The 110,861-nt window shown below is 69.7% G+C and carries 111 protein-coding genes and 1 riboswitch (1 of these 112 only partly in view); of the genes, 41 read left to right on the top strand and 70 right to left on the bottom strand.

What is annotated here, in order from left to right; genetic code table 11:
- Positions 1-69: 69 nt before the first annotated feature.
- From MPPM_RS03475 to flhA, 6 genes are all read right to left on the bottom strand, one after another.
- On the bottom strand, positions 70-516 hold the full coding sequence (locus MPPM_RS03475; protein WP_017487413.1) for a hypothetical protein: 447 nt from the start codon (positions 514-516) through the stop codon (positions 70-72).
- A gap of 3 nt (positions 517-519) precedes the next feature.
- Positions 520-864, bottom strand: a complete 345-nt coding sequence (locus MPPM_RS03470; protein WP_096483865.1) for a flagellar protein FlgN — start codon at positions 862-864, stop codon at positions 520-522.
- 6 nt (positions 865-870) lie between these two features.
- A complete protein-coding gene (locus tag MPPM_RS03465) occupies positions 871-1,341 on the bottom strand; it encodes a rod-binding protein (RefSeq protein WP_096483864.1) in 471 nt (156 codons plus the stop codon).
- Positions 1,342-1,413: 72 nt separating this feature from the next.
- Positions 1,414-1,824: a hypothetical protein gene (locus tag MPPM_RS03460; protein ID WP_096483863.1), complete on the bottom strand. Its 411-nt coding sequence runs from the start codon at positions 1,822-1,824 to the stop codon at positions 1,414-1,416.
- Between the two features lie 4 nt (positions 1,825-1,828).
- Positions 1,829-2,599: a flagellar biosynthesis protein FliR gene (fliR, locus tag MPPM_RS03455; RefSeq protein ID WP_096483862.1), complete on the bottom strand. Its 771-nt coding sequence runs from the start codon at positions 2,597-2,599 to the stop codon at positions 1,829-1,831.
- Entirely contained in the window at positions 2,596-4,677 is a 2,082-nt protein-coding gene (gene flhA / locus MPPM_RS03450) for a flagellar biosynthesis protein FlhA (RefSeq protein WP_096483861.1), read from the bottom strand. Before flhA ends, fliR begins: the two co-directional genes overlap by 4 nt.
- A gap of 328 nt (positions 4,678-5,005) precedes the next feature.
- On the opposite strand from flhA, the gene MPPM_RS03445 reads away from it, so the two are divergent.
- Positions 5,006-6,703: a methyl-accepting chemotaxis protein gene (locus MPPM_RS03445; RefSeq protein ID WP_096483860.1), complete on the top strand. Its 1,698-nt coding sequence runs from the start codon at positions 5,006-5,008 to the stop codon at positions 6,701-6,703.
- A gap of 349 nt (positions 6,704-7,052) precedes the next feature.
- On the opposite strand, the gene MPPM_RS03440 is transcribed toward MPPM_RS03445, so the two are convergent.
- The 11 genes from MPPM_RS03440 to MPPM_RS03390 form a co-directional block, all read right to left on the bottom strand.
- A complete protein-coding gene (locus MPPM_RS03440; protein WP_096483859.1) occupies positions 7,053-7,319 on the bottom strand; it encodes a flagellar biosynthetic protein FliQ in 267 nt (88 codons plus the stop codon).
- A gap of 66 nt (positions 7,320-7,385) precedes the next feature.
- Positions 7,386-7,793 carry a flagellar hook assembly protein FlgD gene (gene flgD / locus MPPM_RS03435; protein ID WP_096483858.1) on the bottom strand — a complete coding sequence of 136 codons (408 nt, stop codon included), beginning with the start codon at positions 7,791-7,793 and terminating at the stop codon, positions 7,386-7,388.
- Positions 7,794-7,799: 6 nt separating this feature from the next.
- Complete coding sequence (gene flbT, locus MPPM_RS03430; protein WP_432419852.1) at positions 7,800-8,291, bottom strand: flagellar biosynthesis repressor FlbT; 492 nt, start codon at positions 8,289-8,291, stop codon at positions 7,800-7,802.
- A 46-nt stretch (positions 8,292-8,337) separates the two neighbouring features.
- Complete coding sequence (gene flaF, locus MPPM_RS03425; protein WP_096483856.1) at positions 8,338-8,688, bottom strand: flagellar biosynthesis regulator FlaF; 351 nt, start codon at positions 8,686-8,688, stop codon at positions 8,338-8,340.
- Between the two features lie 44 nt (positions 8,689-8,732).
- Positions 8,733-9,785, bottom strand: coding sequence for a flagellar hook-associated family protein (locus MPPM_RS03420; RefSeq protein ID WP_096483855.1), 1,053 nt, complete (start codon positions 9,783-9,785; stop codon positions 8,733-8,735).
- A 7-nt stretch (positions 9,786-9,792) separates the two neighbouring features.
- Positions 9,793-11,262 carry a flagellar hook-associated protein FlgK gene (gene flgK, locus MPPM_RS03415; protein WP_096483854.1) on the bottom strand — a complete coding sequence of 490 codons (1,470 nt, stop codon included), beginning with the start codon at positions 11,260-11,262 and terminating at the stop codon, positions 9,793-9,795.
- A 78-nt stretch (positions 11,263-11,340) separates the two neighbouring features.
- A complete protein-coding gene (locus tag MPPM_RS03410; protein ID WP_096483853.1) occupies positions 11,341-12,552 on the bottom strand; it encodes a flagellar hook protein FlgE in 1,212 nt (403 codons plus the stop codon).
- An 82-nt stretch (positions 12,553-12,634) separates the two neighbouring features.
- Positions 12,635-13,963 carry a flagellar protein export ATPase FliI gene (fliI, locus tag MPPM_RS03405; protein ID WP_096483852.1) on the bottom strand — a complete coding sequence of 443 codons (1,329 nt, stop codon included), beginning with the start codon at positions 13,961-13,963 and terminating at the stop codon, positions 12,635-12,637.
- 7 nt (positions 13,964-13,970) lie between these two features.
- Positions 13,971-14,699 (bottom strand): flagellar basal-body rod protein FlgF, encoded by a 729-nt coding sequence (flgF, locus tag MPPM_RS03400; RefSeq protein ID WP_096483851.1) that lies wholly within the window; start codon positions 14,697-14,699, stop codon positions 13,971-13,973.
- 5 nt (positions 14,700-14,704) lie between these two features.
- A complete protein-coding gene (locus tag MPPM_RS03395) occupies positions 14,705-15,961 on the bottom strand; it encodes a DUF1217 domain-containing protein (protein ID WP_096483850.1) in 1,257 nt (418 codons plus the stop codon).
- A gap of 145 nt (positions 15,962-16,106) precedes the next feature.
- Positions 16,107-16,667, bottom strand: coding sequence for a hypothetical protein (locus tag MPPM_RS03390; RefSeq protein WP_096487696.1), 561 nt, complete (start codon positions 16,665-16,667; stop codon positions 16,107-16,109).
- A 218-nt stretch (positions 16,668-16,885) separates the two neighbouring features.
- Here MPPM_RS03390 and MPPM_RS03385 point away from each other — a divergent pair, with 218 nt between their 5' ends.
- Positions 16,886-17,176, top strand: a complete 291-nt coding sequence (locus MPPM_RS03385) for a PilZ domain-containing protein (RefSeq protein ID WP_096483849.1) — start codon at positions 16,886-16,888, stop codon at positions 17,174-17,176.
- Between the two features lie 452 nt (positions 17,177-17,628).
- Positions 17,629-19,065 (top strand): flagellin N-terminal helical domain-containing protein, encoded by a 1,437-nt coding sequence (locus MPPM_RS03380; RefSeq protein ID WP_096483848.1) that lies wholly within the window; start codon positions 17,629-17,631, stop codon positions 19,063-19,065.
- Between the two features lie 109 nt (positions 19,066-19,174).
- On the opposite strand, the gene MPPM_RS03375 is transcribed toward MPPM_RS03380, so the two are convergent.
- Positions 19,175-19,855 (bottom strand): response regulator transcription factor, encoded by a 681-nt coding sequence (locus MPPM_RS03375; protein WP_096483847.1) that lies wholly within the window; start codon positions 19,853-19,855, stop codon positions 19,175-19,177.
- A gap of 411 nt (positions 19,856-20,266) precedes the next feature.
- Here MPPM_RS03375 and MPPM_RS03370 point away from each other — a divergent pair, with 411 nt between their 5' ends.
- On the top strand, positions 20,267-21,544 hold the full coding sequence (locus MPPM_RS03370; RefSeq protein WP_096483846.1) for an aspartate aminotransferase type Ic: 1,278 nt from the start codon (positions 20,267-20,269) through the stop codon (positions 21,542-21,544).
- 303 nt (positions 21,545-21,847) lie between these two features.
- On the opposite strand, the gene MPPM_RS03365 is transcribed toward MPPM_RS03370, so the two are convergent.
- The 6 genes from MPPM_RS03365 to MPPM_RS03340 form a co-directional block, all read right to left on the bottom strand.
- Positions 21,848-22,966 carry an ATP-dependent DNA helicase gene (locus tag MPPM_RS03365; protein WP_096483845.1) on the bottom strand — a complete coding sequence of 373 codons (1,119 nt, stop codon included), beginning with the start codon at positions 22,964-22,966 and terminating at the stop codon, positions 21,848-21,850.
- Between the two features lie 13 nt (positions 22,967-22,979).
- The gene (gene hemF, locus MPPM_RS03360; RefSeq protein WP_096483844.1) at positions 22,980-23,903 is read right to left on the bottom strand and encodes an oxygen-dependent coproporphyrinogen oxidase; all 924 of its coding nucleotides are present in this window, start codon (positions 23,901-23,903) and stop codon (positions 22,980-22,982) included.
- 145 nt (positions 23,904-24,048) lie between these two features.
- Positions 24,049-26,235, bottom strand: a complete 2,187-nt coding sequence (locus tag MPPM_RS03355; RefSeq protein WP_096483843.1) for a TonB-dependent siderophore receptor — start codon at positions 26,233-26,235, stop codon at positions 24,049-24,051.
- A gap of 203 nt (positions 26,236-26,438) precedes the next feature.
- Positions 26,439-28,139, bottom strand: coding sequence for a flotillin family protein (locus MPPM_RS03350; RefSeq protein WP_096483842.1), 1,701 nt, complete (start codon positions 28,137-28,139; stop codon positions 26,439-26,441).
- A gap of 36 nt (positions 28,140-28,175) precedes the next feature.
- Positions 28,176-28,853, bottom strand: a complete 678-nt coding sequence (locus tag MPPM_RS03345) for an OB-fold-containig protein (protein ID WP_280176347.1) — start codon at positions 28,851-28,853, stop codon at positions 28,176-28,178.
- The gene (locus MPPM_RS03340) at positions 28,850-29,989 is read right to left on the bottom strand and encodes a PspA/IM30 family protein (RefSeq protein ID WP_096483841.1); all 1,140 of its coding nucleotides are present in this window, start codon (positions 29,987-29,989) and stop codon (positions 28,850-28,852) included. The genes MPPM_RS03345 and MPPM_RS03340 overlap by 4 nt, the downstream gene beginning before the upstream one ends.
- A gap of 390 nt (positions 29,990-30,379) precedes the next feature.
- Between MPPM_RS03340 and MPPM_RS03335 the strand changes: the two genes are divergently transcribed.
- Together MPPM_RS03335 and MPPM_RS03330 are read left to right on the top strand one after the other, a co-directional pair.
- Positions 30,380-31,402: a helix-turn-helix transcriptional regulator gene (locus tag MPPM_RS03335; protein WP_096483840.1), complete on the top strand. Its 1,023-nt coding sequence runs from the start codon at positions 30,380-30,382 to the stop codon at positions 31,400-31,402.
- A gap of 197 nt (positions 31,403-31,599) precedes the next feature.
- Positions 31,600-31,917, top strand: a complete 318-nt coding sequence (locus MPPM_RS03330; RefSeq protein WP_096483839.1) for a DUF6894 family protein — start codon at positions 31,600-31,602, stop codon at positions 31,915-31,917.
- A 112-nt stretch (positions 31,918-32,029) separates the two neighbouring features.
- On the opposite strand, the gene MPPM_RS03325 is transcribed toward MPPM_RS03330, so the two are convergent.
- Positions 32,030-32,479: a tRNA (cytidine(34)-2'-O)-methyltransferase gene (locus MPPM_RS03325; protein ID WP_096483838.1), complete on the bottom strand. Its 450-nt coding sequence runs from the start codon at positions 32,477-32,479 to the stop codon at positions 32,030-32,032.
- Between the two features lie 115 nt (positions 32,480-32,594).
- On the opposite strand from MPPM_RS03325, the gene MPPM_RS03320 reads away from it, so the two are divergent.
- From MPPM_RS03320 to MPPM_RS03310, 3 genes are read left to right on the top strand one after another with little or no spacing between them, the layout of a single operon-like run.
- On the top strand, positions 32,595-34,451 hold the full coding sequence (locus MPPM_RS03320; protein WP_096483837.1) for an ABC transporter ATP-binding protein: 1,857 nt from the start codon (positions 32,595-32,597) through the stop codon (positions 34,449-34,451).
- A gap of 22 nt (positions 34,452-34,473) precedes the next feature.
- The gene (locus tag MPPM_RS03315) at positions 34,474-35,907 is read left to right on the top strand and encodes an MATE family efflux transporter (RefSeq protein WP_096483836.1); all 1,434 of its coding nucleotides are present in this window, start codon (positions 34,474-34,476) and stop codon (positions 35,905-35,907) included.
- A gap of 48 nt (positions 35,908-35,955) precedes the next feature.
- Positions 35,956-36,303 (top strand): DUF3140 domain-containing protein, encoded by a 348-nt coding sequence (locus tag MPPM_RS03310; protein ID WP_096483835.1) that lies wholly within the window; start codon positions 35,956-35,958, stop codon positions 36,301-36,303.
- A 25-nt stretch (positions 36,304-36,328) separates the two neighbouring features.
- Here the strand turns inward: MPPM_RS03310 and mtnA are convergent, their stop codons facing one another.
- The 5 genes from mtnA to trmD form a co-directional block, all read right to left on the bottom strand.
- Positions 36,329-37,426: an S-methyl-5-thioribose-1-phosphate isomerase gene (mtnA, locus tag MPPM_RS03305; protein WP_096483834.1), complete on the bottom strand. Its 1,098-nt coding sequence runs from the start codon at positions 37,424-37,426 to the stop codon at positions 36,329-36,331.
- A 78-nt stretch (positions 37,427-37,504) separates the two neighbouring features.
- Positions 37,505-37,708, bottom strand: coding sequence for a DUF1902 domain-containing protein (locus tag MPPM_RS03300; RefSeq protein ID WP_096487694.1), 204 nt, complete (start codon positions 37,706-37,708; stop codon positions 37,505-37,507).
- 103 nt (positions 37,709-37,811) lie between these two features.
- A complete protein-coding gene (serA, locus tag MPPM_RS03295; RefSeq protein ID WP_432419838.1) occupies positions 37,812-39,419 on the bottom strand; it encodes a phosphoglycerate dehydrogenase in 1,608 nt (535 codons plus the stop codon).
- A 151-nt stretch (positions 39,420-39,570) separates the two neighbouring features.
- Complete coding sequence (locus MPPM_RS03290) at positions 39,571-40,746, bottom strand: phosphoserine transaminase (RefSeq protein ID WP_096483832.1); 1,176 nt, start codon at positions 40,744-40,746, stop codon at positions 39,571-39,573.
- Positions 40,747-40,920: 174 nt separating this feature from the next.
- The gene (trmD, locus tag MPPM_RS03285; protein WP_096483831.1) at positions 40,921-41,643 is read right to left on the bottom strand and encodes a tRNA (guanosine(37)-N1)-methyltransferase TrmD; all 723 of its coding nucleotides are present in this window, start codon (positions 41,641-41,643) and stop codon (positions 40,921-40,923) included.
- 475 nt (positions 41,644-42,118) lie between these two features.
- On the opposite strand from trmD, the gene MPPM_RS03280 reads away from it, so the two are divergent.
- Together MPPM_RS03280 and MPPM_RS03275 are read left to right on the top strand one after the other, a co-directional pair.
- Positions 42,119-42,850, top strand: coding sequence for a class I SAM-dependent methyltransferase (locus MPPM_RS03280; RefSeq protein ID WP_096487693.1), 732 nt, complete (start codon positions 42,119-42,121; stop codon positions 42,848-42,850).
- 68 nt (positions 42,851-42,918) lie between these two features.
- Complete coding sequence (locus MPPM_RS03275) at positions 42,919-43,713, top strand: bestrophin-like domain (protein WP_096487692.1); 795 nt, start codon at positions 42,919-42,921, stop codon at positions 43,711-43,713.
- A gap of 7 nt (positions 43,714-43,720) precedes the next feature.
- Here the strand turns inward: MPPM_RS03275 and rimM are convergent, their stop codons facing one another.
- The 5 genes from rimM to MPPM_RS03250 all read right to left on the bottom strand — a co-directional run bounded on the left by rimM (position 43,721) and on the right by MPPM_RS03250 (position 47,052).
- On the bottom strand, positions 43,721-44,395 hold the full coding sequence (gene rimM / locus MPPM_RS03270; RefSeq protein ID WP_096483830.1) for a ribosome maturation factor RimM: 675 nt from the start codon (positions 44,393-44,395) through the stop codon (positions 43,721-43,723).
- A 150-nt stretch (positions 44,396-44,545) separates the two neighbouring features.
- Positions 44,546-44,908: a 30S ribosomal protein S16 gene (rpsP, locus tag MPPM_RS03265; protein ID WP_012452566.1), complete on the bottom strand. Its 363-nt coding sequence runs from the start codon at positions 44,906-44,908 to the stop codon at positions 44,546-44,548.
- The gene (locus MPPM_RS03260) at positions 44,908-45,255 is read right to left on the bottom strand and encodes a chorismate mutase (RefSeq protein ID WP_096483829.1); all 348 of its coding nucleotides are present in this window, start codon (positions 45,253-45,255) and stop codon (positions 44,908-44,910) included. The genes rpsP and MPPM_RS03260 overlap by 1 nt, the downstream gene beginning before the upstream one ends.
- Positions 45,252-46,814, bottom strand: a complete 1,563-nt coding sequence (gene ffh, locus MPPM_RS03255) for a signal recognition particle protein (protein WP_096483828.1) — start codon at positions 46,812-46,814, stop codon at positions 45,252-45,254. The genes MPPM_RS03260 and ffh overlap by 4 nt, the downstream gene beginning before the upstream one ends.
- A gap of 16 nt (positions 46,815-46,830) precedes the next feature.
- Positions 46,831-47,052: an eL24 family ribosomal protein gene (locus tag MPPM_RS03250; protein ID WP_096483827.1), complete on the bottom strand. Its 222-nt coding sequence runs from the start codon at positions 47,050-47,052 to the stop codon at positions 46,831-46,833.
- A gap of 303 nt (positions 47,053-47,355) precedes the next feature.
- Between MPPM_RS03250 and MPPM_RS03245 the strand changes: the two genes are divergently transcribed.
- From MPPM_RS03245 to MPPM_RS03235, 3 genes are all read left to right on the top strand, one after another.
- The gene (locus MPPM_RS03245; RefSeq protein WP_096483826.1) at positions 47,356-47,862 is read left to right on the top strand and encodes a hypothetical protein; all 507 of its coding nucleotides are present in this window, start codon (positions 47,356-47,358) and stop codon (positions 47,860-47,862) included.
- Between the two features lie 484 nt (positions 47,863-48,346).
- On the top strand, positions 48,347-49,432 hold the full coding sequence (locus tag MPPM_RS03240) for an aromatic ring-hydroxylating oxygenase subunit alpha (protein ID WP_096483825.1): 1,086 nt from the start codon (positions 48,347-48,349) through the stop codon (positions 49,430-49,432).
- 49 nt (positions 49,433-49,481) lie between these two features.
- Positions 49,482-50,543: an MBL fold metallo-hydrolase gene (locus MPPM_RS03235; RefSeq protein WP_096483824.1), complete on the top strand. Its 1,062-nt coding sequence runs from the start codon at positions 49,482-49,484 to the stop codon at positions 50,541-50,543.
- A 6-nt stretch (positions 50,544-50,549) separates the two neighbouring features.
- On the opposite strand, the gene MPPM_RS03230 is transcribed toward MPPM_RS03235, so the two are convergent.
- From MPPM_RS03230 to hslV, 3 genes are all read right to left on the bottom strand, one after another.
- Positions 50,550-51,455 carry an EamA family transporter gene (locus tag MPPM_RS03230; RefSeq protein ID WP_096483823.1) on the bottom strand — a complete coding sequence of 302 codons (906 nt, stop codon included), beginning with the start codon at positions 51,453-51,455 and terminating at the stop codon, positions 50,550-50,552.
- 2 nt (positions 51,456-51,457) lie between these two features.
- On the bottom strand, positions 51,458-52,771 hold the full coding sequence (hslU, locus tag MPPM_RS03225) for an ATP-dependent protease ATPase subunit HslU (protein WP_096483822.1): 1,314 nt from the start codon (positions 52,769-52,771) through the stop codon (positions 51,458-51,460).
- Positions 52,772-52,881: 110 nt separating this feature from the next.
- Entirely contained in the window at positions 52,882-53,442 is a 561-nt protein-coding gene (hslV, locus tag MPPM_RS03220) for an ATP-dependent protease subunit HslV (RefSeq protein WP_096483821.1), read from the bottom strand.
- A 302-nt stretch (positions 53,443-53,744) separates the two neighbouring features.
- Here hslV and motA point away from each other — a divergent pair, with 302 nt between their 5' ends.
- From motA to MPPM_RS03205, 3 genes are read left to right on the top strand one after another with little or no spacing between them, the layout of a single operon-like run.
- A complete protein-coding gene (motA, locus tag MPPM_RS03215) occupies positions 53,745-54,620 on the top strand; it encodes a flagellar motor stator protein MotA (RefSeq protein ID WP_012452556.1) in 876 nt (291 codons plus the stop codon).
- Positions 54,621-54,632: 12 nt separating this feature from the next.
- Entirely contained in the window at positions 54,633-55,631 is a 999-nt protein-coding gene (locus MPPM_RS03210) for a flagellar motor switch protein FliM (protein ID WP_096483820.1), read from the top strand.
- The gene (locus MPPM_RS03205; RefSeq protein WP_096483819.1) at positions 55,615-55,911 is read left to right on the top strand and encodes a hypothetical protein; all 297 of its coding nucleotides are present in this window, start codon (positions 55,615-55,617) and stop codon (positions 55,909-55,911) included. Before MPPM_RS03210 ends, MPPM_RS03205 begins: the two co-directional genes overlap by 17 nt.
- Before the next feature lie 13 nt (positions 55,912-55,924).
- On the opposite strand, the gene MPPM_RS03200 is transcribed toward MPPM_RS03205, so the two are convergent.
- Positions 55,925-56,197 carry a PepSY domain-containing protein gene (locus tag MPPM_RS03200; protein WP_096483818.1) on the bottom strand — a complete coding sequence of 91 codons (273 nt, stop codon included), beginning with the start codon at positions 56,195-56,197 and terminating at the stop codon, positions 55,925-55,927.
- Positions 56,198-56,402: 205 nt separating this feature from the next.
- Between MPPM_RS03200 and fliN the strand changes: the two genes are divergently transcribed.
- The 5 genes from fliN (at position 56,403) to MPPM_RS03175 (ending at position 60,356) form a co-directional block, all read left to right on the top strand.
- On the top strand, positions 56,403-56,729 hold the full coding sequence (gene fliN, locus MPPM_RS03195) for a flagellar motor switch protein FliN (protein ID WP_096483817.1): 327 nt from the start codon (positions 56,403-56,405) through the stop codon (positions 56,727-56,729).
- 22 nt (positions 56,730-56,751) lie between these two features.
- Complete coding sequence (locus tag MPPM_RS03190) at positions 56,752-57,831, top strand: flagellar motor switch protein FliG (protein ID WP_096483816.1); 1,080 nt, start codon at positions 56,752-56,754, stop codon at positions 57,829-57,831.
- A gap of 37 nt (positions 57,832-57,868) precedes the next feature.
- Complete coding sequence (gene flhB / locus MPPM_RS03185; protein WP_096483815.1) at positions 57,869-58,933, top strand: flagellar biosynthesis protein FlhB; 1,065 nt, start codon at positions 57,869-57,871, stop codon at positions 58,931-58,933.
- The gene (locus tag MPPM_RS03180; protein WP_096483814.1) at positions 58,930-59,376 is read left to right on the top strand and encodes a BspJ family T4SS effector nucleomodulin; all 447 of its coding nucleotides are present in this window, start codon (positions 58,930-58,932) and stop codon (positions 59,374-59,376) included. The genes flhB and MPPM_RS03180 overlap by 4 nt, the downstream gene beginning before the upstream one ends.
- A 281-nt stretch (positions 59,377-59,657) precedes the next feature.
- Positions 59,658-60,356, top strand: a complete 699-nt coding sequence (locus tag MPPM_RS03175) for a response regulator transcription factor (RefSeq protein WP_096483813.1) — start codon at positions 59,658-59,660, stop codon at positions 60,354-60,356.
- Between the two features lie 6 nt (positions 60,357-60,362).
- On the opposite strand, the gene MPPM_RS03170 is transcribed toward MPPM_RS03175, so the two are convergent.
- The 7 genes from MPPM_RS03170 to MPPM_RS03140 all read right to left on the bottom strand — a co-directional run bounded on the left by MPPM_RS03170 (position 60,363) and on the right by MPPM_RS03140 (position 68,399).
- On the bottom strand, positions 60,363-60,938 hold the full coding sequence (locus tag MPPM_RS03170) for a transglycosylase SLT domain-containing protein (protein ID WP_096483812.1): 576 nt from the start codon (positions 60,936-60,938) through the stop codon (positions 60,363-60,365).
- The gene (locus MPPM_RS03165) at positions 60,892-62,697 is read right to left on the bottom strand and encodes a flagellar hook-length control protein FliK (RefSeq protein ID WP_096483811.1); all 1,806 of its coding nucleotides are present in this window, start codon (positions 62,695-62,697) and stop codon (positions 60,892-60,894) included. Before MPPM_RS03165 ends, MPPM_RS03170 begins: the two co-directional genes overlap by 47 nt.
- Positions 62,698-62,736: 39 nt before the next feature.
- Complete coding sequence (locus tag MPPM_RS03160; protein ID WP_096483810.1) at positions 62,737-64,023, bottom strand: chemotaxis protein; 1,287 nt, start codon at positions 64,021-64,023, stop codon at positions 62,737-62,739.
- Positions 64,020-65,414, bottom strand: a complete 1,395-nt coding sequence (locus MPPM_RS03155; protein ID WP_096483809.1) for a MotB family protein — start codon at positions 65,412-65,414, stop codon at positions 64,020-64,022. Before MPPM_RS03155 ends, MPPM_RS03160 begins: the two co-directional genes overlap by 4 nt.
- A 1-nt stretch (position 65,415) precedes the next feature.
- Positions 65,416-66,180, bottom strand: a complete 765-nt coding sequence (locus tag MPPM_RS03150) for a hypothetical protein (protein WP_096483808.1) — start codon at positions 66,178-66,180, stop codon at positions 65,416-65,418.
- Positions 66,180-67,880, bottom strand: coding sequence for a flagellar basal-body MS-ring/collar protein FliF (gene fliF / locus MPPM_RS03145; protein WP_096483807.1), 1,701 nt, complete (start codon positions 67,878-67,880; stop codon positions 66,180-66,182). The genes MPPM_RS03150 and fliF overlap by 1 nt, the downstream gene beginning before the upstream one ends.
- Before the next feature lie 87 nt (positions 67,881-67,967).
- Positions 67,968-68,399, bottom strand: coding sequence for a MarR family winged helix-turn-helix transcriptional regulator (locus tag MPPM_RS03140; RefSeq protein WP_244573457.1), 432 nt, complete (start codon positions 68,397-68,399; stop codon positions 67,968-67,970).
- A 221-nt stretch (positions 68,400-68,620) separates the two neighbouring features.
- On the opposite strand from MPPM_RS03140, the gene MPPM_RS03135 reads away from it, so the two are divergent.
- Positions 68,621-70,330: a chloride channel protein gene (locus tag MPPM_RS03135; RefSeq protein WP_096487691.1), complete on the top strand. Its 1,710-nt coding sequence runs from the start codon at positions 68,621-68,623 to the stop codon at positions 70,328-70,330.
- On the opposite strand, the gene fliP is transcribed toward MPPM_RS03135, so the two are convergent.
- The 10 genes from fliP to flgB are packed head-to-tail and all read right to left on the bottom strand — an operon-like array spanning position 70,302 to position 76,627.
- Positions 70,302-71,069: a flagellar type III secretion system pore protein FliP gene (gene fliP / locus MPPM_RS03130; protein ID WP_096483805.1), complete on the bottom strand. Its 768-nt coding sequence runs from the start codon at positions 71,067-71,069 to the stop codon at positions 70,302-70,304. The two genes, MPPM_RS03135 and fliP, sit on opposite strands and share 29 nt — an antisense overlap.
- 8 nt (positions 71,070-71,077) lie before the next feature.
- A complete protein-coding gene (locus tag MPPM_RS03125) occupies positions 71,078-71,560 on the bottom strand; it encodes a flagellar basal body-associated FliL family protein (RefSeq protein ID WP_096483804.1) in 483 nt (160 codons plus the stop codon).
- Positions 71,561-71,572: 12 nt separating this feature from the next.
- Complete coding sequence (flgH, locus tag MPPM_RS03120) at positions 71,573-72,283, bottom strand: flagellar basal body L-ring protein FlgH (RefSeq protein WP_017487341.1); 711 nt, start codon at positions 72,281-72,283, stop codon at positions 71,573-71,575.
- Positions 72,283-72,921 carry a MotE family protein gene (locus MPPM_RS03115; protein WP_348529772.1) on the bottom strand — a complete coding sequence of 213 codons (639 nt, stop codon included), beginning with the start codon at positions 72,919-72,921 and terminating at the stop codon, positions 72,283-72,285. The genes flgH and MPPM_RS03115 overlap by 1 nt, the downstream gene beginning before the upstream one ends.
- Positions 72,922-72,980: 59 nt before the next feature.
- Positions 72,981-74,114: a flagellar basal body P-ring protein FlgI gene (flgI, locus tag MPPM_RS03110; RefSeq protein ID WP_096483803.1), complete on the bottom strand. Its 1,134-nt coding sequence runs from the start codon at positions 74,112-74,114 to the stop codon at positions 72,981-72,983.
- Positions 74,111-74,587: a flagellar basal body P-ring formation chaperone FlgA gene (gene flgA / locus MPPM_RS03105; protein WP_096483802.1), complete on the bottom strand. Its 477-nt coding sequence runs from the start codon at positions 74,585-74,587 to the stop codon at positions 74,111-74,113. The genes flgI and flgA overlap by 4 nt, the downstream gene beginning before the upstream one ends.
- A gap of 57 nt (positions 74,588-74,644) precedes the next feature.
- Positions 74,645-75,433, bottom strand: coding sequence for a flagellar basal-body rod protein FlgG (gene flgG / locus MPPM_RS03100; protein ID WP_096483801.1), 789 nt, complete (start codon positions 75,431-75,433; stop codon positions 74,645-74,647).
- A 26-nt stretch (positions 75,434-75,459) separates the two neighbouring features.
- Positions 75,460-75,813 carry a flagellar hook-basal body complex protein FliE gene (gene fliE, locus MPPM_RS03095; RefSeq protein ID WP_096483800.1) on the bottom strand — a complete coding sequence of 118 codons (354 nt, stop codon included), beginning with the start codon at positions 75,811-75,813 and terminating at the stop codon, positions 75,460-75,462.
- 11 nt (positions 75,814-75,824) lie between these two features.
- On the bottom strand, positions 75,825-76,241 hold the full coding sequence (gene flgC, locus MPPM_RS03090; protein ID WP_096483799.1) for a flagellar basal body rod protein FlgC: 417 nt from the start codon (positions 76,239-76,241) through the stop codon (positions 75,825-75,827).
- Positions 76,238-76,627 carry a flagellar basal body rod protein FlgB gene (flgB, locus tag MPPM_RS03085; RefSeq protein ID WP_096483798.1) on the bottom strand — a complete coding sequence of 130 codons (390 nt, stop codon included), beginning with the start codon at positions 76,625-76,627 and terminating at the stop codon, positions 76,238-76,240. Before flgB ends, flgC begins: the two co-directional genes overlap by 4 nt.
- A gap of 158 nt (positions 76,628-76,785) precedes the next feature.
- Between flgB and MPPM_RS03080 the strand changes: the two genes are divergently transcribed.
- A complete protein-coding gene (locus MPPM_RS03080; RefSeq protein WP_096483797.1) occupies positions 76,786-79,446 on the top strand; it encodes a heparinase II/III domain-containing protein in 2,661 nt (886 codons plus the stop codon).
- A 33-nt stretch (positions 79,447-79,479) separates the two neighbouring features.
- On the opposite strand, the gene MPPM_RS03075 is transcribed toward MPPM_RS03080, so the two are convergent.
- Entirely contained in the window at positions 79,480-79,854 is a 375-nt protein-coding gene (locus MPPM_RS03075; RefSeq protein WP_017487332.1) for a hypothetical protein, read from the bottom strand.
- Positions 79,855-79,982: 128 nt separating this feature from the next.
- Positions 79,983-81,233 (bottom strand): glutamine-hydrolyzing carbamoyl-phosphate synthase small subunit, encoded by a 1,251-nt coding sequence (gene carA / locus MPPM_RS03070; protein ID WP_096483796.1) that lies wholly within the window; start codon positions 81,231-81,233, stop codon positions 79,983-79,985.
- A gap of 189 nt (positions 81,234-81,422) precedes the next feature.
- Here carA and MPPM_RS03065 point away from each other — a divergent pair, with 189 nt between their 5' ends.
- Positions 81,423-81,881: a GatB/YqeY domain-containing protein gene (locus MPPM_RS03065; RefSeq protein ID WP_096483795.1), complete on the top strand. Its 459-nt coding sequence runs from the start codon at positions 81,423-81,425 to the stop codon at positions 81,879-81,881.
- Positions 81,882-81,917: 36 nt separating this feature from the next.
- Here MPPM_RS03065 and MPPM_RS03060 read toward each other — a convergent pair whose 3' ends face one another.
- Together MPPM_RS03060 and MPPM_RS03055 are read right to left on the bottom strand one after the other, a co-directional pair.
- A complete protein-coding gene (locus MPPM_RS03060) occupies positions 81,918-83,081 on the bottom strand; it encodes an L-dopachrome tautomerase-related protein (RefSeq protein ID WP_096483794.1) in 1,164 nt (387 codons plus the stop codon).
- Positions 83,082-83,091: 10 nt separating this feature from the next.
- Positions 83,092-84,075 (bottom strand): SMP-30/gluconolactonase/LRE family protein, encoded by a 984-nt coding sequence (locus tag MPPM_RS03055; RefSeq protein ID WP_096483793.1) that lies wholly within the window; start codon positions 84,073-84,075, stop codon positions 83,092-83,094.
- Between the two features lie 145 nt (positions 84,076-84,220).
- On the opposite strand from MPPM_RS03055, the gene dnaG reads away from it, so the two are divergent.
- Entirely contained in the window at positions 84,221-86,149 is a 1,929-nt protein-coding gene (dnaG, locus tag MPPM_RS03050) for a DNA primase (RefSeq protein ID WP_096483792.1), read from the top strand.
- Between the two features lie 203 nt (positions 86,150-86,352).
- Positions 86,353-88,356, top strand: a complete 2,004-nt coding sequence (gene rpoD / locus MPPM_RS03045) for an RNA polymerase sigma factor RpoD (protein WP_096483791.1) — start codon at positions 86,353-86,355, stop codon at positions 88,354-88,356.
- A gap of 44 nt (positions 88,357-88,400) precedes the next feature.
- Here rpoD and MPPM_RS03040 read toward each other — a convergent pair whose 3' ends face one another.
- Both MPPM_RS03040 and MPPM_RS03035 read right to left on the bottom strand, forming a co-directional pair.
- Complete coding sequence (locus tag MPPM_RS03040; RefSeq protein WP_096483790.1) at positions 88,401-89,717, bottom strand: MFS transporter; 1,317 nt, start codon at positions 89,715-89,717, stop codon at positions 88,401-88,403.
- Between the two features lie 43 nt (positions 89,718-89,760).
- Positions 89,761-90,111 (bottom strand): helix-turn-helix domain-containing protein, encoded by a 351-nt coding sequence (locus MPPM_RS03035; protein ID WP_280176346.1) that lies wholly within the window; start codon positions 90,109-90,111, stop codon positions 89,761-89,763.
- Here MPPM_RS03035 and MPPM_RS03030 point away from each other — a divergent pair.
- On the top strand, positions 90,086-91,309 hold the full coding sequence (locus MPPM_RS03030) for an IS256-like element ISSpwi2 family transposase (protein WP_044663225.1): 1,224 nt from the start codon (positions 90,086-90,088) through the stop codon (positions 91,307-91,309). The two genes, MPPM_RS03035 and MPPM_RS03030, sit on opposite strands and share 26 nt — an antisense overlap.
- Positions 91,310-91,312: 3 nt before the next feature.
- Here the strand turns inward: MPPM_RS03030 and MPPM_RS03025 are convergent, their stop codons facing one another.
- Positions 91,313-92,095, bottom strand: coding sequence for an AraC-like ligand-binding domain-containing protein (locus tag MPPM_RS03025; protein ID WP_280176345.1), 783 nt, complete (start codon positions 92,093-92,095; stop codon positions 91,313-91,315).
- Between the two features lie 357 nt (positions 92,096-92,452).
- On the opposite strand from MPPM_RS03025, the gene MPPM_RS03020 reads away from it, so the two are divergent.
- The 7 genes from MPPM_RS03020 to MPPM_RS02990 all read left to right on the top strand — a co-directional run bounded on the left by MPPM_RS03020 (position 92,453) and on the right by MPPM_RS02990 (position 98,472).
- On the top strand, positions 92,453-93,727 hold the full coding sequence (locus tag MPPM_RS03020) for an adenylate/guanylate cyclase domain-containing protein (RefSeq protein ID WP_096483789.1): 1,275 nt from the start codon (positions 92,453-92,455) through the stop codon (positions 93,725-93,727).
- Positions 93,728-93,849: 122 nt separating this feature from the next.
- A riboswitch (TPP riboswitch) is annotated at positions 93,850-93,972 on the top strand.
- A 79-nt stretch (positions 93,973-94,051) separates the two neighbouring features.
- Positions 94,052-95,272, top strand: coding sequence for a glycine oxidase ThiO (gene thiO, locus MPPM_RS03015; RefSeq protein ID WP_096483788.1), 1,221 nt, complete (start codon positions 94,052-94,054; stop codon positions 95,270-95,272).
- The gene (gene thiS / locus MPPM_RS03010) at positions 95,269-95,481 is read left to right on the top strand and encodes a sulfur carrier protein ThiS (RefSeq protein WP_096483787.1); all 213 of its coding nucleotides are present in this window, start codon (positions 95,269-95,271) and stop codon (positions 95,479-95,481) included. The genes thiO and thiS overlap by 4 nt, the downstream gene beginning before the upstream one ends.
- 4 nt (positions 95,482-95,485) lie before the next feature.
- Entirely contained in the window at positions 95,486-96,295 is an 810-nt protein-coding gene (locus tag MPPM_RS03005; protein WP_096483786.1) for a thiazole synthase, read from the top strand.
- 6 nt (positions 96,296-96,301) lie between these two features.
- Positions 96,302-96,916: a thiamine phosphate synthase gene (locus tag MPPM_RS03000; RefSeq protein ID WP_096483785.1), complete on the top strand. Its 615-nt coding sequence runs from the start codon at positions 96,302-96,304 to the stop codon at positions 96,914-96,916.
- Positions 96,917-97,057: 141 nt separating this feature from the next.
- On the top strand, positions 97,058-97,852 hold the full coding sequence (locus MPPM_RS02995) for an inositol monophosphatase family protein (RefSeq protein ID WP_017487318.1): 795 nt from the start codon (positions 97,058-97,060) through the stop codon (positions 97,850-97,852).
- A gap of 74 nt (positions 97,853-97,926) precedes the next feature.
- Positions 97,927-98,472: an adenine phosphoribosyltransferase gene (locus tag MPPM_RS02990; RefSeq protein WP_096483784.1), complete on the top strand. Its 546-nt coding sequence runs from the start codon at positions 97,927-97,929 to the stop codon at positions 98,470-98,472.
- A 110-nt stretch (positions 98,473-98,582) separates the two neighbouring features.
- Here the strand turns inward: MPPM_RS02990 and purQ are convergent, their stop codons facing one another.
- The 5 genes from purQ to MPPM_RS02965 all read right to left on the bottom strand — a co-directional run bounded on the left by purQ (position 98,583) and on the right by MPPM_RS02965 (position 102,135).
- On the bottom strand, positions 98,583-99,263 hold the full coding sequence (purQ, locus tag MPPM_RS02985; RefSeq protein ID WP_096483783.1) for a phosphoribosylformylglycinamidine synthase subunit PurQ: 681 nt from the start codon (positions 99,261-99,263) through the stop codon (positions 98,583-98,585).
- Positions 99,263-99,502: a phosphoribosylformylglycinamidine synthase subunit PurS gene (purS, locus tag MPPM_RS02980; RefSeq protein ID WP_012252363.1), complete on the bottom strand. Its 240-nt coding sequence runs from the start codon at positions 99,500-99,502 to the stop codon at positions 99,263-99,265. Before purS ends, purQ begins: the two co-directional genes overlap by 1 nt.
- A 192-nt stretch (positions 99,503-99,694) precedes the next feature.
- Positions 99,695-99,919 (bottom strand): hypothetical protein, encoded by a 225-nt coding sequence (locus MPPM_RS02975; protein WP_096483782.1) that lies wholly within the window; start codon positions 99,917-99,919, stop codon positions 99,695-99,697.
- A 182-nt stretch (positions 99,920-100,101) separates the two neighbouring features.
- The gene (locus tag MPPM_RS02970; RefSeq protein ID WP_096483781.1) at positions 100,102-100,704 is read right to left on the bottom strand and encodes an ActR/PrrA/RegA family redox response regulator transcription factor; all 603 of its coding nucleotides are present in this window, start codon (positions 100,702-100,704) and stop codon (positions 100,102-100,104) included.
- A 36-nt stretch (positions 100,705-100,740) separates the two neighbouring features.
- Positions 100,741-102,135 carry an ActS/PrrB/RegB family redox-sensitive histidine kinase gene (locus MPPM_RS02965; RefSeq protein WP_096483780.1) on the bottom strand — a complete coding sequence of 465 codons (1,395 nt, stop codon included), beginning with the start codon at positions 102,133-102,135 and terminating at the stop codon, positions 100,741-100,743.
- A 158-nt stretch (positions 102,136-102,293) separates the two neighbouring features.
- Between MPPM_RS02965 and MPPM_RS02960 the strand changes: the two genes are divergently transcribed.
- Positions 102,294-103,538, top strand: a complete 1,245-nt coding sequence (locus MPPM_RS02960) for a polyhydroxyalkanoate depolymerase (RefSeq protein WP_096487689.1) — start codon at positions 102,294-102,296, stop codon at positions 103,536-103,538.
- Positions 103,539-103,632: 94 nt separating this feature from the next.
- The gene (locus MPPM_RS02955) at positions 103,633-104,358 is read left to right on the top strand and encodes a M48 family metallopeptidase (protein WP_096483779.1); all 726 of its coding nucleotides are present in this window, start codon (positions 103,633-103,635) and stop codon (positions 104,356-104,358) included.
- Between the two features lie 34 nt (positions 104,359-104,392).
- Here the strand turns inward: MPPM_RS02955 and MPPM_RS02950 are convergent, their stop codons facing one another.
- Positions 104,393-104,812, bottom strand: a complete 420-nt coding sequence (locus tag MPPM_RS02950) for a hypothetical protein (protein WP_096483778.1) — start codon at positions 104,810-104,812, stop codon at positions 104,393-104,395.
- 235 nt (positions 104,813-105,047) lie between these two features.
- Here MPPM_RS02950 and MPPM_RS02945 point away from each other — a divergent pair, with 235 nt between their 5' ends.
- Genes MPPM_RS02945 through MPPM_RS02930 form a run of 4 tightly spaced genes read left to right on the top strand, consistent with a single transcriptional unit; the run spans position 105,048 to position 110,099 of the window.
- Positions 105,048-105,584 (top strand): invasion associated locus B family protein, encoded by a 537-nt coding sequence (locus MPPM_RS02945; protein WP_096483777.1) that lies wholly within the window; start codon positions 105,048-105,050, stop codon positions 105,582-105,584.
- Between the two features lie 59 nt (positions 105,585-105,643).
- Positions 105,644-106,288, top strand: coding sequence for a hypothetical protein (locus MPPM_RS02940; protein ID WP_096483776.1), 645 nt, complete (start codon positions 105,644-105,646; stop codon positions 106,286-106,288).
- A gap of 59 nt (positions 106,289-106,347) precedes the next feature.
- A complete protein-coding gene (locus MPPM_RS02935) occupies positions 106,348-108,405 on the top strand; it encodes a glycosyltransferase family 2 protein (protein ID WP_096483775.1) in 2,058 nt (685 codons plus the stop codon).
- Positions 108,402-110,099: a glycosyltransferase family 2 protein gene (locus tag MPPM_RS02930; RefSeq protein ID WP_096483774.1), complete on the top strand. Its 1,698-nt coding sequence runs from the start codon at positions 108,402-108,404 to the stop codon at positions 110,097-110,099. Before MPPM_RS02935 ends, MPPM_RS02930 begins: the two co-directional genes overlap by 4 nt.
- Positions 110,100-110,109: 10 nt before the next feature.
- Here the strand turns inward: MPPM_RS02930 and purC are convergent, their stop codons facing one another.
- On the bottom strand, positions 110,110-110,861 hold the 3' portion of the coding sequence (gene purC, locus MPPM_RS02925) for a phosphoribosylaminoimidazolesuccinocarboxamide synthase (protein WP_017487305.1). 43 nt of this gene lie beyond the right edge of the window; only the last 752 of its 795 coding nucleotides appear in the window; its start codon lies beyond the right edge, outside the window; its stop codon occupies positions 110,110-110,112.

Below are 110,861 nucleotides of genomic sequence, written 5' to 3'. Positions count from 1 at the left end.
CAGCGCGCGCTTTCCAGGGAGGTCGCGCCCTAAATTGCTCTGGCTCCGCCTCGCGACGACCGAATGCGACTACGAGCGCACCTCGCGTTTGGCGACGAAGTTCAGTTCGTCCACCAGCACGTCCTTGACCACGTCGGAACCGAGGCGCTCGTTCACCTTGGCGCGGATCTGGGCGAGGCGGCCGTTGATGTCGTAGCGGGCGAGCTTGCGGAAATCGATCGTGGTGTCGCCGTAGATCTGGCGGAAGGCCTCGTCGACCACGAAGGCGTTGGGGGCCACCGGCAGCGTGTGCATCAGCTTGGCATCCGCCGTGAAGACCAGCACGGCGATGACGTAGCCCTGCACCTTGCCCTCGGCGACCATCGGAATGTTGATGGGCGCGAGCTTCTGGTATTGCAGCCCCTCGAGATAGGGCTCGGTCGACTTCGAGAAGAAGCCGCCGCCGAAGGTCACCGCCGCGTAGCAGGAGGCGATGGTGACGGCGCAGATCCACAGGCCGGAGAACAGGACGCGCATCGCTCAGTCGCGCCCCGACGGCGCGGACACGCGCGCGGAATAGGTGCCGTCGGATTCCGCCGCCTGGAGGCTGGCCTGGAGCGTCGCGCCGACCTCCTCCACAGCCCGCAGGTGCAAGGCGACCGCCTCTTGGTTGCGCACCAGCTTTTCGCGCAGGCGCGCCAGCACGATGCCGGTCTCGGCGTCGAGGGCCGCGACATCGACGGCGCGGGCGAGACGGGTGAGCTCCAGGAGGCTCCGGCTCTTGGCCCGGTTGACCGCATCGAGATCGAGGGGAGCGTTGGCGGCGAGCGCCTCGGTCTCGGCCTCCACGGTCGCTTCGAGGCGTTTGAGGGATTCGAGCAGCATCCGCGGTCAGACCTTGCCCGCGACGCCGGTGCCCGTGGGGGGCGCCGTCGTACCGGTGGGATGGGACGCGTTGAGCATGCGGGCGATGCCGATGCCGCCGGTCTTGGCGATCTGCTGCCCGATCTGCTCGGAGAGCATCGACTTCCAGATGCCGCCGGCATTGCCCTTGCCGAACACGGTCTCGGCCTTGGGCAGCATCGCCTCGACGAATTGCTGGATCACCTGCCCCTCGAACTTCCGGTAGGGGTCCGCGGCGGCGTTGCGGGCGGTGTCGTTCTTCAGGCCCGTGAGCGCCCCGTGGACGTCGAGCGGCAGGTGCGTGCTCAGGCCCGCCTCGCGCGCCGCCTCGTCGGCGGCGCTGGCGAAGGCGGCCGGGTCACCGGGCTGCGACAGCTTGGCCGCCGCTTCCTGATAGCGGGCCGGATCGGCGGCGCGGGCCACATCCATGACGATGTCGGAAGGGGGGGAGATGCTCATCGCGCCATCGAACCTGACGCGGCGCGTATCGGGGGCGCCGCTGACAATCGGGGAAACCCTAGCCCTGCTGGCTTACGGGAGGCTTGCGTCGCGGCGTTGCGCCAAGCCGTCGAGGCGCTCCATCGCCTCGACCCGCTCGCGCTCCCGGTCGAGCAGCGTCTCGATCCGCTCGGCATTGAGTTCCGCGCGCTTCTGCGCGAGACCCTGCTCGCGCACCTCGTCGCTCTGGGAGGCGGCGATCCGTTCGAGTTCGGTCGCCCGCGCGGCGAGCCCGCGCAGGCGGCGCGTGGCGGCCTCCAGGAACAGGTGCCCGTGGGCGGAAGCGCCGACGGCCGCCAGCAGGGCGGCGCGATCGGCCTCGACGGCCTCGGCGTCGCGCCGGGTCTGGGCGAGTTGCCATTCGGCGGCCCTGCGCATCTGCTCCTGCACGGCGGTGAGGCGCTCGGCGCGCTTCAGGCGCTTGGCGATGTCGGCGGCGGACATGCGCTCAGCCCTTGCGCAGCCAGGCGAGATAGCCGGCGAGGAACTGCGTCATGAACTCGCTGGAGAGGTAGTAGAGCAGGATCAGTGCGCCGAACATCACGAAGGGCGTGGCGATGAAGTAGACCGGGATCGTCGGCGTCAGCTTGTTCACGAAACCGGCGGCAAGGTTCACCGCCACGGCGTAGATGATGAAGGGCGCGGCGATCCGCAGGGCCAGGGAGAAGGCCTCACCGATCTGGTCGGCGATCCGCACCAGCGCCGTCTGGGTGCCGAAGCCCTCGCCCGGCGGGATGCGCGAATAGGAATCGACCAGTCCGCGCAGCAGCTCCCAGTGCAGGTCGGCGGCGAACATCAGCGCGATCGCGCTGAACACGATGAGCGACTCGACCGCGGGGATCGCGTCCGTGCCCTCGACCGGCGTGCCCGGCATCGAGCCGAATCCGACCATGGTCGAGACCGCGTTCATCACCGTCTCCAGGACGAAGACGAAGATGCGTCCGAGCAGGCCGATGAGGAGCCCCGTCACCGACTCGCTGGCGATCCAGACGAGGGATTCCGTCGGTGCCTGACCCGGAAGCCGGCCCTGGAACAGCGGCAGCAGCAGCGGCGTGACGGCGAGCGAGACGCCGCCGGCGATCAACAGGCGCACCTGCGCCGGCACGCGCGGGCTTGAGAAGCCGGGCACGATCAGCAGGCAGCCGCCAATGCGGCAGAAGATCAGGAAGGTGGCGAGGAAGGCGTCGCCGCCGAATAGGCTGGTGACGCCCGGAATCACGAGATGGTGCCCAGCGACTTGATCTCGACGCCGCGGGCGATCTCCAGATGCGAGAGGACGGGCAGCGTCGGGTAGATGCGCTCGATGATCATCCGCACGTAGGGCCGCGCGTCGGGGGCGGTGACGAGGGCGAAGCCGTGGACCTGCCGCATCCGCTCGCGGATCGCCTCGCCGGCTTCCGCGCCGAACTGCTCGACGAGACGCGGATCGATGTCGAACTCGATGACCTCGCCCTTGGCGTCGCGCTTCAGGCTCTGGTGGAAGGTGAGGTCCCAGTTGGCGCCGAGCCGCAGCACGTGCAGCACCCCGTCCTCGGCGAGGTCGCCGCAGATCTGCTGGGCGACGCGCATGCGCACGTGCTCGGCGATCTGCTCGGCGCGGCGGGCATGCGGGGTGATCTCGGCCACCGCCTCCAGGATCAGGTGCAGGTTGCGGATCGAGACCCGCTCGGAGAGCAGCAGCTTCAGCACCGCCTGAAGGCCGGAATGCGAGATCTGCGAGGGACAGATCTCGTCGATCAGCCGCTTGTATTCGGGGTCGAGCCGGTCGAGCAGCGCCCGCATGTCCTTGTAGGAGAGGAACTGGGGCAGGTTGTTGCGGATCACCTCGGAGAGGTGGGTCAGCAGCACCGAGGCGCCGTCGATCGCCTCGAAGCCGGAGCGGCGGATCTCGCCGGCATAGGCGTCGACGATCCACAGCGCCTTCATGCCGAAGGCCGGCTCGCGCACTTCTTCCGCCGGCACGTCGGGGCGCGGCCCGTCGCCGACGACGACGAGCAGCTCGCCCGGCCGCATCTCCTGCGTCGCGGCGACCGTGCCGTGGATGCGGATCTGGTAGGTCTTGGGCGGCAGGTTGAGGCTGTCGGTGAGCTTGATGTCGGGGACGACGAAGCCGTACTGGCGCGCGAACTTGCGGCGCATCTTGGCCACGCGATGGTGCAGCTCGGCGTGGCTGCCCTGGATCTGCGCGGCGACCTGACGGCCGAGGCAGAGTTCGATCTCCGGCGTGCGCAGCTGCTCCTTGACCGAATCCTTGACCTCGGCCTGCTTGACCTCCTCCTCGCGCTTGGCCTTCGCCGCGGCGAGGGCGGCCTGGGCGGCGCGGCGCTTCGGGATGGTGATGGCGACGAAGCCCATCAGGCCCGAGAGTGCGACGAAGGGCAGGAACGGCAGTCCCGGGACGACCGCGAACATCAGCATCAGGGCCGCGGCGACGAGGAGCGCACGGGGATAGGCGCTGAGCTGGCCGAGCACGGCCTCTTCCGCCGCGCCGCGGGTGCCGCCCTTGGAAACGAGGAGGCCGGCGGCGAGCGAGACGATCAGCGCCGGGATCTGCGAGACGAGGCCGTCGCCCACCGACAGCTTGACGAACACGTCCGCGGCCTGGCCGAGCGGCATGCCGTGGCGCGTCGTGCCGATGATGACGCCGCCGAACACGTTGACGGCGATGACGATGAGCGAGGCCACCGCCTCGCCGCGCACGAATTTCGAGGCGCCGTCCATCGAACCGAAGAACGCGCTCTCCTCCTCCAGCTCCCGGCGGCGGCGCTGCGCCTCCTTGTCGTCGATCAGCCCGGCATTGAGATCGGCGTCGATCGCCATCTGCTTGCCGGGGATGGCGTCGAGGGTGAAGCGGGCGCCGACCTCGGCGATACGGGTCGCGCCCTTGGTGATGACGAGGAAGTTGACCGTGATCAGGATCACGAAGACGACGATTCCGATCACGAAATCGCCGCTCATCACGAATTGCGAGAAGCCCTGGATGACGTGGCCGGCGGCGTCCACGCCCTTCTGGCCGTTGGCCAGGATAAGCCGCGTCGTGGCGATGCCGAGCGCCAGCCGCAGCAGCGTCGCGATCAGCAGCACGGTGGGAAAGGCGGAGAATTCGAGCGGCTTCTGAATCCAGAGCGCCACCATCAGGATCAACACCGAGAGCGCGATCGAGAAAGCGAGCCCGACATCGATCAGCACTGCCGGAACCGGCAGGAACAGCACCGCCAGGATCGCGACGATGCCGGCGGCGAACCCGAAGTCGCGCCGCGACCGCTTTTCCAGGACGAGCGCTTCGCTCACCGCCATGACGTGGACCGTTCCCCTCAAGTGGCAGCGCTTGTGAACCGGCATGCTTGCGCGGAGATGGAGCGGCAGCCTCGTCGGAGGAATCGCACGATACAACCGTTGCGGTCACACGGAGGGCGTTAGCCGGCTGCCGCCGGGCACCATCGAACGGCAGGACCCCACCCGGGGCGGCAGGCTGAGCGGAGATTATCCAGCATCTTCAACGATCCGGCGCCTCACGCGAAGTTTTGACCAGTCACGGAGTTTTTATCCTTTGATAAGGTGTTTCTCGCAAGGGTGGTGCGACGGGGGCTGACTCGCTCGTCTTAAGCAAGCCCTGGAGCGGCACATGCGAATATTAGACAATGCGCGACTGATCTTCAAAGCAGCCGCACCCATTATCCTTGCTATTTCAGTATCAATCGGGCTGATTTTCTACGCCTATACGACGATTAGCGGCCTGTCCGTGCAGATGAGGCAGATCGTCGATGTTCAAGTCAAGCGGCTCGAAGGCATGCTGTCGCTGCGAGTCTATGCCAACGAAGCCAGTATCGTGATCCGCAACATCATCCTTGAGACGCGCCAAGCGGAAATGGACGGCTATAAGAAGCGATATGACGCGGCCGTCGTGGCGCAGTCGAAGATCGTGGGTCAGCTGCTTGCCCTGTCCGACGGCCCCGAGCGGCGAAGGGCGAATGAGGAGATTCGTGAGATCTCCGAGACCCTGCGCTCCGCCAATGATCGCGTCATCCAACTCGGTCTCAAGAACGAGAACGAAGCGGCGACGAAGGTCCTGTTCAACGATGCATCAGTGGCCCGTGCCAAGCTGCGCGACGTCATCCAATCGCGGATCGATCTGCTGACGGCGGAACTCGCCGAGGCGCGGGACGGGGCCGAGCAGGCCGCGAGCCGGTCGAGCATGATCCTCAGCATCGCGTCGGCGATCGGCATCCTCGCCACCCTGTTTCTCGCGGGCATCATCACGATTTTCGGCATTACCCGACCTCTGGCGAGCCTCGTCGCCGTGCTTCAGCGCATGGCCCAGGGGGAGATCGATGCGACGATCCGCGAGGCGGCGCGGGGCGACGAGATCGGCGCGGTCGGCCGGGCAGTCGAGGGGATCAAGACGATGGTCGCGCAGAAGGCGGCGGAGCAGGCCGAGATGCGCCGCATCGCCGACGAGGCCGCCGCTGCCGAGCGCCGCCGCACCATGATCGAACTTGCCGACGGCTTCGAGCGCGCGGTCGGCGGTATCGTCGGCCGGGTGTCGTCCTCGGCGACCGAGCTTCAGGCCACCGCGCAGCAGATGTCCTCGACCGCCACGGAGACGGCGAACCAGTCGGGCACCGTCGCCGCGGCGGCGGAAGAGGCGGCGAGCAATGTCGGCACCGTGGCGGCCGCGGCCGAGGAGCTCGGCGCCTCCGTCCAGGAGATCGGACGGCAGGTCCAGGGTTCCGCCGGGCTCGCGCAGAACGCCGTCGCTGAGGCGGACCAGACCGGACAGCTCGTGCGCGAACTCAGCCGCACCTCCGCCCGTATCGGCGACATGGTGAGCATGATCTCCAACATCGCCTCGCAGACGAACCTGCTCGCCCTCAACGCCACGATCGAGGCGGCGCGCGCGGGCGAGGCGGGACGCGGCTTCGCCGTCGTGGCGACGGAGGTGAAGGAACTCGCCAGCCAGACCGCCCGCGTGACGGAGGAGATCGCCGGCCAGATCGGTGAGATCCAGGGCGTCACCGAACGCGCCGTCTCGGCCATCGGTTCGATCACCGGGCGCATCGGCGAGATCAACGCCGTCGCCGCGACCATCGCGGCCGCGGTCGAGCAGCAGGGCGCGGCCACCCAGGAGATCGTGCGCAACGTCGCCCAGGCCTCGACCGGGACGACCGAGGTGACCCGCAACGTCGTGGGACTGGCGCAGGCCTCCGAGGAGGCCGGGGCGGCGGCGAGTCAGGTGCTCGCGGCGGCCTCCGAGCTGTCGCGCGAGTCGGAGCACCTCACCGGTGAGGTCGATCGCTTCCTTGCCACCGTCCGGGCGGCCTGATCTCGCTCCGCGCAGGCCGCGGAGCGAATCCGAAAGACGGCGGACCGGGGAACCGCGATGTCGCACCCCTCCCGATCGATGTCGCTGTCATATTCAACCGGTGACAGCGGCCTGTTCACTGTTAAGCGACGCATGGCAGGCCATCGTGCGACGTGCTGCCAAGTGGCAACACCGGTGCTAGGATCCGATCGCAGAAGCTTTTGTCCTTCCCAAGGTCAAGGCTCTCGCGAGGGACCGGGCGGTCAAGTCTCGACAGCTTCCTCCGCCCGGTCCCGCCTCGTTTTCCCGTCCTCGAGCCTTCCGGCCCCAGGCCGGCCTGTGTGGGAGAAGGCGGAGACCGCCCCGGGCGTCAGAACCCCGTTGCGATCCGCCCGTAGGTCATCTCGGCGAACGCGTAGATCTGCGAGCCGACGAAGGTGCCGGTCACCAGCATCACCAGCAGGATCGCGACGATCTTCGGGACGAAGGTGAGCGTCACCTCCTGAACCTGCGTCAGCGCCTGCAGCAGGGCGACCGCGATGCCGACCAGCATCGCCGCGCCGACCGAGGGACCGGCGGCGGCCAGCACCGTCCAGATCGCGGAGCGGACGAGTTCGAGGGCGTCGACCTCGTTCATGATGGTATCTTTGGATGGCGCATCGCCGTGGTCCGACAGCCGGAGCCCGTCTTCCGGAACGACGCGCTAGCTGATCGAGATGCCGGAGGCGAGCAGCATTTCACGACCGTCGGTGAGCTTGGCGACGACGCCGTCGCCGGTGACCCGCACCGATTGCACGGTGCCGGTCGTCAGCCCGTCCGCCGAGGTGAGGGTCCGCCCGATAATCGCGTCGGCCTGGTTCAGGAAGCTGGAGGTCAGCAGCGAATCGAGCTTCTGGTTGGTCTTGGTGGCCTGCTCGACCTGCGAGAACGTGGCGAGCTGGCCGACATACTCCGTCGAGTCCATCGGCTTCGTCGGATCCTGGTTCTGAAGCTGCGCCATCAGCAGCTGCAGGAAGGTGTCGGCGTTCATCTTGGCGGCGACTGACGTCGCCGCCTTCGCCGCCGCGGCAGTGGTGGTGCCGGTCGTCGCGCCGGTGCTGGTGACGTCCATGAGCGTTCAGGCCTTGTCGGAGGGGAGTGCCGGCCGGGCCCGCGGCGGGGACCGACGGCGGGGGCCGGATCGGGTCGGCGGAACGAGGGCGGCGGGCGGGACCTCGGGGAGGGGGCCCGCGGCGCCGAGCAGTTCGGCCTCGGCCGGGTAGAGACCGCGGATCAGCTTGAGCGCCTCGAAGGCGCGGCCGGCCTCGACCAGGGCGTGCGCCGCCGCCAACCCGTCGCGGATGCCGGGCTCCGTGGTGGCGGCGAAGATTCCCTCCTCGATCCGGGCGTAGAGCGCCCGGGCCGCGCCGGCCTGGGTGGGCGCGATCAGCATGGTCTGGGCCGCGAAGTAGAGCTGGCGCAGCGGCGTCGTCGCCTCCTCCGCCTGGAGAACGTGACCCTCCAGCAGGAAGGTCGCGTCGTTCATCAGTTCGAGCGCGACCTTGCGGTCGACGCGCACCACCGCGCCGTTGATGTAGACGCGCTCGCCCGCTTTCAGGCTCAGATGCATGGTGCGGGCGGCACCCCGGCCGGTCTCGCGCGTCATCGTGCGTCCCTCACTGCAATCCGTCGCGGATCGAGGTGTTGACCTCGATCAGGGCCGCGAGGCTGCGCTCGGGCGAGTTCAGCACCGCCCCGGCCTCGCGCATGTTCCACAGTCCGATGGCGACGAGATCGGCGCGCAGGGCCTCCGGAAGCGCGTTCTCGGCGTCGAGAAGGTCGGCGATCAGCACGTTCCAGAGATCCTGGATCGATCCGACCGCGGCGTTCCGCTCCGAACCGGCCGCGGGTCCGCGCGCCTCGGCCGAGCGCAGCAGGCCGAGTGCCCGGTCGAACGCCGCGCGCTCGCGCTCGCGACCGAGGTCGGGCGCGTCTTCCATGATCTCGGCATAGGATAGGCGATACATCGGGGCCTACGCTCCGTACTCGGTTTCTAAAAGGATGCCGGCGTTCAGGAGATGAAGTTGATCAGGCTGAGGCTGCGCAGCTGCGCGGTCAGCCCGTAGGACATCTGCATCTGGGTCGTGATGGCGTCGACGCGGGACTTGGCCTCCGCTGGATCGACGCTCTCCAGGTCCCGGATCTGCCCGGTCAGCAGCGCGGTCTGCTTGGCCATGCGCCCGTTCGCCTCCGTGATCTGGCTCTGGGTGCGTCCGAGATCGGCCCGCATCGTCGTGAGGCTCCGGGTGGCCTTGCCGAGCAGGTCCATCACCGTGCCCGTGGCCACGGTTTGCGCCGCCTGCGACAGGTCCGACAGGCCGAGCGCCGAGGCGATGACGTAGGCCATGCCGAGCTGGCGGAACGGCTCGGCATTGGCGCTCACCGAGGTGGTGACGGTCTCGGTGAGCGAGATCTGGCTGTCGATCGTCCGGCTCGACGCTGCCGACCACGTCCGGCTCCAGTTCACCTCCGTGAACCGCCCGGTGAGCATCCCGTCGATGAAGCCCTTGATCTCGCTCGGCGTGATGCCGGACGCGGCCGGACTCCCGGGGGCGAAGCCGAAGAAGCGCGTGAAGGCGTCCTCGACCGCCGCCTTCGCGGGCGAGGTCGGGTTGCCCTCGTAGGGCGTCAGAGGGGCCGTCGCGCTGTTGGTGCCGCCGAACACGAACTGGCCGCCCGCGCTGGTGTTGAGGGCGCCGGCGAGCGCGGCGAGACGGGTGTGCGCGGATTCCGCGGCCTGGGCGCCACGCTGTTCGGCGGGCAGCGCCGTGAGTTCGTTGAGGGTCGCCTCCGCTGCGGATTGGATCTCCTGAAGCGCGCTCTGCGTGGCCTCGAGCCGGGCCGAGGCCGCGGCGTTGCTCTGGGTCAGCGAGGCGAGCACGGCGTTCTGCCCGCGCAGCCCGAAGGCTCCGGACACGCCGCCGCCGAGCGTCGCCCCGATATCGGCGAAGCGGCCGGTGCTGATCTCCTTGGTCGCGGTCGCGAGATCGGACTGAAGACGCGAGACGCCGGTGCGCGGCGCGTTCCAGAGGTTGAGGCTCGAGATGAAGCCCGTCGTCATCATGGCCGTATCACCGCACCGCGTCGAGGAGGGTCTTGAGAAGGTCGTTGACGACCGAGATGAGCTTGGCCGAGGCGCTGTAGGAGCGCTCCAGCTGCAGCGCGAGGGCGGTCTCGTCGTCGCCGTTGACGCCCGCCGTGTTCGAGAGCGCCTCGTTGGCGCGGCTCAGCAGGGTCTTCTGATAGGAGGCGTTGGTCGTCGCGTCCTTGCGCTGCGCCTCGAGCCATCCCGCGGAGGCGGCGGCAAGGTCGGTCAGGCTGGAGGCCGTGCCGAGGCCGAGCGCCGGATCGACGGGCTGCGGGGCGGAGAGCGCCGTGACGAGGTCGCGCAGGCGGCCGGAATAGGCCGCGTCCCCGGCCGCCCCGGGATCGGCGTAGTCGCTGCCGTTCATGCCGCCGCTGCGCAGCAGGGTGAGATCGCCGCCCTGGGCGGGATCGACGGCGGCGTTGATCGCGATCGCGGCCGCGAGGCCGTTGCGACCGGCGGCGGTGCCGTCGGGAAGGGTCGCGCGGGCACCCGCGGTGAACAGGCCGCTCAGCGATGCGCCGTAGGGCGGCACGGCATCCTTCTCGGCGAAGGTCCCGATCAGGCCGCCGGCCAGCGCGTCGAGCTGCGCCTCGTAGCTCAGCGCCGCCCCGTCGCGCAGGCTCGCGAGCCCGGCGATCCGCCCGGAGGCGAGCGGCATCGGCGAGGCGGACCCGGTCACCGGCACGCCGTCGATCGTCACGGTGCCCCCGACGGTGCCGGCGACGAACGTGGAGGTGGGGGAGAACGCCACCGTCCGGGGACCGCGCTCGAACAGGGTGACGCCGCCATCGGTGTAGAGCGCCATGTCGCCGCCCTCGCGATTCACGGCGGTGACGCCGATCTCGCTCGAGAGCGCGGTCAGGATGCGGTCGCGGTCGTCGAGCGCGTCGGTGGCGTCAGCGCCCAGCGCCGTCAGCTTGACGACGGCGCGGTTCGCCGCGTCGAACCGGACGAGGAGATCGTTGATGCGGTCCACCGAGTCGGCGATGCCGGCATCGGCCTCCGCCCGGGCCGCGTGGACCGTATCCGCCGCTTGGTTCAGGCTTCCGGCGAGCGCCTTGGCCGCCTCGACCGCGTCGCGGGCGAGCTGCGGGTTGTCGGGCTGGTTGGCGGCGGCCTGGAGAGCGGCCTTGAACGTCGAGAGCCGTGCGGCGGGCGCGGTCGGGTCGTCGGTGTCGCCGATGGTCTGCGCGAGCTTCGTCAGGCCGGTCAGCAGCGCGTCGCCGCGGGCGGCGTCGGACGAGGCCGCGAGCGTGCGGGCATAGAGCGCCGGATCGCCCGCGCGGGTGATCGTCACCGTGGCGCCGCCCGCGCTTCCGGCGACCAGCGACGCGATCTTGCGCGAGTAGCCGGGATCGTTCGCGCCCGCGACGTTGCGCGCGGACACGGCGATCTGGTTCGAGGTCGCGAGCAGCGAGGCGCGCGCGGTGTTGAGCGCGAGGGTGAGACCCATCGGTCGGTTCCTGGGACGCGGTACGAGACGGGTGCGCCGATGCAGGGCCGGCGCACCCGGAGGCGGCGACGTTCCTCGTCAGCGCTTCAGGTTCATCAGGGTTTCGAGCAGCTCGTTGCCGGTCATGAACACCTTGGAATTGGCGGTGTAGACCGTCTGCGACTCGATCATGGTGGTCAGCTCGGTGCTGACGTCGACGTTCGACTGTTCGAGCGCCCCGGCCTTCAGGATGCCGCGCCCGCCCTGACCGGCGAAGCCGATCTGGATGTCGCCGGACTCGGCGCTCGTCGTGAAGACGTTGCCCGCCCGGGGCGTCAGGTTGTCGGGGCTCGCCACGTCCGCCAGCGGCACCTTGAAGGCGGCCTTGCGGGTGCCGTCGGAATAGACCGCGTAGACGGTGCCGTCCTCGCCGAAGGCGGTCCCGCTCACTGCCGTCGGCGAGGAGCCGTCGGCCGTGCCGGACAGGTTGTGGTCGCCGGACAGCTGCGTGAGGCTGCCGAGGTTGACCGTGACGCTGCGGCCATTCGGTACGTTCACCACGGCCGACCCTCCGCCACTGACCTTGCCGTTGCCGTCGAAGGTCACGGTGGTCGAACCGATCGACGTGGCCGGTGCCGCGGGGTTGAAGAAGTTCACCGACCACGTGTTGGCGGAGGTCTTGGTCATCTGCACGTCGAGGGTCACCGGCTGGCCGACATTGTCGTAGACCTTCAGCGAGTTCTTCTTCGAGTAGCCGATGGCGCCGGTTGCAGTCGGATCGTAGACCGGCGTCTCGAAGGAGAGGTTGCCGCCGATCGTGGCGGTGGTGGAGGGGCGCGCCTCCTGCCCCATCACGCTGACATTGACCGGCTTGAGGTCGGCCACGCCGTTGAGAACCGGGTTCGGCGTCCCGTTGGCGAGGCTGTAGCCCATCAGGGTGAAGCCGCCGGCATTGACGAGGTTGCCGGTCTTGCCGTCGACCACGAAGTTGCCGGCCCGCGTCATGAAGGGCGCGCCGCCGGCATCGCTCACCACGAAGAAGCCGTTGCCCTGGATCGCGAGATCCTTGTCGGAATTGGTCGAGGCGATGGGCCCCCCCTCGCTCACCGAGCGGCGCAGGGTGGTCTCGACCGCGCCGGAATTGTAGTTGCCGACATCCCCGGTATCGAGCAGCAGCGACGAGAACTCGGCCGAAGTGCGCTTGTAGCCGGTGGTGCTGGCGTTCTGGATGTTCTCGGCCACCGTCGAGATGCGGTTCGACTGAGCGTTCATCCCGGAGACGCCGGTGCGGAGCACGCCGATGAGACTCATGCGGACACCTCGTTGACTTTCGAATTCGGGCGCAGTGGACACGGTGTCGCTTGCGCGGGGCTGAAGGTTCTGCGGGGCAAGGTCAGCCCCGCAGCGATTGGGCGAGTTCGAGGAAGGCGTCGCGGCTCGGGGGCTGACCGGGCTCCTGGCGCAACGCCTCGTAGATCCGCGGCACGAGGGTGACGGCCTGGTCGAGGTCGGGATCGCTGCCGGCGCGGTAGCCGCCCATCAGGCGCAGGTCCCGCGTCTCCTCGAAGCGGGCCATCATGCTTCTGAGCTTGCGCACCAGCTCGCGCTGATCGCCGGTCCAGACCTCGCCCGCGAGGCGCGAGATCGAGCCGAGGAGGTCGATCGCCGGATAGCGGCCCTGTTCGGCGATGGCGCGGTCGAGCACCACGTGGCCGTCGAGGGTGCCGCGGATCGAGTCGGCGACCGGATCGTTGTGATCGTCGCCATCGACGAGCACCGAGAAGATGCCGGTGATGGTGCCGGTGCCCTCCGCGCCGGGGCCGGCGCGTTCGAGCAGGCGCGGCAGGTCCGAGAAGACGCTCGGCGGGTAGCCGCGTGCCACCGCCGGCTCGCCGGCGGCCAGCGCCACGTCGCGGGCGGCGTGGGCGTAGCGGGTCACGGAATCGACGATGAGCAGCACGGATTCGCCGCGGTCGCGGAAGGACTCGGCCACCGCCAGCGCCACCTTCGGTGCCTGGCGGCGCATCATCGGGCTCTCGTCGCCGGTCGAGACCACGATCACGGCGCGGTCGCGCGAGGCGGCGATCGGTCCTTCGAGGAACTCGCGCACCTCGCGCCCGCGCTCGCCCACCAGCGCCACCACCACGCTGTCGAAGCCCTGCGCGCCGGCGAGCATCGCCAGCAGGGTCGACTTGCCGACGCCGGAGCCGGCGAAGATGCCGATGCGCTGGCCGGCGCAGAGCGGTGTGAACAGGTCGATCGCCCGCACGCCCGTGGGCAGCGGCGCCTTCACCCGCGCGCGGGTCATCGCCGCGGGCGGGTCTGCGTCGAGGGGCACGCTGTCGGGCCCCTCGGCGAGGGGGCCGAGGCCGTCGACGGGGCGGCCGAGGGCGTCGATCACCCGGCCCTTCCAGCGCGGGTCCGGGCGCAGCTGCGCCGGGCCGATGCGGTGGGCGCAGCTGCCGATGCCGGCCTCGATCCGGCTCTCGAACGGCTTCACGGTGGCGCCGGCGGCGTCGATGCGCACCACTTCCCCGATTTGCACCCGGCCGTCCGCGGAAAATCCCATGCGGTCGCCGAGCCGCACGAAGGCGGACACGCCCGCGACCCGCGCGGCGCTGGCGGTCACCTCGCGCACCGGTCCGCCGACGCGAACCAGCGGCAGGTCGCGGCGCCCGGCCTCCATCGCCTTCTCCAGGCGCTCGATGGCGTTCAGGGTCATCGTCGGGCTAACCCTGCGGACCCAGCGTCTTGACGGCGCCGGTGAGGGTGTTGTCGGCCTCCGACGTCATCGTCGCCGCGCTCTCGAAGGCGCGCTGGATCGCGATGAGCCGCGTCATCTCCAGGATCGGATTGACGTTGGCGCCCTCGACATAGCCCTGAACCAGGCCGATCCGGGTGAAGTCCTGCACCGGGCGGCCCGGCATGCTCGCGGCGACGGCGTTCTCGCCCGAGCGCGTCAGCGCGGCCTTCGGATCGAGGGCGAACAGGCCGAGCGCGCCAACCTGATTGACACCCTGGTAGATGCTTCCGTCGCGGCCGATCTTCGGCGGGCCGGCCTGGGGATCGAGCAGCAGGGCGCCGCCGCCGGGATCGACGACCGGCAGGCCGCCCACCGTGCGCAACTGCCCGTTGGCATCCATCGTCAGGCGGCCGTCGCGGGTGTAGAGCGTCTCGCCCTTCGGTCCCTTGACCCCGAGCCACGCATCGCCCTGGACGGCGACGTCGAGGGCGGAATCGGTCTTCGTCGTCTGGCCGGCCGCCCGCGAGATCGAGTTCTTGCCGGGTCCGACGAAGGCGACCTCGCCCCGGTTCGAGCGGGCGAGCAGTTCCGAGAAGGTCACTTCCTCCGCCCGGAAGCCGGCGGTCGCCATGTTGGCGACGTTGTTGGCGGTGGTCGTCAGACGCTTCTCGAGGGCGATCTGGCTCGACAGGGCGACGTAGAGGCTGCTCTGCATGGCGCTCAGGCTCCGATCCGCGCCGTCTGCAGGCTCTGGAGCGTTTCGGCGTCGAGGGTGCCCGTGCCGGTGAACAGGGCCAGCACGGGGGCGCTGGCGGTGTTGTTCTGCGCGTCCCAGATCGCCGCGAAGCGCCGCACGAAGGCGTCGAGCTTGGCCGGATCCCGCAGGCTCGCGATATCGATCTTCTTGGCGATCAGGTCGGCGCGCCGGGCGAGCGCCTCGCTCGTGGCCGCGCCGCTCGTCGCCGGCAGGCCGATCACCGTATTGGCGACTTGGCTCAGCGCCGCATCGCCGAGGATGTCGTAGGCGCTGGTGAGCGTCGGCGCCTTGCGGGCAAAGTAGAGGGCGAGGCGCACGCCGGTATCGGCGTCGCCGGCCTCGCTCTCCAGCGACTGGCGCAGATAGGCCTGGGTGACGGTCTGCGCCATCGCGTCCGGTCCCAGATCCGTGCCGAAGCCGACATCGGCGGCCACTCTGTCGGCGGTGGAGAGCGGCGCGTTGCGGATCGTCAGGCTGCGCTTGGCCCCGCCGGCGCTCACCAGCGTATCGGCGTTCATGCCTGAGCCGCCATAGACGCCGTCGGCGCCGAGATCGGTCAGCGCGGTTGTTTCGAAGAACAGGCTCCCGTCGGCGGCGAGACCCGCCTGGACCTTGCCCTTGAGATCGGAGGCGGCGATCTGCGCGGCCACCGCTGCCGCGATCTCGGAGGGCGTCACCTTCGACAGATCCGCCACCCGCCCGGCCAGCGTCTGCGCGTTGAGCCGGACCGTTACCGACTGCGTGGTCGCGGCGTCGATCCGGGACTCCACGACGAAGCTCGTCTCGGCCCGGCCGCTGAAATCGTAGGCGTCGGCCAGGCGCTTCGGCGCGCTGAGCGAGGCGGCACCGGCCGGCATGCCGAAGCTCGCGGGGTCGGTGCCCTGCGCGGTCAGGCCCTGACCGAAGCTGAACGCCTTCGCGAAGGTGGTATAGCGTTCGTCGGCCAGACGGTTGGCGAAGCTCGCCGCGCTGGCGGCGCCTTCGTCCAGCACCTTGCGCATGAACGCCTTGGCGTAGGTCATCTCCTCCAGGCCGTAAGCCTTCATGGCATAGGCGTAGAGACGCTGGTCGCCGAGAAGATCGTCGACCGATTTCACCCGGCCGATATTGGCCTCGTAGTAGGCGGTCTCGCGGGCGACGCTCGGCTCGGCGGCCTTCCGCCGAAGGGAGGCGGTGAGGTCCTTGGCGATCAGCCGGTAGCTGGTGAGGGTGTCGGTCACGGGCGGGCGCCTGGGCGGGAGCGCGGGAGGACCGCGGCCATCGGTTCGGCAGCGAGGGCAGGATCCGATGCCGCCTCTAGGCCGGTACGCTTGCTCCAGGCTTGCCCGCCGAGGCACGGCCGCCTGGCCGGGATACGAACCCGTGTCACGAGGCAGGCCCGATGATCGTCTCGGTCGTGATCACGACCCAGCCGGCACCGGTCCGGCGGATCGACAGGACGCGGCCCGCGCCGGGCAGGGTGCTGCCGAGCGAGACCGTGAGCCGTCCTTCGCGGCTCTCCACGGTGGCGACGCCGTCGGCGACGCCGCGCAGGGTGTAGGTGCCTGCGGAAAGGGCGGGGGGCGGCGCCGGCGGCTCCGCCGGGACCTGCGGGCCGGGAGCCACCGGGCGGTCGGGCAGCGAGCCGGTGGTGACGGGATCGAAATCGGGGTCGGCGAGGCGGCCCTGCGCCACAGTCTTCTTCCAGGCGAACGGCGCCATGCCGGCCGGAAGCACGGCCTGCACGTCGTAGCCGTGAGTGCCGGTCGAGATGGCGTAGCCGGCAAATCCGCTTGCAGTCAGAGCGAGCAGGACGAGGCCGGCCAGCACGGTGCGCTCGCCCGACGCTTCCCGGGCACGGCGGGCGACCACGCTTCCCGCCAGCGGCCGAGACGGAAGGCGTGACGCGCTGCCGGATGAGGAGCGCCGGATGGGATCGGGCGTCATGCGGATCTCGGTGGACCGGTCCCGGAGCGCCACGCACGAAAGGTATTCGTGTCGCGCTCACCGGGGCGAAAACGTTAAGGTTCACGATCCGTGTACTGTTATACTTGACGCCCGGTTAACGACGCCGCGCGAAGGGGGCGTAGCGTCTCACTCCGTCTGATCGACAGCGCTTCGAACCGTTGTTAAGCCGAAGCCCGAGTGAGCCGCCGGAGGCGAGCATGGCCGATGCGCGAGAAGCTGTTTTGCCGAAGCCGGTCACGCGGGCGGGCAGGCGGCACCGCGTCGTTCAGCAGGGACGCATCGTCCTCGGGCCCGAGCGTCTGGTCGCCTGCACGGTGCGCGACCTCTCTCCGCGGGGTGCCAAGATCCGGATCGCGCCCGAACAGGCGCTGCCGGAGACCTTTCCCCTCGTGATCGCCGCCCACGACCTGCGCACGGTGACCGCCCGGCTGTGCTGGCGGCGCGGCAACTTCGCGGGTCTCGTCTTCGAGGGCGAGCCGGTCGTTTAGAGCGCCGCCCGTCGAAGCGGTCGCCGATTCGGCGAAAGAATACGTGTCACAACAAGGACCGAGGGACGCCGGCCTGATGCCATCAGGTCGGAGACGGCTCTCGCCTCTTCTCCACAGACGTGAGGCCGACCTGTGGAGGGCGTGCGGCGGGACGGTGCCGGGCAGGCTCGCTTAATCGCTTCGTAACGGGAGGCGGCCATTGTTGGCCCATCGCGAGGCGCCTTCCGCAACCATGCGGAGCCGCCTTCGAGAAGAGGCCAGCGGGTGAACCCTCCGACGGGTTCATAGACATGATGTCGGTCCGTTGATCCGGTGCGAGTCCGGAGGTGTGATGCGCGGCGAAACGAGCCCTCAGGGGCTCGCCGCGGCCCTCTCGATAGGGCCGTGCGGCCGTACCGGTGCGAGTCCGGTCCTGAGAACCGTCCCCCCTCTTTTTGCCGGAAGTCTGACCTGTGACCAGCCTGCTCACCAACAACTCGGCGATGACCGCGCTGACGACGCTGAAAAGCATCAACAGCAACCTCGACGCTACCTCGAACCGCGTCTCGACGGGACAGCGCGTTTCCGCCGCCGCCGACAACGCTGCCTATTGGTCGATCGCGACGACGGTGCGCACCGATAACGCTGCCCTGTCGGCGGTGAAGGACTCGCTCGGTCTCGGCTCCTCGGCGGTCGACACCGCTTACAACGGCCTCAACTCCGTACTGTCGGATCTGCAGAACCTGCGCGCCAAGCTGCAGACCGCGCTGCAGCCGGGTGTCGACCGTGCGAAGGTGCAGACCGAGATCGCCGCCATCCAGAGCAAGATGAAGTCGACCGCTGATTCCTCGAACTCCAGCGGTCAGAATTGGCTTTCGGTCGACTCCACGGACACGACCACCTACCAGGGGACGCGCTCCGTCATCGCCGGCTTCTCGCGCGCCGCGAGCGGAACGATCAATTTCTCGACCGTCGACGTGCAGGTCGACGCGATCAAGCTCTACGACGTCTCTAGCTCCACCGTCGCCGTCGCCGGCACCTCCGGCGCTGTCGTGGGTACGACCTCACTGACCGGCACCGCCGCATTCCGTCCGGGCGGCGGCGTCGGTATCGCGGGCACCGCCGATTTCAGTGGCCAGAACCAGGAAGTCTTCACCCTGTCGCTCGGCGGCGGAACCCCGCCAACCGCCACGATCCGTCTCGACCAAACGACTTTGAAGTCGGCGGCTGCGAACCTGTCGAAGGTCACGACCTCCGAACTTCTCGATGCGATTAATAACCAGATCGCTGCCTCGGGGACGGGCGCGACGGGCCTTGGCGGCAAGGTGACGGCTTCGCTTGATTCGTCCGGCCGCCTGCAGTTCGTGACGACGGCCACGGGTACCGGCAACAACGCCCAGATCACGATCCAGAACCTGGCCGGCGTCACCGATACGGTCATGACGGCCCCGGCCAAGCTCGGGCTCGGCTTCGGGGTCGGTACCGCGGGCACCGATGCCCGCACCGGCACCGGCACCGCCGCCACGACCACGAGCGGCAAGGGTATCCTCGATACGGTGGACACCGCTGGAACGGGGTTCTCCGTCGCCTCGATCGACATCTCCGCCCTGACGGGAACGACCGGCGACACGAAGCTCCAGGCCCTGATCACCCAGGTCGATAAGGTGCTTGCCAAGGTGACGGATGCCGGCACCAAGCTCGGTGCCAGCAAGACCCAGATCGACGGCCAGAAGACCTTCGTCGACACGCTGATGAAGGCCAACGACCGTACCATCGGCATCCTGGTCGATGCCGACATCGAGGAGGAGTCGACCAAGCTGAAGGCGCTCCAGACCCAGCAGCAGCTCGCGGTCCAGGCGCTCTCGATCGCCAACTCCGGCAGCCAGACCGTCCTCTCGCTGTTCCGCTAAGCCGAAGGGCGGGCCCATCCCTCGCGGGCGGGCCCAACCGGACAAGCGAAAAGGCCGCGCTCACCCCGAGCGCGGCCTTTTCTTGATTCAGGAGTTTCGCGCGGGACCGTCAGCCGACGAAGGTGTAGCCGGCCATCCGCTTGGCCTCGATCGGGTCGTAGCCGAGCCGCATCCGCAGCTTCTTGCGCAGCTTGCTGATATGGCCCTCCACCACGCTCTCCTCGACGCTGGTGTCGAGGTCGCCGTAGACGGCCGTGAAGATCTGGCCCTTCGTCACCTGCCGGCCGCGGTTCTTGGCGAGGTATTCGAGGATGTGCCGCTCGCGCCGGGGCAGAATCAGGCAGGCGCCGTCGATCTCCGGGTCGCGCCCGTCGGTATAGACCTTGAGGCGGCCGGCCCGGTCCGGGGCCGGCGCCGGCTCGACGCCCCGGCCGGTGCGGCGGCGGATCGCGGTGGCGCGGGCGATGATCTCGCGGACATGGACGGGCTTGCGTACCACGTCGTCGATGCCGGCGGTGAACAGGGCCAGCGTCTGCTCCAGGGAGCGGGTCTCGTTGAGGGCGATGATCGGTGCCCGGCTGAGCGAGCGGATCGCCACGGTGCAGGAGGCGCGGTCGGCGCAGTCACCGATCAGGAAGCCGTCGATCGCCTCGACATCGATCCGGGGAGTCGCGTCGAGCCAGCCCTTCATGGATCCGACGGCCAATCCCTGCGCCCTCACGCCCTCGGCACCGAAGCCGGCAACGTAGTGATCGGTGACGCTCTGCCGCTCGTCGACAACGATATACATCGTCAATGCTCGAAGATGTGCGAGGTCATTGCGCCCGACGCGAAGGTTGTTCGCGGGTCGCCATGGCCAATTGAATTGTTAAAGGGTTGTCGAATGCTGTCGGTTGACGGCCCGCATGGTGTGTCGGCCTTCGGTCGACCCCTTCTGCCTGCCGCTCCGTCCAACATTTGACGGTTTGAGCTTTTTGGCGGGAATGGTTAACGACGCGTTAAGGCCAAGCTTGCGGGTGAGGAAACGTTAGGAGTTTGTTCGTGCCGCACCCCGGTTCGTGACGGATGTGCCACAGTGTGACCGCGCAGCCTCGTCGCGGCGCACCCCTTTCCGGGCCGAACGATCTTGACCGGCGCGCCGCCGCGGGCTCGAACGCTGGCTCGGCCCTGCCAAAGCCCCTTCCCGCCCGAGAGGAACCCCATGCCGTCGCTGTCCACCCTGTCGCCCGAGGCTTTGGCGGAGCTGCGCTCCGGCCTGCGCGGCGAGTACGAGGCCCTGAAAGCGCAGGGGCTCAAGCTCGACATGACCCGCGGCAAGCCGGCCTCCGACCAGCTCGACCTCGCCGCCGAGATGCTGGCCCTGCCGGGCAATCGCGACACCACCGCCGAGGACGGCACCGACGCGCGCAACTACGGCAACCTCCAGGGCTTGCCCGAGACCCGCGCGCTGTTCGCTCCGGTGCTGGGGGCGCCGCCCGAGCAGATCGTGATTGCCAACAATTCGAGCCTCGCGCTGATGCACGACGTGCTCGTCTACGCGCTCCTCAAGGGCGTGCCCGGCAGCGAGCGGCCGTGGTCGAAGCAGGAGCCGATCACGATCCTCTGCCCCGTGCCCGGCTACGACCGCCACTTCTTCCTCTGCGAGGGTTTCGGCATCCGCATGATCCCGATCCCGATGACGGGGGAGGGGCCGGACATGGACGCCGTCGAGCGCGAGGCGGCCGACCCGTCGGTGAAGGGCATCTGGTGCGTGCCGCAATACTCGAACCCGAGCGGCGAAACCTATTCCGATGAGACCGTGCGCCGGCTGGCCTCGCTCAAGGCTGCGGCCCCGGATTTCCGAATCCTGTGGGACAACGCCTACGCGGTGCATCACCTCACCGCGGCGCGGCCCTCGCTTCCCAACATCCTGGAGGCCTGTGCCGAGGCCGGGCATCCCGATCGGCCAATCGTGTTCGCCTCGACCTCGAAGGTGACGCTGGCGGGTGCCGGCCTCGCCATGCTCGCCGCCTCGCCCGCGAACGTGAAGTGGTATCTCGCCCAGGCCGGGCGCCGCAGCATCGGGCCGGACAAGCTGAACCAGCTCCGTCACGTCCGCTTCCTGCGCGACGCCGCCGGGATCGCCGCGCATATGGACCGTCACCGCGCCCTGATCGCCCCGAAATTCGCCGCGGTGGAGGAGGCGTTCTCCGCCCGCCTCGATGGCTGGGACGTCGCCCGCTGGAGCCGGCCGCTCGGCGGCTACTTCATCACCCTGGATGTTGCCGACGGCACGGCCTCGCAGGTGGTCCGGCTCGCGGGCGAGGCGGGGATCGCCCTGACGCCGGCCGGCGCGACGCACCCCTACGGCAAGGATCCGCACGACCGTACCCTGCGGATCGCGCCGACCTTCCCGAAGCTCGATGCCGTACGTCAGGCGGCGGAGGCGGTGGCGCTCTGCACGCTGCTTGCGGCGGTGGAGGCGCGGGCGGCGGGGTGAGGGGGAGCCGTTCTGCGCATGTGATGCTCAGGGTTTCGGTCGATCAGATTCGGATTTGACTTGGCTCCTCCCCTCTCCCCGCCGTGCGGGGGGAGGCCCGCAGGCACCTTGTCGTGCCTGCGGGAAGCGGAGGCGAAGCCGGAGCGGCGGTGAGGGGGCTTGATCGGAGGAGGCTCATCCTTCGAGGCCCTCTCACCCTCGCCTGCCGGCTCGCTCAGCCGACGACGGGGTCGGCTGAGCCCTCGCCCCGCACGGCGGGGAGAGGGGTGCGGCTCTTCCCGAAGTGATCATCCGGAGACGGCATCACACCACCACGGTGATCGCCTGCGCCGCCCGCGTCAGCCCGGTATAGAGCCAGCGCGCCCGGTGCTCGCGAAACGCGTAGGATTCGTCGAACAGGACCACCTTGTCCCATTGCGACCCTTGCGCCTTGTGGACGGTGAGCGCGTAGCCGTAGGTGAACTCGTCGGTCTCGCGGCGCAGGAAGAGCGGGATCTCTTCCTCCGAGCCCTCGATCACCTGCCGCAGGACCTTGATGTCCACCGCCCGGCGGCGCACGGCCGGGTCGTCCTCCGGCACCACGTCGAGGCGGATCGTGTCGGGGCGGGGCGGGGCGCGCAGCGCCTGAACCGTCCAGGTCGAGCCGTTGAGCAGGCCCTTGGTGCGGTCGTTTCGGAGACAGACCAGCTTCTCGCCCACCGACGGCATCGGGTCGGTATGGCCGGCGAGTTCCCGCAGGCGGTTGTTGTAGAGGCGGCGCGTGCGGTTGAGGCCGACCAGAACCTGATCGCAGTCGAGCACGTGCGCCGGATCGATGTCGCGGCGGCGGATCACCCGGCTCTCGCCGTATTCCCCGACCTCCAGCCGGCCGCCCTCGCGGATCGTCATCGCCATGCGCACGATCGGGTCGTCGGCGGCCTGGCGGTGGACGTCGGTGAGCATCACGTCGGGCTCGGCCTCGGTGAAGAAGCCGCCGCCGCGCACCGGCGGCAGCTGCGCGGGATCGCCCAGCACCAGCACCGGCTTGTCGAAGGACAGGAGGTCGTGGCCGAGATCGGAATCGACCATCGAGCACTCGTCGATGACGATGAGGTCGGCCTTGGCCGCAGGTCCCGAGCGGTTGAGGGTGAAGGTCGGACCGCCCTCGTCGCCCTCCTTGCTGCGGTAGATCAGCGAGTGGATCGTCGCCGCGTCGTGGCAGCCCTTCTGGCGCATGACGGAGGCCGCCTTGCCGGTGAAGGCGCCGTAGACGACCGGGCCGTCGATGTCGTCGGCGATGCGGCGGGCGAGCGTGGTCTTGCCGGTGCCGGCATAGCCGAACAGGCGGAAGACCTGGTCGCCGCCCTCCTTGCGCCAGCGGGCGATGGCTTTGAGCGCCGCATCCTGCTGCGGGGCGAACTGGGTGGGAACGGACTCAGACATGGCCGGACGGCCCTCAGGGCCAGCGCACCGTGGGGGGCAGCGAGGACAGGATCGAGGCGACGTTGCCGCCGGTCTTGAGGCCGAAGATGGTGCCGCGGTCGTAGAGAAGATTGAACTCGACGTAACGCCCGCGCCGCACCTGCTGCTCCTCCCGGTCGGCCTCGGTCCAGGCCTGTGCGACGTTGCGCCGGACGATCTCGGGATAGGCCTTGAGGAAGGCCCCGCCGACATCGCGGGTATAGGCCAGATCCGCTTGGTGGTCGCCGGTCCAGTGATAGTCGTAGAAGATGCCGCCGATGCCGCGGGGTTCGTTGCGGTGCTTCAAGTGGAAATACTCGTCGCACCACGCCTTGTACTTCTCGTAGTTCACCGCCGGGGCGTGCGCCTCGCAAGCCTCGCGCAGGCAGGCGTGGAAGAATTGCGTGTCGGGGTCGTCCTGGGTGCGCCGCCGGTCGAGCACGGGGGTGAGGTCGGCGCCGCCGCCGAACCACGCCTTCGTCGTCACGACGAAGCGGGTGTTCATGTGCACCGTCGGAACGTTCGGGTTCCAGGGGTGGACGATCAGCGAGATGCCGGTGGCGAAGAAGCGCGGATCTTCCGCCGCGCCCGGCATCTGCGCCCGGAATTCCGGCGCGAACTCGCCGTGCACCGTGGAGACGTGGACGCCCGCCTTCTCGAACACGCGGCCCTTGAGCATCGCCATGACGCCGCCGCCACCCGGCGCGCCGCTATGGTCGGTGCGCTGCCACGGCGTCTTTTCGAATCTTCCGGCCGCTTTCGGCGCGTCCGGATGGAACGGGCCCGTCGCCTCATCCTCCAACTGCTCCAGCGCGGCGACGATCCGGTCGCGCAGGGTGGCGAACCACCTCCCCGCCTCGCTCTTCAGCGCGGCGAGGTCGTCGGGTGAGGGGAGGGGAGAAGCCGTCGCATCGCTCATGCGAGTGGCTTTCCCACCCGAGGGACGATCCGTCAATTCGGGCTCAGAGCATCGTCTTGGATGCCGGGTCCAGGAGGATGCTCTAAACTTCTGTTGCTGCATCGTCTTTTTCCGAAAGCCGGAGGGCACCTTTCGGGACGATGCTCTAGAACTTGTAGGTCAGGCTGCCGAGGATCGTGCGCCGGGTACCGACGAAGCAGTCGCCCCGCGCGAGGCAGGTCGAGAGGTACTTGGTGTCGGCGATGTTGGAGACGTTGAGCTGGGCGCGCCAATGTGCGTCCTCCCAGCCGATCAGCGCGTCGGCGAGCGTCACGGCGGGCGTATTGAAGCTGTTGAGCGAGCCGTCGAAGGATTCGCCGATGTAGCGCACGCCGCCGCCGACGAGGAAGGAGCCGGGCACCTCCGAGAGGGTGAAGCGGTGCGTCACCCATAGCGAGGCGAGGTGCAGCGGCTGCGTCTCGACCCGCGCTCCGGCATTGTCGCCGGCGGCGTAGCGGGCATCGGTGTAGGCGTAGCTCGCGATGATGTTGGTGTCGTTGTTGATGGTGGCGATCGCCTCGATGTCGCCGCCCTGGATCTTGACCTTGCCGGTCTGGATCGAGATCGGCAGGCCGCTCGGATCGGGGGCGAGGCGGTTGCGCTCCGTCGTGTCGTAGATCGCCGCGTTGACCGCGAACCACGGCGTCGGGTTGTACTTGAAGCCACCCTCGATCTGCTCGCCCTCGATCGGCCGGCAGGCGCCGCCGGCGCAGACATTGGCGCCGAAGATCGGGGTGAACGAGGTCGCATAGGAGACGTACGGGGTCAGCCCGTTCTCGAAGGCGTACATCAGGCCGACGCGGCCTGTGGTGGCCTCGCTCGCGACGCTCTCGGCGCCGCGCGTGGCGCTGTTGACCCAATCGTGCCGCAGGGTGGCGAGCACGATCCACTGGCCGAACTTGATCTGATCCTGAAGGTACAGGCCGGTCTGGCTCTGCGACAGCGCGGTCGGCGCGCCGAGATCCGGCGGCGTCACACCGACATAGACCGGCGCGTAGAGGTCGAACGGGCGCGGATCGGTGCCGAAGCCCGTGCGCGTACTGTCCCATTGCTGGCGGAAATCGACGCCGCCGAGCACCAGGTGCGAGACCGGCCCGGTGTCGAAGCGCCCCTGCAGGTTGGTGTCGGTGGTGATCCGGTCCTTGACCGAGCTGACCCGGTAGGTGAACCGGTCGACCGTCCGGCGGGCGGGATCGAGGAACGGCGCGTTCGGCAGGTCGGCGCTCGGCGTCAGCGTGTAGACGTTGCCGTAGGCCGATTGGTACGTGCCGTCGATGTGGCTGTAGCGCAGGTTCTGTCGCAGGATCAGGCTGTCGTCGAAACGGTGCTCGAACAGGCTGGTGATCGAACTCGTCTCGGTCTCGTAGCGGTTGAAGTTCGGATCACCCGTGAAGCGGCTCAGCGGGATAAAGCCGTTGGGGCCGGCATAGAGCGAGCCTTCGCGGGGCAGGAAGGCGTCGGAGGCGCCGAACGCGTCCTTCTGGTGCAGGCCGATCAGAGTCCAGGTCGTGTCGGCGGAGGGGCGCCACGTGACCGAGGGGTTGATGACGTAGCGGTCGTTGGCGACGAAGTCGGTCTGCGCGTCGGCGAGCCGGCCGATGCCGACGAAGCGGTAGAGGAACTGCCCGTCCTCGCTCAGGCGCCCGGTGGAGTCGGTGAAGGCTTCCTTCCAGCCGTAATTGCCGAACCGGACGCCCGCCTCGGTGTAGGGCACGTCGAGGGGCCTCTTCGAAACGAGGTTGATCAGGCCGCCGACGGGGCTCGAGCCGTAGAGGGTCGAGGCGGGGCCGCGCAGCACCTCGAAGCGCGACAGCGTGTAGGGATCGGGCCGCGGCTCGTTGAAGACGTCGGGATCCTTCAGGCGCAGGCCGTCGAGGAAGATCGCCGCGTCCGAGCCGCGGATGCGCGGATAGTCGCCGCGGGTGCTCGGGCCGTAGGCCTCCGCTGCGACCCCCGCCGTGTAGCGCAGGGCCTCCTGCACGCTGGTGGCCGCCTGCTCGCGGACCTGCTGCTCGCCGACGACCGAGATGGATTGCGGCGTCTCCTTCAGCGCCGTGTCAGTCTTGGTGCCGGTGGCGCTGCGCTTGGCCACGTAGCCGGGCACGGGGCCGAAGGCGCTCTCGGCGCCCGCCCCGCCGAGGCCGGCGCCGCCACGGCCGGATCCCTCGACGCTCAAGGTCTCCAGAGTCACCGCCTCCTGCGCCAGGGCCGCGCCGGATTGGCCCAAGCCTGCCGCGCTCACCAGCAGGGCGGCTACGCCGTGACACAGACGATGACGCAACGCAGAGGACATTGAGAAAACCAACCCACCGTTCTTCGCTGAAGGCGCAGCTAGAGCAGCGGTGTCAGGCTTCGCAACACAGGCTAAATTTCTTGAAGTAGAACGATTTGAAACATGAAGCTGATCCGTGTTTACGTTCAAGAGCGAGGCATGTTCTTCGCAAGAACATGCCTCGCCGCATCTTCGAGCTTTCGTGTCTTGCTGTTGCTATTCGGTCACGCGGCCGCGCCGGGTTGAGCCTGGGCGGCCGGCTCGACCGCGGCGCCGTTGCGCAGCCCGCCGACCAAGGCGTCGAGGCTGCCCTTGCCGTCGGCAAAGCCCGCTTCGTTCAGGATCGCCCCGAGGATCGGGCTGTTGTACTGGTAGCGCAGCAGGTGGCCGGACAGGCTGTCACCGAAGCTCGCCGACGCGCCGTTGCTGCTGCCGCCCATCATGCCGCCCGCGTCGAAGATGCGGATCGAGTCGATCTTCTCCACCGCCCGCATGCTCTCGCGCAGGGCGTCCGGGATGATGCCGAGGCGTTTCAGGCCGGTCTCGTAGTTGCGCGCTTCCGCCGAGAGGGCGTTGCGGGCCTCGTTCATCACCCGCTCGCGCTCGGCTTCGGCCTGGCCGAGCTTGGCGATGGCCTCCGCCTTCGAGGCGGCGGCGGTCGCCTCGGCCTCGGCCAGCGTGGTGATGGCGTTGGCCCGGTCCTCCGCCGCGCGCCGCTCGGCCTCCGCCGTCACGGTGACGCCGGTGGCGTCCCGCTCCGCCTCGCGCTTCGCGGCGATCACCGCGATCTCGCGCTCGCGCTCCGCGATCTCCTTGGCCTTCGCCGTGGCGACGCGCTCTTCCGCGGCCACCGCCAGCGCCTCGGCGGCCTTGGCGGCGGCGCGGGCCTCCGATTCCTTCTGCGAGCGCTCGGCGATCCGGATGGCGTTATCCTGCAGCACGAGCTGGCGCTCGCGCTCGGCCTCGGCGTTGCGCTGGGCGATGGCGAGATCCGCCTCGATCCGGGCGCCCTCGGAGTTCTTGCGCGCCTCGGCCTCGCGCAGGCGCACCGCCTGCTCGCGCTCGATCCGCGCGGTCTCCTCGCTCTGCTGGGCGCGCTGCTCGGCCTGGGCGGTCTCGGCGCGGGTCTCGGCGGTCTTGTTGGCGATGTCGCGCTCCTGGGCGAGTTCGGCCTCGCGGGTGGTGCGCTTGATCTCGAGCTGCTTGAGCGCGGTCTCGCGGTCCTTCTCGGCCACCGCCACCTCGGCGTCGCGCTCGGTGGCGTTGCGCTCCTTGCGGCGCTGCTCGGTGATCTCCTTGAGCCGGGCGAGGCCTTCCGCGTCGAACGAGTTGTCGGGGTTGAAATGCTCGATCGAGGTCTGGTCGAGGCGGGTCAGCGAGGCGGATTCGAGTTCGAGGCCGTTATGGCGCAGGTCGCCCGACACTGCCTCCTGCACGCCCTTCACGAAGGCGGCGCGCTTCTCCTGCAGGTCGGGCAGCGTCATGCCGGCGGCGACCGCGCGGAGCGCATCGACGAACTTCGCCTCGATCAGTTCGCGCAGCAGCATCGCATCGTTGGTGCGGTCGCCCAGCGTCTGCGCGGCGAGCGCGATCGATTCCTCCTTGGGCTCGACCCGGACGTAGAACTCGACCGTGATGTCGGCCCGCAGCCGGTCCTTGGTGATGAGCGACTCGTTGCCCGAGCGCTTCACTTCGAGACGCAGGGTGTTGAGGTTCACCATGGCGATGGAGTGGAAGACGGGCAGCAGCACCGCGCCGCCATCGACCACGACCTTGCGCCCGCCCAGACCCGTGCGGACGAAGGCGGTGTCGCGGGTGGTGCGCCGGTAGAGCCGGCTGAACACGAAGCCGATACCGAGCAGCGCGACGACGATGATGCCGGCGATGACCAGCAGGTTGACGATGCCGGAACTGACCATGTCCATCGAGAGCGATCCTTTCGGCTGGGGCAGGAAGGGGGATCAGAGGTCCGGCGCGGCGGGGACCGCGACGTAGACCGCGTCGAGCCGGTCCACGAGAAGGACGCGGGTGCCGGTTTCCATGGCCGGCGCGCCGGGGGCGGCGCGGGCGCGCAGGAAGTGGGTGTTGCCGTGGCGATCGAACGCCCGGACCTGTCCCGGCAGGCCGTCGTCGAGGGGGCCGAGGGTGACATCCGCCGTCGCGCCGACCAGATCATCGGCGGTGACGACGTAGCTCTCATCGCGCGGGATCAAGCGGGCGATGCCCCTGGTCGAGACGCGCAGGGCGGGAAGCGTCGCGGCGGCGGCGACCGGCACCGCCAGGAGGACGGGCAAAGGCGCGACGAGGGCGGCGGCGACACCCTGCACGACGAAGCCCGCCAGCGCGAAGAGGGCCAGTGCCAGGATCAGCAGGATCAGGAAGGGGACCCGGCCGAGATTGATCCAGGACATCAGCGCGGCCGGTGAGAACGCGCCCTCCGCATCCGCCGCGGTGGTTAGATCGCCGCCGCCGGCGGGATGGCCCGCGTCATAGCCCGTCTCGTGGCCGAGAGCGCCGTCCAGCAGGCCCGAGAGGGAGTGCCCGAGAAGGAGGAAAAGCGCCTCCACAACGACGAGGCCGGCCATCACCGCCGCCGCCAGGGTGAAGGGGAACAGGGCGGGGCCGACCAGGGCGCTCACGAAGGGCGGCCCTGCTTCAGCGCGGCCAGCCGCCGCTCGATGGCGTCGTCGCGGTGCAGCTGGTCCAGTTCCTCGACGGACGGATCGGCCGCCGCGGAGGCGGTGCCGGTGAGCCGGTCGATCGTGCGCAGCGACTGTTCGAGCTGGCGGGCGCGCTGTGCATCCTCGCCACCGTAGCCGGTGAGCGGGTCCGTCGCCTTGGGCGGGGGATTGCGCAGCAGCGCGATCCGGTGCTCCGCGTCGCGCCGGGCGGCATTGGCCGCCTGCATCGCCTTGGCGGCCGCCCCGTGACGCTCGCCCACCTCGGCGAGGCTCGAATCGATCGCCTCGATCTGGCTCTCTAGGTCGAGCTGGCGCGCGATGCCGGCGCGGGCCAGATCCTCGCGCCCGCTCGACAGCGCGAGCGACAGCTTCTCGGGCAGCGCGGACAGCTCTCCGTCGAGCTGGGCCCGGCGGGCGGTGAGGCGGTGCTCCTCGGCCTTGATCTTGCCGAGGTCGAGCCGGGCCTCGTGGATCACCGCATCGATCTCGCGCAGCGCCTGCTCGGCGACCGCGAGGCCGTTGCGGTCCTCCACCGCTTCGAGGGCGGCGTTGGACAGGCCGCCGATGATCCGGCCGACGCGGGTCAGGATGTTTTCGGGCATGCGGGTCTCCTCCTTCGGTGGCGTGACGGAGACGCCCACCTGGATGGTGAGCGTGTCGCCCGCGAGGGTGAGGCGGGCGCTGGAGATTTCGCGCCAGGGGCCGTCGTAGCCCTCGACGCGGTAGGGCATCGTGCGCCGGCCGCAGAGCGTGGCGAGGGTGATCTCCGAGGCGCCCTTCACGCTGAACAGCTTGTCGTCGAGCGGCATCGACGTGACGGATTCGGGATCGAAACCGGCTTTCCGCTGCGCGAAGTCGCGGATGCCGAGCGTGACGAGGCGGGCCGGCAACCCGGTCTCGTCGCGGATGCGCTGGTAGCCGTGCTCGATCAGGGCGACGACGTTAGCCCGCAGCCCATGCTCCCGGCGGATCTCCTCGAGGACAACGAGCATCCGCCGGTACGCCGCGAGCAGGGAGCGGACCGCATCGAGATCCGTCGGCTCGGGAAGGAGCCGGTAGATCAGGCGAGAGGGTAGGGTTCCTGATTTGGGCACGAGCCGAGACTAAAACACCCATTCGGTGTTTTCAAGGGCGGTGCACGCTCCGAGTGTTACACTTCGGCCGATTTACCCGCACCGGATGTGGACCTGCACGGTGCTCTCACACATGGTCACCGGGTCATCAGAGACAAATGAAACCTCAGATTAGCGTAGGTGCTTAAAGGCAACTCTTGAACCTTCAATCAAGCGTTGGAAGTTTCCACGAACCGTTGGTTCTCAGGGGACCGCACGCCTGATAAGGGTCCGCGATCTTCGCCGTGACTTCGACTCCCCCAGAACTGACATCACGCCAAACTCCTGCTTGTCGACATTCCCTTCTACACGCATATTCGAATGTCGGTGGGTGGAGTTGAGGCGATCATCCCTTCGCCGTGTTGAAGCCAAATGCCCGATACCACCAGCCGGCTGCCCGGAATTCGCAGCCCGGAATCGATCTGGCGGCCGCAACGGTTCTTCGCGCATCAACTGCAATCGGTGCGCGAGCTCGAATACGTAAACGACGGTGGTGGTCTCGCCGTCAATTTCTATCCGGTCTCCCGCGTGTCCCCGCAGGTTCGGGTCGAGGGCGGGCAGAGCCGAACCATGAGTCTCTGGCACACGCAATCGACCACGGGCTTCCTGACGATCCCGACGATCGAGGCCGATCTGTTCACGATCCGCTTCGTCACCAATGGGCAGATGATCCGCCGAAACTGGCGCGATGAGCAGGTCGTCACGCAAGGGTACGCAACGTTCAGCGCCTTGGAAGATATGCGCAACGGAGAAGCCTCCGCCGGTTTTTCCGCCATCAGCAGCACGATCGCCCGCGCGTCGCTCCTGGCGAGTTACCATGCTCTGGAGCAGAAACCGGATCGTCCGCTCCCGGTGCTGGAGCCGCTGACGTCGCTCGACAACATGGGAATGCGAGCGCTTCTGCTGTCTCTGGAGCAAATGCAGATTCGGTTGCGCGACGTGCGCACGGCGGATGATCTGTTTTTCCCGCTGCTTGAGGAAATCATCTCCTATCAGCTTCTGAGCGCCTGGCCGCGGGCGCCGGCCGCCGAACTGCCCTCGACCGGCAACCTCGCGGCGGCTCATGTTCGTCGCGCGATTGATTACATCGAAGCACATCTTGCCACTCCGCTCCGGCTTGCCGATGTCGCCGCCGTCGCGGGTGTCAGTGTTCGGTTGTTGCAGATGTCGTTCAAGCGCGAATTGAACATGACACCGGTCGAATTCATCATCGAACGGCGCCTGCAGCACGTTCACCGCGATCTCTGCAGAGAGGCTTATCGGGAGACGTCGATCGCCGATCTGGGCCGGCGATGGGGCTTTGCTCACATGAGTGACTTCGCGCAACGCTATCGGCGCCGGTTCGGATGTACACCCAGCGACACTCGGCGCGACATGCTACGCAAAGTAGAATGATCGAAATAGCATGATTGCGAAACGCTATAATAATCGCGAATACATTGCACCGACAAATTTTTAATCGATTGACACGACTATTGATCATCGAATACCTGATTCGAGCTCGGTAACATCTGAGCGCGCAGGTCTGGCGGTCCCCTTGTTCGCGATTGTTTCGATTGCGTGCGGGAACATGGATTTTTCAGGAGTCGTGGATGCCGAGGTTCTTCTTCAATACCAACGACGACGTGGAGTTATGCGACGAGGAGGGGACAGACCTGCCTGATCTGGAGGCAGCCCGTCGTGCCGCCATTCGCTATGCCGGCGAACTCTTGAGAGAGGCCGGGCCCTGCGTCGCATTCGGCGACACGTGGCAGCTCAGGGCAAGCGATGTGGACGAAGCGGTCGTGTTCACGATCGACGTCAAGGTCACGCTGGATCAGGCGGCGCTCTCTACGCCGTGTCGCGACGTCGCGCGTTGCCAGCAGCGGCCGAGAAGCCGACAGACCGATAGCGTCACACATTCGAACTGAGCCGGTCGCCGCGTCACGGAACCCAGGCACGCGATGAAGGCAAGCTGCTGGGCCTCAGGACCCGCGCCCCGGCCTCGACCGATACGGTCCCTCGCCGCCGATCGAAGGGGCCTTACCCGGCCTGCCGGATCGCCTCGCCCAGGATCATCGCGGCGCAAACCGCGACGTTGAGCGAGCGAAGGCCCGGCCGGATCGGAACCCGCACCCGGGCATCGGCGGCGGCGTGAACCGCGTCCGGCACACCGGCCGACTCGCGCCCCATCAGCACGCAATCGTCGCCGCGGAAGGCGTGCTGCGTGTAGGGCACTGAGCCGGTGGTGGTCGCCAGCACGAGGCGGATGCCCGCTTCCCGCCGCCATTCCTGGAAGGCGTCCCAGGAGCGGTGGCGGGTGATCGCCACATGGTCGAGATAGTCCAGCCCCGAGCGGCGCAGATTACGGGCGGACACGTCGAAACCGGCCGGCTCGATGATCTCCACTGCGATCCCGAGGCAGGCCGCCATGCGCAGCATCGTGCCCGTGTTCTGCGGGATGTCCGGCTGGTAGAGGGCGAGGCGAAGCATCGGCGGCGCGGGGAGCGGGGCGGGGCAGGGTCCTGCCTGCGGCATGGGCGCGGGGTTGGCCCGGCGTCAAGGAGGCTTACCTGAGCCTCTCCTTCCTCGCACGGTTTCCGACATCATGTTCCTCGACTGGCTCGAGCGCCGCATCGATCCGTTCGCGCCCTTCGATGACCGGCGCATGCCGCCCAAAACCGTGCTGGGCTTCGCGGGCTTCTACCTGCGCCCGATCCGCTCCGCGCTCATGGTGCTGTTCGTCATCGCCGTGGTGGCCGGCGGCATCGAGGCCTCGCTCTACCTGCTGATGCGCTGGTTCATCGACCTGATGAACGCGGCCGACCGCACGAGCGTGATCAGCGACAACGCGGTTCCGCTGACGCTCGCCGCGCTGCTCCTCCTCGTGGTGCGCCCCTTCACGATCTGGCTGCACGAGGTCATCTCGAACCAGCTGGTCGTGCCGCAATCGACCAACCAGATCCGTTGGCGCACGCATCTCTACACGCTCGGCCACTCGCTCTCTTACTTCCAGGCGGATTTCGCCGGGCGGCTCGCCAACCGCACCGTGCAGGTCGGGCCGGCAGTGCGCGAACTTGCCGTCGTGTTCATCGATACGCTGCTCTACGTGGCGATCTACGCGATCACCGCGATCGGGCTGTTCTCCTCGATCTCCGCGTGGCTCACCCTGCCCGTCGTGGCCTGGGTCGCGGCCTATGCCGCCCTGACGAGGTGGTTCGTGCCGCGCGCTCGCAAGCGCTCGCACTTGACCGCGGAGACCCGCTCGACCCTGATCGGCCGGGTGGTCGACAGCTACACCAATATCCTCACCGTCAAGCTGTTCGCCCGCGACCGCGAGGAGCGCGCCGCCGTGCGCGACGCGGTCGACACCCACACGAAAGCATACTTGCACCAGTTTCGGCTCACCACGCTGACGACGAGCCTGCTCGGGGTCCTCAACAGCCTGCTCCTGTTCACGACGGCCGCCGTCTGCTTCGCCCTGTGGCAGCGCGGCGCGATGACCACCGGCGAGGCTTCGGCCGGACTCGCGCTGATTCTTCGCCTGATGGCGATGTCGGGCTGGGTGATGCAGACCGTGCGCGGCGTGTTCGAGAATGTCGGCGTGATCCAGGAGAGCATGCAGACGATCGCCCGTCCGCACGGCCTCACCGACGTGCCGGGAGCGAAGACGCTGCATGTCACCGGCGGCGACATCCGCTTCGAGAACGTGGACTTCCACTACGGGCGGGGCGACGCCAGCATCATCGAGAACCTGTCCTTCCACATTCGCCCCGGCGAGAAGGTCGGACTCGTCGGCGTGAGCGGCGCGGGCAAGAGCACGATCACCGCGCTGCTCCTGCGCCTGCACGACGTCGAGGGCGGCCGCATCCTGATCGACGGCCAGGACATCGCCGGGGTGACGCAGGACAGCCTGCGCGGCGCCATCGCCATGGTCAGCCAGGACACCTCGCTGCTGCATCGCTCGATCCGCGACAATATCGGCTACGGCCGCCCGGACGCCACCGACGCCGAGATCGAGCAGGCGGCGCGGCTGGCGCATGCCCACGACTTCATCCTCGACCTCGTGGACCACAAGGGCCGGCGCGGCTACGACGCTCATGTCGGCGAGCGGGGCGTGAAGCTCTCCGGCGGGCAGCGCCAGCGCATCGCCATCGCCCGCGTCATCCTCAAGGACGCGCCGATCCTGATCCTCGACGAGGCGACGAGCGCGCTCGACAGCCAGGTCGAGGCGGCGATCCAGGAGGCGCTCGACACGCTGATGGGCGACAAGACGGTGCTCGCTATCGCCCACCGCCTCTCGACCATCGCTGCCCTCGACCGGCTGATCGTGATCGATCGCGGCCGGATCGTCGAGGAGGGCACGCATGCCGACCTGATCCGCCGCGGCGGCCTCTATGCCGACCTGTGGCGGCGCCAATCCGGCGGCTTCCTCGGGGATCGGGCGCCGGCTCCGGCCTCGTAAGCGAACTGACGGAGCGGGACACGTGACCTCCTCACCGAGCCTCGCGGCCGGCGGCCTCGAGCGGCCGCCGGCCTCGCACTGGCTCGACGAACTGCGCGCGACGCTGAAGCTGTCGGCGCCCCTCGTCCTCATCAATCTCGCCCAGCACGGGCTGGTCGCGTCGAACGCGGTGCTGCTCGGCCGGCTCGGCGCCGAGCCCATCGCCGCGGGCGCGCTCGCCACCAGCCTCTACCTGCTGCTGTTCATCGGCGGCATCGGCCTCACCTCGTCCGTGGCGCCCCTCGTCGCGGAAGCCGTCGGACAGGGGGCGGAGGCGGCCGGCGGGGTGCGGCGCACCGTGCGAGCGGGCCTGTGGGTCGGCTTCCTCGTGACGCTCGCGCTGATGCCGGCGCTCTGGTTCACCGAGGCGCTGCTCGGCCTGCTGCATCAGGAGCCGGCGGTCGCCCGCGATGCCGGCGCCTACATGCGGGTGCTGCAATGGTGGATGGTCCCGGCGCTCGCCTTCATGGTGCTGAAGGGCGCGCTCGCCGCACTCCAGCGGCCGGGTCCGCCGCTCGCCGTGAGCCTCGTGGCGCTGCCGCTCAATCTCGCCCTCGGCGCCTTCTTCGCCTTCGGGCCGCCCGAGCTCGGCATCGTCGGCGTGGCCCTCGGCACCGTCGTCACCGAATTCCTGGCGATCGGCGCGCTGATCGCGGTGATCCGGCTCGACCGCAACCTGCACCGCCACCGGATGTTCGCCCGTCTCTGGCAGCTCGACACCGAGCGCCTCGCCCGCGTGGTGCGGGTCGGCCTGCCGATGGGCGTGGCCGGCATCGCCGAGGCCGGTCTGTTCGAGGCGGCCACGGTGGCGATGGGCACCTTCGGCACGCTGCCGCTCGCCGCCCACGCGGTGACGCTCCAGATCGCCGCGACCTGCTTCATGGTGCCCAACGGCATCGGGCAGGCGGCCACGGTGCGGGTCGGCCGTGCCTACGGCGCCGCCGACCGGGCGGCCCTGCGCCGCGCCGGCGCCATTGCGCTCTGGCTCGGCTTCGGGTTCATGGTGGCCTGCGCCGGGCTGCAGCTTCTGGCCCCGCGCACGCTCATCGGCCTGTTCCTCGATGCGGACGCGCCCGGCGCCGCCGCCGTGTTTCCGGTGGCCGCCGGCTTCCTGATCTTCTCGGCCCTGTTCGCGATCTCGGACGGGGTGCAGTCGGTGGCTTTGGGCTGCCTGCGCGGCCTTCAGGACACCAAGGTGCCGATGCTGATCGCGCTGTTCGGCTACTGGGGTATCGGCGTGCCCCTCGGGGCGGCGCTGGCCTGGGGCGCCGGGATGGGCGGACGCGGCATCTGGGCTGGCTTCTGCGCCGGGCTGCTCTTCGTCTCCGTGGCGCTGGTGGTCCGTTGGCGGCGGCTCAGCACCGCGCGCCCGCGCGGCTCAAGCGCGCAGACGCCAGCCGGGCGGAACCGTGCCTGAAAGCCCCCCGTTCCCGTCCCCGACGACAGCGAGTGGGGGACGGGCGTGATGGCCGAGAAGGACGACCACGAGACGATCTGGAAGGACTTCAAGGGCGCGGTGAACATGACCGCCGCCGCCCTCGAGAAATTCCTGGAAACCGACGAGAGCCAGTCGGTCGGGCAGAAGAAGGATGGCGGCGAGGCCACCGGCCACAAGGAGGGCCGGCGCATCGTCGAGATCCTGCACAAGAAGAAGGCCGACCTCAGCGACGACGACTACGCCCACATGAAGAAGGTGGTGGGCTACGTGAACCGTCACCTCAAGCAGGGTGGGCCCGAGGACAAGTCCAAGACGAAGGACTCGCCCTGGCGGCTCTCGCTGATGAACTGGGGCCACGACCCGTTAAAGGATTGAGGCCCGCGACCGTTCAGGCAGTCGTTCAGGCAGCTTTGCGCCGCTCGGGGTAGAGCCCGGCCAAACCCTCCTCGGTCGCGGCGCAGACGCCGCGCTCGGTGATGAGGCCGGTGACGAGGCGGGACGGCGTCACGTCGAAGGCGGGGTTGGCCACCGGGCTTCCGGGCGACACCACGGCGACGGTGGCAAAGGCGCCGTCATCGGTGCGGCCGGTCAGATGCGTGACCTCGCGGGCGTCGCGCTCCTCGATCGGGATGTCGCGCACCCCGTCCGACAGGGTCCAGTCGATCGTCGAGAACGGCAGGGCGGCGTAGAACGGGATCCGGTTGTCGGAGGCCGCCAGTGCCTTCAGGTAGGTGCCGATCTTGTTGCAGACGTCGCCCGAGGCCGTGGTGCGGTCGGAGCCGACGATGCAGACATCGACCTGCCCGTGCTGCATCAGGTGGCCGCCGGCATTGTCGGCGATCACGGTGTGCGGCACGCCGTGGGCGTTGAGCTCGAAGGCGGTGAGCGCCGCGCCCTGGTTGCGCGGGCGGGTCTCGTCCACGAAGACGTGGACCGGCACGCCGGCATCGTGCGCCACGTAGATCGGCGCCAGCGCGGTACCCCAATCGACGGTGGCGAGCCAGCCGGCGTTGCAATGGGTCAGCACGTTGACCGGACCGCCCTTCTTCGCGGCGATCTCGGACAGGATCTTGGCGCCGTGCTCGCCGATGGCGCGGCAGCTCGCGACGTCCTCCTCGGCGATGGCGGCGGCCTCCGCGAAGGCGAGGGCCGCGCGCTCGGCTTCCGGCGCCCGGCGTAGCATGGCGGCCATCCGGTCCAGCGCCCAGCGCAGGTTGATCGCGGTCGGTCGCGTGGCGGCGAGCGTCGCGGAGGCGCGCTCGATCCCCGCCTCGCTCGCATCCTCCCGCATGGCCAGCGCGAGACCGTAGGCGGCGGTGACGCCGATCAGCGGCGCGCCGCGCACCACCATGGTGCGGATCGCCACCGCGGCGTCGTCGAGCGTCGCCAGCCGCTTGAGCTCGAAGACGAAGGGCAGGCGGGTCTGGTCGATGACCGTGACCGCGTCGCCGTCGGCCTCGAGGAAGATGGTGCGATAGGAACGTCCGTCGATCTTCATGGAATCCCTGTCGCACGAAGACCCTGCCGGTGCCAGTCCCGGAGATCTCCCGGACCGGCAGCGGCGAGGGCTAGCGTGCTAGCGCTTCACCCGCTCGACGTAGATGTCGATATAGGCGCTGTCGTCGAGGTCCAGCAGGTCGCGGATCATGCCCGGCAGCTTGCACAGCAGGGCCGGGATGGTGGGCGCCTCGGTGGCGAGGCCTGGCACCGGCGAATCGTGGACGAAGAAGACGCCGGCAGCCTCGTCCCAGGCGCAGCGGACGGTGAATTGGCGGGCCATCGCGCGATCCTCATGTTCGGAGGGAAGGGGGGCCGGCGCCGGAGGCGCCGTGCCGTCGCTGTCGAGGGGGCGGTCGGCCTCGTCCGCCCGGGCCTTGCCGGCCCTAGAAGCGGACGAGGCGAACACGTTTCACCTGTGGGATCGTTTCGATCGCCTTCAGAACCTCGGGGGAAACCTCGGCATCCACCGCCACGAAGGCGATGGCGTTGCCGCCCTTGGCCTCGCGGCCCATGGCGAAGGTCGCGAGGTTGACGCCCGCCTCGCCGAGCACTGAGCCGAAGCTGCCGACGAAGCCCGGCCTGTCGTGGTTGCGCACGTAGAGCATGAGCGGCGCGAAGGGCGCATCGATGCCGATCCCGCGGATCTCGATCACCCGCGGCTTGCCGTCGGTGAAGACGGTGCCTGCGGCGTCGCGCGGCATGTCCTCCGCATCCACCGTGATGCGCACCACCGACTCGTAGTCGCTGGCCCCGCCCTCGCGCTTGATCTCGTCGATGACGATCCCGCGGTCTCGGGCGATCACCGGGGCCGAGACCATGTTCACCTCTTGCAGGATCGGGCGCAGCACGCCGGTCACCGCCGCGGAGGTGAGCGCCCGGGTGTTCATCCCGGCGATCGCGCCCTCGTAGGTGATGCGGATGCCCTTGATCGGCGCTTCGGTGAGCTGGCCCAGGAGCGAGCCGAGCTTTTCGCAGAGCGCGACGAACGGCTTGAGGCGCGGCGTCTCCTCGGCCGAGATCGAGGGGAAGTTGATCGCGTTGGTGATGGCCCCGCTCAGCAGGTAGTCGGCCATCTGCTCGGCGACCTGAAGCGCCACGTTCTCCTGCGCCTCGGAGGTCGCGGCGCCGAGATGCGGCGTGCAGATCACGTTCGGGTGGCCGAAGAGCGGGTTCTCCGTCGCCGGCTCGGTCACGAACACGTCGAAGGCGGCACCCGCCACGTGGCCGGAATCGAGGGCGGCGCGCAGGGCCAACTCGTCGACGAGGCCGCCGCGGGCGCAGTTGACGATGCGCACGCCGGGCTTCGTCCGGGCGATGTTCTCCTCCGACAGGATGTTGCAGGTCTTGTCGGTGAGCGGCACGTGCAGGCTGATGAGGTCGGCCCGCGCCAGCAATGCGTCGAGCTCGACCTTCTCGACGCCGATCTCGACGGCGCGCTCCGGCGTCAGGAAGGGATCGTAGGCGACCACCTTCAGCTTCAGGCCGATCGCCCGGTCCGCGACCACGGCGCCGACATTGCCGCAGCCGATGACGCCGAGCGTCTTGCCCGTCAGCTCGACGCCCATGAAGCGGTTCTTCTCCCACTTGCCGGCCTGCGTCGAGGCGTCGGCGGCGGGGATCTGGCGCGCCAGCGCGAAGATCAGGGCGATGGCGTGCTCGGCGGTGGTGATCGAGTTGCCGAAGGGCGTGTTCATCACGATCACGCCTTTTGCGGTCGCCGCCGGCACGTCGACATTGTCGACGCCGATCCCGGCGCGGCCGATCACCTTGAGCCGCGTGGCCCGGGCGAGCAGCTTGGCCGTCACCTTGGTGGCGGAGCGGATGGCGAGGCCGTCATAGTCGCCGATGACGGCCGCCAGCGCCTCCTTGTCCTTGCCGAGGCCGGGCTGGAAATCGACCGCGATGCCGCGATCGCGGAAGATCTGGACGGCGGCTTCCGACAGGGCGTCGGAGACGAGGACCCTGGGTTTGGAAGGGATGGGTTGGGACACGGGAGCACCTCGCGTCATGCGGGCGCGCAGGATCGCTGCCTCTCGCGAGAGGGCATGGCCGGTCGCGGCGTCGCGCGAACGGGCGGATCGCTGGAGCGCGTCATAAGCAAATGGCCGGTCTCGCGACCGGCCATCGTGGCGTCTCAGACCGTCAGGCCGCCGCGGCGGCGAGCGCCGCCTTCTCCTGGGCGAAGGCCCAGTCGAGCCAGGGGGTGAGCGCGGCGATGTCGGAGGCCTCAACGGTGGCCCCGCACCAGATGCGCAGACCGGCCGGCGCGTCGCGGTAGGCGCCGAAGTCGAAGGCGACGCCCTCTTTCTCCAGGCGGCTGACGATGCCGGCGGCGACGGTCTTGACCACGGCGTCGCCCTTGGCGAGCACGTCCGGGTCGGTGATCACGAGGCACACGCCCGTGTTCGAGTAGGTCGCCGGATCCACCGCGAGGTGGCCGATCCAAGGGGTGCGCGCCACCCAGTCATGGACCACCCGAGCATTGGCGTCCGCCCGCGCATGGAGCGCGTCGAGGCCGCCGATGCTCTGCGCCCATGTCAGGGTGTCGAGGTAGTCCTCGACCGCCAGCATCGAGGGCGTGTTGATGGTGTCGCCCTTGAAGATGCCCTCGATCAGCTTGCCGCCCTTGGTCAGGCGGAACACCTTCGGGATCGGCCAGGCCGGCGTGTGACTCTCGAGGCGCGCCACGGCGCGGGGCGAGAGGATCAGCATGCCGTGCGCGGCCTCGCCGCCCATCACCTTCTGCCAGGAATAGGTGACGACATCGAGCTTGTCCCAGGGCAGCGGCATCGCGAAGGCGGCCGAGGTGGCGTCGCAGATGGTGACGCCCTCGCGGTCGTCGGCGATCCAGTCGCTGTGCGGGACCTTCACGCCGGCAGTGGTGCCGTTCCAGGTGAAGACGATGTCGTTGTTCTTGGTGTCGATCGCGTCGAGCTCGGGCAGGATGCCGTGCTCGCCGACATGCACGATCGGATCGATCTTGAGTTCCTTGAGCGCGTCGGTGACCCACTCGGCGCCGAAGGAATCCCAGGCCATGACCTCGACGGTCTTGGGGCCGAGCATCGACCACATCGCCATCTCGACGGCGCCGGTATCGGAGCCGGGGACGATGCCGATACGGTAATCGGCGGGGACGCGCAGGACCTTGCGGGTGAGTTCGATGGCCTCGGCGAGCTTGGCCTTGCCGGCGACCGAGCGGTGCGAGCGGCCCAAAGCCGCGCCGGAGAGGGCATCAAGGGTCCAGCCGGGACGCTTGGTCGTCGGGCCGGACGAAAAGTAAGGCACGCGCGGGCGCGCGGCGGGCATTTGAGCCGTCATGTCAGCCATCCTTCCAGATGAGCGCCTCCCGTTGGGGGGAGGTGTCCCGCCGCGGTGAATGACGGATCGCTTGCCGCGATGCAAGCGGCGTTTTCAAGGATTCAGATCCGCGTGTGCTGCAGGCAACAGAACGATAGTTCAGTTCTCGGAAGAACAGCGACGGAGAAAATCGATCTAAGGTTCGTCGCTCTGCAGCAGGTCGGGACGGCGCGCCCGCGTCAGCGCGCGGCTGCGCTCGGCCCGCCAGCGGGCGATGGCCGCGTGGTTGCCGCCCATCAGCACGTCGGGAATCGTCCGCCCCTCCCATTCCCGGGGCCGGGTGTAGTGCGGGTATTCGAGCAGGCCGCCCTCGAAGCTCTCCTCCACCCCGGAGGCGTGCTTGCCCATCACGCCGGGCAGCAGGCGCACGCAGGCATCGATCAGCACGAGGGCGGCGATCTCTCCGCCGGAGAGCACGTAGTCGCCGATGGAGACCTCTTCGAGGTTGCGCGCCTCGATCACCCGCTCGTCCACCCCCTCGAAGCGCCCGCAGACGATGATCGCGCCGGGCCCCCCGGCCAGGGCCCGCACCCGCGCCTGCGTCAGCGGTTTTCCGCGCGGGGACATGAGCAGGCGCGGGCGGGCGTCGTCCGGGGCAGCCGCGGCGTCGATGGCGGCTCCGAGCACGTCGCAGCGCAGAACCATTCCGGCCCCGCCGCCGGCGGGCGTGTCGTCCACGTTGCGGTGGCGGCCGAGCCCGTGCTCGCGGATCTGCCGCGGCTCTAGGCTCCACGCTCCGCGGGCGAGCGCGTCCCCGGACAGGGAATGACCCAGCGGGCCGGGGAACATCTCCGGGTAGAGGGTCAGGACAGTGACCCGCCAGGGGGCGGACGTGGCAGGATCGACGGGCTCGCTCATGCCGCTTGATGGCGACGTGGGCCGGACCGGTCAATGAGGGCGCACCGGCCCGTCAGCGCCGGGCGAGTGGAGGACGCTGCCTCGGTTCCGCTCGGTGGCGGTGGTCGAGGTGCGGCCGGGACGAGGGGCGCAGCCGGCGACCGTGCCCTATTCTCTGCCGACCGGCCGGTGGAGCGGCGAAGGGCTCCGTCATCGGCTGAGCCATCGGCTCGGCCGAGTGGGGCATCGTGGCGCCGAACGGATCCGGCCGTCCCAGGGGGATGCCCACCGTTGCACCGGGGAAGCCCTGCGCTGACGCCGGGGAGGCCGGCAGTGCGAGGAAGGCGAGGAGGAGGATCGGGCGGCGCATGGCGTCTCTCGCTCGGGTTTCGGTTGGAGCCACTTCCTTGCGAACGGGGCGCACGCCCGATGGTTCGCAGCGCGGCCGAGACGCGCGGGGCGGGCACGTTCGTCCATGCCGGGACTTATCCGGGGCATGATCCGCTTCTTCGCCATTCTCCTCTCGTTGACCCTGCCGGCCTCCGCGGCCGAGCCGCTCGCGCCGCCCGGCGTACCGTCCGAACGCTTTGCCAAGCCCGACCGGCCGGTGGCCGAGATCGTCGCTCCGCAATGGGCGAACGAGCGGGAGCGCGACGGGGCCGACGAGGTCGGGCAGGTCGCGCGCCTGATGCGCATCGCGCCCGGCGAGACGGTGGCCGATATCGGCGCCGGCAACGGCTACTACGTGTTCCGCCTGAGCCCGCGCGTCGGTCCGCAGGGCCGCGTCCTGGCGCAGGATATCACGCCGGCTTATCTCGCCGATCTCGAGCGCCGTGTTGCCGAATGGGGCCTGTCGAACGTCACCGTGGTGCGCGGCGAGCCGCATGACCCTCGGCTGCCGCCGGGCTCGGTCGATGCGGCGGTGCTGGTCCACATGTACCACGAGATCGCCCAGCCCTTCGGCCTGCTCTGGAACCTCGCCGCGGCGATGAGGCCCGGCGGACGGGTCGGCATCGTCGATGCCGACGCGATCCCCTCGCGCCACGGCACGCCGCCCAAGCTCCTGCGCTGCGAACTCGCCGCGGTCGGTTTTCGCGAGGTGTCGATGACGCGGCTGAAGGGCGGGGTCGGCTATCTCGCGGTGTTCGAAGCCCCGGCGCCGGAGCGGCGGCCGGAGCCGGAGGCGATCCGGCCCTGCCGGGATGCGGCGACGCGGGAGACGCGCTGACCGCCTTTACCGAATCGGAGGGTTTGGCGGTCACGCTGGCGGGCCCCGTCCCTTCGATCGATCCCGCGATGATTCTCGGCCTCTGGCTCGACCAACCCGTCTGGCTGATGTTCACCCTGCTGGCGGGTGTCTTCCTCGCGGTCTGCCTCGTCCTGAGCCTGCTCACCAATCTGCCTTGGACGCGGGGCGGGATGCGCCTCCTCGCGACCGGAATCGTGCCGCCCTATATCGGCGTCGTCGCGGTTCTTCTCGCGCTGCTGACCGGCTTCGTCGCCAACGATGCCTGGGAGCGCCAGCGGCAGGCGAGCCGCGTGCTGCAGGCGGAGCGCTCGCACGCGCTGGCGGTCTACGATCTCAGCATCGCCTCGGCGCCCGACATGAGCGGCCTGCGCACCTCGCTGTTCGCCTATCTCGAGGCGGTGGTGAAGGAGGAGTGGCCCTCCATGGCCGCGACCGGCGCCTCGGCGCAATCGGCGGGCCAGGCGCTCGGGCGTCTGCTCCAGACGGCGGCCGACCCGCGCACCGCCGCGGAGGCGGGGGAGGCCACCCATGCGGCCCTGCTCGAAGCGGTGATGCAACTGCGCTCGGCCCGCAGCGAACGCCTCGCGCTGAGCGCCGCCCGCAGCGATGAGAGCAAGTGGCTGACGCTCCTCGTCCTTGCCACCCTGACGCTGACGGCGATCGCCCTCGTCCATTGCGAGCGCCCGCTCGCGCAGGCCACGACGCTGTTCCTGTTCTCGGCCGCGATGGTGACGACCCTCGGCGTGATCGCCCTGCACGAGCGCCCGTTCGACGGTCCCCTGGCGCTGTCGCCCGAGCCGATCCGCCTCGCCCGCGCCGCGATGGAAGCGGGCACACGCTGATCGATGATCAGCCCGGATCGTCGGCGGGCTTCGGCCCCGGCGGGGCGAACAGGTCCTCCGGCGGGTCCGCGACGACCTTTCCGCCGGCGATGTCGAGGCTCGGCACGAAGGCCTTTGTAAAGGGTAGCAGCGCGGTCGGGCCGCCGGCCGCCGGACGGATCTCGAGCAGGTCGCCGCCGCCGTAGTTCGGCACCGCCACGATGGTGCCGATCGCCGTCCCGTTGCCGTCCTCGACCGTGAGCCCGATCAGGTCGGTGAGGAAGAACTCGTCCTCGTCCTCGGCCTGCCCGAGGCGTTCGCGGGCGATGGCGAGAGTGACGCGGTTGAGGGCCTCGGCGCCGCTGCGGTCATCGACGCCCTGCACCCGCACGATCAGCAGGTCGGGCGATCCGCCGGGGGCGGGCCGGGCGTCCTTGAGTTCGAGGGTGCGGCCGTCGGAAGCGCGCAGGGGACCGTAGCCCGCAATCGCCAGGGGTTCGCCGGTGTAGGATTTCAGGCGCACTTCGCCGTGCAGGCCGTGCGGCCGGCCGAATTCACCGAGCAGGACGAGGCCCGGATCGGGCGAGGCGGGCGGGACGGATTTGGCGCCTTGCGGCTTGCGGGCCGAGGTGACGGCCTCCGGAGCGAGGCGTTCGGCGGACCGCGCAGGTCCACGCGATGAGGATCCGGGGCGGCGGGCCATGCAAGGTGCCTCGATGACGGCGCGTTCGTCCCTTCCTCAAACAGGAAAGGAGCGAGGGGCGGGGGGTGATGCTGGCAGAGGCGCAACGGTGCCCGTTGCGCGACCCCCGCCCCTAAACCCTCCCCCGCGAGGGGGAGGGAGGCGATCGGCTCAGGCCGCGGCGTCTTCGGCCGGGGCGGCGGCCTTCTCGGCGCGCTTGGCGGCGCGCTCCTTGGACTTCTCGCCCGGCTCCGCCTTCTGCGGGTTGTTGCGGGCCGGGCGCTTGGCGAGGCCGGCGGCGTCGAGGAAGCGCAGGACGCGGTCGGTCGGCTGCGCGCCCTTGGCGAGCCAGGACTGGATCTTCTCGTTGTCGAGGACGATGCGGGCCGGATCGTCCTTGGCCTTCATCGGGTCGTAGGCGCCGACCTTGTCGATGAAGCGGCCGTCGCGCGGGGCGCGGGCGTCGGCGACGACGATGCGGTAGTAGGGGCGCTTCTTGGCGCCGCCGCGGGTGAGACGGATCTTGAGGGACATCAGTCGTTCCTTTCGGTGTCGTGTTTGTGCGGAGTGTTGTGATCGACGCTTTCGGCGATCGTCCGGTGGTGCCGAATGACTTCCTTGACCACGAAGGCCAGGAACTTCTCGGCGAAATCGGGGTCGAGCTTGGCTTCGACCGCGAGATTCCTCAGGCGCTTGACCTGACGCGCCTCCCGGTCCGGATCCGAGGGAGGCAGGCCCTTGCGGGCCTTCAGCTCGCCGACCCGCTGGGTGCAGCGGAAGCGCTCGGCGAGCAGATGGATGAGCGCGGCATCGAAGTTGTCGATGCTCTCGCGCAGGCTTGCCAGCTCGGGATCGATTCCTTGCGCGGACAAGATCGTCATTTCTTCTTACCCGGCAGGAAGCCGCCCAGCCCCGGCAGCTTCGGTCCGCCCAGGCCCGGAAGGCCCGGCATCTTTCCGCCGCCCATGCCCGCCGGCATCGGCGGAAGCTTGCCGCCGAACTGCCGCTCGATCTCGGCGATCTGCTCCGGCGTCGGCTCGGGCATGCCCGGGGGCAGCTTCATGCCGCCGGGAAGGCCGCCCGGCATGCCGCCGCCGAGCCCGAACATGCTGCCCAGCGCCTGGCCGATGCCGCCGCGCTTGCCCGATCCCATCGCCTTCATCATGTCGGCCATGGTCCGGTGCATCTTGAGGAGCTTGTTGATCTCCTCGACCTTCACGCCGGCGCCCGCCGCGATGCGCTTCTTGCGGCTGTTCTTGAGGATGTCGGGGTTCTTGCGCTCCTGCGCCGTCATCGAGGAGATGATGGCGCGCTGGCGCTTGAACATCTTCTCGTCGAGATTGGCGCCCTCGACCTGCTTCTTGATCTGCCCCATGCCGGGCAGCATCCCCATCAGCCCGCCGATGCCGCCCATCTTCTCCATCTGGGCGAGCTGCATCGACAGGTCTTCGAGGTCGAACTTGCCCTTCCGCATCTTCTCGGCGGTGCGCAGGGCCTGTTCGTGGTCGATGGTCTCGGCCGCCTTCTCCACGAGCGAGACGATGTCGCCCATGCCGAGGATGCGGTTGGCCACCCGCTGCGGGTGGAACTCTTCGAGCGCATCGACCTTCTCGCCGACGCCGACGAGCTTGATCGGCTTGCCCGTGACGGCGCGCATGGAGAGCGCCGCGCCGCCGCGGGAATCGCCGTCCATGCGGGTGAGCACGATGCCGGTGACGCCGAGCCGCTGGTCGAAGGCCCGCGCCGTGTTGACCGCGTCCTGGCCGGTGAGCGCGTCGGCCACCAGCAGCACTTCGTGCGGGTTGGTCGCCGCCTTCACCTCGGCGGCCTCAGCCATCAGGCCCTCGTCGACCGTGGTGCGGCCGGCGGTGTCGAGCATTACCACGTCGAAGCCGCCGAGCCGGGCGGCCTCCATGGCGCGCCGGGCGATCTGCACCGCCGACTGGCCGGCGACGATCGGCAGGCTCTCGACCTCGACCTGCTTGGCGAGCACCGCGAGCTGCTCCATCGCCGCGGGGCGACGGGTGTCGAGGGAGGCGAGCAGAACCCGGCGCTTCTCGCGCTGGTTCAGCCGGCGCGCGATCTTGGCGGTGGTGGTGGTCTTGCCCGAGCCCTGGAGGCCGACCATCAGGATGGCGACGGGGGCGGGGGCGTTGAGGTCGACGACGCTGGCATCGGTGCCGAGCATCGCGATGAGCTCGTCGTTGACGATCTTCACGACCATCTGGCCGGGCGTCACCGACTTGAGCACGACGGCGCCCACCGCCTTCTCGCGCACCTTGTCGGTGAACGAGCGCACCACTTCGAGGGCGACGTCTGCCTCCAGCAGGGCGCGGCGCACCTCGCGCATGGCGGCGGTGACGTCGGCTTCCGTCAGCGCGCCGCGGCGCGTCAGCCCGGAGAGGATGCCGGAAAGGCGATCGGAAAGGCCTTCGAACATGCGGGTTCAGAGGTCCTTACTGGTGAAGGCCGGCATTGGCCACGCGGCGGGCGCGCAGCGCGTCCTCGAAGGCCGCCACCGCGCGGGCGAACTTGTCCCGGCACTCCGCATTGCAGAAGCCGACCACCGCGCCGTTGTAGAGGGTCAGCGCCTCGGGCACGATCGGCTTGCCCGACCACGGGCAGAAATCGTTGACCGCATCCTCGATGCGAAGGGTGGTCTCGTTCGCGGGCGCCATGGCAGGGCTCGTTTGACGCTTCGGCGAAAGTCCGGCAACGACAAGGGCGCCCGAGGGCGCAGACGCGCTGTCGGACGTTGACCTCCGGCCTCTCGGGCCGGTCGGCGGCTCATCGTGACGTTCGAACGTCGAAATGGAAGCCGGGCGGATAGGCCCTGGACCGCGCCAAGTCAATCCCGACCGGGCCCGAGCCCTTCTCGATCCGGAAGCCGATGGCCGCACGCGGATCGACCCGTGATCGCACCCGAAACGGCGGGAAGCGGAGGGTCGAACTTTACCCTTCGTTAAGCATGTTGAGCTCTGATGAGCGAAGACGCACCGCTGAGGGTGCCCGAGGACGACCCGATGTCGGAACCCGCGCGACAGGCCCCATCTTCCGAGTCCGGTCCCCGGTCTCCGATCAGCAGCGCGCCGCTGCGAGACTGGCTTGCCACCATGCGCGCGACGATGTCCGAGGCCAAATCCGTCGAGATCCCTGAGGTCGAAGCCGTTCCCGCCGAGCCGGACACCGAATCGCGCGGCACCACTTGGTCGCCCCGCCTCGTCTCCGCCGCCGCGAAGCCGGCCGAATCCGCCGACGAGGACGTTGCCGAGATCATGGCCGAGAACATGATGCTGAAGGCCCGGCTCCGGCTGGAGGCCGAGCGCCGCGACGAGCTTCAGGTCATCCTGGCCCAGGAGATCCGCGAGCTGCGCGCCCACATCGCCGAGGAAGTCGGCAAGATGGAGGATCTGCGGGCCGAGCGCGATCTTTGGCGCGCCCGCTGCGAGGCCCTGGCCGCGCCGTTGTTCCAGGCCCAGCCGCGCTAGAGCAACATCCCGAAAGGTGGTTTGCAGCTTTCGGGAAAAGATGAGGCAAAAACAAAAGCCTAGCGCATCGTGCCGGATCCGATATCCGGCACGATGCGCTAGGCTGCTGCCGTCGACATCCCGAACATGCGAAGGGCCGCCCCGATGGGGGCGGCCCTTCCATTGTCGAACCGGTCAGTCCGACGAAACCTGTCGTGATCCCGCGAATGCGTTAGGCGCACACGCCGGAGGTAACGGTCCAGGCCTTGGTCGTCGGCGACGGCTGATGACAATGAGACACTGGATCACCTCCTTTCGTTCGTTGCGGATGAGCCCCAAGGTAGGGAGGAATTCCGCCGCGCGAAAGACCCCTCGCGGCCGATCCGGTGCGTTGTCTCGCCGCGGTGCACAATGCGGCCCCGATGACCCGGATGGCCGCCCTGCTGGCCGACCGGCGACGGGAGGCCTAAAGAGGGCGCCCGTCAGCATCGGGCTTTTCGAGTCTATGTCCTCCGCCGCCGCCCCGCGCGTTTCCACCGACGACGCCCTCGATCCGCGCGCCATGCGCGAGCCGCTGCCGAACGCGTGGTACTGCGCCGGGCAAGCCTCCGCGGTTGCCGGCGGCAAGATGCGGGCTGTCGCGCTCAACGGCGAGCAGGTGGTGCTCGGCCGGGGCAAGGACGGCGCCCTGTTCGCCCTGCGCGACCGCTGTCCCCATCGCGGCATGGCCCTATCCAAGGGCAAGTTCGACGGCGACACGCTGATGTGCCCATTCCACGGCTGGCGCTTCGGCACCGACGGACGCTGCCGCGATGTGCCGACGCTCTCCGAGCACGACGCCTCCGACTTCTCGCGCATTGCGGTCCAGCGCTTCCCCATCGTCGAGAGCGCGGGCTTCCTCTGGGTCAACCCGCATCTCGGACCCTCCGACCCGGAGGCGGTGCCGGCGGTGCCCGCCCTCGATTTCGAGCCGGCGGGCTGCCTCGTGCTCGAACTGGAGGTCGAGGCCTCCTTCGACCTGACGACGTTGAGCCTCGTCGATCCCGGCCATGTCGCCTTCGTCCACGACACGTGGTGGTTCCGGCCCTCCAAGGAGCTGCGGGAGAAGGTGAAGACCTTCCAGCCCGTGCCGCACGGCTTCGTCATGACGAGCCACGCCACGACGACGAGTTCGCCGGTCTATCGCCTGCTCGGCGGCGCGCCGGCGGTCGAGATCGAGTTCCGCCTGCCCGGCGTGCGGCTGGAGCGGATCAAGGCGGGTACGAAGCGGGTGGCGAACTACACGTTCGCCACGCCGATGGGCCCCAACCGGACGATGCTGACCAATGCGCTCTACTGGAGTATGCCCGCGCTCAACCTGCTGAAGCCGATCGCAAAGCCGCTGATGCGCCAGTTCCTGACCCAGGATCAGCAGGTGCTGCAGCACGCCCAGGCCGGCCTCGACCGCAAGCCGACCATGGTGCTGCTGGGCCAGGGCGATCTGCCCTCGCAATGGTACTTCCGCCTCAAGCGCGAGGCCCTGGAGGCCGCCCGCGAGGGCCGGCCCTTCGCCAACCCGCTGACGCGCCAGGAGCTGCGCTGGCGCTCCTGAGGCTCCGCGCCGCGCTTGAACCGGGAACCGTACGGGCCATCTTGGCCGTATGAAGAAGCGTGGCCTGCTCACGGTCGCCAGCGCGGCCACGGTGATGACCCTGGGGGGCGTCGGCTACGCCGCCCATCGCCGGGGCCGCAACCCCTATTACCGCGGGCCCATCAGCGACCATTTCGACGGCCTGCGCTTCCACGCCGCGAACCAGCCCCCCGACAAGTCGCTCGGCGACCTCGCCCGCTGGCGCCGGACCGGCAAGCCGGAGGTCTGGCCGGCGAGCTTCCCAAGCTCGTTCCCGGCGGACAAGCCGCCGGAGCGGGTCGAGGACTTTCGCGTCGTGCTGATCGGGCATGCGAGCTACCTGTTCCAGGTGGCCGGCCGCAACATCCTCGTCGATCCGGTCTTCGCCCGGCGCGCGAGCCCGTTCCGCTTCGCCGGCCCGAAGCGCGTGAACCCGCCCGGCATCGCCTATGCGGATCTCCCGCCCATCGACGCGGTGCTGATCACCCACAACCACTACGACCATCTCGACGGCCCCACCGTCGCCCGGCTCTGGCAGGACCATCAGCCGTTGATCGTGGCCCCGCTCGGCAACGACGCGATCCTGCGCGGCTACGACGAGACCATGCATGTCGAGACCCGCGACTGGGGCGAGTCGGTCGATCTCGGCTCGGGCATCACCGCGCACCTGACGCCCGCCAACCACTGGTCGGCCCGCGGCTTCAACGACCGGCGCATGGCGCTGTGGTGCGCCTTCCTGCTCACCACGCCGCGCGGGGTGCACTACCATGTCGGTGATACGGGGCTGGGCGACGGCGCGATCTTCCGCGAGATCCGCGCCCGCTTCGGCCCGCCCCGGCTCGCGACCCTGCCGATCGGCGCCTACGAGCCGCGCTGGTTCATGCAGCCTCAGCACATGAACCCGGCCGACGCGGTGGAGGCCCTGACACTGCTCGGCGCCGATCAGGCGCTCGGCCACCATTGGGGCACCTTCAAGCTCACCGACGAGGGCATCGAGCGCCCGGTCGAGGCCCTGGCCGAGGCGCTGACGGCGGCGGGATTGCCGCCGGAGCGGTTCCTGGCGTTGCGGCCGGGGCAGGTCTGGGAGGGGTAGACGGCCTTAAGGGGCCGCATCCTCCTTCGGCATCCTCTTGTCAGACTTGTTCTTGTCAGACTTGCGGTTCGCCAGCGTGATCCCGGCGGAGGCGGCCACGATGCAGCCGATGGCGCCCCCCTGCACCGGGGTCAGCCGCTCGCCGAGGAGCGCCAGGGCGGCCAATGCCGCGACCGCCGGCTCCAGGCTCATCAGCACGCCGAAGGCCGGGCGGGGCAGGCGGGTGAGGGCGAACATCTCCAGCGAGTAGGGCAGGGCGCTCGACAGCACGGCGATGACGAGCCCCATCGCAAGGGTTGCGGGCGTGAACAGTGCCGTGCCGGCCTGCCCAATTCCCACAGGCGCGACCACGACGGCAGCGACCAGCATGCCGAGGGACACCGCCCGCCCCCCGCCGGCCCGGCCGGCGCGCTGGCCGAAGACGATGTAGGCGGCCCAGCACAGGCCCGCGCCGAGGGCCAGAGCCGCGCCCGTCGGGTCAAGGGCGGCGGTGTCGCCGAGCGGCAGGAGCAGGCCGAGGCCCAGTACCGCGAGGCCGATCCAGGCAAAATCGATCCCGCGGCGCGAGCCCACCAGCGCCACGGCGAGCGGGCCGGTGAACTCGATGGCGACAGCGATCCCGAGCGGAATCGTGCGCAGCGCCAGATAGAACAGCAGGTTCATCAGACCGAGCGCCGCGCCGTAGAGCGCGATGGCGCCGAGATCGCCGCGTTCGGGGCCGCGCCGCCACGGCCGCCAGACCGCGAGCAGGATCAGCGCGGAGAAGCCGACGCGCAGAGCCGTGACGCCCGCCGCGCCGACGACGGGAAACAAGCCCTTGGCGAGGGCGGCGCCGCACTGGATCGACACCATCCCCGCAACGAGCGCGAGGATCGGCAGGGCGACGTCGGACGCCTCCGGCCGTGCGCGCACGGTCAGAGGATGAAGCGGCTGAGATCCGTGTTGGCGGCGAGATCCGCCACCCGCTCGCGCACGTAGCCCGCATCGATCGGCACCGTCTCGCCGGAGCGGTCGGTGGCAGTGAAGGAGATCTCGTCGATCACCCGCTCCAGCACGGTCTGGAGGCGGCGGGCGCCGATATTCTCAACCGAGCCGTTCACCTCCACCGCCACGCGGGCGAGCGCGTCGATGGCGTCCTCGGTGAAGTCGAGGGTGACGCCCTCCGTCTCCATCAGCGCCACGGTCTGCTTGATCAGGCTCGCCTCCGTGGCGGTGAGGATCTGCTTGAAATCCTCCACGGTCAGCGGCTGCAGCTCGACGCGGATCGGCAGGCGCCCCTGCAACTCGGGCAGCAGGTCGGACGGCTTCGAGACGTGGAAGGCGCCGGATGCGATGAACAGGATGTGGTCCGTCTTCACCGGCCCGTGCTTGGTCGCCACCGTGGTGCCCTCGATCAAGGGCAGCAGGTCGCGCTGCACGCCCTCGCGGGACACGTCGGCGCCGGAGCGGCCCTCGCGGGCGCAGATCTTGTCGATCTCGTCGAGGAAGACGATGCCGTTGTCCTCGACCTCGCGGATCGCCTCGCGGGTGAGCGCGTCGTCGTCCACGAGCTTGTCGCTCTCCTCGGCGATCAGCGGCGCGTAGGCGTCGGCGACGGTGATGCGGCGCGGCTTGCCGCGCTGGCCGCCCAGCGCCTTGCCGAGCATGTCGGAAATGTTGATCGCGCCCATGGAGGCGCCCGGCATGCCGGGGATCTCGAACATCGGCATGCCCTGCGGGCCTGACGGGACGAGTTCGATCTCGACCTCCTTGTCGTCGAGCTCGCTGGCACGCAGTTTCTTGCGGAAGCTCTCGCGGGTCGCCTGGCTCGCGGTCGGGCCGACCAGCGCGTCGAGGATGCGCGACTCGGCCGCGGCCTCCGCCTTGGCCTTGACCGCCTTGCGCTTCTCCTCCCGCGTCAGGCCGATGCCGACCTCGACGAGGTCGCGCACGATCTGCTCGACGTCGCGGCCGACATAGCCGACCTCGGTGAACTTGGTGGCCTCGACCTTGAGGAAGGGCGCGCCGGCCAGCCGCGCGAGGCGGCGGGCGATCTCGGTCTTGCCGCAGCCGGTCGGGCCGATCATCAGGATGTTCTTGGGCGCCACCTCGTCCCGCAGCGGCCCTTTGAGCTGCTGGCGGCGCCAGCGGTTGCGCAGCGCGATGGCGACCGCGCGCTTGGCGTCCTTCTGGCCGACGATGAAGCGGTCGAGCTCGGAGACGATCTCGCGGGGAGAGAAGGTGGTCATCGGGCTCCTGCGGCCATTTTCTTGAACTTGCGGGGCGGCGCGTCGGGCGCGGAGCCTTCCCCGAAAACGATCTAAGCGGGCAAAGCCCGGCTTTCCAGGGAGCGCGGCCCTCAGGCCGCGTCGAGGGCTTCGATCACGAGGTTGCCGTTGGTGTAGACGCAGATCTCGGCGGCGATCTTCATCGACCGGCGCACGATCGCCTCGGCATCGTGCTCGCCGTCCTCCAGTGCCCGGGCGGCGGCCAGCGCGAAATTGCCGCCCGATCCGATCGCCATCACCCCGGTCTCGGGTTCCAGCACGTCGCCGGAGCCGGAGAGCAGCAGGCTGACGTCCTTGTCGGCTACCAGCATCATCGCCTCCAGGCGGCGCAGATAGCGGTCGGTGCGCCAGTCCTTGGTGAGCTCGACGCAGGCGCGGGTGAGCTGGCCGGGATACTGCTCCAGCTTGGCCTCGAGCCGCTCGAACAGGGTGAAGGCGTCGGCGGTCGCGCCGGCGAAGCCGCCGATGACGCTGCCCTTGGCGAGCCGCCGGACCTTGCGGGCATTGCCCTTCACGATGGTCTGGCCGAGGCTGACCTGTCCGTCGCCGCCGATCACCACCCGGCCGCCCTTGCGGACCATCAGGATCGTGGTGGCGTGCATCTGCGGCAGGCGATCGTCGGTCTGGGCCAAGGAGGCGCTCCGGTACGTTTGAATCACATGGGACGCCAGCCGACGATGAGAATCGCTCATCACCGGCTGCCCTCGCGAATGCGAGGCGGCGGGAGTCCGCCGAACGCGATGCTCCCGACCACCGGTCGGGCGCATCGCCACGAGACATGAGCCTCAGTTATGCGCTCGGGTGCCCGGCTCCAAGCGGGGGCACCGCATCGCTCCAAAAAGCTCCGCGCAAGCCACCGCCCGTATTCGCTCGGGACAAAGGGCCGCCGCGCGTCGGCACCCGTCCCCGCAGCGGTGTCCCCCGGAGCCTTCCCATGGGAATCCTCGTCGGCCTCGTCATCGCGATCGGCTGCATGCTCGGCGGCTTCGTCGCCATGGGCGGGCACCTGATCGTGATCTGGCAGCCCTGGGAGTTCGTCATCATCGGCGGCATGGCGGCGGGCACCTTCGTCATCGCCAACCCGCTGAAGGTCGTGATGGATTCTGGCAAGGCGACGATGGAGGCCTTCACCAACAAGGGGCCGAAGCGCCAGGACTTCCTCTCGCTGCTCGGGCTGCTGCACGCCCTGATGCGCGAACTGAAGACCAAGCCGCGCAACGAAGTCGAGACGCATTTCGACGATCCGGCCAATTCCGAGATCTTCAAGAACTATCCCGATGTGACCAAGGATCAGGATCTGCTCCTGTTCATCTGCGACTATTGCCGCCTGATCCTGATCGGCAACGCCCGCTCGCACGAGATCGAGGCGCTGATGGAGGAGGAGATCGGCACCCACAAGAAGTACCGGCTCAAGCCCTACGCCGCGATCAACACCGTGGCCGAGGCGCTGCCGGCGCTCGGCATCGTCGCGGCGGTGCTCGGCATCGTGAAGGCGATGGGCGCGCTCGACCAGTCGCCGCAGATCCTCGGCGGCCTGATCGGCGCCGCGCTGGTCGGTACCTTCTTCGGCGTGTTCGCCTCCTACGGCGTGCTGGCCCCGCTCGCCATCAAGGTGAAGGGCGTGCGCGAGAAGCAGTGCGCCCCCTACACCATCGTGAAGCAGAGCCTGATCGCCTACATGAACGGCGCGCTGCCCCAGGTCGCGATCGAGCACGGCCGCAAGGGCATCGCGGGCGCCGATCGCCCGACCATCGACGAGGTCGAGAGCGCCACCGTGCCGGGCGCCCGCGCCGAACCGGCCGCGGCGTAAGGGGCTTCGCCGATGGACGATACCCAGACCTCCGAGGCCGGGACGGAACCCGCGGCCGAGCCCGTCCCGGTCCTCCCGCCCTTCGTCACGGCGACCAAGCCTGCGCCCGACATCCGCACGCGCATCCAGGAGGCCGGCGGCCTGTCGCTCGACCGGTTGCCGATGCTCAGCGTGGTGTTCGACCGCCTCGCCACCGCGTGCAGCGACGCCGCCAAGCATCTGGCTGCCTCTTCGACCTTCTACTCCCTGAGCGGCGTCGAGAGCGGCCGCTTCGGCGAGTTCCTCGACACCTACGACGCCAACGCGGTGGTCGGCATCTTCCACGCGCCGGGCTGGGACGGGCACGTCCTCGTCGGGCTCGACCGGGACTTCATCTACACCATGACCGAGGTGCTGTTCGGCTCGGACGGTTCCGAACCGCCGGTCGAGGACGAGCGCACCTTCTCCGCGATCGAGCTGCGCATCGCGCAGATGGTGTTCGAGCAGGTCGGCAAGGCGCTGGAATCCTCCTTCGGCCTCGTCTCGCAGACGAGCTTCCGCCTGGAGCGCACCGAGACCCGGATGGAGTTCGCGGTGATCGGCCGCCGGTCCAACAAGGCGGTCCAGGCCAAGTTCCTGCTCCAGGCGCTCAACCGCGGCGGCGAGATGTTCCTCATCATCCCGCAGACGGTGCTGAATCCGCTGCGCCCGGCTCTGGCCAAGGTGCTGACCGGCGAGTCGTCGGCCCGCGACCCGCGCTGGGCCGAGCAGATCGCCGCGGAGGTGCAGAAGACCACCGTGCGCCTGCGGGCCGTGCTCGAGGAGCGTCACCTCACGCTCGGCGAGATCGCCGGGCTCAAGGTCGGGCAGGTGCTCACCCTCGACGCCACCCCCGCGACCCGGGTCAAGCTCGAGGGCAACGACCGGCCGCTGTTCTGGTGCCGGGCCGGGCAGTCGCAGGGCGCCTACGTCCTGCGAGTCGAGGACGCGATCACTCCGGAGAAGGAGGGCGCCCATGGGCTCCTTGGTTGACGGCATACTCCTCGTCGCGCTCGTGGCCACGAGCGCCTGCGTGGTGCCGATGTACCTCAAGCTCAAGCGCCTCGACCGGACCCAGGCCGAGTACGGCGCGGCGGTCGCCGCCTCCGGGGTGGCCCTGACCCAGGCCGGGGAGGCGGTGCGCTCGTTCAAGGAGGAGGGCCGCGAGGTGCTGGATGCGCTCAGCCTCAAGATCGACGAGGCGCGGGCGGCGCTCGCCGAGCTGGAGGCGTCGCATGCTGCACTGCTGGCGGCGCGATCGGAGAAGGCGTGAGGCGGCCTCCGCCTCAGTCGTCGCGGGTCTTTCCGGCCTTCTCGACGATGACGCCGGAATGCGGGTCGAGCTGAACCTTGACGTTCCGGCCGTCGCGGCTGGCCTTGGCCTTCCACAGGCCGTCATCGGCCTCGATGCTGCGCACCGAGCCGTAGCCGGCCTCGGTCAGCTTGGTCAGAACTTGATCGATCGGCATCCAGTCCTTGCCGGGCGTGTCGGCCACGGCCGGGGCGGCGGCGAGCGAAATCGCGAGCGTGGCGGCGAGGGTGGTCTTGAGGATTTTCACGGTGTCCGGCTCCGGTTGTGGTTGCGTAACGCCCCGTGATGTCACCGTGCGGCCCCGCGAAGCTGACGCCGGCCGTCAGCGAAATGTCAGCCGGCACCGACGCAGGGCGACCGAGGCGCATGGTCCGCACTTCCGGCGAAAGCCTCGCGTCAGCCACGCCCGTTAGACCGTCCCACGCACGAAGCGGACCCGACGAGCCCGAGTGATGAGCAGCAGCCCCTTCCCCGACACCGATCTCGCCGGCACCGACGCCCGCGTCGGCGACGGGCGCAACCTCGATTCGATCCTGCGCATCCCGGTACTGATGCAGGTCGTGCTGGGCTCCGCGACCATGCCGGTGGCCGACCTGATGAAGCTCGGGCGCGGCGCCGTCGTGCCCCTCGATCACCGCGTCGGCGAGCCCGTTGACGTGATGGTCAACGGTCGTGTCATCGCCCGCGGCGAGATCGTCATCGTCGAGGAGGACAATTCCCGTTTCGGCGTGTCGCTGACCGAGGTGGTCGGCCCCTCCGCCGCCGACCAGAACGCCTGAGCGTCGGCGAGAGCGGGCCGCCATGTCCTCGAGTCCCCTGGCATCGAGCCCTGTTCCCTCGGACGTCGTGACCGCGGGCGCCGTCGCCCCGCGCGCGGTGACGACCCGGCGGCTCGATCCCGTCGATCAGGTCGCGGCGCTGCTGCTCGCCATGGGCAAGCCCGCGGCGGGGCGGCTCATCAAGTATTTCGAGCCGGACGAGCTCAAGCGCATCACCCGCTCGGCCTCGAATCTCGGCGCCGTCAGCCCCGAACAGCTCGACACGGTGGTGGAGACCTTCTCCGCCGAGTTCTCCGCCGGCAACAGCCTGATCGGCACCGCGGGCGAGGTCGAGAAGCTGCTCAGCGGCCTCCTGCCGGCCGACCAGATCGCCGACATCCTGGCGGACGTGCGCGGCAACGCCACCCGCTCGGTCTGGGAGCGGCTCGGCACCGTGCAGGAGAGCGTGCTGGCGAGCTACCTCGTCAAGGAGCATCCGCAAACCGCGGCGCTGATCCTGTCGAAGGTGAAGCCCGCCACGGCCGCCAAGGTGATGGGCCACCTGCCCGCTCCCTTACGCAACACGGTGATGCGGCGGATGCTGAGCTTCAAGCCCATCGTCGACGACGTGCTGCACGCGATCGAGAAGACGCTGCACGAGGACTTTATGATCAACGGCGCGCGCAACTCGGGCGCCGACACGCATGCCAAGATGGCCGACATCATCAACAAGATGGAACGCCAGCAGATGGACGACGTGCTCTCCAGCCTCGGCGAGTCGCGTCCGAAGTCGGTGGAGATCCTGAAGGGTCTGCTCTTCACCTTCGACGACATCGTCAAGCTGGCGCCGCGCGCCCGCACCACCCTGTTCGACGCCGTGCCCAACGACCGGCTCGTGCTGGCGCTGAAGGGGACCGAGTCCGAGTTCCGCACCACCGTGCTCAGCGCCCTCTCCGCACGCGTGCGCCGCATGGTCGAGCACGAGCTGAACGGCGGCGAACCGGCGGCGCAGCGCGATGTCATGGAGGCGCGCCGCTCCATCACCGATCTGGCCATGGACATGGCCGGACGCGGCGAGATCGAGATCAATTCGGGAGGCGAGGATGACGCGCTCATCCGCTGACCGGGGCTCCGCCCGCGCTCGCCCCCGGGGCTGAGGCGTGGCGGAGGAGACCGACCACGAGAGCAAGACCGAGGCCGCCACCGAACGGCGTGTCCGCGAGGCGATCGAGAAGGGCGACATTCCCTTCTCGCGGGAGGCACCGGTCTTCGCCTCCACCCTGGGCCTGCTGATCGCGCTGGCCCTGTTCGCGCGGGGGCAGGCGGCGCAACTCGCGGGTGATTTCGCGCCGATCCTCGACGATCCGCGCGGCTTCTCCCTGGAGACCGGCGGCGACGCGATGCTGCTGCTCAGCCGCGTAGCGCTGGCGGCGGGCCGCTTCCTGCTACCGATCCTGCTGATCCTGGCGGTCTGCAGCCTCGCGGCCTCGCTCCTCCAGAACCTGCCGCGCTTGGTCCTCGACCGGATCACGCCGAAATGGTCGCGGGTCTCGCCGATGGCGGGATTCACCCGGATCTTCGGAACTTCGGGTCAAGTCGAGTTCCTGAAATCCGTCGTTAAATTCCTGTCGGTCAGTGTCGTCGCCCTTCTGCTCCTCCGCTCGGAGCGGACCAGAGCCTTGAACGCCATGTTCGTCGATCCGAGCCAGCTGCCCGAACTGATCCTGACGGTCTCGATCCGCCTCGTTTCGGCGGTGGCCATCGCCACCATCGTCATCGTCGCGGGCGATCTCGTCTGGGCGCGGCTGCGCTGGCAGCGCTCGCTCCGGATGTCGCGGCAGGACATCAAGGACGAGCACAAGCAGACCGAGGGCGATCCGTCGGTCAAGGCGCGGCTGCGCTCGCTCGCCCAGGACCGCGCCCGCAACCGGATGCTCGCCAACGTCGATCGGGCGACGGTGGTGATCGCAAACCCGACGCACTTCGCCGTGGCTCTGCGCTACGAGCCCAGCGAGAACCCGGCCCCCCTCGTGCTCGCCAAGGGGCAGGATCTCATCGCCCTCAGAATCCGCGCGATCGCCGAGGAAAAAGGCATCGCGGTGATCGAGGACAAGCCTCTCGCAAGGTCGCTGTACGATGCTGTGCAGGTCGATCAGACGATTCCGGCAGAATTTTACCGCGCCGTGGCGCAGATCCTTTTCTTCCTTTTCGCGAGAGCTCGATGACCCCTCAGGTCCAACGTTTCGCGCCGGGACCGTCGGCCGTTCCGCACGCCTACGCGGCGGCCGAGCAGATTTTCGCCGAGGCGCTGCGCGAGTTCATCGGTGAGCTGTGCCTGCTCGACGGCGGCGTACTGATCGGCTGGATCCGCGGCGAGCGGCACGGCAACATCGCCGACATCGTCTCCTCCTCCGCCGAGCTGTTCTTCAAGGAATCGGTGCTGACCTACGCGGACGCGGCCGACGTCTGCCTCGATTGGGGCCGCTCGATGCAGGTGGTCCTCGACCTCGAATTCGCGGCCGAGCCGATGACGGTGTTCTTCAAGCTCGTCCTCGACGAGGTGTTCGCGGGCGTCGCGATCCAGCGCATCGTCGCGGAGGACGTGGCCGCCTTCTCCCTCGAAGGCTTCGCCCATGCCGTGAGCCAAGCCCGGGTCGGACACGCCTGAAGGCGGCAGGCGAATCGCTTCGACGCTCCGTCTCGCCCGAGAGGCCGACCGCGCCTGCGGGGAGAGGCGCCGGAGCGAGGAAACGAAGGCGATTTTTGTCAATGTATGGAATTGCACGTTCCAGCAATTGACCCCCTCGTTGCCGCACTGCATGACAGGGGCGACGCTGCGTCGCGAAGCCTCCGGAGGGCATGGTAATGGCCTCTCGAAGGTGCCCAAAACCCGCCCAGATCGCAGCGCAAGGCCGGCGCGGTCCGGCTGGGTCAGGGGGATGGTCGCCGATGTATTTTCTGGTCGATCCGCGCGATTCCGTGAACGCGGGTTACAAGGCCAGCTTCGAGCGCGAGGGGATTTCCTCGTTCGCGCTCATGCCGGAGGAGTTTCTGGGTTGGCTCCGGGCGGCCTCCAGCAGCGACCTCGAAGCGATCCAGGGCTTCCTCCTCGGTGATTTCGAGGAGCGGGCGAAATGCGCGGGCGTGATCCGCAAGCAGTCCCGCGCGCCGATCATTGCGCTCGCCGATCTTCGCTCCCTGGAGCAGACCGTCGAATTGCTGGAAGCCGGCATCGACGACGTGCTGCCCAAGCCCGTTCATGTCCGCGAGATCCTGGCCCGGTCCGAGGCAATCTGGCGCCGGGTCAACGGGGCGGTGCAGGGAACCGAGGCAGAAGGGGAAGCCGAGGGCGAGGCCCGGCCCGACCGGCTCAAGGTCTTCCACGACGGGCGCGATCCGGAGATCGACGGCGTGCCGCTGTCCCTGCCGCGGCGGGAGCGGCACATCCTCGAATATCTCGTGCGAAACCGCGGGCGCCGGCTCACCAAGACCCAGGTCTTCAACGTGGTCTACGGCGTCTACAGCAACGGCGTCGAGGAGAGCGTGATCGAGGGCCATGTGAGCAAGCTGCGCAAGAAGCTCACCGAGCGGCTCGGCCACGACCCGATCGAGGCCAAGCGCTACATGGGCTACACCTACGTCGGTTGAGTTCTGCTACTGGCAGAACGCCTTCGCCCCCGGCGTCCAGTTGCCGAAGCCCGAGGCGACCATGTTGGTGATGACCCGGCAGACATAGACCTTCTGCGCCGGGTTGTTGTTGGGCCCGGCATGGTAGCGGGCGACGGCCAACGTCCAGCTTCCCTCGCGCTCCTTCAACTCCTTCAGGAAGCGGGTCGCGTACTCGACGTTCTGAGCCGGGTCGATCATCGCCTCGAGCGAGGCGAACTTCGCCCGGTGATAGTGGTGGTTGATCTGCATGCAGCCGAGATCGACCAGGCGTACGCCCTCCCGCTGCGCCTGGGCGAGGCGCTGGACCACGTCGGCGGCGCTGGAGCCGAAATAGGCCTTGCCCTGGATGTTCATGGCGTAGGGCTGGAGCGAGCCGCGGTTGCCGCTCTCGGTCAGCCCGACGGCGTAGAGCATGCCGAGCGGCACCCCGTGCTTGGCGGCAGCCTGCGCCATCTGGCGCTCGCACACGCGGGAGGCGTCGCCCGGTGCGGCGGCCGCAGCCGGGCCGGCGACGTTAGAGATACAGGCCGCCGTGATCGCGCCGGCGAGAATCCGTTTCATGGTCGTGCTCCTCGGTAGGCGTGGCAGCCTCGTCCGCGCGCGGGGACGGGCGCCGGCCCGAATGATCGGGCGTCGCGGCGCCCGGCTGTCTGTCCTGCTGCCCGCCCTGCGATCCGGCGAAGGACGCGAAGCCCTGGCCGCGCGGCCCGGATTCGCCCGGTCCGGCGCCGCCCGCCTGGATCGTCACGGGATCGGCCTCGTAGCCGGCCTCCCGCAGAAGGCCGGCGAGCAGGTCTCCCTCCTTGCGCAGGCGTTCAGCGGTCTCCTCGCGGCTGGTGCGCAGGCTCATTTCCAGCCGCCCGTCCTGCAGGCGCATCCGCACCAGCACCGAGCCCAGATCGGCCGGATGGAGCTGGAGCGTGAGAATCTTCAGTGGCCCGGTCTCGGTCGGGGTCGAGGACGGACGGGCTTGAGCGCCGGAGACGGCAGCGGGCAGCTGGGTGGCAACCGCATCGACGATCTGGCGCAGTGGAGAGCCGGGCATGGGTGCCGATGCGGCCGCGGTCTCGTGCGGCATCGGCTCGGCGGGCGATATCGGCGTGGGTGGCGCCTCGGCGGAGGGGCCGGCGCTCGCTGTTTCCGTGCCGGCCTCCGCCTCGGCCCTCGCTTGCGGCATCGCTGCAGCGGCACGCTCCTGGGGCGTGTCCGCGCGGGCGATCCCGGCCGGGCGCTCCCGCACCAGCTCCGGATCGCGTCGGATCTGTCCCGTCGGACCAGCTTGGGCCGGGGCAGCCGGTTCGGCAAGGTCTCCGTCTGCCAGGGAATCATTAGGGGATGACGCCAGCGCCGCCGTGCCCGCCTGTTCCGAGCGGTCGCTTCGGAGAGCGGCCCTTCCCCGGCTCGCGGGGCTCCTGAGCGTGTCCGCCGCCGCAGCGATTGGGGCGCTTGAGGCTGCGGCTGTATCCCGTCCAGATTCCAGCGGAGCCGGCTGGGCGGCTGTTGCCGCGGCGTCGGGCGAGGGAGGCGCGGCGGACGACCGGTCTTCGGAAACCGGAGCGGCGGGCGCGGAAAGCGCGGGGGCACCCTGGGCCGGAGGCGATCCGCCCGTTCCGGCGGCGGATGCATGAACGCCGCCGCGCGGGCTCTTGCCGGTTTCGGTCGGATCGAGACTGACCTGCCCGGTGGCCCTTGCATCCGGCACGATCGGCGCGGGTGGGGACGGGCGGGCGTCGTCCCGCACGACCGCGGGCGAGCCGTCGGCATCGGTTCCGACCGACGGGGCCGCCGGTGATGATGTGAGCGCCCCGGTCGCGACCGGTCCCGCCCCGGCGTTCGTCGAGAGGGCACCCGCAGGGAATCGAACGGGCGCGAAATGCGTCTCCCGCTGCACCACGGTGATCGGTAGGGCAGGCGCCGTCGCGGCCGGACCCGGACTCGGCCCGAACCGTGCTGCGGCCCGCTGCACCATCGCTTCGAGGCTGGCATCCGGGGCGGCAGGAGCGGGGGCTGCGGCGGGACCGGCGAGGGCCATCAGCGCCTGCAAGGCCGAATCGGCCGTGCCGGCGGCGCCCGCCACGGGCGCAGCGGGCAACTCTGAGGGCAGGGCGGGGGGCGCCTCGGCGCGGGCCTCGCCCGCCTCCGCCGGAGCCTCACCGCTGGGCCCCGTCCCTTTCTCGATCCCGCTCTCGGATCCGTTCTCGAACGCATCGAGCACCGCCTCGAAGTCGGGACCGCCGCCAGCGCGGGACTCTTCGCCCGTGGGCGCGCGGCCGGCCTCGGCCTTCGGCCGCATCGGGGAGAGGGTGTCGAGAGACCGCATCACGGGTCGATCGTCCGGGATTTGGAGGGCGGGATGGGCTCAGGGCGTGCCGGTGGCGCCATCCATGGCGCGCTCGGCCCGGGCCAGGGCCTCCTGCGCGCGCAGGAGCGAGCCGGATTCGGGGATCGGCCGGCTCGCCGAGGGCGGCGGGACCGGAACGGCGTCGGCGACGGGGGAGGGCGTACGGATCTGCCGGGCCGTCGAGAGCGCGGCGTCGAGCAACTCGGTGTCGGAGGCCGCGAAATCCGCACGGTCGAGGCTGAGCAGGGCCTCGTAGCCTTCCTCGAAGCGTCCGTCCGCCACGATCAGCGCCGCGCCGCGGTAGAGCCGGGCCTGCGCTGCCGGGCGCGAATCCGGGGCGGCAAGGCCCATGGCCCGCTCGGAGGCGAACAGGGCAGTCTCCCGGCGGCCCTGCTCCAGCCCGGCCCGCGCCACGAGCAGGTAGAGATCGCGCCGGCTCTCCGGCTCGATTTCGTCGAGCATCCGCTCCAGGCTTGCGATGCGGGTGCGGTCGCTGTCGAAGTCGAGCCGGGTGAGCGCCCCGGCGAAGCGCTGGCGGAAATTGCCGGCATAGACCGATCGGCGGAACCGGCGCAGGTACTGGATCGCCAGCGCTTCGAAGCGCCGCGCATCGCCGCCCTGCGCCACCACGAAGATCTGGCGGCGCAGCGCGCCCTCCTCGACCAGGGTGCCCGGTGCCAGGAGCCGCGCGAGGTCGAGAAGTTCGAGAGACTTGGTGGGTGCCTCGCGTACCATCAGCGCCGATTGCGTCAGGGCGAGCTGACCGGCGAGCCCGGCCGGCATCGTGCGCGGATCGATGCCGGCGAGCTGGGCCCGGGCCTCCTTCTCGCGACCCTCGAGATAGGCGAGCGCGCCGAGCGCCAGGGGCTGCTCCGCCTCCGGCACCTTGCCGGACTTGAGCAGCACCCGAACAGCCGCCGGCCCGCCGCCCGCCAGCGCGGAGGTGACGGCGGCCCGCACGTTCTCGGCCTCGGCCCAGGTCTCGGGGTCGAGGGTGATCAGCTTCTGCTCGATATGGCCGAGGAGCTGGCGCTGCGCGAGATGCGCCTGGGTCGAGCCGCGGGCGATGCGGTCCTGCAGGAGCTGGAGCGTGCGCGTCAGCTCGACCGGCAGCCCGTGCGCCTTTACCGGCAGCGGTTCGATGGGTTTTGCCGGGGCGCCGTGCCCGCCATGGTCGTCGGCGGCATGGCTGTCGGCGGCCGGCGCGTGGCTGTCACCATGCTCGGCGGCGGGAGCGGGAGCGGTGAAGAGGGCGAGCGCGAGTCCGGCGGCGAAGCCGCGAATTCCGAAATCCCGAAAGATCATTCCGGCAGGCCCCGCAGCAGAATCTCGATGCGGCGGTTCTCGGCGGCCTTGGGGTCGGCGGCGATGCGGGGCTGTCGGTCGGCGTAGCCCTCGATCCGCTCGATGCGCGCCTCGTCGAAGCCGCCGCGCACGAGCATGTAGGAGGCCATCTGCGCCCGGGCGGAGGACAGGCGCCAGTTGTCGTAGGTCTCGGAGCGGAACGGGCGCCCGTCGGTATGTCCGCGCACGACGACGCGGCCGGGGCGGCTGTTGAGGATCTTGGCGATGCGCTCCAGCGCCTTGATTACCTTCGGCGTCGGTTCGGCCGAGCCGATCCCGAACATGCTGAAATTGATCTCGTCGGTGATGCTGATGAGCACGCCCTCGCCGGTGCGGCGCACCTCGACATGCGGCGCGGGCGCGCTGCCGGGCAGTGAGGGCACTGCCCGGGCGATCTCCGCCTTCAGGGCGGAAAGGGCGGCGGTCTCCGCTGCCTTCGCAGCCTGATCGGCGGCCGGCGGCTCCTTCCCGGCCGCCGCTTCCGCTTTGGCGACCAGCTTCGGCTCGGGTTGCTCCGGCTTCCTGTCCATTGGCGGCCCTTTGGCATCGGGCACCTCCGGCACCGCTTCGGCGACGGGCTTGGCAGCCTCCAGCGGCATCGGCTCGGCGGAGGCGAGCTTCACGCCGGCCTGCCGCATGGCCTCGTGCAGGCTCTGCCGGGCGATCTCCTTCGGACTGTCCTTCGAGCTGGCCTTCGAGCTGTCCTTCGGCAGCTCCTTGGTCTTGGCGGCGCTGCCGCTCTGGGCGCGCGCGTCGAGGCGCGCCTCGGCCGGCGCGGCGGCGACGGTGTCGAGGGCGCCGGGTGTCTCGGTGCGCTGGCGCGGCAGGGCCGCGACCTGCCAGTAGAGCGGATCGAACGGGTCCCGCCCGGTCTCGCCGCCGCTCACGCCCGGCTGTCCGGCCTCGATGGTGGAGGCATCCGCGCTCGCCGCCTCCGGGCCGGCGGCCTCGGCCTCCGCCGCGAGCTTGGCGAGGATGGCGTAGGGATCCTGGAACAGGGCGGATTCGCGCGCACGGCTGCCCGGCGCGCCCATCGCGTCCGCCTTGCCCTCGGCGCTGCCGCCGTCCCCCTTGCCCTTGCCGGAAGGGGCGGGGTCGTTGGGGGCATCCTGCGGGTCGTTCACGCCCTTGCGGTCATGGGTGACCTCGGCGAGCTTCACCGGATTGAAGTACTCGGCGATGGTCTGCTTCTGCTCCTTGCTCGTGGAGTTGATCAGCCACATCACCAGGAACAGCGCCATCATCGCCGTCATGAAGTCGGCGAGCGCGATCTTCCAGGCACCGCCGTGATGGCCGTCCTCGTGGTCGCCGTGGCGCTTGATGATGATGATCTCGTGGGCGTGCTCGGACATCTCACGCCTCCGCGACCGCCGCGGCGATCAGGCGGCTCCAAGCCGCAAGTTCGGTCTCGATCACGGTCTCACCCGCGCTCACGCTCACGTCCGGTCCCGCATCCGCCTCGAAGGCGATACCGGCGGCGAGCCCGCCGAGCCGGGCGGACAGGGCCGCGATCAGGTCTTCAGGCCCGCGCACCCGCACCGCCGGCCGCTGCGGCTCGGCCAGGATGCGCCCGAGGGCGGCGCCGAGTTCCTCCAGGGCCCGCTGCTGCAGCGCCTGGCCGAGAATTGGCGCGATCAGCCGCGCGACGCGGTCCGACAGGGCGGTGTCGAGCGTTTGCATCGCCGCGGCGAAACCGGTGGCGAGGGCTTCACTCTCAGCCTCGCTCCAGTCTCGGCGCGCCTGCGCCAACCCTTCCTCGAACAAAGCCTTCTGCGCCTCGCGTTCGAGCGCCGCCTGCGCCGCGGCCTCGGCCAGCGCCTCCGCGCGGCCCTGCTCGCGTCCCCGCGCCTCGGCGGCGGCGATCAATGCGTCGCGGTCCTCCGACGGCCTCGCCACCGCGGCGGCGCGGGGGACGATGGGTTCGATCTCGGGCTCGTCGTCCGTCTCTGCTTCGCGCGCGGCCTCCGGCTCCGCCGGATTAGGCGCGATGCCGGCCCGGATCGGCTCCGGCGAGGGTGCGCGGAACCAGAGGCTGGAAAAGTCGGGCTCCTCGGCGGTCGCCGTCGCGGGCGGCGGCTCGGAAAAGTCCGGCAGGTAGCGCGCGATCACCGCGTCCATCACGCCGGCTCCTCACGCATCAGCCAGCGCTTGAGCACGGCCGCGACCTGCTCCTCGTCGATGTCGATCAACTGCTCCAAACGCTTCTGCGGCGAGCGCGCCATCTTGTCCTCCAACTCCTCCAGCAGGCCGGCGACACCCGGCGCGGGGAGCCTGGCCGCCTCGCTCGCGCCGGCCGTGCCGGGGAGCGCGGTGCCCGGCGCGGCGAGCGCCACCGTGCCGTCGGCGGCGATGCCGCCGGCGAGGGCGGGTGCGCCCTCGGGGCCGGCGAGCGCCGCGACCTCGCTCTGGGCGGCCTCGGGCGTCGCCAGGATGGCGCGGAGCGCCGGGCGCAGGCCGAACCAGATCAGCAGGCCGGCCACGACCAGGATCGTCGCCGCGTTGATGAGCGTGCCGGACTGCTTCATCATCACGTCGGTGAGCGAGAGCGGCGGCACCGGCTCGAGCGGCTGGCCGTCGTTGACGAAGCCCACCGCCGCGACCTTGATCGTGTCGCCGCGCTCCTTGCTGAATCCCGCGGCCGAGCCGACGAGCTCCTCGATCTCCGAAATCTGCTTGTCGAGCGCGGCCTTGTCCTCGGGTCCGGCAAGCGCGGTGAGCCGCGAGCGGTTGACCAGCACCGCGACCGAGAGGCGGCGGATGGCGTAGCCGTCGCTCACCGTCTGAACCGTCTTCTGGGAGATCTCGTAGTTGGTGAGATCCTCCTTCTTCGAGCTCTCGTTGCTCGACTGGTCGTTGCCGTCCGAGCGGGTGCGCTGGTCGGGCAGGTTCTCCTGGGCGCTGGTCGGGCGCTGGCTGTTACGGTTCTGCGCGTTCTCGCTCTCGCGCACGGAGCGCACCGAGCGTTCGACCCGCTGGTCGGGATTGTAGATCGTCTCGTTCGTGGACGTCTTGTCGGTGTTGAGCTGGGTCGCGACGCTGACCTCGAAATTGCCGACGCCGAGATAGGGCGCCAGCGTGCGGCGGATGTTGTCCTGCATCTCGCGGCTGACCGACTTCTCCAGCGTCGCCATCTTGCCGGTCGGCGCCGTGCCGGCGTCGTCGCCCGCGAGCAGCACCGTGCCCTCCGAGCCGATCACGGTGACGCGGTCGGGCTTCATGCCGGGGATCGCCGAGGCGACGAGCTGGCGGATCGCCTGCGCGCCCGAGACGTCGTCGGCGGGCTCGGTGCGCACCACCACGGAGGCCGAGGCCGGCTGCTGGTCGCGGCGGAACGAGCCGCGGTCGGGCAGGACGAGGTGGACGCGGGCGGCGCGCACGCCCTTCATGCCCTGGATCGTGCGGGCGATCTCGCCCTCCAGCGCGCGTACGCGGGTCACCTCCTGCATGAAGGAGGTCATGCCGAGCGAGCCGAGATCGTTGAACAGCTCGTAGCCGGACTTGGAGCTCTGCGGCAGGCCCTTCTCGGCGAGCAGCATCCGCGCCTGGGCGGTGTGGCCGAAGGAGACGAGCACCGCCGTGCCGTCCGACGACACGTCGAAGGGGATGCCGTTGTCCTTCAGGACGCCGCCGATGCGCGACACGTCCTCACGCGACAGCCCGGTGTACAGCATCTCCTGGGCCGGGCGGCTGAGATAGTAGGCGCCGATGCCGACGCCGAGAAACACCAGAAGGCCGACCAGCCCGAGGGCGATCAGCCGCCTCGCGCCGAGATCGACGATGTTGCTCCACAATCTCTCGACTTGCTCGCGACCGAACATCCCCGGACCGATCCCGTTGGCGACCTGACACGCGTCGCCAGCCTGAATGAGGGCTGAGCCTTGTGCGGGGATTGCGACGCAGAGCCCTCAGGTCCGCCCGGAGGCGTCCGGCTCCGCGGCCTCGCCGCGGGCAAGGGCGAGCGCCCGCACCAGGGCCGGCTCCAGGCTGCCGAGTTCTTCCAGATGCGCCGCGGTCAGCCGGCGCAGGAGCGCCTCGGCCTCGGGGGTGAGGGCGAGTTCCATCCGCCGCCGGTCCTGCGCGCCGCGGCTCTTGGTCAGAAGTCCGGCCTCGACCATCCGGGTGACGAGTTCGGCGGCGCTGTGCGGGGCGATCAGCAGGCGCTCGGCGATATGCCCGACCGTCGGCGGCTCCGGCCCGAGATGGCCCGCGACAGTGAGGAGCGCCTGATGCTGCTGCGGCGGCAGCCCGGCCTCAGTCGCCGCCGCCTCGCTGAAGGCGAGGAAGCGCCGCAGCTCGTACCGGAAGGCCGCCAGCGCCGCGTAGTGCGACCGCGACATTTCCCCGGTCATCCGTTCCGGCTCCTCACACGCCATGCCGCGGCCGCCCCGTCACCGAGAGAACTAGATTATATCGTAATACGACATATAACCGTCGCAACCGATCGAAGGAGGTATGCGTGAATCAGGAAGCGCCGGTCCACCGGCAGGGGCCAAGCCCCGTCGTGCGGCGTCCGCTCGGCGACTTCACCGCCGACCGGCGCATCCTGGTCCTGGTCGGGATGGCGCTCATCATCGGAGCGGGCGCGACCCTGGCGGCGGCGGTGCTGCTGCGTCTCATCGCGCTGGTGACGAACCTCGCGTGGTTCGGTGCGCTCGACACCGTTCCGCGATCCCTCGGCGGCGTGACGTCCTCGCCCTGGATGGTATTGGTCCCCGTGGTCGGCGGCCTCGTGATCGGGCTGATGGCGCGCTACGGCTCGGAGAAGATCCGCGGCCACGGCATCCCCGAGGCGATCGAGGCGATCCTGATCGGCGCGAGCCGGATGTCGGCCAAGGTCGCGGTGCTCAAACCGCTCTCCTCGGCCATCTCGATCGGCACCGGCGGACCCTTCGGTGCGGAGGGGCCGATCATCATGACGGGGGGCGCGGTCGGCTCGCTCTTCGCGCAGCACTTCCACCTGAGCGATGCCGAGCGGAAGGCCCTGCTGGTGGCGGGCGCCGCCGCCGGCATGACGGCGATCTTCGGCACGCCGGTCGCGGCGGTGCTGCTCGCGGTCGAGTTGCTGCTGTTCGAGTGGCGCCCGCGCAGCTTCGTCCCGGTGACGGCCGCCGTCCTCACCGCCTCGGCACTCCGTCCGCTGCTGTTCGAGGCCGGCCCGCTCTTTCCCTTCGCCAGCGACCCGGCTTTGCCCGGATGGGGGCTGATCGCCTGCGCCGGGATCGGCCTCCTCGCCGGTCTGCTATCGGGCCTGCTGACGACGCTGCTCTACCGGCTGGAGGATGCCTTCGAGCGCCTGCCGCTGCACTGGATGTGGTGGCCGGCCCTCGGCGGCCTGTTCGTGGGCCTCGGCGGATTGATCGAGCCGCGAGCGCTCGGCGTCGGCTACGACGTGATCGGCGACCTCCTCAACGGAGACCTCGCCGTGCGGGCCGTGCTGCTGATCCTCGCGGTCAAGGCGGCGATCTGGCTGGTGGCGCTCGCTTCCGGCACCTCGGGCGGCGTCCTGGCACCCCTCCTGATCCTCGGCGGGGCGATGGGCTGGCTCGCGGGCCTCGCCTTGCCCGGCGCTCACGGCTTCTGGGCCCTGCTCGGCATGGCGGCGATGCTCGGCGGCACCATGCGCGCGCCGCTCACCGGCGCCCTGTTCGCCGTCGAACTCACCGGCGACGTCCGCGTCCTCGGTGCGCTCCTCGCCGCCACGGTGACCGCCTACGCCGTCACGGTGCTGCTCCTGAAGCGCTCGATCCTCACCGAAAAGCTCGCCCGGCGCGGCCAGCACGTCACCCGCGAATACGCCATCGACGCCTACGCGCTCACCCGCGTGCGCGACGTGATGGTCCGCGACGTGGACACGCTCGATGCCGGGAGCAGCGTCGCGGAGGCGGTCGCCGCGATGGAGGCGGGGCGGCATCAGGCCTATCCGGTGCTCGACGCCGCGCGCCGCCCCGTCGGGCTCGCCACGCGCGGGCAGGCCCTGCACTGGACGCTCGAGGGCGGCCACGGCGCCGAGCGGCTGGGGGAACAGATGGCCGGCCAGCCGCTGGCGGTCGTCCATCCCGACGACGTGGTGGCCCACGCCCTCGACGTGATGACGGCGACCGGCCAGGGCCGCCTCGTCGTGACCGATCCGCGGAGCGGCGCCCTGGTCGGGCTGCTGACGCGCCGCGACCTGCTGCAGGTGCGGGCGACCACGGTGCGGGCCGAAACCGAGCGGCGCGCCTACCGCGCTGCCCTGCGCTTCAGAAGAACGATCGCACCAAGCCGCTGACCAGCAGATTCCAGCCGTCGATCAGGATGAAGAACAGCACCTTGAACGGCAGCGAGATCACGGTCGGCGGCAGCATCATCATGCCCATCGACATCACGATGGTCGAGACGATGATATCGATGACAAGGAAGGGCAGCACGATCAGGAAGCCGATCTCGAAGCCCCTGCGCAATTCGGAGATCATGAAGGCCGGGATCAGGATGCGCAGGTCGATCTTTTCGCCGGCCTCCGCCTTGGGAAAGTTGCGGCTCGCCAAATCCGTGAAGGTCTGGAGATCCTTCGGGCGCACGTGCTGGGTCATGAACTCCCGGAACGGCTCGACGATCTTGCCGAACGCCTCCTCCTCGCCGATGCGATTCTCCTGCAGCGGCTTCACGCCCTCGTTCCAGGCGCGGTCGAAGGTCGGTGCCATGACGTAGAAGGTCATGAACAGGGCGAGCGAGACGAGGAACAGGTTGGCCGGCGTGCTCTGCAGGCCGAGCCCCGAGCGCAGGAACGAGAAGGCGACGGCGAAACGCGTGAAGCTCGTCACCATCACGAGCAGGCCCGGCGCCAGCGACAAGACGGTCAGCAGCGCGACGAGCTGGATGATGCGCCCGGATGCCGCTCCGTTGCCCGGCGGCAGCAGCGCATCGAGGCCGGGCACGCCGGTGACGCCGCCGGGTGCCGCGCCCTGCGCCAGGGCGGCGGTGGCGGTGAGTCCCAGCACGGCTGCAGCCAGCGTCAGGCGCCGAACCATCCGCCCGTTCATTGCACCACCAGCGATTCGACGATGAGTTCGCGCACCGCGCCCTTGGTGCGGATCGCGACGCGCTCGTTGAGGTCCTCGCGCAGGTGCTGGAGGCCGTTGGCGCCCTCGATCTGCGCCATGGAGAGCGTGCGCAGATAGGCCAGCGCGTCGGCGCGGATCTCGGCGAGCGTCACGTCGGGGTTGGGCAGGGCGCCGGTCTTGAACACGACCGAGGATTCGATCCGTACCCAGGCATCGGTCGGCTCGGCGAGGTTGGCCACCACGGAGCCGACGCTGCGCAGGGAGAGGTCGCCGGTGTAGTTCAGCACCTTCACCGCCTTGTCGGCCTCCTCGCGCTTCTTGAGGTCGACCGACTTCTCGACGCTGCCGAGCAGGTAGACGCCGAGACCGCCGCCGGTGCCGACGGCGACGAGGGTGACCAGGGCGAGCGCTCCGATCCAGCCCTTGCCGCTCTTCTTGCCGTCCTTGGCATCCGCCATGTTCGCCCCTCGTCAGAACGGCGCCACGGTCTCGAAGACCTGCTGGCCCAGCGTCGGGTTCTGCACGTCGGTGAGGCGCCCGCGCCCGCCGTAGGAGATGCGCGCCTCGGCGATCTTGTCGTAGTCGATGGTGTTCTTGCGCGAGATGTCGCGCGGGCGGACGATGCCGGCGACGTTGAGCACGCGCACCTCGTTGTTGACCCGCACCTCCTGCGAGCCCGAGATCACCACATTGCCATTGGGCAGCACTTCCGTGACGACCGCCGCGACGGAGAGGCTGAGCGATTCCTTGCGGTCGATCGAGCCCTGGCCCTTGGTTTCGGTGCCGGAGCGGATGCCGGTATCGGCCGTGGCCGAATCCTTGAGGCCCGAGACGCCGTAGCCGAAATCGAAGCCGAGGAAGCTCTTCTGGCTGCGCTCGCGTTCGGTGGCGTTGTCGAACTGCGCCTTGTCGTTGATGGCGATGCTCACCGTGATGACGTCGCCGACGTCGCGGGCGCGGGGATCCTGGTAGAGCGCGGCGCTCGCCGGACTCCAGGTCGAATGGTAGCTGTGGCGCCCGCCCAGCGCGCCGAAGGTGGTCGGCAGCGGCTCGCGCGGGGCATTGAGCCCGGTGCCGATCGGCGTCAGCACGGGCGGGCGGCCGAGGCGGTCGAGATCGCTCTGGCAGGCGCCGAGCGAGAGGGCGAGCAGGGCCGCCGCGAGGGGGAGGGCAGGGCGCATCACGACCTCTGGTTCTTCTTCTGGGCCGGCGCGGCCGCATCCTTGCGGCCGGATTCCGACATCGCCCGGGCGAGGTTCGCCGCCCGCGCGGCCTCCATCTCCGAGAGGATGGCGCTCGCCGTGCGGGCGTTGAGCTTGGTCAGCAGGGCGGCGGCCGCCTCGTCGGGCATGTTGGCAAGCTGGAGCGCCGCCGCGTCGGGCCGCATCTTGGCGTAGACCGCGACCACGCTCTCGTCGGCCTTGGCCAGGAACTCGTTGCGGCGCTTGAGCCACACCTCGTACTCGGCCCGCTTCTCTTCGAGGAGCTTGATGCGCTCCTCGACCTGCCGCTCCATCGCCGCGAGCTGCTCCTTCTGCCACGCGAAGCGGGCATCCGCCGCAGCGTCGGCGATGTTGGCGCAGTAGCCGGTCTTGGCCGGCTCCCTGGCGACGAAATCCTGCGCCGAGACTTCCTTCGGCGCGTCGCGGGCGGCGAGCGCGCGCATGGCGGCTTCTTTCGCCGGATCGGCATGCTCGCCGCCGGCGGCGAGGGCAGCGCCGGAGAGAGCGAGCCAGCAAAGGGCCGCCAGTCCCCGATGGATCTCGGCCCGGTAACGGGCCGTGATCCGAGGCAAGCGCGAAGGCGCGTCGCCGCCCATGCGGCGGGCCATCCCGGGGCCGGCTTGCCGGGGCTGGGATGACAGGGAAAGAAATGTCGTCATTGGACGACAAGCTCCGCCTGGAGGGCGCCGGCGGTCTTTACCGCCTGCAGGATCGCGATGATGTCGGTGGGCTTGAGCCCGACCTGATTGAGGCCGCGCACCAGCGTCTGCAGATCGGAGCCGCCGAGGATGGCGAGCTTGCCGCGCTCCTCGCGCGCCGCCACCTCGGTGCGGGGCACCACCACGGTCTGGCCGTTGGAGAAGGGCTCGGGCTGCGACACCTCCGGCGCCTCGGTGACGCGGACCGTGAGATTGCCGTGGGTCACGGCGACGGTGGAGATCGTGACGTTGCGCCCGATCACGACCGTGCCGGTGCGCTGGTCCACGACGACGCGGGCCGGCGTGTCGGGCTGGATCGTCAGGTCGCCGATCTGCGCCACCAGCCGGGTCTGCGCCATCTGGCGACCGCGCATCACCACCACGGCGCGCTGGTCGCGGGCGCTGGCGATGCGCCGGCCGAAGGCCCCCATCGACCACGCGTTGATCGCGTCCGAGATCTGGGTCGCGGTCTTGAAGTCGGGGTTCTTCAGCTCGAACACGAGTTCGGGCAGATCGCGGAAGGTGCCGGGCACCTCGCGCTCCACCAAGGCACCGTTGGGGATGCGGCCGGCGGTGGGCACGCCTTGCGTCAACTGCTCGGCCTGCCCCTGCACCGAGAAGCCCGAGACCGCGAGCGGCCCCTGCGCCGCGGCGTAGACGAGGCCGTCGCCGCCGGTCAGCGGCGTCATCAGCAGCGTGCCGCCGCGCAGCGAGGTGGCGTCGCCCATGGAGGTCACGGTGACGTCGATGCGCGAGCCGGTGCCGGTATAGGGCGGCAGGTCGGCGGTCACCATCACGGCGGCGATGTTGCGGGTGCGCAGGCGGGCGTCCCGCACGTTGATGCCCAGCCGGTCGAGCAGCGATTGCAGCGACTGCTCGGTGAACTGCGCATTGCGCAGGGTGTCGCCGGTGCCCTGGAGGCCGGTGACGAGGCCGTAGCCGAAGATCTGGTTGTCGCGCACGCCTTTCAGCGTGGCGATGTCCTTGATGCGGGTGCCGGCGGCGAAGACCGGGCTCGTCATCACGGCGAAGCCCAGGCCGGTGAGGAGACCGAGCAGGACGGCGAGAAACAGACGGCGAAGCGAGGTCATTGCGCGCCGATCCGGATGCGGCCGTCGGCCATCACCGTGCCGAGGATGATGCGGTTGGTGTCGGTGTTGCGCACGCGAATGGTCTCGCCGAGGCCGCCGTTCTGCAGCGGTGCGCCGACGGCGGTGATGACGAGGCCGTTCTCCTCGAAGATCATCTGCGTCGGTGCACCGCGACTGACGAGACGGGGATCGTCGACGGCGTTGACCGGCACCGGCTCGCCCGGCAGCAGCATCCGCCGCGCGGTGCGGCCGGCGATCGCCGCGGCGGCGTCGATGACGGCCGTGCGCGCCCGGTAGGTCGCGGGGTAGGCCTGCATCCGCAGCATCGATTCCTTGATCGTGTCGCCGGGATAGATCGTGACGGTGGGCACCGGCAGCATGAGCTCGGCATTCGCCATGCCTTCGGCGGCGTGAGCCGGGCCGGCGGCGAGAGCGGCGAGCACGAGGCCGCGGAGAAAGGTCTTGCGGAGCATGGGAAATCGCGCCGGAGGAGAGGGCGGGAGACGACGCGGCGGGGGACGCCGCGGGCGCTAGCGGATGCCCTTGGAGACCGTGCCGGCCATCTCGTCGGCGGCCTGGATCACCTTCGAGTTCATCTCGAAGGCGCGCTGGGCCGTGATCAGGCTGGTGATCTCCTTGACCGGATCGACGTTGGAGCCTTCGAGATAGCCCTGCTGCAGCTTGCCGTAGCTGACGTCGCCGGGATTGCCGACGACCGGCGCGCCGGAGGCCGGAGTCTCGCGGTAGAGGCCGTTGCCGAGCGGCTCCAGGCCCGACTCGTTGGCGAAGTTGGCGAGCGTGAGCTGGCCGATATTCTGCAGTGCGACCTGCCCGTCGATCTTGGCGAAGACCTGGCCCGACTCGTTGATCGTCACCTGCGTGGTGTTGGCGGGGATCAGGATCGCCGGATCGACGGCGTAGCCTTCCATGGTGACGAGCTGGCCGGCGTTGTTCTTGTTGAACGAGCCGGCGCGGGTGTAGTTGATCTCGCCCGCCGGGCTGGTGATCTGGAAGTAGCCGCGCCCGTTCACCGCCAGATCGAGCTGGTTGCCGGTGTTGGCCAGCGACCCCTGCCGGTGCAGGTTGCGGATGGCGGCGGCGCGCACGCCCAACCCCAGCATCGCGCCCTCCGGCACCGCCTCCTGGCCCGCCTGGTTCGGGGCGCCCTGCTGCCGCTCGGCCTGGTAGAGCAGGTCGGTGAACTCGGCCCGCGCACCCTTGAACCCGGTGGTGTTCAGGTTGGCGATGTTGTTGGCGATGACTTCGAGGTTGAGCTGCTGGGCGGACATGCCCGTGGCGGCGATGGCGAGCGCGCGCATGGCGTCTGGCTTCCTTGGCTGGCCGATCAGATCGGCATGCGGCTGAGTTCGAGATAGGCGGCGACGACCTTGTCGCGGATCGCCACCACGGTCTGGAGGCTCTGCTCGGCGGACATCACCGCCTCGACCACCTGCTGGGCGGTGGCCTTGCCCTGGATGCCGGAGATCGCCGTGGCCTCGCCGCCGCGGATCGCGTCGCGAGCGCTGGCGGCGACCTGGGCCATCACGTCGCCGAAATCGGTCGGCGCCGTCGGGGCGGTCCCGGCGATGCCGGAGATGGCGGCGGGGCTGAACGCGGCCTTCTGAACCGGCGCGGTCTCGGCAAAGGAGGTGCCGGCGACCTTGTCGAAGGCGGCGAGCGAGGTGAGGGCTTCGATCATCGCGGGTGGTCTCAGGACTTCAGGAGATCGATGACGCTGGCGACCATCGCCCGGGCCTGCTTGATGACCTGGAGGTTCGCCTCGTAGGAGCGGTTGGCCTCGCGCATGTCGGCCATTTCGACGAGCATGTTCACGTTCGGCAGCTTGACGTTGCCGTTCTCGTCCGCCGCCGGGCTGGCGGGGTCGTGCTCGGTGCGGAATGGGGCGGTGTCGGTGCCGATCTCGCGCAGGCGCACCGAGGCGACGCCCGCCGCGCGGTCGAGCTCGGCCCGGAAGGTCACCGTCTTGCGGGCGTAGGGGTCGGCGCCCGGGCTCGCGCCGGTCGATTGCGCGTTGGCGAGGTTTTCCGAGACGACCCGCATGCGCAGCGACTGCGCTTCGAGGCCGGCGCTGGCGAGCCGCGAGGCGGAGAGCAGGGGATCGATCATGACCCGCTCTTCACCGCGGCCATCAACATGCGGTGGAACGACTTCACCACCGCCGTGTCGAGGTTGTGCTGGCGCGAGACGTCGCCGGCCTTGAGCATCTCCTGCTCCAGGCTGACCGCGCTCGACGATTCGAGCACCTCCCAGGTGTCGGCGGCCTTGGCCTCGCGCACGGGGATGCCCGTGCCCTGCGACTCCATGTGGGTGCTGGCGGTCGAGGCCATGTCGAGCCCGGTCCGGGCCAGGACCTGGGCGAAGGGCATCACATCCCGCGCCTTGTAGCCGGGGGTGTTCGCGTTGGCGACATTGCCCGCGATGGTGGCCTGCCGCGTCGCGAGGTAGCGCGCGTGCTGCGAGGCGAGATCGAAGAGGTAGACGCCCGTCGTCATGGCAACGCCCCCATCCCAAGGGCCTCTCGGAAGAACGCGGGATGCGGGCGCACCCGGACGGTGAAGCCCGCGTCGGATGGGAGGTTTAGGTAGGCAATCTTGCACGAGGCTGGCTCGTGCCTTGACAGGGGCGGCCCCCGCGGTAGCGCCTGCGGGGAATGGATCAGAACGATGAGCGGGCCGGCGCGGCGGCCTCCGACGCAGACGGCGGCCCCGAGGGCGCGACCGTCCTTCTGCCGGCCGCGCCCCGCTATGCCGGGGGCGCCGGGCCGGGCGGACGCGAGGGGCTGCACCGCATCGCGCCCAACCACCGCTTCTCGCGCGTCGGATTGCGTTTTTCCGCGCTCTCCCCGGGGCGCTGGACCTGCCTGCAATTCGCCCTCGCTTTCGACGAGGGCGAAGAGGCGGCGCTTGCCGTCGATGCCGCGGCGGCGGGCTTCGACTTCCTGGCGGCGGACGGCTCCAGCCTGGATCTCGACCATGTCCCGGGGCTCGCCCGCAGCCTGCTCGACCCGCAGGTCGCCTGGATACCGGGACCGGAATTGCTTGGGGCCGCGTCGTTCCGCATCGCCTTCCGCGTGCCCGATCAGGCGACCGGCGTCGTCGTCACCCTGCGCTCCTGGCGCAACACCCGCGACTTCACCGTCGCCGATCCGGTACTGCGCCCCGGCCCGTCCGACCATGGGCCGGCGCCGCGTCGGCGGCGGCTGGGCGGGGAGGGGGTGAGGCTCTGCTACGCGCTCGCCGAGGAGATCGCCCTCGTGCTGCGTGGTCAGATCTATGCGGCCAGGGCCGACGAGCACGCCGCGCGCGTGCGGCTCGTCTACCGGGATCGGGCGGGAGCGGAGATCGCCCCGCCCTACGACAACGCGGTCTCCGTGCCGGGGCTCGGCGCGGTGATCAACCTCTCGGCCCGGCCCCAGGCCCGCCGCTTTACCCTGACGTTGCGTCCACCGCCCGGTGCGACCGCCGTCGAACTGTGTTTTGCCGTCTGGGAGGATGCGGAGGACCCGCCGGAGGCCGAACTGATCGGCCTGCTCGAACTGGCATTCGAGGACGATTTCCGCCTCGAGAGCCTGTGCGACGACGAGCTTCTCGATGCGCCGGCCTTCCTTGCGCGCTTGGCCGAGCGGATCGGCCTGCCCGAGGGCCCACCCGCCGCGTGGCTGGCGAGCTCCGATCCGGGGGCCGCGCCGATCCTCGCCCGAGCCCGCGAATTGCGGGCCGGGCCGGATCGGAGCGCACGCATCGAGGGCGACGACGTGGTCCTGAGTCTCGCCGGCCTGCCGGACTGGACGTTGCCTGAGGCGCCGGACTGGCGTGAAGACCCGTTCCGCTCCGTGGCGTGGCGCCTCGCCTACCAATCCCTGGCATGGCTGCTGCCGCTCGCCGGGCTGCCGGGCGGGGCGGCCCGCGCCCGGGCGATCGCCGCCGCGTGGTCGCGGGCCAATCCCTGGGGACAGCCGGCCGATGGTCTGAGCCTGCACCCGGCGGCCCTCGCCCCGCGCGGCGACGTGCTGGGGCGCCTGATCGCGGACGGCGATGATCCTGCCCGCGCCGTGATCGCCGCGGAAGCCGCCCGGCACGGCTTCGCGCTGGCCGAGATCGTCGGTCAGAACACTCTGGCCCGGGCTCTGCACGGCCTTCAGGCGGCGGCCGCTCTCCTCGCGCTCGCGCGGGCGCTTCCCGGCTTTGCGTTCGCCGCGCACTGGGACACGCTCGCCCGCGACAGCCTCGCCCACGGCTTCGATGCGCTTCTGCCCGAGGACGGCGCTTTCGCCGAAGCCTCACCGGTCCGGCGCCTCGACCTCCTGAGCCACGGACAGACCATTGCCGCGGCCCTCGGCGCGACCGAACCCGGCCCGACGATCCGCCGCCGCGTCGAGGCGGCCCTGCCGGGGCTCGCCGGACTGCTCGATCCGGGCGGGCGGCTCCCGCCGTTCGGCGATGCGCCCGCAGGGCTCGACCATGCCGGCTGGATCGCCCGGCTTTCCTCGTCCGATCGCGATCTCGTGGCGGAGCGCGACACGGCACCGCGTCCCGAGGGGCACACCGCCGGCATGCTCGCGATGCGCCACGACGCGCTGGAGCGCGGCTGGGGCCACTTCGCCCTCACCTACGCCGCGCAATCGCCGCAGGGGCACCGCGACTGTACCTCCTTCACCTTCGCCACCGGCTCGCGGCGCTGGATCGTGGAGGGCGGCGGCGCCGAGGGCGTTGAGGTGGGGCCGGCACGCCACCATCTCCTCTCGGCCCGCGCCCACAACGTCGCCATTCCGGACGAGCGTGAGCCCGTGGCCGGTTCAGGAATTTTGACGGCCCAGGTGGCGCTCGACGGGGCGCAAGCCACGAGGCTCGCCACCACGGTGCACGGGCCCGACGACGCCCATGCCCGCCTCTTCGTCGTGCTCGAAGACCTGACGGGGGTCGCAGTGATCGACCGCTTCGTCCGGCCAGGACGCCGGCTGTCCTTCGAGGGGCGGCTGCATCTTCTCCCCGACACCCTCGTCGCCGTCGCGAGCCCCCGCCGGGCGCTGGCCCAGCAGGAGGGGCGGCGGCTCGACGTCCTCGCCGTTCCGCTGAATGGGCAATCGGCGGGGATGGAGGCCGCGATCGGCCGCAATGACCAGCCGCACGCGATGCACGGCTTCTGCGCGACGGGAACTGGCGGGCTGAGGCCCACGCCGGTGCTGCGTTACGCCTTCACCGGTCGCGACATCGTCTGCGGCGGCGTCGTCATCGCCGCGGATGAGGCGGCAGAGCAACGGCTCGTGCGGTTGCTTGCCGAGGATGCGGTGCGGCGGCTGGTGGAGACGTGAGCGCCGGCTGGCGTGCCGGCACCCGGGCGAGGCTCAGAAGCCCGCGCTGATGACGGCGACCGCCCGGTCGATCGACAGGTAGAACACGCCGAAGGCCACCATCGCCGCGGCAGCGAATTCGAGCGTCTGGTTCGGCAGGGTCTGGAAGCGGCGCATGGTCTCGCGGCCGAAATAGGCCGAGGCCCAGGCGAGCGTCAGAACCGCCGGCATCACGAACAGGTAGGAGAGCGTGCTCTCGATCCGCACCGGGCCGGCCGGGTCGATCAGCGCGCGGATGTTGCGCACCCACGGCGCGGAGGCCGCGGCGTAAAGCGTCGTCAGCCACGCGAGGCCGACCGCCACGCCGAGGTGGAAAGTGAACAGGCGATGCAGGCGCGAGAAGTCGTCGCGCGCGTCGTCGAGCGTCATCCGGCAAGCCCCCAATGAGTCCGGCCGCTGATTCTTGTCTGATCCGGCCATGAACCAGGGGATGGGGGGCAAGGTGGGGTTTTTTGTGACACCGGGACGGCGGGGATCGGGCCGCCGTCCCAGATGTCTCAGGCGGCCGTCTCGGGCCGGTTCTCGCGCATCAGCTTCACGAACCGCTCGAACAGGTAGTGGCTGTCGCGCGGGCCCGGCGAGGCCTCCGGGTGGTGCTGCACCGAGAAGGCCGGGCGGTCGGTGAGCGAGAGACCGCAATTCGAGCCGTCGAACAGCGAGACGTGGGTTTCCACCGCCGTCTCCGGCAGGCTCTTGGGATCGACGGCGAAGCCGTGATTCATCGAGACGATCTCGACCTTGCCGGTGGTGTGGTCCTTCACCGGATGGTTCGCGCCGTGATGGCCCTGGCCCATCTTCACCGTGCGCCCGCCGAGCGCGAGGCCCATGAGCTGGTGGCCGAGGCAGATGCCGAAGGTCGGCACCCGCTCATCGAGCAGCTTGCGGATCACCGGCACGGCGTATTCGCCGGTCGCGGCCGGATCGCCGGGGCCGTTGGAGAGGAACACGCCGTCCGGCTTCATCGCCAGGATGTCCTCGGCCTTGGTGGTGGCGGGCACCACGGTGACGTCGCAGCCGGCTTCGGCCAGCAGGCGCAGGATGTTGCGCTTCACGCCGTAATCGATCGCCACGACCTTGAGGCCCTGGCCCGGTGCGCGTGAGCCGTAACCGCCCTTCACCGCCCAGACGGTTTCGGTCCAGGCCGAGACGTCGCGGGAGGTCACCGGCGGCACGAGATCGAGCCCCTCCATCGGCGCCAGCGCGGCGGCGCGGGCCTTCAGGGCCTCGCGGTCGAACCGGCCTTCGGGATCGTTGGCGATGACGGCGTTCGGCATGCCGTGGTCGCGGATCAGCGCGGTCAGCGCCCGCGTGTCGATGCCGGTGATGCCGATGATGCCGCGGGCCTTGAGCCAGCCGTCGAGATGCGAGGAGGAGCGCCAGTTCGAGGGCTTGGTGACGGCCGAGGCGATCACCGCGCCGCGCACGCCGGAGGCCGGGGCCTGGTCGAGGCTCTCGAGATCCTCGTCGTTGGTGCCGACATTGCCGATATGCGGGAAGGTGAAGGTGACGATCTGCCCGGCATAGGACGGGTCGGTCAGGATCTCCTGATAGCCCGTCATCGCCGTGTTGAAGCAGACCTCGCCGTCGGCCACGCCGGTCTGGCCGATGCCGAAGCCTTCGAGCACGGTGCCGTCGGCGAGCACGAGCAACGCCGTCACCAGCGGCTCATTCCAAGGTTCGGGTGCCTTGGGTTCGGGGTTCGTGCGCGCGGGATCGGCGCGCAGGGTCGCGGGTTCGTCTTGCAGCATGGGTCCGATCCGGCTTATGTCCGCCGCCTCGCGCGGCCGCATAGTCGGGCCGCGGGGCAAGGCGATATCTCGCGGGGCTCATAGCGAGCCGGCCGCGCCCGGGTCAATCTGGGCGCGGAGTCAGCCCTGCGCAATGCCCTGGACAAGCAGGGCGGCCACGCCGAATCATCTGACTGGAGTTCGATCATCATGCTGCGCGAGCGCATCACCGCCGAGATGAAGGCGGCCATGAAGTCCGGCGAGAAGCAGAAGCTCTCGACGGTGCGCATGATCCAGGCGGCGCTCAAGGACCGCGACATCGCCGCGCGCGGCGAGGGCAAGGGCGAGACGAGCGAGGAGGAGATCCTCGCGCTCCTGCAGAAGATGATCAAGCAGCGCCAGGAAGCCGCGGGCGTCTACGAGCAGGGCGGCCGTCCCGAACTCGCCGAGAGCGAGCGCGCCGAGGCCGAGATCATCCAGACCTTCCTGCCGCAGCAGCTCGACGAGGCCGAGACCCGCGCCGCCATCGCCGATGCCATCGCCGAGACCGGCGCCGAGAGCCCGAAGGACATGGGCAAGGTGATCGGCGCGCTGAAGGGCAAGTATACCGGCCGCATGGATTTCGGCCGCGCCAGCGCGCTGGTGAAGGACGCGCTGGCAGGGAAGTAGTCTGCCGCTCGCGATGATGGCGGAGCCGGACGCGACTCACGCCGGCCCGGCGTCGATCCGAATCCGGAAGATCGCGTAGGGCGGCTCCTGCCGGTCGATGCCGCCGTTGTGCTCGGGTCGGCGGTTGGCCTGGGCGGATGATAGATAGAGCCAGCCCTCGTCGGTGATCCAGAACGTGTCCGGCCAGATCAGGCGCGGATCGGTGGCGATGACCTCGATCCGGCCGTCCGGGTCGCGCCGGCCGATGCCGTTGAACTCTTGCAGGCTGAGATAGATGCGGTCGCGCGAATCGGCGACGAGCCCGCCGGTCAGGCCCTTCTCGCCGAGATCCGTGACCGTTTCCGCGACCGCCGCGTCGTCCTTCGCGGGATTGAGCAGCGCGGCCGTCTCGACCGCGTAGAGGCGTCGGCTCATCAACGGCGTGTAGTACAGCCGCGCGCCGTCGGGGCTCAGGGCGATGCCGTTGGCGCCGCCCTTGATCGGGCTCGTCGTGCCGTCGGCCTCGCGCTTCATCAGCACCCGGCCCTCGACGATCTTCAGGATGCCGTCGACCGATCGCGTGCTGACGTGGCCCGCGAGCCGCCGCACGGCGCGGCCGCTCGCGAGATCGACGGCGATCAGCGCGCCCTCACCGGTTTGGCCCTGATCGGTGACGTAGGCGACGTCACGCTCGGGCCGGACATCGACGCGCAGATCGTTGAGCGAGGAGGTCTTCGTCACGACGGGTTCTAGGGAAATCGTGCGCACGATCGTATCGCTCGCCGGATCGATGCAGACGAGCTTGGCCGCGCCCGGCACCGGCTCGCCGGACGAGGCCATCAGCCCGGCATCGAGGAGCCAGAGGCGGTTCTTCCGGTCGAACACGCCGTTGGGGACGTGGAATAGGGTCTCGGCGGGACGGGCCGGATCGGGCCGGTTCGCCGCCTCGCTCGGATAGGGCGCGACGCGTCCGTCCGGAAACACCTCGCCCGCGGTGAACACCGTCTTCTCGTCGAAGCGCGGCATGAACAGGAACATCCGGCCGTTCGCCGCGCGCGTCAGCCCGGTCGGCGTCGTCGGCGCCCGCGCGGCAACGACGAGGTCGAGGGCCCCGCCCGGTCCGGTCGCCGGTTGGGCTAGGACCGGCCGCGCCGCCATCGGTCTTACGGTGGCGAGGGCGGCGGCGGCGAGAAGCGTGCGGCGCGCGAAACGGATCGTCATGAGCGGCCCCTCACGTGCGGATTGCCGCGCCGCGGACCTTGGTCTCGACGGTCAGCACCCGCCTGCCCGCGCACAGGAACAGCCGCCGTCCGTCGGCACCGCCGAAGGCGATGTTGGCGCAGGGGCCCTCGGTCGGGATGTGGCCGAGCGGTCGCCCGTCCGCGGCCCAGATCCGCACCCCGTCGCCGGTTCCGGCATAGACGCGGCCGTCGGTATCGACCTTCAATCCGTCCGGCACGCCCTCGAATCCGCTGGCGAAGCGGCGCTCGCCCGAGATCCGCCCGTCCGCGACGTCGAACGCGCGGATCTCGGCGGGCGCGCCTTCGCGCCGGCCCGATTCGCTGACGTAGAGGATCCGCTCGTCCGGCGAGAAGGCCAGTCCGTTGGGCTGCACGAACCGGTCCGTCGCGACCGCGAGCGAGCTGCCGGGCGCCAGACGGAACACGAACCGGCCCTTCTGCTCGGAAGGGCGCGGCGTGCCTTCTTCGGCCTGATCGATGCCGTAGGTGGGATCGGTGAACCAGATCGTGCCGTCACGGGCCACCACCGCGTCGTTGGGAGAGTTGAGCCGTCCCCCGTCGTGGCTTTCCGCCAGCACGGTGATGGCGCCGTCCGCCTCCCGACGCACCACCCGCGAGGTGCGGTGCTCGCAGGTAACCAGGCGGCCCTCGCCGTCGATGACGTTGCCGTTGGCGTTGTTCGACGGCTCGCGAAACACCTCGGCGCGGCTCCCCTCACGGATCAGCATCATCCGGTTGCGCCGCACGTCGCTGAAAATGAGGCCGCCGAGCGTCGGCGCCCAGACCGGCCCTTCGCACCACTCCCCTTCGTCGTAGAGGGTCTCCACCCGGGCGGAGGGATCGAGCACGGCCGAAAGGTCGTCGGAGGCTCGTGCCTCACGGGCGCGCATGGGGGCGAGCGCGCCGAGGAGGCCGAGGCCCAGGAGAGGTCGGCGGGCGATGCCGCGGTGGGGCAAGGGCGAGGTCTCCGTCATCGGGCCGCCAACGCATCGCTCCGGCGAAAGCTCCGCGCAGGACGCCTTAAGACTCCCGCAGGCGGCTTGCGCTAGATTGCCCGGCCGAGGCCGGTCCTCGTCGTCCAAGTGATCCCTCACCTGATCCGCATCCGGCAGAGCCCCCGTGCGCTACCCGCCCCACATCCTCGAAGAGATCCGCGCCCGCGTTCCCGCCTCCGAGGTGGTCGGCCGCCGGGTGCGGCTGAAGAAGGCGGGCCGCGAATGGCGCGGCCTGTCACCGTTCAATTCCGAGAAGACACCCTCATTCTACGTCAACGACCAGAAGCAGTTCTATCACTGCTTCTCGTCCGGCAAGCACGGCGATATCTTCAAGTTCGTCATGGAGACGGAGGGCTTGAGCTTCCCCGAGGCCGTCGAGCGACTCGCCGGCGAGGCGGGCGTCGCCCTGCCGAAGATGACGGTGGAGAGCGAGCAGGCCGAGGAGCGGCGCAAGGGCGCCATCGAGGTCATGGAACTCGCCGCCGCCTATTTCGAGGAGCAGTTGCGCGGTTCCGCCGGCGGCGAGGCGCGGGCCTATCTCGACCGCCGCGCCTTGAGCGAGGCCACGCGCCAGAAATTCCGGCTCGGCTATTCCCTGTCCGGGCGCTACGCCCTGCGCGACTACCTCGCGGGCAAGGGCGTCGATCGCGACCTGATGCTCGAACTCGGACTGCTCACGGCGCCCGAGGGGGTGAGCGTCCCCTACGACAAGTTCCGCGACCGGATCATGTTTCCGATCCTCGACATCCGCGGCCGGGTCGTCGCCTTCGGCGGCCGGGCGATGCAGGCGGACGCCAAGGCGAAGTACATGAACTCGCCGGAGACGCCGCTCTTCCACAAGGGGCGGATGCTCTACAACCTCCACGCCGCCCGCAAGAGCGCGCACGACCGCAGCCGCATCATCGCGGTGGAGGGCTATGTCGACGTCATCGCCATGACGATCGCCGGCTATCCGGAGACGGTGGCGCCGCTCGGCACGGCGCTGACCGAGGACCAGCTCGCCCTGCTCTGGCGGCACGCCGACGAGCCGATCCTGTGCTTCGACGGCGACGGGGCGGGCCAGCGCGCCGCCTTCCGCGCGCTCGACGTCGCCCTGCCGATGCTGGAGCCCGGGAAATCCCTGCGCATCGCCCTGCTGCCGCAGGGTCAGGACCCCGACGATCTGATGCGCGCCAGCGGCCCCTCGGCGATCGAGGCGGTGCTATCGGGTGCGCGACCGCTGGTCGAGATGCTGTGGGCCCGCGAGACCGAGGCGGTCACCCTCGACACGCCCGAGCGCCGGGCCGGACTCGCCCGGACCCTGAGGGAGGCGGTGGCCGGCATCCGCGACGAGACCGTGCGCCGGTTCTACCGCGACGACATCGAGGATCGCCTGCGGGGCCTGTCCGGCGGCCGGGCGCGGGAGTTTTCCGGCGGACGATCCGAGGGCGCGACCGGCGGACGGGCCGCCGGACCGCGCAGCGCGCCGTTCCAGCGCCGGCCCCGCCCCGGCGACCCGCCGCCTTCGCCGCGCATCACCACCGGCTTCGATCCGCTGCTGAAGACGGCGGCGCCCGTGCCCGCGGCCGGCGGACGCGCGGCCAAGCGCGAGGCGATGATCGTCATGAGCCTGCTCGCGCATCCGGAACTGCTCGGGATCGAGGAGGAGGCGCTCGCCGCCCTCGAACTCGTCAATCCGGATGCCAGCGCGCTGCGTGCGCTGCTGCTCGACCGAGCGGCGGAGGCCGGCACGCCGGAGCCCGAATTGCTGGAGGCGCGGCTGCGCCGGGCCGGCCTGGAGGAGGCGCATGCGAGGTTGCTCGCCCTGGTCAATCCCGGCGACCGCTGGATGCTCGATCCGAACGCCGACTCCCAGCGCCTGGAACATACGCTGCATCAAGCCGTGATCTTGCACCGGCAGACGGGCGCGCTACATAGCGAACTCCACCAAGCTGAGAGAGCTCTTGCCGAGGATGGGTCCGAGGCCAATTTCGCTTGGCTGTGCGACGTACAGCAGCAATTGGCGGTGATCGCCGCGGCCGAGGCGGAAGCGGAGGTCTCTCAGGAGGAATGAATTCGTGCCGGCGTGACCGAAGGGTGACGGCGGCGGAGGGCCGACTTGGTTAACGGTCGGTCAACGCACGGCAAGTTAGAGCGAATGCAACGAGAATCGGCGCGGGCACTCGACAAGCGCGCCATTCCACGACATTGCGACGGGTCTTTCGCGGAGCGCGCGGGCTCAGCCTGCGGCGCCGCCACGAGAACAATAGGCTGAGCATGGCAACGAAGGCAACCGAGCGGGACGATGCGGACGCCGCCCAGGATCAACCGACGGACGGCCCGCTCCTTGACCTGACGGATGCCGCGGTCAAGCGGATGGTCAAGCTCGCGAAGAAGCGCGGCTACGTGACCTACGAAGAGATCAACGAAGTCCTCCCCGACGGTCAGGTCGACGGCGACCAGATCGAGGACGTGCTCGCGCAGCTCGACGACATGGGCATCCGCGTGGTCGAGGCGGAGGAATCCGAGGAGACCGCGACCGAGGCCAAGGCCAACGGCGAGGCCGCCGAGGAGGAGGAGAGCGCGGAGGGCGGCGAGGTCGCGGAGGCCTCGGGCTCGCGCGCCGTCGCGGTCGCAACCCCCACCACCCGCGAGCCGACCGACCGCACGGACGATCCCGTGCGCATGTACCTGCGCGAGATGGGCTCGGTGGAGCTGCTCTCGCGCGAGGGCGAGATCGCGATCGCCAAGCGCATCGAGGCCGGCCGCGAGGCGATGATCGCGGGGCTGTGCGAGAGCCCGCTGACCTTCCAGGCCATTATCATCTGGCGCGACGAGCTCGTCGACGGCAAGGTGCTGCTGCGCGACATCATCGACCTCGAAGCCACCTATGCCGGCCCCGATGCCCGCGGCGCGCCGCAGGCCGGGGAAGGAGAGGAGGGCGAGGAGTCCGAGGAGGGCGACGGCGCCGTCCCGCCGGAAGGCGGCGACGACGAGGACGACATGGAGAACAACGTGTCGCTCGCGGCCATGGAGGCCGAGATCAAGCCGCGCGTCCTCGAAACCTTCGACAACATCGCCTCGAACTACCGCAAGCTGCGCAAGCTCCAGAACGAGGAGACGGATCTCAAGGCCGGCGGCGGCACCGTCACCTCCGCCCAGACCAAGAAGCAGGCCGAGCTGAAGGACATCGTCGTCACCGACGTGAAGTCGCTCTCGCTCAACGCCAACCGCATCGAGGCGCTGGTCGAGCAGCTCTACGACATCAACAAGCGCCTCATCTCGCATGAGGGCCGCCTGATGCGCGCCGCCGAGCACCACGGCGTCGCCCGCGACGAGTTCCTGCGCCACTACCAGGGCTACGAGCTCGATCCGAACTGGATGGACCGCGTCGCCACGCTGGGCGGCAAGGGCTGGAAGAACTTCGTCGAGCGCGGCGGCCGTCAGGTCGCGGACCTGCGCGAGCAGATCCTGACGCTCGCCTCCGAGACCGGCCTGCAGATCGGCGAGTACCGCAAGATCGTCGCCATGGTGCAGAAGGGCGAGCGCGAGGCCCGCCAGGCGAAGAAGGAGATGATCGAGGCCAACCTCCGCCTCGTGATCTCGATCGCCAAGAAGTACACCAACCGCGGCCTGCAGTTCCTGGACCTGATCCAGGAGGGCAATATCGGCCTGATGAAGGCGGTCGATAAGTTCGAATACCGCCGCGGCTACAAGTTCTCGACCTACGCCACGTGGTGGATCCGGCAGGCGATCACCCGCTCGATCGCCGACCAGGCCCGCACGATCCGCATCCCGGTGCACATGATCGAGACGATCAACAAGATCGTCCGGACCTCGCGCCAGATGCTGCACGAGATCGGCCGTGAGCCGACCCCGGAGGAGCTGGCCGAGAAGCTGGCCATGCCGCTGGAGAAGGTCCGCAAGGTCCTGAAGATCGCCAAGGAGCCGATCTCGCTCGAGACGCCGATCGGCGACGAGGAGGACAGCCACCTCGGCGACTTCATCGAGGACAAGAACGTCGTCCTCCCGATCGACGCGGCGATCCAGTCGAACCTGCGCGAGACCACGACCCGCGTGCTCGCTTCGCTGACGCCGCGCGAGGAGCGCGTGCTGCGCATGCGCTTCGGCATCGGCATGAACACCGACCACACCCTCGAAGAGGTCGGCCAGCAGTTCTCGGTGACCCGCGAGCGCATCCGCCAGATCGAGGCGAAGGCGCTGCGCAAGCTCAAGCACCCGAGCCGGTCGCGGAAGCTGAGAAGCTTCCTCGACAACTGATCCGGACGACGAACCGGCCGCCCTTCGGGGCGGCCGTTCTCGTTTCAGCGGGTGCTCCGGCGGATCGGGCCCCAGGCGCGGCGGGCGGCCAGGGCGGCCACGGCACCCAGACCGCCCACCGGCGCGTAGACGGCGAGGAGGGCCAAGCCCAGGCCCGCCTCCCCGAACAAATGGTCGCTCAGAAGGCCGACGAGGAGCGGTCCGAGGCCGTAGCCCGCCAGGGTGACCGTGGCGAGGAAGAGGGCGTTGACCCGCCCGCGAAGCGCTCGCGGCGTCAGGATCTGGATGCCGGCAAGGCCCGGCGGGCTGGTGAAGCCGAGCAACGCCACGAGGCCGGCGAATCCGACGAGTGACAGCGGAAGGTCGGGGCTCAGGCTCGCGAGCGCGGTCATCGGCAGGGCCAGGGCCAGTCCGAGCGCGAGCAGCAACGGCGCCGCGTCCGCTCGCCCGGCGCTGCGCATCCGGTCGAGGGCGAACCCGCCCGCAGCGTGGCCGAGCGGCGCCGCGATCAGCACGAGGAGGCCGAGGCGCAGGCCGCTCTCCGCCGGGCTGAAGCCGAAGGCGCGGACGTAGAAGGTCGGGGCCCAGGCGGTCAGGGTCTGCGTCATCAGCACCGCGGCCGTGGCGGCGGCGGCGTGCGGCAGGTACGTCCTCCTCCGCCGCCCGATCCAGGCCAGGGCGTCCCGGAGCGACGGTCCGCGACGGAGGCGCCGCTCCCCTCCCCACCGGATCGGGGTGGCGACGCGCGGACTGGGCCGGATGCGCAGGACGAGGATGGCGAGGATGACGTTCGGCAACGCGGCGAGCACGAGCAGGGCCTGCCATGGGGCGAGCGATCCGAGCGCCGGGGGCGCGAGTCCGCCGCGCGCGGTCAGCCACGCCAGCACGGCGCCGCCCGCGAGCAGGGCGACGCTGCGCCCGAGCGTGGCAGCGGCGGTGAGCGCCGAGAGGCCGCGTCCGAGCCGGTCCGGGCGCAGATGCAGGCTCATCAGCGACAGCGCGGCCGGGCCGAACGCGGATTGGCCGAGCCCCAGAATTAGCCGCGCCGCGAGCAACGCGCTGAATCCGCCCGCGAGGCCATTGGCGAAGGTCGCCGCACTCCACAGCAGGACGCCCCCAACGAGAAGGCCGCGCTGGCGACCGCTATCGGCCACGATGCCGAGCAGCGGCAGGGCGAGCGCGTAGGGCAGGGCGAAGGCCGAGCCCTGAAGGAGCCCGAGTTGGGTATCGCTCAAGGCCAGAGCCTGCTTGAGCGGCGTCGCGACCAGGGTAAGGAGGAAGCGATCGCTGAAGGCCGCGAGCTGGATCGTCGCGAGCAACGCGACGAGCGGCCATCCCGCGAGTCCGGCTTGCGCGGGCATCGTCGCCGGGGGCGTGGCTTTGGCGGCTGACGGGATCAAAGGGTCATGCGAGGTCGCGCGACCACGCGGACATCAGGCTCGCGGCGCTCCCGCCGGGCGGAGGCTCGCTCCGGCCGTCTGCCCGCGGATGGCGCATCTCGGCGCGATAGCGGCCCGGCGGCAGGCCGAACGTGCCGCGGAAGGCGCGGCTGCAATGGCTCTCGCTGGCAAAGCCGTGATCGAAGGTCAGGGTGGTGATCGAGCGCGTCTCGCTCGCGTTGCGCAGCGCTGCGCTCAACCGTTCGAGGCGACGGGTCAGGATGTGCTGCGCGGGGACTGTCAGGATTTCCGTGTGTGGCCGGGCATAATGGGCAACAAGGAGTCCCACTATGTCACGACGCAAAGAACCTGCCATACCGAATGAGCTTCTCGATCAGCTTTTGGCGGGCGGCACTGCCAGTGCCGCCTTCGAGCAGGGCGGTCTGCTCGATTCGCTGAAGAAGGCGCTGACAGAGCGTGCCCTGAATGCGGAGATGGATCACCACCTCGCTGGCGAAGACGGCGCCGGCAACATGCGCAACGGCTACGGTCGGAAGACGGTAATGACCGACACCGGCAAGTTGGCGATCGACGTGCCGCGCGATCGCCAGTCGAGCTTCGACCCGCAGTTGATCGCCAAGTATCAACGCCGCTTTCCCGGCTTCGACGACAAGATCGTGTCGATGTACGCGCGCGGCATGAGCACCCGCGAGATCACCAGGCACCTGCACGATCTATACGGCATCGACGTCTCACCCGATTTGATTAGCACGGTGACCGACGCCGTGCTCGATGAGGTCGCCACTTGGCAGCAGCGGCCGCTCGATCCGGTTTACCCGCTGGTCTTCTTCGACGCGATCCGGGTCAAGATCCGCGACGAGGGCATGGTGCGCAACAAGGCGATCCACATTGCGCTGGGCGTCCGCGCCGACGGCGCAAAGGAGGTGCTCGGCTTGTGGCTCGAGCAGAATGAGGGTGCCAAGTTCTGGCTTCGGGTGATGAACGAGCTTCGCAACCGTGGCGTTGAAGACATCCTGCTGGCCGTCGTTGACGGCCTGAAGGGCTTTCCCGATGCGATCACCGCAGTGTTCCCCGATGCGATCGTCCAGACCTGCATCGTTCACCTGCTGCGCAACTCGATGGACTTCGTCTCCTGGAAGGACCGAAAGAACCTCGCCAGCGCGCTCAAGGAGATTTACCGTGCCACCGACGCAGATGCCGCCGAAAAGGCGCTGACAGCATTTGAGGCTGGCCCTTGGGGGCAGCGCTATCCCGCCATCGGCCAGAGCTGGCGGCGCGCCTGGGGCGAGGTGATCCCGTTTTTTGCGTTCCCCGACGAGGTCCGCCGGATCATCTACACTACGAACGCCATCGAAGCTTTGAACTCGAAGCTCAGGCGGGCTGTCAGGGCCAGGGGACACTTCCCCAGCGACGAGGCCGCCACCAAGCTGCTCTACCTGATCTTGAATCGGTCGGAGAAAGAGTGGAAGATGCCACCACGTGAGTGGACCATGGCGAAGGCGCAATTTGCCGTGATCTTCGGCGAACGTTTCATCAGAGCCATGGCGGCCTGATGATCAACCGCCCGGCCACACACGGAAATCCTGACAGTCCCGCTGCGCGACGCCCCCCATCGGCTCGAACAGGCGATAGAGCGCGCTGCGCGACAGCCCGGCCCCCCGCGCAACCATCGAGACGTCCAGCGACGGGTCGTTCAGCCGCGCTTCGATGAACACCTCCGCGCGCCGCCTCCGCAGATCGGCGATGACCGAGCCCGCGGCTTCGTCGTCGGGCGTGACCTGCCCGAGCACGCCGGCCAGCAACTCGGTCAGCGCGCGGGCGGTGCTCGCCGCACTGCCCGGCGGCGTCGCGCCGGCCCGCCGGGCGAGCGAGCCCATCAGATCGCCGAGCAACCCCGACACCGCCTCGGGCAGGATCTGCCCATGATAGCGGCTCGCCTCGGGCAGTGCTGCTTCGACGAGCTCCCGGCTCAGGCTCACGGTGACGGTGCGCGCCGATTCGAGCCGGGTGCGCTGGGGACGGGTCAGGTCGAACAGAATGATGTCGCCGGGGCTGAGGCGGCGCTCGGCGTCGAGGGCACCTCCATGGAAGGTGCCGCGGCGCAGGTATTGGAGCGTGAAGTGATCGAAACCGTCGCGTCGCACGCGAGGCAGGTCGCGTCGATGCTCGACGCCGCTCAAGGCACGCTCGAACACGTTCATCCGGTCGAACCGATACGCCTGCACCCGTGCGTGAAACGGTGTGCCGGTTGCGGAAACATCGCTGCCGCTCGCGTAAAGCGCGTGATAGCCCTCGAAGCCGTCGGTTTCCGACGAGAAAATGAAAGATTGATGTGACACGCGATGAACGACAGGGAAACTTAATCGACGTGAATTGCCCTTTTATCGGAGGCATTCGAGGCCTTAGCAAGTGCAGCGTTTTGCTGAAACTTCGCAGGCGCGTTTTCTCGAGGGCTGTCATGGCATCATCGTCGCTCTGTCATTTTGTAGACGGTCGACCGATCGAAACCACTTGATCCGATTGCCTCACTGCGTCCATCCTGTCCGCATGGCCCGGCGCCGGTGTCGCGATGCGGCCAAGCTTGCCCTGTAATCAGTTGGCTCGCCGGGGGAAGCCGTCTCCGGTCACGGAGTTCGACGCATCGCGTGACCGGCGCGAAGCCTTGCTTTGGCGATCCGAGGACCCACCTTCCCCCGATGCGCGACGCCGACGCCCCGAGACCAACGCCGACGGCTCTTGCCGACGGATCGGAAGCCGAGGACGTCCCGTTCGGAGCCCTTCAACCCTGCGTTGGCATCCGCGATTGGTTGCTCGGCGAAGGCGCCCGCCTGCCCAAGGCCGACGATCTGCTCGCCGGGCTTGCCGAGCGTCTCAACGCTATCGGCGTTCCCATCGATCGCGCCTCCACCGCCATCGACACGCTTCATTCCGAGTATTCGGGCGTCGGCCGCGTCTGGACGCGCGGTGCCGGCTCGACGGTTCGGCTATTCCCTCACGGCGAGGCCTCCACGAAGGCCTATCAGGTGAGCCCGTTCTACGCCGTCCACGAGTCCGGCGAGTGGCTGAGTCTCGATCTCGCTGAGACCGCCGACGACGCCTACGCGATTATCCCCGAACTGAAGGCCGCCGGGTACACGCACTACCTGATCGCCCCGCTGATCTTCACCAACGGCACCAAGAACGGCATCACCTTCGCCACGCGTGCCGAGGGCGGTTTTCGCGATGACGACATCGCGATCCTGCGCTTCGTCATGCCCGCGCTCGCCGCGGTGATGGAGATGCGACTCCTCAACAAGCAGCTCGACACGGTGCTGCGCATCTATGTCGGCGACGAGCCGCACCGGGCGATCCTGTCAGGCGACATCCGGCGCGGCCAGGTGCGTCGCATCCGCTCGGCGATCCTGTTCGCGGATATGCGCGATTACACCCGCCTGTCCGCCGGCCGGACGCCGGAGGGCGCGGTCGATCTTCTGAATGCCTTCTTCGATTGCCTCGTCCCACCGATCGAGCGGGAGGGCGGCGAGGTGCTGAAATATCTCGGCGACGGACTTCTCGCGATCTTCCGCGAGTCCGGCGATGACCTCGGCGGCGCGGCCAAGAGCGCGCTCACCGCCGCGGAAGCGGCGCTCGCCGCGCTCACCGAGGCGAACACGGTCGGACGCTTCGGCGAGGGCGAGCCGGCGGTCGATGCCGGTATCGCCCTGCATCACGGCGAGGCGGCCTACGGCAATGTCGGCTCCGGCACCCGGCTCGATTTCACCGTGATCGGCCGGGACGTAAACCTCGCGAGCCGCCTCGCGCGGCTCAACCGCACGCTTCAGGAGCCGCTCCTGATGTCGAAGCCGTTCGTCGACTTCCTCTGGGGCGATCCGGAGCCGCTCGGTAGCCATGCCCTCGATGGGTTCGAGGAGCCGATGACCGTCTATCGACCGGGACGGCGACCGGCCGCGAAGGCCGCCGCGGCGGAGTAAATCTTGCAAAAAGGTGCCTGCGGACACCGCATCATGCCTCGGGCGCCGTGTGTTCCGCAGGCCGAATCGCTCGATCCCGCGTCGTGAGGGATTGACCGCGCGGCCGGCTGGGCCCACATCCGGGATGTTCCAGGGAGATCCCCGCCAAGGGGCTGAGAAACCGCTATCGCCGTTGCCGGCAGCGCGGAAATCCTTCGAACCTGATCCGGCTCATACCGGCGTAGGGATTGGACCTGAGGGTCGCTCGCTCGAGCGGACCCTGCTTCTTCGGGAAGCACCTGGTGCCGGTTCCTGCGGGCAGATCCGCGGAAGGCCCGTTTTTCGATGTCCGACTTGCTGACTTCGCCGATCGGCCAACGCCGTAGCCTCGAGATGCGCCCGCGCGCGGCCGAGCTGCCGGGGCGCGCCGACGTCGCCGTCGTGGGCGCGGGGCTGATCGGCCTGTCGATCGCGTGGCGGCTGGCACAGGCCGGCCGCTCGGTGACCGTGGTCGAGCGCGGGAGCGTCGGCAGCGGCGCGAGCCTCGCCGCCACCGGCATGCTCGCGCCCGCCGCCGAGCACGAGCCCGGCTCAGACCTGCTGCTGCCCCTGGCGCTCGAATCCCTGCGCCGCTGGCCGGCGTTTCGCGACGCGCTTCAGGCGGCTTCGGGCCGGGAGATCGACTACCGCGCCGACGGCACCCTGGTGATCGCCATAGGCCGCGACGAGGTGGAGCGCCTGCGCTTCCGCCACGACTTGCAGCGGCGCTCGGGCGTCGCCGCCGAGTGGCTGTCCGGTCCGGAGGTGCGCATCCGCGAGCCGCTGCTGCGCCCCAATGTCACCGCCGGAATCCTCTGTCCGCTCGACGCGCAGGTCGATCCCCGCCTCGTGATGAAGGCGCTGCTCGGCGCCTGCGAGGCGGCGGGCGTCACCATCATCGAGGGCGTCGCGGTGGAGGGGCTGGAGCGCCAGGGCGGCCGCGTCACCGGCCTTCGCGCCGCCGGCCGCGTGCTGACTGCCGAGACGGTGATTCTGGCCGCGGGGGCCTGGAGTGGCGAGGCGGGTCTGCTGCCCGACGACCTCGCCCTGCCTGTCCGCCCCCTCAAGGGCCAGTCGCTGGCGCTGCGCACCACGAAGCGCACCGGCACCCTGTCCCGCATGGTCTGGACCGACGCGGTGCATATGGCGCCCAAGGGCGACGGCCACCTCATTGTCGGCGCGACGGTGGAGGATTGCGGCTTCAACAGCGGGGTCACCGCGGGTGGGCTGTTCGCCCTGCTGGAGGGCGCGCGCCGCGTCCTCCCCGGCATCGAGGAGATGGAGATCGACGCGGTCTGGAGCGGCTTTCGCCCGACCTCGGACGACGACGCGCCGATCATCGAGGAGGCCGCGCCCGGGCTCGTCGTTGCCACGGGCCATCACCGCAACGGCTACTTGCTCGCTCCCGCGACCGCCGACGCCGTCGCCGCGCTCGTCGGCGAGGGCGCTCTGCCGGACTTCGCCCGCGGCTTCGGGCGGGCGCGCTTCTCAGCATCGCGTGAAGGCCGGGGGAGGGCCGTGGCATGAGACTGACCGTCAACGGAGAGCCCTGCGAGCGCGAGCAGACGGATCTCGCCGCCCTGTTCGCTTCGGAGGCCGAGGAACGGGGTATCGAGAGCCCCGAGGGCATCGCCATTGCCGTCAACGGAAGGGTCGTGCGCAAGGCCGCCTGGGCCGGAACGGCACTCAACGAGGGCGACCGCATCGAGATCGTCCGCGCCATGCAGGGAGGCTGAGCGCATGAACCATCACGACACCACCCTCGCGCAGACGGGTGCCGCCGGCGACGACGCCCTGGAGATCGCCGGCATCCGGCTCTCTTCGCGGCTGTTCATCGGCACGGCCGGCTATCCGAGCCAGGAGATCATGGCGCAGTCGGTGCGCGCCTCGGGCGCCGAGGTCGTCACCGCCTCGATCCGCCGGGTCTCGCTCCAGGGCCACGGCTCGGACACCTTCCAGAAGCTGAAGGGCGCCCGCTTCCTGCCCAACACCGCCGGCTGCGAGACCGCCCGCGACGCGATCATGACCGCCGAACTCGCCCGCGAGGCGCTCGGCACCGACTGGATCAAGGTCGAGGTGATCGGCGACCGCGAGACGCTCTACCCGGACGTCACCGAGCTGCTCGAAGCGTGCCGCCACCTCGTCGATGACGGCTTCACCGTTCTGCCCTACTGCAACGACGATCCCGTCATCTGCGAGCGGCTGGCCGATCTCGGCTGTGCGGCGGTGATGCCGATGGGCTCGCTGATCGGCTCCGGGATGGGCATCGCCAACCCGGCCAATATCGAGCTGATCTGCCGCCGGGCGAAGGTGCCGGTGATCGTCGATGCCGGCATCGGCACGGCCTCGGACGCGGTGATCGCGATGGAGCTCGGGGCGGCCGCCTGCCTCATCAACACCGCGGTGGCAAAGGCCGACGACCCGGTGCGGATGGCGGACGCCATGCGCCGCGCCGTCGAGGCAGGCCGGCTCGCGCATCTGGCCGGACGCATCCCCCGGCGCGGCCGGGCTGAGCCCTCGAGTCCGCAGCTCGGCCTCGTCGGATCCTGAGGCGGGGTGGCGCTTCCGCCCCTGCTCCTCGTCACCGACCGCCACGGTGCCGACCGGCCGCTCCCTGACACCGTCCGCGCGGCGGTCGCGGGCGGTGCGCGCTTCGTCTGGCTGCGCGACCGCGATCTTGATTGGGAGGCACGCAGAAATCTCACCCGCGACCTGGTCGCGATCCTGGCGCCGGTCGGCGGACGTCTGGTCGTCGGTGGGGATGTGGAACTGGCGGCGGAGATCGGCGCCCAGGGCGTGCATCTGCCGGGCTCCGCCGGGAGCGACGGCATCCGCGCGGCGCGGATGATGCTCGGCGCGGCTGCGCTGATCGGGATCTCGGCCCATACGGTGGCCGAGATCGCGGCGGCCGAGATGGCAGGTGCCGATTACGCCACGCTCAGCCCGATTTTTCCGACTGCGAGCAAGCCCGGCTACGGCCCCGCGCTGGGCGTCGCGGCCCTGCGCGCCGCCGCGCACGGCCTGCCGGTCTTCGCGCTCGGCGGGATCGATGCCGACAATGCCCGCGCCTGCCGGGAAGCCGGGGCAACGGGCGTCGCAATCATGGGCGGCGTGATGCGCGGGTCGGATCCTCAGGGAGCGACCGCCCGCATTCTGGCAGGACTGACTTGAGGACGGCCTCGTCCCGGCGCCGATCCTGGCCGGATACCGGCCTTGCACCGATCACCCCTGGCGCTGTGGCGCGAGGCGTATAGAAGCGCTGACAGATTCCTCTCTCAGCCAGGCGCCCCTCGGGGCTGCGAGCCGACCCGCATGATCAACTCTCCCCTCATGACCGTCATGGTCGATGCCGTGCGCAAGGCCGCCCGCGGCCTCAAGCGCGATTTCGGCGAGATCGAGAATCTTCAGGTCTCCCGCAAGGGCCCCGGCAACTTCGTCTCCGCCGCCGACAAGAAGGCGGAGGAGGTGCTGCGCGACGCGCTGATGAAGGCGCGGCCCGGCTACGGCCTCATCATGGAGGAGAGCGGTAACATCGAGGGCAGCGACAAGAGCCACACCTGGCACGTCGATCCCCTCGACGGCACCACCAACTTCCTGCACGGCATCCCGCATTTCGCGATCTCGGTCGGCCTGGAGCGCGACGGCCAGATCGTCGCCGGCGTGATCTACGACCCGGCCAAGGACGAGCTGTTCATCGCGGAGCGCGGCAAGGGCGCCTTCCTCAACAACCGCCGCCTGCGCGTCTCCGGTCGCCAGGACTTCGCCGACGCGCTGGTTGCCTACGGCACGCCCTATCTCGGCCGCGGCAGCCACGGCCGGCTGCTCAAGGAGGTTGCGGCGGTGATGGCGGTCTCCGGCGGCACCCGCCGCCTCGGCTCGGCGGCGCTCGACCTCGCCTATGTCGCCTGCGGCCGGACCGACCTGTACTGGGAGCGCGACCTGCAGACCTGGGACATCGCGGCGGGCATCATCCTCGTGCGCGAGGCCGGCGGCTTCGTCACCAGCGCCGATGGCGGGGCCGAGCCGCTCGCCGCCCGCTCGGTGGCCTGCGGCAACGAGGTGCTGCATCGCGAGCTGATCGGCCTGCTGCGCAAGGCTGCCGCCTGAGGCGGCGGGCGCTCTGGCCCGCCACCATCCGTTCTGATCTAACCCGACGCATCGTCAGCAACCGAGCGCCCCGCATGGAAGCCCGCCGCCACTCCGCCCTGAAGGAATCGGTCCGCTCGATTCCCGATTATCCGAAGCCGGGCATCATCTTCCGCGATATCACCACCCTGCTCAGCGATCCGCGATCGTTCCGCCGCGCGGTCGACTCGCTGGTGCATCCCTATGCGGGCGGGCGGATCGATCAGGTCGCGGGCATCGAGGCGCGGGGCTTCATCCTCGGCGGCGCGGTGGCGCACCAGCTCTCCTCGGGCTTCGTGCCGATCCGCAAGAAGGGCAAGCTGCCGCACAAGACCGTCTCCACCGCCTACGCGCTCGAATACGGCACCGACGAGATCGAGATCCACGTCGATGCGATCAAGCCGGGTGATCGGGTGATCCTGGTCGATGACCTCATCGCCACCGGCGGCACCGCGACGGCGGCGGTGAACCTGCTGCGCCAGCTCGGCGCCGAGGTGATCGCGGCCTGCTTCGTCATCGACCTGCCGGAGATCGGCGGCGCCCAGCGCCTGCGCGACCTCGGCGTCACGGTCCGGACGCTGATGGAGTTCGAGGGGCACTGAGGCCCCTCTGGATCGGACTCTCGCGGTTCGGCGGAGCCCGATCCGGTCGCCCGCGCGGCTAGACCGCTTCGGCTCCGCCGCGCGATGCCGCGACGGTCGAAAGGAAACCCTCAGGCCGCGAGGCTGTCGAACAGGCCCTTGCCGTCGGTGCCGCCGACGAGGCCATCCACGAAGTTTTCCGGGTGAGGCATCATGCCGAGCACGTTGCGTTGCTCGGAATAGATCCCGGCGATGGAGTTGAGCGAGCCGTTTCGGTTCGCGTCCTCCGTCAGCACGCCGCTGGCGTCGCAATAGCGGAACGCGACGCGGCCCTCGCCCTCGAGCCGCTGGATCGTCTCGGAATCGGCGAAGTAGTTGCCCTCGCCATGGGCGACGCAGACATCGATCACCTGCCCCTCGGTATAGGCGGAGGTGAAGCGCGTGTCGGTGCGCTCGACACGCAGGAACTGCCGATGGCAGATGAAGCGCCGGTTGACGTTGCGCATTAGGACGCCCGGCAGGAGGCCCGATTCGCACAGGATCTGGAAGCCGTTGCAGATGCCGAGCACGAGGCCGCCGCGGGCCGCGTGTGCACGCACCGCGTCCATGGCCGCCGCGCGGCCGGCAATGGCACCGCAGCGCAGGTAGTCACCGTAGGAGAAGCCGCCCGGCACGACCGCGAGGTCGGTGCCCGCGGGCAATTCCTTGTCGGCGTGCCACACGCTGACGACCTCCGCGCCGGAGCGGCGGAGCGCGCGGGCCACGTCGCCGTCGCGATTCGAGCCCGGGAAGACGACGACGGCGGCGCGCATCAGGCGATCTCGACGGTGTAGTTCTCGACGACGGTGTTCGCGAGCAACTTCTCGCAGGCGGCCTTCAGAGTTGCCTCGGCCTGTTCGCGGTTCTCGGAAGCGACCTCCAAGTCGAAGACCTTGCCCTGGCGAACGCCGGAGACCTCATCGATCCCGAACGACTTCAGGGCCGCCTCGATCGCCTTGCCCTGCGGGTCGAGAACGCCGGTCTTCAAAGTGACGACGATGCGGGCTTTCATGACAGGCACTCGTTTGGATGATGGGCGGCCCGCGCAGCGTGAGGGCGGTGAGGCCGGGAACGGAGGAGCCGGTGCTCGACCGCGCGCGAGAAAACGAGATTAAGCTTTGCGAACCGGAGGCCGCTGACAAGCTGCTCACGGCAAAGCGAAATTCTATCGCGATTTCGTGACTGCGTCACCGCGGCAATCCTCTCACCGGTGTTTGGCCGGTCCGATCGGCTCGGCCTCGGTCGCGCGGCGCCACAGCTGGACCATGATCCAGGCAGCGACGAGGCTGAAGAGGCCCATGAGGATGTGACCGACGCGGTCGCCCAGGTCGAGCAGTCCGGCCAGTGCCCAGCCGGCGGCGATGGCAGCGGCGAACACTTCCGTGCCGACCAGCACCATCAGACCGAGTATAGTGATGAGGTTCCGCATTCCCGCGTAAGCCCGTTCAATCCATTGACCGGCGAACTAGCCCGAGGCCGGTGTCCGGCGCAACCGTTCCGGCCGAGGGTTCCCCGCGCGTTCCAGAAATGGCCGAGACGACGCGGCCGGAAAAAGAAACGGCCGGCGGTGGTCCGCCGGCCGTCCGATGCTCGATCCTGCCGCCGTTTCCGTCAGCGCGGCGCGCGCTTGGCGAGGATGCGCTGAAGGGTCCGTCGGTGCATGTTGAGGCGCCGGGCCGTCTCCGAGACGTTGCGCCCGCACAGCTCGTAGACGCGCTGGATATGCTCCCACCGGACCCGGTCGGCCGACATCGGATTTTCCGGTGGATCGGCGCGCTCGCCCGGCTGCGCCATCAGCGTACCGTGGATCTCGTCGGCATCGGCAGGCTTGGCCAGATAGTCGAAGGCGCCGAGCTTCACCGCGGTGACGGCGGTCGCGATGTTGCCGTAGCCGGTGAGGATCACGCCGCGAGCTTCGGGACGGCGTTCCTTGAGACGTGCGATCACGTCGAGCCCGTTGCCATCGCCCAACCGCATGTCGATCACGGCGAAGGCGGGCGCCTTGTTCTCGACGGCAGCGACGCCCTCGCTGACACTCTCGGCCACGTGGACTTCATAGCCGCGCGATTCCATCGCCCGGGCGAGGCGGGTCGAGAACGGCTTGTCATCGTCAACGATCAGCAGACTGCGATCACTGAAGGCGGAAAGTGGATCGGATTCGGAAAGAAAAGCGGTGTCCGAGCCTGGCACCGTCGTCCCGCTCTGCGTCAGCATGCGGCGCTCCTCGTCGGTTCGTGTCATCTATGTGCATTATATGGGTGCGGCATCGCGTTCCGTTAGAGGTCGCAGAGAATTGTGCGCAACGCGATGGGGCGCAATCGCCTCCCTCTCGAAAACGTGACGAGCCCAGGTCACTCGCACCAGGGCGCCGTGCTGCCCCGCTTCGGTGATGTTCGACAGCAGAAGCTGCGCGCCGGAGCGCTCGATCAGCGTCTTAGCGATGAAAAGCCCCAGCCCGAGGCCGCCGCCCGCCTCGTCGGGCTTGCGTGAGCGACCGCGGCTTCGCGTGGTGACGTAGGGTTCGCCGGCCCGCAGCAGCACCTCGCTGGGAAAGCCCGGCCCGTCGTCGCGGATCGTCAGCGTCACCCGCTCGGCCGACCAGCGCGCCTCGATCAGGACGCGCGATTCGGCGAAGTCCACGGCGTTGTCGAGGATGTTGGCCAGCCCGAACATGACGCCGGCATTGCGCCGGCAGACCGGCTCCGCGCCCTCGCCCTGCTTCGAGACGTCGACCGCGATGCCGAGCGCGCGCTGGGGAGCCACCAGTTCCTCGACGAGGTGGCCGAAGGTGACGGTCTGGAGGAAGCTCTCGCCCTCCTCGGTCTCCTCGCCCATGGAGGTGAGCTTCGACAGGATGCCGCGGCAACGGTCGACCTGATCGCGCAAAAGGCTCAGATCCTCGGCGATCGCCGGCGAGGCGGTGGGGCCGAGCTGCCGGTCGAGTTCCTTGGCCACGACCATGATGGTGCCGAGGGGCGTTCCGAGTTCGTGGGCGGCCGCCGCGGCGAGACCGTCGAGCTGCGACAGGTGCTGCTCGCGGGCAAGCACCAGCTCGGTCGCCGCGAGCGCCCGGGCGAGCTGGCGCGTCTCCTCAGCCACCCGCCACGCGTAGACGCCGGTGAAGGCGGTGCCGAGCAGGATCGCGGTCCACACGCCTGAAACGTAGAGGAAGGGCAGCTCGATCCGCCCGTCGGCGAACCAGGGCAGGGGGCGGTGGACGAGGGCGAGCAGGGTGGCGAGGCCCACTGCCAGAAGGCCCAAGGCCAGTGTCCGCTCCGGAGGCAAGGCCGTCGCCGAGATCAGGACGGGAGCGAGGAACAGGAGCGAGAACGGGTTCTGCAGGCCGCCGGTGAGGAACAGCAGGCCCGCGAGCTGCACGATGTCGAAGGCGAGCAGGAGCGCCGCGGAATCGTCGCTCAGGCGATAGCTCGCGGGGAAACGGATCCGCAGCGCCAGGTTCAGCCAGCACGAGGCGGCGATGACGAGGAAGCACCAGCCGAAGGGCAGATTGAGGCCGAGGCCGAACTGGGCTCCCACGACTGCCGCGCTCTGCCCGGTCAGCGCGAGCCAGCGCAGGCGCACGAAGGTGTCGAGCCGCAAGTGGCGGCCCGCTGGCGTGAAGGTTTCGTGGGCCGCTTCCATCATCCTGCGGCTACGATAGGGCTGCCGCGGAGCGCGTCCACCGTCCTGTCCATGGATGCATCAGCTTCGACGCGCGATTTTGACGGATTTCTCCGCAAGCAACATACGATAAGATCGGTGCGTTGACGGTCGACCTGCCGGCCGAGTCGAGGAGTGCCGAGATGGATCTGGCCTATGTCTGGTACGAGACGGCGCGCGCGATGCTGACGCCGGCCCGCCTCGCGGCGGACGCGGCCCGGCACAGTCTCGGCAATCCGGGCAACCCCTTCGCCTACGGCCCCTATGCCCGCTCGACCGCCGCCGCGCTCGAGATGTTCGAGCGCGTGACGCGCCGCTACGGCAAGCCGGCCTTCGGCCTGCCGACGACCGTGATCGACGGCCAGGCCGTTCCGGTCTCGGAGCGCGTGGTGTGGCAGCGGCCCTTCGGACGCGTGATCGCCTTCGACCGGGCGCTGCCGGTGGGGCTTTCGGAGCCGCAGCCGAAGCTCCTGATCGTGGCGCCGATGTCGGGGCATTACGCGACGCTCCTGCGCGGCACCGTGGAGGCGATGCTGCCCAATCACCGGGTCTTCATCACGGACTGGTCGGACGCGCGGATGGTGCCGCTGCTGGACGGTCGCTTCGATCTCGACACGTATATCGACTATCTGCAGGCGATGTTCCGCGACCTCGGGCCGGACCTGCACGTCATGGCGGTCTGCCAGCCCGCCGTCCCGGTCTTCGCCGCGGTCGCGCTGATGGAAGCGGCGGACTCGGCCGAGGTGCCGGTCTCCATGACCCTGATGGGGGGACCGATCGACACACGCCGCTCGCCGACCGCCGTGAACTGTCTCGCGCAGGAGCGCGGCATGAGCTGGTTCGAGAAGAACTGCATCACGGTCGTGCCGCCGCTCTATCCGGGAGCGATGCGCCGGGTCTATCCGGGCTTCCTGCAGCTCTCGGGCTTCATGGCGATGAACCTCGATCGCCACGTCACCGCCCATACCGACATGTTCCACCATCTCGTCACCGGCGACGGCGACTCGGCGGAAAAGCACCGTGACTTCTACGACGAGTATCTCGCGGTAATGGACCTGACGGCGGAGTTTTACCTTCAGACCGTGCAGACGGTGTTCGTCGATCACGCCCTGCCGCGCGGGCTCATGCGCCATGCCGGTCGGCCGGTGGATCTCTCGGCCATTCGGCGCTGCGCCATCCTCGCCGTCGAGGGCGAGAACGACGACATTTCCGGCGTCGGCCAGACCAAGGCCGCGCTCGATCTCACGCCGAACCTGCCTGGTGCCCGTAAGGCCTATCACCTGCAGGAGAAGGTGGGGCATTACGGCGTGTTCAACGGCTCCCGTTTCCGCTCCGTCATCGCTCCGCGCATCGCCCGCTTCGTGCGGGAGATGGAGGGAAGCGCCTGATCGCGGGGCGAGGGCGCTTCCGGCGGGTGAATTTCCGGTGAGAGAGGGATTGCTGGGATGGCTGAGCCGGCCGCCTGCGGCTAGGTTCACCGCTATGACGCGCGCCCTGTTGCGACGGCCGGATCCGGATCACATCGAGATCACCCATGAGGGCCAGATCTTCCGCGTCACCATCCTGCGGCGGCCGGCCGCGCGCCGACTGACCCTGCGGGTCTCCAGCGCGACAGGCGCCGTGGTTCTGACGCTGCCGACCCGCTCGTCGGTCGCCACGGCGCAGAAATTCGCTCAGAGCCATGGCGGCTGGATCGCCACCCGCCTCGCCAAGCTGCCGGAGCGGGTGCCGTTCGCGGCGGGCTCGGTCATCCCCCTGCGCGGAGTGCCGCACCGGATCGTGCCGCGCGAGGGCCGCGGCACGGCGGAGGCGGATTTCGCGAGCGCGATCCTCGCTGTTCCGGGTGATCCGGCCCACATGCCGCGCCGCGTCCGCGAGTTCCTGATGCGGGAGGCGCGGCGCGACCTGTCGCAATCGGTGGCGGTTTACGCGGCCCGGCTCGGTCAGCGGCCGGCGCGGGTAACACTGCGCGACACGCGCAGCCGCTGGGGCTCCTGCACGGCCCGCGGCGAGCTGAACTTCTCCTGGCGGCTCATCCTCGCGCCACCGGTGGTGCTCGACTATCTCGTCGCCCACGAGATGGCTCACCTGCGGGAGATGAACCATTCGCCGCGCTTCTGGGCGCTCGCCAACGAACTCTGCCCCCATGTCGAGGAAGCGGAGCGCTGGCTGAAGCGGCACGGCTCGGAGCTGCACCGTTTCGGCTGAGAGCGTCGGCCCAGTCTTCGTCTTGTCGTTTGTCTCAGTACTTCGTCACCACCGCCCGGCTGCGCGCGGCGGCGGGCTCCGCCGGCCAGGTCGGGCGCGGATCGACGTGGCCCGGCCACATCGTGCGGGGCGCGACATTCTCACAGACCTCGCGCTGGCGGAGGTAGGTCGGGCGGCCCGACGCGTCGCGACGCAGCACAGTGCCCCCGTCACGGCAGAAGCCGGCAATGGACGCCGCATCGCCGCGAAGGCGTCCGCGCGGGTTCCGCTCCACCGGCGGGTGCTCGATGGTGAGCGGCGCCTGATGGTTGAGGGAGCGCTCGTTATAGGTCGTCGTGGCTTCGGGCGGCAGGTAATCCGACTCCTCGAAGGGGAGGGAGAGGGCTGAGGCCCCCCCGGCGCCGAGCGCGATGACGAGTGTCGCAAGGGCGAGGGAGGAGGCGAGGCGGCGCATGGCGGGTTCCTCGTGATGGAGAGCTTGGCCTTACTTTAGGGCAGTGCGGCGGCCAGGGGTAGCCGCTTTGCCCCATTCCCGACACACGCTCGCCGCGTTTGCTTGACACCGGGGCACCTGCATGGTCCCAACGCCCGAGCCCGCGCGGCGCCTCCGAACGCCAGGACTGCGTGAGTGCGAAGGGCACTCGCCCGGAACCGGACGCCGCCTCAAGAAGCGATCGATCGGAGTTCGTATGAGTCTGTTTGCGGGCGTGGTTCGCGCGGTTCGGCCGGTCAGCTGCCGCCGTCTTGCGCTGGCGGCCGCGGCCGCGATCCTGGCCGGATGCGGTGCCGCGCAGGCCCAGGGGACCGTGCGGAAGACGTTCGATGACTGGCAGCTGCGCTGCGAGACGCCGGCCGGTGCCAAGGCCGAGCAATGCGCCCTGGTGCAGTACGTGGCGGCGGAGGACCGGCCGAACCTCAACCTCGTCGTCATCGTGCTGAAGACCGCTGACAACCGCGGCTACCTTCTGCGGGTCGTGGCTCCGCTCGGTGTGCTCCTTCCCTCCGGTCTCGGCCTCAAGATCGATCAGAACGATATCGGCCGCGCCAGCTTCGTGCGCTGCCTGACGACCGGCTGCGTCGCGGAGGTGGTGATGGATGAGGGCCTGATCAAATCGCTCCGCAATGGATCGCAGTCGACCTTCATCGTCTTCCAGACGCCGGAGGAGGGCGTCGGCATCCCGGTCTCGATGAAGGGCTTCGGCTCCGGCTTCGACTCGCTCAAGTAGGGCCGCTGGGGGCGGCGCCTTCGACGGATCGCCAGGGAAGGGCAGGGAACGGTCAGACGATGCGCAGAGCCTCGATCATTTTCGCCGGATTGCTGCTGGCCGCTCCGAATCTGGCGCGTGCCGAGCCCGGCAGCTTCTTCAAGAACATGTTCGGCGGAGGCGGCGGCGGAGGCGAGGGTGGCCCGTCCTCCATCACCGCGCCCCGCGCTCAGGATCCGGACGACGTCTATTGCCCGCCGGTCTTCGTGCCGGATGGAGGCGCGGCCGTTCAGGCTTTCGCGGGAGCCGCCGGCGACAACCGGCGCCTTCGGTACCAGATCGGGTTCGGCCGGCTCAGCCGCGAGTGCAAGGCGCGGCCGGATGGGTCGGTGGCGGTGCGCGTCGGTGTCGAGCTGCGTGCCCTGCTCGGACCGGCCGGCGCTGCCGGGCGCTTCGAGGCACCGGTGACGATCGCCGTGAAGTACAACGAGCAGCCCATCATGGCGCGCACCCACCGCGTCGCCGTGACCGTTCCGGCCGGCGCCGCCCAGGGCGAAGCGACGGTGATCGAGAACGATCTCTTCGTGCCCGCCGACAAGGCGCTAGGCTACGACATCGAGGTGACCCTCGCCGGCGCGGCGGCTCGGACCAAGCCCGTCGCGCGCCGCCGCAAGCCCACGCCCACCGCCGAGGCGGAGCAGGGCGAGGCGACGGCCGGCCAATAATCGCATCGCAATGATCGCGTCGCGCGCGCCGCACGGCTCGGAACACGCCGGAGGACGGCATCGCCTATTCTGATGCCCCGCGAGGCACAGGGTGGAATGTCTGGTGGGGCCGGGAGACGCCGTTCTCGCTTGCGCCCTCCGACGACCCGCTCTTCGACCGCCGCCTCGTCCTGCCTGACGCGTTCCGGACTCCACGGAAGGGGCGGTGGCTCGTTCTGACCTACACGCTGCCGGCGCGTGCCCGGCCGCTGCGACCGCTGCTGCGCCTTCTGCGCGCCGAGGGCGGCCACGACAGCTTCGTGCTGCCTGGGCTCGCACTCGGCAGCGCCCATTGGCTCGGCTACCTGCCTGGCGATTGCGAGGGCATCGAGATTGCCGCCGAGCCCGGCTTCGTTCTGGAGCGGGTCGGGCTGCGTCGGAGCGGAAGCATCGTCGCGGAAGCGTTGCTCAAGCGGCCGGTGCGCGTCGCGGCGGCCCTGCGGGCCGGGCTCGCCCGCGACGAACGGCGCTGGCGCGACAGCCTGCGCGGGGCCTGTGCCGTGACGCCGCTCGGCCGCTATCGGGGCTGGAAGGCGGCGCGCCCGTTCGGGCCGGCGTCGACCGAGCCCGCGTCCGGCGCCTCGATCCGCCTCGTCCTCCCCTCCGACTTCGCGCGGGCCGATGCCGTGGCGCGCAGCGTGGCCAGTCTGCGCGCCCAGACCCATCGGAACTGGTCCCTGCTCGTCGCCTGGACGGATGACGGCCCCCCGACACAAACGGCGGGGATCGATCCGCGCGTTGCAACGGCCCGCTGGAATCCGTCCTCCCCGATCCAGAGCCTGTACGGAGGGGCTGACCTCTTCGGCATGCTGCGCCCCGGCGATGTCCTGGCTCCGGACGCTCTGAGACTGCTCGCGAAGGGCTTCGAATCCGAGGCGGCCGAGTTGGTCTACGCGGATGAGGAGATCGGAGGCCGGGCGATAAGGCCGCGCCTCAAGCCGGATTGGAGCCCCGATCTCGCCCTCGCCACCGGCTATGTCGGCGCGCCTGCCCTCGTCGCGAGCTCCTTCCTCACGGCGTTGCCGGTCGAGCCGGCGGGCTCCCCGGAGGACGCGGGTCTCGGCCTCGACCTCGCGACCGGCGCAGCAACCCGCGTCGTTCACATCCCGCGGATCCTGTGTCGCCGCGAGCCGCTCGCCGATCCTGTCTCCGCCCGCGCGTCGCGGCTCGACCGGCATCTGCGCTCACGGAATTCGCCGGTCCGCGCGGTACTGCGCCAAGGTCGTCTCGATCTCAGCTGGCCGCGTCCGGAGCCCGCACCGCTGGTCAGCGTGATCATTCCCTCGCGCGACCGGCTCGACCTCATCACAAGGGTCACCGAGGGGATCCTCGAAAAGACCGACTATCCCGCCCTCGAACTGATCATCGTGGACAACGGCTCGACGGAGCCGGCGGTGCTCGCGCTCTACGACCGGCTGCGCGCCGATCGCCGGGTGCGGATCGAGCTCTATCCGCATCCCTTCAATTTCTCCGCGATGGTCAATGCCGGCGCGCGGTCGGCCGGCGGGGAGATCCTGGTCCTGCTCAACAACGACGTGGCGGTGCTGCGGCCGGATTGGCTCGACGCCCTCGTGGCCCAGGCGGCCCGGCCCGAAGTCGGCGCCGTCGGCGCGAAGCTCCTCTACGAGGATGGACGGCTCCAGCACGCCGGTGTGGTGGTCGGCCTCGGCGGTGAGGCCGGCCACGTCCTGCGGCGGCGTCCCGCCGACACGCCCGGCCATCTCGATCGCCTGCACGTGGCGCACGAGCGATCGGGTGTCACGGCCGCCTGTCTCGCCGTGGCGCAGGAGAAGTATCGCGCGGTCGGCGGGTTCGACGAAGAGACCTTCCCGATCGACTTCAACGACATCGATTTCTGCCTGCGCCTCGGCGCACGGGGATGGAAGACGGTGTGGACGCCCCACGCCGTACTCTCCCACCTCGAATCCGTGAGCCGCGGCCGACCGGTCGGCGCCGCCCGCGCGCGCTTCGAGCGAGAGGCCGCCGCCTTCACCGAGCGCTGGCGCGAGGTGATCCGGCACGATCCGTTCTATCATCCGGCCCTTTCGCTCACGACCTTCGGCGAGGAGCTGGAATGAGCGCGGACGGGGCGCCCGAGGCACGCCGCGAGGCATCGCCCACGGCCTTGCCGGACGCGCTGCGCTTCGCGTCCGAGCCCGTGCCGGGACGCTCCGCGCTCGTCCTCCGGGCCCTGCGCCATCCGAGACGGCTCCTGCCGATACTGCTCGCTCGCCTCTCAGGCCGGCGCCTGCGAGCGGCTCAGCGCTTCATCGCCCTGGTCGGCGCCTACCAACGCCTGCACTGGCCCGCCGATCGTGTACCATCCGCCGAGGCGCCGGCCGCCCTTGCCGCCGCGGGAATCGACTACGTCGCGGTCGACGAAGCGGGCGGAATCGCCATCGCGCAGGAGGGAGAACCGATCGTTCTTCTCTCGGCCGAAGGTCAGCGGATCGCCGCCGGCGCCTCCGCCGCCATCGCCGCAGCCTTCGCCGATCCGGATCTCCACGCCCTGTACGGCGACGCCCTCTACGGCCCGGGGCCGGGCGATGCCTGGCTCCCGCTGCTGCGCCCGGCCTTCGATCGCGATTACCTTCGATCGGTCGATTATCTCGGGCCGGTAATTGCCCTTCGCCGCGCCAGCGTGGCCGGTTCCGCCCCCACGGCCGGCGCCGCCGCTCTCGACCTCGCCCTCGACCTTGCGGACCGGTTCGGCTCAGGCGCCGTGCGCCACCTGCCGCGCATCCTCTCGTTCGGACGGTTCGATGGCGATGAGAGCGTGGAGCGACGACAGGCGCGCCGCTGCGCCCGTCTGAAGACCGTCGAGCGCGATCTCGACCGCGCGGGGGCGGCGGGGACGCGCATCGTCCTCGCGGAGGGGGGCATGATCCGCCGCGACAGCCCCCTGCCCGAGCCGCACCCCCTGGTCAGTCTGATCGTCCCGACCCGCGACCGGCTAGACCTGCTCCGGCCCTGCATCGAGAGCCTGCGCCACCGTACGACGTGGCCGGCCAAGGAGATCCTGATCTGCGACAACGGCAGCTGCGATCCCGCGACGCTCGCCTATTTCCGCACCCTCGAGGCGGAGGGCGCGGCGCGGATCGTCGCCTGTCCCGGTCCCTTCGACTTCGCCGGCATCAACAACCGGGTCGCCGCGCAGGCGCGCGGGCGCCTCCTGGCTTTCATCAACAACGACGTCGAGGCGGAAGCGCCGGACTGGCTGGAGCGCATGGCGCGCGAGGCGTTGCGTCCCGAGATCGGTGCGGTCGGCGCCCGGTTGATCGATGGCGAGGGCCGCATCCAGCACGGCGGCATCGTGCTCGGCACCGGCGGTCTCGCGACCCACGGCCACCGCCACTTCGCCGGGGAGGCGGCGGGCTACCTCGGCGCCCTGTACGCCACCCGAAGCGTCTCGGCCGTGACCGCCGCCTGCCTCGTCATCGAGGCCGACAAGTTTACCCGCGTCGGCGGTTTCGATGCGTCGGCCTTCGCGATCGATTTCAACGACGTCGATCTCTGTCTGAGGCTGAACGCGATCGGCCTGCGCACGCTCTACGTCGGTGGCGCCGTGCTTCACCACCGGGAATCGGCGAGCCGGCGGCCCTCGCCGGAAGCCGCCGCGCGCCATCACCGCGAGGTCGAGGCGTTCAAAAAGCGATGGGGGCCGCTGCTCGCGCAGGACCCCCACTATCATCCGGGTTTCGATCCGGACCTCTCGACTCATCTGCGCCTGCGCCGCGGCTGGACCGGACTAGGGCCGGCCGAGCCGCGCTGAGGCGCGGATCTTACTGCACGAGGCGCGGACCGCCGGTCTGGACCTTCTCGTTCTCGGACATGATGCCGAGGCGCTTGGCGACTTCCGTGTAGGCCTCGATCAGACCGCCCAGATCCTTGCGGAAGCGGTCCTTGTCGAGCTTGTCCGAGGACTTGATATCCCACAGCCGGCACGAATCCGGGGAGATCTCGTCGGCGACGACGATGCGCATCAGGTCGCCTTCCCACAGGCGGCCGGTCTCCATCTTGAAATCGACGAGACGGATGCCGACGCCGAGGAAAAGGCCGGACAGGAAGTCGTTGACGCGGATGGCAAGCGCCATGATGTCGTCGATCTCCTGGGGCGTCGCCCAGCCGAACGCGGTAATGTGCTCCTCCGACACCATCGGGTCGTTGAGCTGATCGTTCTTGTAGTAGAACTCGATGATCGAGCGCGGCAGCTGGGTGCCTTCCTCCAGCCCGAGCCGCTGGGCGAGCGAGCCCGCCGCCACGTTGCGCACGACCACCTCGAGGGGAATGATCTCGACCTCACGGATCAACTGCTCACGCATGTTGAGCCGGCGGATGAAGTGGGTCGGCACGCCGATGTCGTTGAGGTGCTGGAAAACGAACTCGGAGATCCGGTTGTTCAGCACGCCCTTGCCGTCGATCACCTCGTGCTTCTTTGCATTGAAGGCGGTCGCGTCGTCCTTGAAATGCTGGATGAGCGTGCCGGGCTCCGGTCCCTCGTAGAGGACCTTCGCCTTGCCCTCGTAGATGCGAC

The sequence above is a fragment of the Methylorubrum populi genome (assembly GCF_002355515.1).
In the GTDB taxonomy this organism is placed as follows: domain Bacteria; phylum Pseudomonadota; class Alphaproteobacteria; order Rhizobiales; family Beijerinckiaceae; genus Methylobacterium; species Methylobacterium populi_A.
The sequence above is the reverse complement of the archived record's forward strand: the minus strand, read 5'-3'. Positions and strand labels throughout refer to the sequence as shown.

Coding starts and splice junctions, on each gene's coding strand:
- MPPM_RS03475 (WP_017487413.1), bottom strand. CDS start 516: ATGCGCGTCCTGTTCTCCGGCCTGTGGATCTGCGCCGTCACCATCGCC.
- MPPM_RS03470 (WP_096483865.1), bottom strand. CDS start 864: ATGCTGCTCGAATCCCTCAAACGCCTCGAAGCGACCGTGGAGGCCGAG.
- MPPM_RS03465 (WP_096483864.1), bottom strand. CDS start 1,341: ATGAGCATCTCCCCCCCTTCCGACATCGTCATGGATGTGGCCCGCGCC.
- MPPM_RS03460 (WP_096483863.1), bottom strand. CDS start 1,824: ATGTCCGCCGCCGACATCGCCAAGCGCCTGAAGCGCGCCGAGCGCCTC.
- flhA (WP_096483861.1), bottom strand. CDS start 4,677: ATGGCGGTGAGCGAAGCGCTCGTCCTGGAAAAGCGGTCGCGGCGCGAC.
- MPPM_RS03445 (WP_096483860.1), top strand. CDS start 5,006: ATGCGAATATTAGACAATGCGCGACTGATCTTCAAAGCAGCCGCACCC.
- MPPM_RS03440 (WP_096483859.1), bottom strand. CDS start 7,319: ATGAACGAGGTCGACGCCCTCGAACTCGTCCGCTCCGCGATCTGGACG.
- flgD (WP_096483858.1), bottom strand. CDS start 7,793: ATGGACGTCACCAGCACCGGCGCGACGACCGGCACCACCACTGCCGCG.
- flbT (WP_432419852.1), bottom strand. CDS start 8,291: ATGCATCTGAGCCTGAAAGCGGGCGAGCGCGTCTACATCAACGGCGCG.
- flaF (WP_096483856.1), bottom strand. CDS start 8,688: ATGTATCGCCTATCCTATGCCGAGATCATGGAAGACGCGCCCGACCTC.
- MPPM_RS03420 (WP_096483855.1), bottom strand. CDS start 9,785: ATGATGACGACGGGCTTCATCTCGAGCCTCAACCTCTGGAACGCGCCG.
- flgK (WP_096483854.1), bottom strand. CDS start 11,262: ATGGGTCTCACCCTCGCGCTCAACACCGCGCGCGCCTCGCTGCTCGCG.
- MPPM_RS03410 (WP_096483853.1), bottom strand. CDS start 12,552: ATGAGTCTCATCGGCGTGCTCCGCACCGGCGTCTCCGGGATGAACGCT.
- fliI (WP_096483852.1), bottom strand. CDS start 13,963: ATGACCCTGAACGCCATCGAGCGCCTGGAGAAGGCGATGGAGGCCGGG.
- flgF (WP_096483851.1), bottom strand. CDS start 14,699: ATGCAGAGCAGCCTCTACGTCGCCCTGTCGAGCCAGATCGCCCTCGAG.
- MPPM_RS03390 (WP_096487696.1), bottom strand. CDS start 16,667: ATGACGCCCGATCCCATCCGGCGCTCCTCATCCGGCAGCGCGTCACGC.
- MPPM_RS03385 (WP_096483849.1), top strand. CDS start 16,886: ATGGCCGATGCGCGAGAAGCTGTTTTGCCGAAGCCGGTCACGCGGGCG.
- MPPM_RS03375 (WP_096483847.1), bottom strand. CDS start 19,855: ATGTATATCGTTGTCGACGAGCGGCAGAGCGTCACCGATCACTACGTT.
- MPPM_RS03370 (WP_096483846.1), top strand. CDS start 20,267: ATGCCGTCGCTGTCCACCCTGTCGCCCGAGGCTTTGGCGGAGCTGCGC.
- MPPM_RS03365 (WP_096483845.1), bottom strand. CDS start 22,966: ATGTCTGAGTCCGTTCCCACCCAGTTCGCCCCGCAGCAGGATGCGGCG.
- hemF (WP_096483844.1), bottom strand. CDS start 23,903: ATGAGCGATGCGACGGCTTCTCCCCTCCCCTCACCCGACGACCTCGCC.
- MPPM_RS03355 (WP_096483843.1), bottom strand. CDS start 26,235: ATGTCCTCTGCGTTGCGTCATCGTCTGTGTCACGGCGTAGCCGCCCTG.
- MPPM_RS03350 (WP_096483842.1), bottom strand. CDS start 28,139: ATGGACATGGTCAGTTCCGGCATCGTCAACCTGCTGGTCATCGCCGGC.
- MPPM_RS03335 (WP_096483840.1), top strand. CDS start 30,380: ATGCCCGATACCACCAGCCGGCTGCCCGGAATTCGCAGCCCGGAATCG.
- MPPM_RS03330 (WP_096483839.1), top strand. CDS start 31,600: ATGCCGAGGTTCTTCTTCAATACCAACGACGACGTGGAGTTATGCGAC.
- MPPM_RS03325 (WP_096483838.1), bottom strand. CDS start 32,479: ATGCTTCGCCTCGCCCTCTACCAGCCGGACATCCCGCAGAACACGGGC.
- MPPM_RS03320 (WP_096483837.1), top strand. CDS start 32,595: ATGTTCCTCGACTGGCTCGAGCGCCGCATCGATCCGTTCGCGCCCTTC.
- MPPM_RS03310 (WP_096483835.1), top strand. CDS start 35,956: ATGGCCGAGAAGGACGACCACGAGACGATCTGGAAGGACTTCAAGGGC.
- mtnA (WP_096483834.1), bottom strand. CDS start 37,426: ATGAAGATCGACGGACGTTCCTATCGCACCATCTTCCTCGAGGCCGAC.
- MPPM_RS03300 (WP_096487694.1), bottom strand. CDS start 37,708: ATGGCCCGCCAATTCACCGTCCGCTGCGCCTGGGACGAGGCTGCCGGC.
- MPPM_RS03290 (WP_096483832.1), bottom strand. CDS start 40,746: ATGACGGCTCAAATGCCCGCCGCGCGCCCGCGCGTGCCTTACTTTTCG.
- trmD (WP_096483831.1), bottom strand. CDS start 41,643: ATGAGCGAGCCCGTCGATCCTGCCACGTCCGCCCCCTGGCGGGTCACT.
- MPPM_RS03280 (WP_096487693.1), top strand. CDS start 42,119: ATGATCCGCTTCTTCGCCATTCTCCTCTCGTTGACCCTGCCGGCCTCC.
- MPPM_RS03275 (WP_096487692.1), top strand. CDS start 42,919: ATGATTCTCGGCCTCTGGCTCGACCAACCCGTCTGGCTGATGTTCACC.
- rimM (WP_096483830.1), bottom strand. CDS start 44,395: ATGGCCCGCCGCCCCGGATCCTCATCGCGTGGACCTGCGCGGTCCGCC.
- rpsP (WP_012452566.1), bottom strand. CDS start 44,908: ATGTCCCTCAAGATCCGTCTCACCCGCGGCGGCGCCAAGAAGCGCCCC.
- MPPM_RS03260 (WP_096483829.1), bottom strand. CDS start 45,255: ATGACGATCTTGTCCGCGCAAGGAATCGATCCCGAGCTGGCAAGCCTG.
- ffh (WP_096483828.1), bottom strand. CDS start 46,814: ATGTTCGAAGGCCTTTCCGATCGCCTTTCCGGCATCCTCTCCGGGCTG.
- MPPM_RS03250 (WP_096483827.1), bottom strand. CDS start 47,052: ATGGCGCCCGCGAACGAGACCACCCTTCGCATCGAGGATGCGGTCAAC.
- MPPM_RS03245 (WP_096483826.1), top strand. CDS start 47,356: ATGAGCGAAGACGCACCGCTGAGGGTGCCCGAGGACGACCCGATGTCG.
- MPPM_RS03240 (WP_096483825.1), top strand. CDS start 48,347: ATGTCCTCCGCCGCCGCCCCGCGCGTTTCCACCGACGACGCCCTCGAT.
- MPPM_RS03235 (WP_096483824.1), top strand. CDS start 49,482: ATGAAGAAGCGTGGCCTGCTCACGGTCGCCAGCGCGGCCACGGTGATG.
- hslU (WP_096483822.1), bottom strand. CDS start 52,771: ATGACCACCTTCTCTCCCCGCGAGATCGTCTCCGAGCTCGACCGCTTC.
- motA (WP_012452556.1), top strand. CDS start 53,745: ATGGGAATCCTCGTCGGCCTCGTCATCGCGATCGGCTGCATGCTCGGC.
- MPPM_RS03210 (WP_096483820.1), top strand. CDS start 54,633: ATGGACGATACCCAGACCTCCGAGGCCGGGACGGAACCCGCGGCCGAG.
- MPPM_RS03205 (WP_096483819.1), top strand. CDS start 55,615: ATGGGCTCCTTGGTTGACGGCATACTCCTCGTCGCGCTCGTGGCCACG.
- fliN (WP_096483817.1), top strand. CDS start 56,403: ATGAGCAGCAGCCCCTTCCCCGACACCGATCTCGCCGGCACCGACGCC.
- MPPM_RS03190 (WP_096483816.1), top strand. CDS start 56,752: ATGTCCTCGAGTCCCCTGGCATCGAGCCCTGTTCCCTCGGACGTCGTG.
- MPPM_RS03180 (WP_096483814.1), top strand. CDS start 58,930: ATGACCCCTCAGGTCCAACGTTTCGCGCCGGGACCGTCGGCCGTTCCG.
- MPPM_RS03175 (WP_096483813.1), top strand. CDS start 59,658: ATGTATTTTCTGGTCGATCCGCGCGATTCCGTGAACGCGGGTTACAAG.
- MPPM_RS03170 (WP_096483812.1), bottom strand. CDS start 60,938: ATGAAACGGATTCTCGCCGGCGCGATCACGGCGGCCTGTATCTCTAAC.
- MPPM_RS03165 (WP_096483811.1), bottom strand. CDS start 62,697: ATGCGGTCTCTCGACACCCTCTCCCCGATGCGGCCGAAGGCCGAGGCC.
- MPPM_RS03160 (WP_096483810.1), bottom strand. CDS start 64,023: ATGATCTTTCGGGATTTCGGAATTCGCGGCTTCGCCGCCGGACTCGCG.
- MPPM_RS03155 (WP_096483809.1), bottom strand. CDS start 65,414: ATGTCCGAGCACGCCCACGAGATCATCATCATCAAGCGCCACGGCGAC.
- MPPM_RS03150 (WP_096483808.1), bottom strand. CDS start 66,180: ATGGACGCGGTGATCGCGCGCTACCTGCCGGACTTTTCCGAGCCGCCG.
- fliF (WP_096483807.1), bottom strand. CDS start 67,880: ATGTTCGGTCGCGAGCAAGTCGAGAGATTGTGGAGCAACATCGTCGAT.
- MPPM_RS03140 (WP_244573457.1), bottom strand. CDS start 68,399: ATGTCGCGGTCGCACTACGCGGCGCTGGCGGCCTTCCGGTACGAGCTG.
- MPPM_RS03135 (WP_096487691.1), top strand. CDS start 68,621: ATGGCGCTCATCATCGGAGCGGGCGCGACCCTGGCGGCGGCGGTGCTG.
- fliP (WP_096483805.1), bottom strand. CDS start 71,069: ATGGTTCGGCGCCTGACGCTGGCTGCAGCCGTGCTGGGACTCACCGCC.
- MPPM_RS03125 (WP_096483804.1), bottom strand. CDS start 71,560: ATGGCGGATGCCAAGGACGGCAAGAAGAGCGGCAAGGGCTGGATCGGA.
- flgH (WP_017487341.1), bottom strand. CDS start 72,283: ATGCGCCCTGCCCTCCCCCTCGCGGCGGCCCTGCTCGCCCTCTCGCTC.
- MPPM_RS03115 (WP_348529772.1), bottom strand. CDS start 72,921: ATGGGCGGCGACGCGCCTTCGCGCTTGCCTCGGATCACGGCCCGTTAC.
- flgI (WP_096483803.1), bottom strand. CDS start 74,114: ATGACCTCGCTTCGCCGTCTGTTTCTCGCCGTCCTGCTCGGTCTCCTC.
- flgA (WP_096483802.1), bottom strand. CDS start 74,587: ATGCTCCGCAAGACCTTTCTCCGCGGCCTCGTGCTCGCCGCTCTCGCC.
- flgG (WP_096483801.1), bottom strand. CDS start 75,433: ATGCGCGCGCTCGCCATCGCCGCCACGGGCATGTCCGCCCAGCAGCTC.
- fliE (WP_096483800.1), bottom strand. CDS start 75,813: ATGATCGAAGCCCTCACCTCGCTCGCCGCCTTCGACAAGGTCGCCGGC.
- flgC (WP_096483799.1), bottom strand. CDS start 76,241: ATGATCGATCCCCTGCTCTCCGCCTCGCGGCTCGCCAGCGCCGGCCTC.
- flgB (WP_096483798.1), bottom strand. CDS start 76,627: ATGACGACGGGCGTCTACCTCTTCGATCTCGCCTCGCAGCACGCGCGC.
- MPPM_RS03080 (WP_096483797.1), top strand. CDS start 76,786: ATGGATCAGAACGATGAGCGGGCCGGCGCGGCGGCCTCCGACGCAGAC.
- MPPM_RS03075 (WP_017487332.1), bottom strand. CDS start 79,854: ATGACGCTCGACGACGCGCGCGACGACTTCTCGCGCCTGCATCGCCTG.
- carA (WP_096483796.1), bottom strand. CDS start 81,233: ATGCTGCAAGACGAACCCGCGACCCTGCGCGCCGATCCCGCGCGCACG.
- MPPM_RS03065 (WP_096483795.1), top strand. CDS start 81,423: ATGCTGCGCGAGCGCATCACCGCCGAGATGAAGGCGGCCATGAAGTCC.
- MPPM_RS03060 (WP_096483794.1), bottom strand. CDS start 83,081: ATGACGATCCGTTTCGCGCGCCGCACGCTTCTCGCCGCCGCCGCCCTC.
- MPPM_RS03055 (WP_096483793.1), bottom strand. CDS start 84,075: ATGACGGAGACCTCGCCCTTGCCCCACCGCGGCATCGCCCGCCGACCT.
- rpoD (WP_096483791.1), top strand. CDS start 86,353: ATGGCAACGAAGGCAACCGAGCGGGACGATGCGGACGCCGCCCAGGAT.
- MPPM_RS03040 (WP_096483790.1), bottom strand. CDS start 89,717: ATGCCCGCGCAAGCCGGACTCGCGGGATGGCCGCTCGTCGCGTTGCTC.
- MPPM_RS03030 (WP_044663225.1), top strand. CDS start 90,086: ATGTCACGACGCAAAGAACCTGCCATACCGAATGAGCTTCTCGATCAG.
- MPPM_RS03035 (WP_280176346.1), bottom strand. CDS start 90,111: ATGGCAGGTTCTTTGCGTCGTGACATAGTGGGACTCCTTGTTGCCCAT.
- MPPM_RS03020 (WP_096483789.1), top strand. CDS start 92,453: ATGCGCGACGCCGACGCCCCGAGACCAACGCCGACGGCTCTTGCCGAC.
- thiO (WP_096483788.1), top strand. CDS start 94,052: ATGTCCGACTTGCTGACTTCGCCGATCGGCCAACGCCGTAGCCTCGAG.
- thiS (WP_096483787.1), top strand. CDS start 95,269: ATGAGACTGACCGTCAACGGAGAGCCCTGCGAGCGCGAGCAGACGGAT.
- MPPM_RS03005 (WP_096483786.1), top strand. CDS start 95,486: ATGAACCATCACGACACCACCCTCGCGCAGACGGGTGCCGCCGGCGAC.
- MPPM_RS02995 (WP_017487318.1), top strand. CDS start 97,058: ATGATCAACTCTCCCCTCATGACCGTCATGGTCGATGCCGTGCGCAAG.
- MPPM_RS02990 (WP_096483784.1), top strand. CDS start 97,927: ATGGAAGCCCGCCGCCACTCCGCCCTGAAGGAATCGGTCCGCTCGATT.
- purQ (WP_096483783.1), bottom strand. CDS start 99,263: ATGCGCGCCGCCGTCGTCGTCTTCCCGGGCTCGAATCGCGACGGCGAC.
- purS (WP_012252363.1), bottom strand. CDS start 99,502: ATGAAAGCCCGCATCGTCGTCACTTTGAAGACCGGCGTTCTCGACCCG.
- MPPM_RS02975 (WP_096483782.1), bottom strand. CDS start 99,919: ATGCGGAACCTCATCACTATACTCGGTCTGATGGTGCTGGTCGGCACG.
- MPPM_RS02970 (WP_096483781.1), bottom strand. CDS start 100,704: ATGCTGACGCAGAGCGGGACGACGGTGCCAGGCTCGGACACCGCTTTT.
- MPPM_RS02965 (WP_096483780.1), bottom strand. CDS start 102,135: ATGATGGAAGCGGCCCACGAAACCTTCACGCCAGCGGGCCGCCACTTG.
- MPPM_RS02960 (WP_096487689.1), top strand. CDS start 102,294: ATGGATCTGGCCTATGTCTGGTACGAGACGGCGCGCGCGATGCTGACG.
- MPPM_RS02955 (WP_096483779.1), top strand. CDS start 103,633: ATGACGCGCGCCCTGTTGCGACGGCCGGATCCGGATCACATCGAGATC.
- MPPM_RS02950 (WP_096483778.1), bottom strand. CDS start 104,812: ATGCGCCGCCTCGCCTCCTCCCTCGCCCTTGCGACACTCGTCATCGCG.
- MPPM_RS02945 (WP_096483777.1), top strand. CDS start 105,048: ATGAGTCTGTTTGCGGGCGTGGTTCGCGCGGTTCGGCCGGTCAGCTGC.
- MPPM_RS02940 (WP_096483776.1), top strand. CDS start 105,644: ATGCGCAGAGCCTCGATCATTTTCGCCGGATTGCTGCTGGCCGCTCCG.
- MPPM_RS02930 (WP_096483774.1), top strand. CDS start 108,402: ATGAGCGCGGACGGGGCGCCCGAGGCACGCCGCGAGGCATCGCCCACG.